General features: G+C 59.4%; 116 protein-coding genes and 1 pseudogene (2 of these 117 cut by a window edge). 60 read left to right on the forward strand and 57 right to left on the reverse strand.

Annotated elements, in window-relative coordinates; genetic code table 11:
* Together QQF73_RS04775 and QQF73_RS04780 are read left to right on the forward strand one after the other, a co-directional pair.
* Window positions 1–1,399: the 3' portion of an alpha/beta fold hydrolase gene (locus QQF73_RS04775; protein WP_285367412.1), read on the forward strand. It extends 527 nt beyond the left edge of the window; 1,399 of the gene's 1,926 nt are visible here — the last part of the coding sequence; the start codon falls outside the window, past its left edge; it ends in the stop codon at window positions 1,397–1,399.
* A 70-nt stretch (window positions 1,400–1,469) separates the two neighbouring features.
* Window positions 1,470–1,997 carry a cyclic nucleotide-binding domain-containing protein gene (locus QQF73_RS04780; protein ID WP_219866595.1) on the forward strand — a complete coding sequence of 176 codons (528 nt, stop codon included), beginning with the start codon at window positions 1,470–1,472 and terminating at the stop codon, window positions 1,995–1,997.
* A gap of 56 nt (window positions 1,998–2,053) precedes the next feature.
* On the opposite strand, the gene QQF73_RS04785 is transcribed toward QQF73_RS04780, so the two are convergent.
* A complete protein-coding gene (locus QQF73_RS04785) occupies window positions 2,054–2,680 on the reverse strand; it encodes a class I SAM-dependent methyltransferase (protein ID WP_285367414.1) in 627 nt (208 codons plus the stop codon).
* 105 nt (window positions 2,681–2,785) lie between these two features.
* Here QQF73_RS04785 and QQF73_RS04790 point away from each other — a divergent pair, with 105 nt between their 5' ends.
* Window positions 2,786–3,688 (forward strand): LysR family transcriptional regulator, encoded by a 903-nt coding sequence (locus QQF73_RS04790; protein ID WP_285367416.1) that lies wholly within the window; start codon window positions 2,786–2,788, stop codon window positions 3,686–3,688.
* A gap of 66 nt (window positions 3,689–3,754) precedes the next feature.
* On the forward strand, window positions 3,755–5,788 hold the full coding sequence (locus QQF73_RS04795) for an alkyl/aryl-sulfatase (protein WP_285367418.1): 2,034 nt from the start codon (window positions 3,755–3,757) through the stop codon (window positions 5,786–5,788).
* 4 nt (window positions 5,789–5,792) lie between these two features.
* Here the strand turns inward: QQF73_RS04795 and QQF73_RS04800 are convergent, their stop codons facing one another.
* Entirely contained in the window at window positions 5,793–6,677 is an 885-nt protein-coding gene (locus QQF73_RS04800) for a LysR family transcriptional regulator (RefSeq protein WP_285367420.1), read from the reverse strand.
* Between the two features lie 89 nt (window positions 6,678–6,766).
* On the opposite strand from QQF73_RS04800, the gene QQF73_RS04805 reads away from it, so the two are divergent.
* Window positions 6,767–7,516: an NAD(P)H-dependent oxidoreductase gene (locus tag QQF73_RS04805; protein ID WP_285367421.1), complete on the forward strand. Its 750-nt coding sequence runs from the start codon at window positions 6,767–6,769 to the stop codon at window positions 7,514–7,516.
* Between the two features lie 28 nt (window positions 7,517–7,544).
* On the opposite strand, the gene QQF73_RS04810 is transcribed toward QQF73_RS04805, so the two are convergent.
* Window positions 7,545–8,237, reverse strand: a complete 693-nt coding sequence (locus QQF73_RS04810) for a c-type cytochrome (RefSeq protein ID WP_219866589.1) — start codon at window positions 8,235–8,237, stop codon at window positions 7,545–7,547.
* A gap of 169 nt (window positions 8,238–8,406) precedes the next feature.
* On the opposite strand from QQF73_RS04810, the gene QQF73_RS04815 reads away from it, so the two are divergent.
* Both QQF73_RS04815 and QQF73_RS04820 read left to right on the forward strand, forming a co-directional pair.
* The gene (locus tag QQF73_RS04815; RefSeq protein WP_285367424.1) at window positions 8,407–8,715 is read left to right on the forward strand and encodes a hypothetical protein; all 309 of its coding nucleotides are present in this window, start codon (window positions 8,407–8,409) and stop codon (window positions 8,713–8,715) included.
* A 118-nt stretch (window positions 8,716–8,833) separates the two neighbouring features.
* The gene (locus QQF73_RS04820; protein ID WP_219866588.1) at window positions 8,834–9,481 is read left to right on the forward strand and encodes a hypothetical protein; all 648 of its coding nucleotides are present in this window, start codon (window positions 8,834–8,836) and stop codon (window positions 9,479–9,481) included.
* Here the strand turns inward: QQF73_RS04820 and QQF73_RS04825 are convergent, their stop codons facing one another.
* Entirely contained in the window at window positions 9,482–9,784 is a 303-nt protein-coding gene (locus QQF73_RS04825; RefSeq protein WP_219866587.1) for a 2OG-Fe(II) oxygenase, read from the reverse strand. It lies immediately after the preceding gene.
* Between the two features lie 91 nt (window positions 9,785–9,875).
* Between QQF73_RS04825 and QQF73_RS04830 the strand changes: the two genes are divergently transcribed.
* Entirely contained in the window at window positions 9,876–10,256 is a 381-nt protein-coding gene (locus QQF73_RS04830; protein ID WP_219866586.1) for a SpoIIAA family protein, read from the forward strand.
* Window positions 10,257–10,286: 30 nt separating this feature from the next.
* Window positions 10,287–10,586, forward strand: coding sequence for a hypothetical protein (locus QQF73_RS04835; protein WP_219866585.1), 300 nt, complete (start codon window positions 10,287–10,289; stop codon window positions 10,584–10,586).
* 40 nt (window positions 10,587–10,626) lie between these two features.
* Here the strand turns inward: QQF73_RS04835 and QQF73_RS04840 are convergent, their stop codons facing one another.
* Window positions 10,627–11,457: a hypothetical protein gene (locus tag QQF73_RS04840; protein WP_219866584.1), complete on the reverse strand. Its 831-nt coding sequence runs from the start codon at window positions 11,455–11,457 to the stop codon at window positions 10,627–10,629.
* A 560-nt stretch (window positions 11,458–12,017) separates the two neighbouring features.
* Between QQF73_RS04840 and QQF73_RS04845 the strand changes: the two genes are divergently transcribed.
* A complete protein-coding gene (locus QQF73_RS04845; RefSeq protein WP_219868055.1) occupies window positions 12,018–12,884 on the forward strand; it encodes a LysR substrate-binding domain-containing protein in 867 nt (288 codons plus the stop codon).
* Between the two features lie 10 nt (window positions 12,885–12,894).
* Here QQF73_RS04845 and QQF73_RS04850 read toward each other — a convergent pair whose 3' ends face one another.
* Entirely contained in the window at window positions 12,895–13,038 is a 144-nt protein-coding gene (locus QQF73_RS04850; RefSeq protein ID WP_218635239.1) for a DUF3096 domain-containing protein, read from the reverse strand.
* Between the two features lie 21 nt (window positions 13,039–13,059).
* The gene (locus QQF73_RS04855) at window positions 13,060–13,263 is read right to left on the reverse strand and encodes a DUF3185 family protein (protein ID WP_219866583.1); all 204 of its coding nucleotides are present in this window, start codon (window positions 13,261–13,263) and stop codon (window positions 13,060–13,062) included.
* 177 nt (window positions 13,264–13,440) lie between these two features.
* Between QQF73_RS04855 and QQF73_RS04860 the strand changes: the two genes are divergently transcribed.
* Window positions 13,441–13,815, forward strand: coding sequence for a hypothetical protein (locus tag QQF73_RS04860; RefSeq protein ID WP_219866582.1), 375 nt, complete (start codon window positions 13,441–13,443; stop codon window positions 13,813–13,815).
* Window positions 13,816–13,859: 44 nt separating this feature from the next.
* Here the strand turns inward: QQF73_RS04860 and QQF73_RS04865 are convergent, their stop codons facing one another.
* Entirely contained in the window at window positions 13,860–14,492 is a 633-nt protein-coding gene (locus QQF73_RS04865; protein ID WP_219866581.1) for a hypothetical protein, read from the reverse strand.
* Window positions 14,492–15,046, reverse strand: a complete 555-nt coding sequence (locus QQF73_RS04870) for a hypothetical protein (protein WP_285367431.1) — start codon at window positions 15,044–15,046, stop codon at window positions 14,492–14,494. The genes QQF73_RS04865 and QQF73_RS04870 overlap by 1 nt, the downstream gene beginning before the upstream one ends.
* Before the next feature lie 241 nt (window positions 15,047–15,287).
* Here QQF73_RS04870 and QQF73_RS04875 point away from each other — a divergent pair, with 241 nt between their 5' ends.
* The 4 genes from QQF73_RS04875 (at window position 15,288) to QQF73_RS04890 (ending at window position 17,771) form a co-directional block, all read left to right on the forward strand.
* Entirely contained in the window at window positions 15,288–15,611 is a 324-nt protein-coding gene (locus tag QQF73_RS04875; RefSeq protein WP_219866579.1) for a hypothetical protein, read from the forward strand.
* Window positions 15,612–15,639: 28 nt separating this feature from the next.
* Entirely contained in the window at window positions 15,640–16,743 is a 1,104-nt protein-coding gene (locus QQF73_RS04880) for an endonuclease/exonuclease/phosphatase family protein (protein ID WP_219866578.1), read from the forward strand.
* Window positions 16,744–16,953: 210 nt separating this feature from the next.
* A complete protein-coding gene (locus QQF73_RS04885; protein ID WP_219866577.1) occupies window positions 16,954–17,283 on the forward strand; it encodes an ElaB/YgaM/YqjD family protein in 330 nt (109 codons plus the stop codon).
* Window positions 17,280–17,771: a hypothetical protein gene (locus QQF73_RS04890; protein ID WP_285367434.1), complete on the forward strand. Its 492-nt coding sequence runs from the start codon at window positions 17,280–17,282 to the stop codon at window positions 17,769–17,771. Before QQF73_RS04885 ends, QQF73_RS04890 begins: the two co-directional genes overlap by 4 nt.
* 53 nt (window positions 17,772–17,824) lie before the next feature.
* On the opposite strand, the pseudogene QQF73_RS19265 reads toward QQF73_RS04890, so the two are convergent.
* Window positions 17,825–17,911: pseudogene (locus tag QQF73_RS19265) on the reverse strand (hypothetical protein); the annotation flags it as partial.
* Window positions 17,912–17,930: 19 nt separating this feature from the next.
* Window positions 17,931–19,094 (reverse strand): AI-2E family transporter, encoded by a 1,164-nt coding sequence (locus QQF73_RS04895; RefSeq protein ID WP_219866575.1) that lies wholly within the window; start codon window positions 19,092–19,094, stop codon window positions 17,931–17,933.
* Window positions 19,095–19,482: 388 nt separating this feature from the next.
* On the opposite strand from QQF73_RS04895, the gene QQF73_RS04900 reads away from it, so the two are divergent.
* On the forward strand, window positions 19,483–20,778 hold the full coding sequence (locus tag QQF73_RS04900) for a fibronectin type III domain-containing protein (protein ID WP_219866574.1): 1,296 nt from the start codon (window positions 19,483–19,485) through the stop codon (window positions 20,776–20,778).
* A 3-nt stretch (window positions 20,779–20,781) separates the two neighbouring features.
* On the opposite strand, the gene QQF73_RS04905 is transcribed toward QQF73_RS04900, so the two are convergent.
* Both QQF73_RS04905 and QQF73_RS04910 read right to left on the reverse strand, forming a co-directional pair.
* On the reverse strand, window positions 20,782–21,507 hold the full coding sequence (locus tag QQF73_RS04905; RefSeq protein ID WP_219866573.1) for a spondin domain-containing protein: 726 nt from the start codon (window positions 21,505–21,507) through the stop codon (window positions 20,782–20,784).
* Between the two features lie 14 nt (window positions 21,508–21,521).
* Entirely contained in the window at window positions 21,522–22,220 is a 699-nt protein-coding gene (locus QQF73_RS04910; protein ID WP_285367437.1) for a spondin domain-containing protein, read from the reverse strand.
* A 177-nt stretch (window positions 22,221–22,397) separates the two neighbouring features.
* Here QQF73_RS04910 and QQF73_RS04915 point away from each other — a divergent pair, with 177 nt between their 5' ends.
* The 4 genes from QQF73_RS04915 to QQF73_RS04930 all read left to right on the forward strand — a co-directional run bounded on the left by QQF73_RS04915 (window position 22,398) and on the right by QQF73_RS04930 (window position 26,992).
* A complete protein-coding gene (locus QQF73_RS04915; protein WP_219866571.1) occupies window positions 22,398–22,853 on the forward strand; it encodes a host attachment protein in 456 nt (151 codons plus the stop codon).
* A gap of 83 nt (window positions 22,854–22,936) precedes the next feature.
* Window positions 22,937–23,320, forward strand: coding sequence for a DUF2750 domain-containing protein (locus QQF73_RS04920; protein WP_219866570.1), 384 nt, complete (start codon window positions 22,937–22,939; stop codon window positions 23,318–23,320).
* Between the two features lie 31 nt (window positions 23,321–23,351).
* Window positions 23,352–25,913, forward strand: a complete 2,562-nt coding sequence (locus tag QQF73_RS04925; protein WP_285367439.1) for a DUF2339 domain-containing protein — start codon at window positions 23,352–23,354, stop codon at window positions 25,911–25,913.
* A 113-nt stretch (window positions 25,914–26,026) separates the two neighbouring features.
* Window positions 26,027–26,992 (forward strand): zinc-binding metallopeptidase family protein, encoded by a 966-nt coding sequence (locus tag QQF73_RS04930; RefSeq protein WP_219866568.1) that lies wholly within the window; start codon window positions 26,027–26,029, stop codon window positions 26,990–26,992.
* Window positions 26,993–27,123: 131 nt separating this feature from the next.
* Here the strand turns inward: QQF73_RS04930 and QQF73_RS04935 are convergent, their stop codons facing one another.
* Window positions 27,124–28,617 carry a M17 family metallopeptidase gene (locus tag QQF73_RS04935; RefSeq protein ID WP_285367440.1) on the reverse strand — a complete coding sequence of 498 codons (1,494 nt, stop codon included), beginning with the start codon at window positions 28,615–28,617 and terminating at the stop codon, window positions 27,124–27,126.
* A gap of 149 nt (window positions 28,618–28,766) precedes the next feature.
* On the opposite strand from QQF73_RS04935, the gene QQF73_RS04940 reads away from it, so the two are divergent.
* Both QQF73_RS04940 and QQF73_RS04945 read left to right on the forward strand, forming a co-directional pair.
* The gene (locus QQF73_RS04940; protein WP_219866566.1) at window positions 28,767–29,411 is read left to right on the forward strand and encodes a glutathione S-transferase family protein; all 645 of its coding nucleotides are present in this window, start codon (window positions 28,767–28,769) and stop codon (window positions 29,409–29,411) included.
* Window positions 29,412–29,689: 278 nt separating this feature from the next.
* Window positions 29,690–30,388: a crotonase/enoyl-CoA hydratase family protein gene (locus tag QQF73_RS04945; protein ID WP_219866565.1), complete on the forward strand. Its 699-nt coding sequence runs from the start codon at window positions 29,690–29,692 to the stop codon at window positions 30,386–30,388.
* A gap of 94 nt (window positions 30,389–30,482) precedes the next feature.
* Here the strand turns inward: QQF73_RS04945 and QQF73_RS04950 are convergent, their stop codons facing one another.
* Window positions 30,483–30,983: a lactoylglutathione lyase family protein gene (locus QQF73_RS04950; protein ID WP_219866564.1), complete on the reverse strand. Its 501-nt coding sequence runs from the start codon at window positions 30,981–30,983 to the stop codon at window positions 30,483–30,485.
* A 97-nt stretch (window positions 30,984–31,080) separates the two neighbouring features.
* Between QQF73_RS04950 and QQF73_RS04955 the strand changes: the two genes are divergently transcribed.
* Both QQF73_RS04955 and QQF73_RS04960 read left to right on the forward strand, forming a co-directional pair.
* Window positions 31,081–31,974, forward strand: coding sequence for a LysR family transcriptional regulator (locus tag QQF73_RS04955; protein WP_285367441.1), 894 nt, complete (start codon window positions 31,081–31,083; stop codon window positions 31,972–31,974).
* Window positions 31,975–32,033: 59 nt separating this feature from the next.
* Window positions 32,034–33,065 carry a threonine aldolase family protein gene (locus tag QQF73_RS04960; RefSeq protein WP_285367442.1) on the forward strand — a complete coding sequence of 344 codons (1,032 nt, stop codon included), beginning with the start codon at window positions 32,034–32,036 and terminating at the stop codon, window positions 33,063–33,065.
* Here the strand turns inward: QQF73_RS04960 and QQF73_RS04965 are convergent.
* Window positions 33,029–34,084: a helix-turn-helix transcriptional regulator gene (locus QQF73_RS04965; protein WP_285367444.1), complete on the reverse strand. Its 1,056-nt coding sequence runs from the start codon at window positions 34,082–34,084 to the stop codon at window positions 33,029–33,031. The two genes, QQF73_RS04960 and QQF73_RS04965, sit on opposite strands and share 37 nt — an antisense overlap.
* Before the next feature lie 138 nt (window positions 34,085–34,222).
* Between QQF73_RS04965 and QQF73_RS04970 the strand changes: the two genes are divergently transcribed.
* The 5 genes from QQF73_RS04970 to QQF73_RS04990 all read left to right on the forward strand — a co-directional run bounded on the left by QQF73_RS04970 (window position 34,223) and on the right by QQF73_RS04990 (window position 38,231).
* Window positions 34,223–35,392 carry an alkane 1-monooxygenase gene (locus QQF73_RS04970; protein WP_285367445.1) on the forward strand — a complete coding sequence of 390 codons (1,170 nt, stop codon included), beginning with the start codon at window positions 34,223–34,225 and terminating at the stop codon, window positions 35,390–35,392.
* A gap of 121 nt (window positions 35,393–35,513) precedes the next feature.
* Window positions 35,514–36,002, forward strand: coding sequence for a hypothetical protein (locus tag QQF73_RS04975; RefSeq protein ID WP_219866560.1), 489 nt, complete (start codon window positions 35,514–35,516; stop codon window positions 36,000–36,002).
* Window positions 35,999–36,679: a hypothetical protein gene (locus QQF73_RS04980; protein ID WP_285367446.1), complete on the forward strand. Its 681-nt coding sequence runs from the start codon at window positions 35,999–36,001 to the stop codon at window positions 36,677–36,679. Before QQF73_RS04975 ends, QQF73_RS04980 begins: the two co-directional genes overlap by 4 nt.
* 133 nt (window positions 36,680–36,812) lie before the next feature.
* Window positions 36,813–37,448 carry a DUF1326 domain-containing protein gene (locus QQF73_RS04985; RefSeq protein ID WP_219866558.1) on the forward strand — a complete coding sequence of 212 codons (636 nt, stop codon included), beginning with the start codon at window positions 36,813–36,815 and terminating at the stop codon, window positions 37,446–37,448.
* Between the two features lie 15 nt (window positions 37,449–37,463).
* Window positions 37,464–38,231: a DUF2182 domain-containing protein gene (locus tag QQF73_RS04990; RefSeq protein WP_219866557.1), complete on the forward strand. Its 768-nt coding sequence runs from the start codon at window positions 37,464–37,466 to the stop codon at window positions 38,229–38,231.
* 7 nt (window positions 38,232–38,238) lie between these two features.
* Here the strand turns inward: QQF73_RS04990 and QQF73_RS04995 are convergent, their stop codons facing one another.
* Complete coding sequence (locus tag QQF73_RS04995) at window positions 38,239–39,108, reverse strand: NAD(P)-dependent oxidoreductase (RefSeq protein WP_219866556.1); 870 nt, start codon at window positions 39,106–39,108, stop codon at window positions 38,239–38,241.
* 120 nt (window positions 39,109–39,228) lie between these two features.
* Between QQF73_RS04995 and efpL the strand changes: the two genes are divergently transcribed.
* The 7 genes from efpL to QQF73_RS05030 all read left to right on the forward strand — a co-directional run bounded on the left by efpL (window position 39,229) and on the right by QQF73_RS05030 (window position 43,151).
* Window positions 39,229–39,795 (forward strand): elongation factor P-like protein EfpL, encoded by a 567-nt coding sequence (gene efpL, locus QQF73_RS05000; RefSeq protein WP_219866555.1) that lies wholly within the window; start codon window positions 39,229–39,231, stop codon window positions 39,793–39,795.
* 226 nt (window positions 39,796–40,021) lie between these two features.
* Entirely contained in the window at window positions 40,022–40,306 is a 285-nt protein-coding gene (locus QQF73_RS05005; protein ID WP_285367448.1) for a DUF4242 domain-containing protein, read from the forward strand.
* Between the two features lie 21 nt (window positions 40,307–40,327).
* On the forward strand, window positions 40,328–40,693 hold the full coding sequence (locus tag QQF73_RS05010) for a thiol-disulfide oxidoreductase DCC family protein (protein ID WP_218635212.1): 366 nt from the start codon (window positions 40,328–40,330) through the stop codon (window positions 40,691–40,693).
* A gap of 95 nt (window positions 40,694–40,788) precedes the next feature.
* The gene (locus tag QQF73_RS05015; RefSeq protein ID WP_285367449.1) at window positions 40,789–41,379 is read left to right on the forward strand and encodes a DUF502 domain-containing protein; all 591 of its coding nucleotides are present in this window, start codon (window positions 40,789–40,791) and stop codon (window positions 41,377–41,379) included.
* 131 nt (window positions 41,380–41,510) lie between these two features.
* A complete protein-coding gene (locus tag QQF73_RS05020; RefSeq protein WP_219866551.1) occupies window positions 41,511–42,002 on the forward strand; it encodes an acyl-CoA thioesterase in 492 nt (163 codons plus the stop codon).
* A gap of 97 nt (window positions 42,003–42,099) precedes the next feature.
* Entirely contained in the window at window positions 42,100–42,342 is a 243-nt protein-coding gene (locus QQF73_RS05025) for a hypothetical protein (RefSeq protein WP_219866550.1), read from the forward strand.
* A gap of 32 nt (window positions 42,343–42,374) precedes the next feature.
* Window positions 42,375–43,151, forward strand: coding sequence for a hypothetical protein (locus QQF73_RS05030; RefSeq protein WP_285367450.1), 777 nt, complete (start codon window positions 42,375–42,377; stop codon window positions 43,149–43,151).
* Here QQF73_RS05030 and QQF73_RS05035 read toward each other — a convergent pair.
* Window positions 43,132–43,584 (reverse strand): Lrp/AsnC ligand binding domain-containing protein, encoded by a 453-nt coding sequence (locus QQF73_RS05035; RefSeq protein ID WP_219866548.1) that lies wholly within the window; start codon window positions 43,582–43,584, stop codon window positions 43,132–43,134. The genes QQF73_RS05030 and QQF73_RS05035 overlap by 20 nt on opposite strands.
* Before the next feature lie 157 nt (window positions 43,585–43,741).
* Between QQF73_RS05035 and QQF73_RS05040 the strand changes: the two genes are divergently transcribed.
* A complete protein-coding gene (locus QQF73_RS05040; protein WP_285367452.1) occupies window positions 43,742–47,251 on the forward strand; it encodes an NAD-glutamate dehydrogenase in 3,510 nt (1,169 codons plus the stop codon).
* Window positions 47,252–47,423: 172 nt separating this feature from the next.
* Window positions 47,424–51,053, forward strand: a complete 3,630-nt coding sequence (gene putA / locus QQF73_RS05045) for a bifunctional proline dehydrogenase/L-glutamate gamma-semialdehyde dehydrogenase PutA (RefSeq protein ID WP_285367453.1) — start codon at window positions 47,424–47,426, stop codon at window positions 51,051–51,053.
* Window positions 51,054–51,067: 14 nt separating this feature from the next.
* Here the strand turns inward: putA and QQF73_RS05050 are convergent, their stop codons facing one another.
* From QQF73_RS05050 to QQF73_RS05095, 10 genes are all read right to left on the reverse strand, one after another.
* Window positions 51,068–52,009 carry a 5-oxoprolinase subunit C family protein gene (locus tag QQF73_RS05050; protein WP_285367454.1) on the reverse strand — a complete coding sequence of 314 codons (942 nt, stop codon included), beginning with the start codon at window positions 52,007–52,009 and terminating at the stop codon, window positions 51,068–51,070.
* Complete coding sequence (gene pxpB, locus QQF73_RS05055) at window positions 51,999–52,691, reverse strand: 5-oxoprolinase subunit PxpB (protein ID WP_285367455.1); 693 nt, start codon at window positions 52,689–52,691, stop codon at window positions 51,999–52,001. The genes QQF73_RS05050 and pxpB overlap by 11 nt, the downstream gene beginning before the upstream one ends.
* Window positions 52,688–53,422, reverse strand: a complete 735-nt coding sequence (locus tag QQF73_RS05060; protein WP_285367456.1) for a 5-oxoprolinase subunit PxpA — start codon at window positions 53,420–53,422, stop codon at window positions 52,688–52,690. Before QQF73_RS05060 ends, pxpB begins: the two co-directional genes overlap by 4 nt.
* A 31-nt stretch (window positions 53,423–53,453) precedes the next feature.
* Window positions 53,454–54,761 carry a TRAP transporter large permease gene (locus QQF73_RS05065; RefSeq protein WP_285367457.1) on the reverse strand — a complete coding sequence of 436 codons (1,308 nt, stop codon included), beginning with the start codon at window positions 54,759–54,761 and terminating at the stop codon, window positions 53,454–53,456.
* Window positions 54,761–55,279, reverse strand: coding sequence for a TRAP transporter small permease (locus QQF73_RS05070; protein WP_285367459.1), 519 nt, complete (start codon window positions 55,277–55,279; stop codon window positions 54,761–54,763). Before QQF73_RS05070 ends, QQF73_RS05065 begins: the two co-directional genes overlap by 1 nt.
* A 69-nt stretch (window positions 55,280–55,348) precedes the next feature.
* The gene (locus QQF73_RS05075; RefSeq protein ID WP_285367460.1) at window positions 55,349–56,314 is read right to left on the reverse strand and encodes a TRAP transporter substrate-binding protein; all 966 of its coding nucleotides are present in this window, start codon (window positions 56,312–56,314) and stop codon (window positions 55,349–55,351) included.
* A 53-nt stretch (window positions 56,315–56,367) separates the two neighbouring features.
* On the reverse strand, window positions 56,368–57,183 hold the full coding sequence (locus tag QQF73_RS05080; protein ID WP_219866539.1) for a putative hydro-lyase: 816 nt from the start codon (window positions 57,181–57,183) through the stop codon (window positions 56,368–56,370).
* 66 nt (window positions 57,184–57,249) lie between these two features.
* Entirely contained in the window at window positions 57,250–58,182 is a 933-nt protein-coding gene (locus QQF73_RS05085) for a LysR family transcriptional regulator (RefSeq protein ID WP_219866538.1), read from the reverse strand.
* A 160-nt stretch (window positions 58,183–58,342) separates the two neighbouring features.
* Window positions 58,343–58,927, reverse strand: coding sequence for an HD domain-containing protein (locus tag QQF73_RS05090; RefSeq protein WP_219866537.1), 585 nt, complete (start codon window positions 58,925–58,927; stop codon window positions 58,343–58,345).
* A gap of 13 nt (window positions 58,928–58,940) precedes the next feature.
* Window positions 58,941–59,711, reverse strand: a complete 771-nt coding sequence (locus QQF73_RS05095) for a class II aldolase/adducin family protein (RefSeq protein WP_285367462.1) — start codon at window positions 59,709–59,711, stop codon at window positions 58,941–58,943.
* A 124-nt stretch (window positions 59,712–59,835) separates the two neighbouring features.
* Here QQF73_RS05095 and QQF73_RS05100 point away from each other — a divergent pair, with 124 nt between their 5' ends.
* The gene (locus QQF73_RS05100) at window positions 59,836–60,531 is read left to right on the forward strand and encodes a Crp/Fnr family transcriptional regulator (protein WP_285367464.1); all 696 of its coding nucleotides are present in this window, start codon (window positions 59,836–59,838) and stop codon (window positions 60,529–60,531) included.
* A 72-nt stretch (window positions 60,532–60,603) separates the two neighbouring features.
* On the opposite strand, the gene QQF73_RS05105 is transcribed toward QQF73_RS05100, so the two are convergent.
* A complete protein-coding gene (locus QQF73_RS05105; protein WP_285367465.1) occupies window positions 60,604–61,134 on the reverse strand; it encodes a hypothetical protein in 531 nt (176 codons plus the stop codon).
* Between the two features lie 224 nt (window positions 61,135–61,358).
* Between QQF73_RS05105 and QQF73_RS05110 the strand changes: the two genes are divergently transcribed.
* A complete protein-coding gene (locus tag QQF73_RS05110; protein ID WP_219866533.1) occupies window positions 61,359–61,991 on the forward strand; it encodes a LysE family translocator in 633 nt (210 codons plus the stop codon).
* Window positions 61,992–62,019: 28 nt separating this feature from the next.
* Here the strand turns inward: QQF73_RS05110 and QQF73_RS05115 are convergent, their stop codons facing one another.
* The 4 genes from QQF73_RS05115 to QQF73_RS05130 all read right to left on the reverse strand — a co-directional run bounded on the left by QQF73_RS05115 (window position 62,020) and on the right by QQF73_RS05130 (window position 66,713).
* The gene (locus tag QQF73_RS05115) at window positions 62,020–64,032 is read right to left on the reverse strand and encodes a CocE/NonD family hydrolase (protein WP_219866532.1); all 2,013 of its coding nucleotides are present in this window, start codon (window positions 64,030–64,032) and stop codon (window positions 62,020–62,022) included.
* Entirely contained in the window at window positions 64,029–65,348 is a 1,320-nt protein-coding gene (locus tag QQF73_RS05120) for an ATP-grasp domain-containing protein (protein ID WP_285367467.1), read from the reverse strand. Before QQF73_RS05120 ends, QQF73_RS05115 begins: the two co-directional genes overlap by 4 nt.
* A gap of 92 nt (window positions 65,349–65,440) precedes the next feature.
* A complete protein-coding gene (locus tag QQF73_RS05125; protein WP_285367468.1) occupies window positions 65,441–66,151 on the reverse strand; it encodes a lytic transglycosylase domain-containing protein in 711 nt (236 codons plus the stop codon).
* Between the two features lie 115 nt (window positions 66,152–66,266).
* A complete protein-coding gene (locus tag QQF73_RS05130) occupies window positions 66,267–66,713 on the reverse strand; it encodes a YHS domain-containing (seleno)protein (protein ID WP_219866529.1) in 447 nt (148 codons plus the stop codon).
* 88 nt (window positions 66,714–66,801) lie between these two features.
* Here QQF73_RS05130 and QQF73_RS05135 point away from each other — a divergent pair, with 88 nt between their 5' ends.
* Both QQF73_RS05135 and QQF73_RS05140 read left to right on the forward strand, forming a co-directional pair.
* Window positions 66,802–67,329 (forward strand): shikimate kinase, encoded by a 528-nt coding sequence (locus QQF73_RS05135; protein ID WP_285367469.1) that lies wholly within the window; start codon window positions 66,802–66,804, stop codon window positions 67,327–67,329.
* Between the two features lie 68 nt (window positions 67,330–67,397).
* Window positions 67,398–68,960 carry a BCCT family transporter gene (locus QQF73_RS05140; RefSeq protein WP_219866527.1) on the forward strand — a complete coding sequence of 521 codons (1,563 nt, stop codon included), beginning with the start codon at window positions 67,398–67,400 and terminating at the stop codon, window positions 68,958–68,960.
* Window positions 68,961–68,986: 26 nt separating this feature from the next.
* On the opposite strand, the gene QQF73_RS05145 is transcribed toward QQF73_RS05140, so the two are convergent.
* The 3 genes from QQF73_RS05145 to QQF73_RS05155 all read right to left on the reverse strand — a co-directional run bounded on the left by QQF73_RS05145 (window position 68,987) and on the right by QQF73_RS05155 (window position 71,847).
* Window positions 68,987–69,631: a DsbA family oxidoreductase gene (locus QQF73_RS05145; RefSeq protein ID WP_219866526.1), complete on the reverse strand. Its 645-nt coding sequence runs from the start codon at window positions 69,629–69,631 to the stop codon at window positions 68,987–68,989.
* A gap of 61 nt (window positions 69,632–69,692) precedes the next feature.
* Window positions 69,693–71,030 carry a dicarboxylate/amino acid:cation symporter gene (locus QQF73_RS05150; RefSeq protein WP_285367470.1) on the reverse strand — a complete coding sequence of 446 codons (1,338 nt, stop codon included), beginning with the start codon at window positions 71,028–71,030 and terminating at the stop codon, window positions 69,693–69,695.
* 88 nt (window positions 71,031–71,118) lie between these two features.
* A complete protein-coding gene (locus QQF73_RS05155; RefSeq protein ID WP_285367471.1) occupies window positions 71,119–71,847 on the reverse strand; it encodes a pseudouridine synthase in 729 nt (242 codons plus the stop codon).
* Between the two features lie 54 nt (window positions 71,848–71,901).
* On the opposite strand from QQF73_RS05155, the gene QQF73_RS05160 reads away from it, so the two are divergent.
* The 5 genes from QQF73_RS05160 (at window position 71,902) to rarD (ending at window position 77,011) form a co-directional block, all read left to right on the forward strand.
* Window positions 71,902–72,141 (forward strand): TIGR02647 family protein, encoded by a 240-nt coding sequence (locus tag QQF73_RS05160; RefSeq protein WP_219866524.1) that lies wholly within the window; start codon window positions 71,902–71,904, stop codon window positions 72,139–72,141.
* Between the two features lie 64 nt (window positions 72,142–72,205).
* On the forward strand, window positions 72,206–72,940 hold the full coding sequence (locus QQF73_RS05165; RefSeq protein ID WP_219866523.1) for a TVP38/TMEM64 family protein: 735 nt from the start codon (window positions 72,206–72,208) through the stop codon (window positions 72,938–72,940).
* Window positions 72,937–75,135 (forward strand): hypothetical protein, encoded by a 2,199-nt coding sequence (locus tag QQF73_RS05170; RefSeq protein ID WP_285367472.1) that lies wholly within the window; start codon window positions 72,937–72,939, stop codon window positions 75,133–75,135. Before QQF73_RS05165 ends, QQF73_RS05170 begins: the two co-directional genes overlap by 4 nt.
* Window positions 75,136–75,236: 101 nt before the next feature.
* A complete protein-coding gene (locus tag QQF73_RS05175) occupies window positions 75,237–76,124 on the forward strand; it encodes a DMT family transporter (RefSeq protein WP_219866521.1) in 888 nt (295 codons plus the stop codon).
* Entirely contained in the window at window positions 76,121–77,011 is an 891-nt protein-coding gene (gene rarD / locus QQF73_RS05180) for an EamA family transporter RarD (RefSeq protein ID WP_285367473.1), read from the forward strand. Before QQF73_RS05175 ends, rarD begins: the two co-directional genes overlap by 4 nt.
* Window positions 77,012–77,025: 14 nt before the next feature.
* Here the strand turns inward: rarD and QQF73_RS05185 are convergent, their stop codons facing one another.
* Both QQF73_RS05185 and QQF73_RS05190 read right to left on the reverse strand, forming a co-directional pair.
* Complete coding sequence (locus QQF73_RS05185) at window positions 77,026–77,916, reverse strand: haloalkane dehalogenase (protein WP_285367474.1); 891 nt, start codon at window positions 77,914–77,916, stop codon at window positions 77,026–77,028.
* Between the two features lie 51 nt (window positions 77,917–77,967).
* Complete coding sequence (locus QQF73_RS05190; RefSeq protein WP_285367475.1) at window positions 77,968–78,705, reverse strand: maleate cis-trans isomerase family protein; 738 nt, start codon at window positions 78,703–78,705, stop codon at window positions 77,968–77,970.
* A gap of 110 nt (window positions 78,706–78,815) precedes the next feature.
* On the opposite strand from QQF73_RS05190, the gene QQF73_RS05195 reads away from it, so the two are divergent.
* Window positions 78,816–79,718 (forward strand): diacylglycerol/lipid kinase family protein, encoded by a 903-nt coding sequence (locus QQF73_RS05195; RefSeq protein WP_219866517.1) that lies wholly within the window; start codon window positions 78,816–78,818, stop codon window positions 79,716–79,718.
* A gap of 228 nt (window positions 79,719–79,946) precedes the next feature.
* Complete coding sequence (locus tag QQF73_RS05200) at window positions 79,947–80,729, forward strand: substrate-binding periplasmic protein (RefSeq protein WP_219866516.1); 783 nt, start codon at window positions 79,947–79,949, stop codon at window positions 80,727–80,729.
* Here the strand turns inward: QQF73_RS05200 and QQF73_RS05205 are convergent.
* Complete coding sequence (locus tag QQF73_RS05205; RefSeq protein ID WP_285367476.1) at window positions 80,720–81,760, reverse strand: sterol desaturase family protein; 1,041 nt, start codon at window positions 81,758–81,760, stop codon at window positions 80,720–80,722. The genes QQF73_RS05200 and QQF73_RS05205 overlap by 10 nt on opposite strands.
* A 74-nt stretch (window positions 81,761–81,834) precedes the next feature.
* Complete coding sequence (locus tag QQF73_RS05210; protein WP_219866514.1) at window positions 81,835–82,863, reverse strand: GlxA family transcriptional regulator; 1,029 nt, start codon at window positions 82,861–82,863, stop codon at window positions 81,835–81,837.
* A gap of 123 nt (window positions 82,864–82,986) precedes the next feature.
* Here QQF73_RS05210 and QQF73_RS05215 point away from each other — a divergent pair, with 123 nt between their 5' ends.
* Window positions 82,987–83,889 (forward strand): alpha/beta fold hydrolase, encoded by a 903-nt coding sequence (locus QQF73_RS05215; RefSeq protein ID WP_285367477.1) that lies wholly within the window; start codon window positions 82,987–82,989, stop codon window positions 83,887–83,889.
* Here the strand turns inward: QQF73_RS05215 and QQF73_RS05220 are convergent.
* A complete protein-coding gene (locus QQF73_RS05220) occupies window positions 83,886–84,398 on the reverse strand; it encodes a DUF2244 domain-containing protein (protein WP_285367478.1) in 513 nt (170 codons plus the stop codon). The genes QQF73_RS05215 and QQF73_RS05220 overlap by 4 nt on opposite strands.
* A gap of 159 nt (window positions 84,399–84,557) precedes the next feature.
* Here QQF73_RS05220 and mtgA point away from each other — a divergent pair, with 159 nt between their 5' ends.
* Window positions 84,558–85,259, forward strand: a complete 702-nt coding sequence (mtgA, locus tag QQF73_RS05225) for a monofunctional biosynthetic peptidoglycan transglycosylase (RefSeq protein ID WP_285367479.1) — start codon at window positions 84,558–84,560, stop codon at window positions 85,257–85,259.
* Window positions 85,260–85,381: 122 nt separating this feature from the next.
* The gene (locus QQF73_RS05230) at window positions 85,382–86,044 is read left to right on the forward strand and encodes an NAD-dependent epimerase/dehydratase family protein (RefSeq protein WP_228743425.1); all 663 of its coding nucleotides are present in this window, start codon (window positions 85,382–85,384) and stop codon (window positions 86,042–86,044) included.
* 7 nt (window positions 86,045–86,051) lie between these two features.
* Here the strand turns inward: QQF73_RS05230 and QQF73_RS05235 are convergent, their stop codons facing one another.
* Both QQF73_RS05235 and QQF73_RS05240 read right to left on the reverse strand, forming a co-directional pair.
* Window positions 86,052–87,719, reverse strand: a complete 1,668-nt coding sequence (locus QQF73_RS05235) for a GMC family oxidoreductase (protein WP_219866509.1) — start codon at window positions 87,717–87,719, stop codon at window positions 86,052–86,054.
* 41 nt (window positions 87,720–87,760) lie between these two features.
* Window positions 87,761–89,272: a CoA-acylating methylmalonate-semialdehyde dehydrogenase gene (locus QQF73_RS05240; protein WP_285367481.1), complete on the reverse strand. Its 1,512-nt coding sequence runs from the start codon at window positions 89,270–89,272 to the stop codon at window positions 87,761–87,763.
* 186 nt (window positions 89,273–89,458) lie between these two features.
* On the opposite strand from QQF73_RS05240, the gene QQF73_RS05245 reads away from it, so the two are divergent.
* A complete protein-coding gene (locus QQF73_RS05245) occupies window positions 89,459–90,421 on the forward strand; it encodes a LysR family transcriptional regulator (protein WP_219866507.1) in 963 nt (320 codons plus the stop codon).
* Here the strand turns inward: QQF73_RS05245 and QQF73_RS05250 are convergent.
* The 7 genes from QQF73_RS05250 to QQF73_RS05280 all read right to left on the reverse strand — a co-directional run bounded on the left by QQF73_RS05250 (window position 90,371) and on the right by QQF73_RS05280 (window position 97,293).
* The gene (locus QQF73_RS05250; protein ID WP_219866506.1) at window positions 90,371–91,156 is read right to left on the reverse strand and encodes a ZIP family metal transporter; all 786 of its coding nucleotides are present in this window, start codon (window positions 91,154–91,156) and stop codon (window positions 90,371–90,373) included. The genes QQF73_RS05245 and QQF73_RS05250 overlap by 51 nt on opposite strands.
* 26 nt (window positions 91,157–91,182) lie before the next feature.
* Window positions 91,183–92,283 carry an NADH:flavin oxidoreductase gene (locus tag QQF73_RS05255; RefSeq protein ID WP_285367483.1) on the reverse strand — a complete coding sequence of 367 codons (1,101 nt, stop codon included), beginning with the start codon at window positions 92,281–92,283 and terminating at the stop codon, window positions 91,183–91,185.
* A gap of 126 nt (window positions 92,284–92,409) precedes the next feature.
* Window positions 92,410–92,682: an Rdx family protein gene (locus QQF73_RS05260; protein ID WP_218635167.1), complete on the reverse strand. Its 273-nt coding sequence runs from the start codon at window positions 92,680–92,682 to the stop codon at window positions 92,410–92,412.
* Between the two features lie 4 nt (window positions 92,683–92,686).
* A complete protein-coding gene (locus tag QQF73_RS05265) occupies window positions 92,687–93,625 on the reverse strand; it encodes an alpha/beta fold hydrolase (RefSeq protein ID WP_285367484.1) in 939 nt (312 codons plus the stop codon).
* Between the two features lie 29 nt (window positions 93,626–93,654).
* Window positions 93,655–94,107, reverse strand: a complete 453-nt coding sequence (locus QQF73_RS05270; RefSeq protein WP_219866504.1) for a hypothetical protein — start codon at window positions 94,105–94,107, stop codon at window positions 93,655–93,657.
* A gap of 154 nt (window positions 94,108–94,261) precedes the next feature.
* Window positions 94,262–95,323, reverse strand: a complete 1,062-nt coding sequence (locus tag QQF73_RS05275; protein ID WP_285367485.1) for a PA0069 family radical SAM protein — start codon at window positions 95,321–95,323, stop codon at window positions 94,262–94,264.
* 89 nt (window positions 95,324–95,412) lie between these two features.
* Window positions 95,413–97,293, reverse strand: a complete 1,881-nt coding sequence (locus tag QQF73_RS05280; protein WP_285367486.1) for a methyl-accepting chemotaxis protein — start codon at window positions 97,291–97,293, stop codon at window positions 95,413–95,415.
* Window positions 97,294–97,392: 99 nt separating this feature from the next.
* On the opposite strand from QQF73_RS05280, the gene QQF73_RS05285 reads away from it, so the two are divergent.
* Window positions 97,393–98,184, forward strand: a complete 792-nt coding sequence (locus QQF73_RS05285) for a TSUP family transporter (protein WP_219866501.1) — start codon at window positions 97,393–97,395, stop codon at window positions 98,182–98,184.
* A 13-nt stretch (window positions 98,185–98,197) separates the two neighbouring features.
* Here QQF73_RS05285 and QQF73_RS05290 read toward each other — a convergent pair whose 3' ends face one another.
* A complete protein-coding gene (locus QQF73_RS05290; RefSeq protein ID WP_219866500.1) occupies window positions 98,198–98,863 on the reverse strand; it encodes an AbiTii domain-containing protein in 666 nt (221 codons plus the stop codon).
* A gap of 191 nt (window positions 98,864–99,054) precedes the next feature.
* Here QQF73_RS05290 and QQF73_RS05295 point away from each other — a divergent pair, with 191 nt between their 5' ends.
* On the forward strand, window positions 99,055–99,711 hold the full coding sequence (locus QQF73_RS05295; protein WP_285367487.1) for a protein-L-isoaspartate(D-aspartate) O-methyltransferase: 657 nt from the start codon (window positions 99,055–99,057) through the stop codon (window positions 99,709–99,711).
* 25 nt (window positions 99,712–99,736) lie between these two features.
* Here QQF73_RS05295 and QQF73_RS05300 read toward each other — a convergent pair whose 3' ends face one another.
* A complete protein-coding gene (locus QQF73_RS05300) occupies window positions 99,737–100,543 on the reverse strand; it encodes a DUF1338 domain-containing protein (RefSeq protein ID WP_285367488.1) in 807 nt (268 codons plus the stop codon).
* A complete protein-coding gene (locus QQF73_RS05305; protein ID WP_285367490.1) occupies window positions 100,533–101,648 on the reverse strand; it encodes an arginine N-succinyltransferase in 1,116 nt (371 codons plus the stop codon). The genes QQF73_RS05300 and QQF73_RS05305 overlap by 11 nt, the downstream gene beginning before the upstream one ends.
* A 115-nt stretch (window positions 101,649–101,763) precedes the next feature.
* On the opposite strand from QQF73_RS05305, the gene QQF73_RS05310 reads away from it, so the two are divergent.
* Window positions 101,764–102,192 (forward strand): Lrp/AsnC family transcriptional regulator, encoded by a 429-nt coding sequence (locus QQF73_RS05310; protein WP_219866496.1) that lies wholly within the window; start codon window positions 101,764–101,766, stop codon window positions 102,190–102,192.
* Between the two features lie 2 nt (window positions 102,193–102,194).
* Here QQF73_RS05310 and QQF73_RS05315 read toward each other — a convergent pair whose 3' ends face one another.
* Window positions 102,195–103,109: a glutathione S-transferase family protein gene (locus tag QQF73_RS05315; protein WP_285367491.1), complete on the reverse strand. Its 915-nt coding sequence runs from the start codon at window positions 103,107–103,109 to the stop codon at window positions 102,195–102,197.
* Window positions 103,110–103,533: 424 nt separating this feature from the next.
* Between QQF73_RS05315 and QQF73_RS05320 the strand changes: the two genes are divergently transcribed.
* The gene (locus QQF73_RS05320; protein ID WP_219866494.1) at window positions 103,534–105,216 is read left to right on the forward strand and encodes an AMP-binding protein; all 1,683 of its coding nucleotides are present in this window, start codon (window positions 103,534–103,536) and stop codon (window positions 105,214–105,216) included.
* 432 nt (window positions 105,217–105,648) lie between these two features.
* Window positions 105,649–106,548 (forward strand): LysR family transcriptional regulator, encoded by a 900-nt coding sequence (locus QQF73_RS05325; protein ID WP_219866493.1) that lies wholly within the window; start codon window positions 105,649–105,651, stop codon window positions 106,546–106,548.
* Between the two features lie 6 nt (window positions 106,549–106,554).
* Here the strand turns inward: QQF73_RS05325 and QQF73_RS05330 are convergent, their stop codons facing one another.
* Window positions 106,555–107,274 (reverse strand): transglycosylase SLT domain-containing protein, encoded by a 720-nt coding sequence (locus QQF73_RS05330; RefSeq protein ID WP_486641992.1) that lies wholly within the window; start codon window positions 107,272–107,274, stop codon window positions 106,555–106,557.
* Window positions 107,275–107,363: 89 nt separating this feature from the next.
* On the opposite strand from QQF73_RS05330, the gene QQF73_RS05335 reads away from it, so the two are divergent.
* Window positions 107,364–108,194: a DUF2059 domain-containing protein gene (locus QQF73_RS05335; protein WP_219866492.1), complete on the forward strand. Its 831-nt coding sequence runs from the start codon at window positions 107,364–107,366 to the stop codon at window positions 108,192–108,194.
* Here QQF73_RS05335 and QQF73_RS05340 read toward each other — a convergent pair.
* Entirely contained in the window at window positions 108,121–109,245 is a 1,125-nt protein-coding gene (locus tag QQF73_RS05340) for an MBL fold metallo-hydrolase (protein WP_285367492.1), read from the reverse strand. The two genes, QQF73_RS05335 and QQF73_RS05340, sit on opposite strands and share 74 nt — an antisense overlap.
* Before the next feature lie 108 nt (window positions 109,246–109,353).
* On the opposite strand from QQF73_RS05340, the gene QQF73_RS05345 reads away from it, so the two are divergent.
* Window positions 109,354–110,538 carry a M24 family metallopeptidase gene (locus QQF73_RS05345; RefSeq protein ID WP_219866490.1) on the forward strand — a complete coding sequence of 395 codons (1,185 nt, stop codon included), beginning with the start codon at window positions 109,354–109,356 and terminating at the stop codon, window positions 110,536–110,538.
* Here QQF73_RS05345 and QQF73_RS05350 read toward each other — a convergent pair.
* Window positions 110,525–110,756, reverse strand: partial view of a succinyl-CoA synthetase subunit beta gene (locus QQF73_RS05350; protein WP_228743322.1) — the end only. Its footprint extends 671 nt past the window's final position; only the last 232 of its 903 coding nucleotides appear in the window; its start codon lies beyond the right edge, outside the window; the stop codon is at window positions 110,525–110,527. The genes QQF73_RS05345 and QQF73_RS05350 overlap by 14 nt on opposite strands.

Below are 110,756 nucleotides of genomic sequence, written 5' to 3' on the forward strand. Positions count from 1 at the left end.
CTACCTGCAGTACCGTAATGAGCCCGGCCTTCCCGAGGCGTTGAACCCCAATCTTGTTGCTGGCGCTATTGGCGGCAGTTACGGGGGTGGCTTTCAACTCCTGCTGCACGGCCAGGACCCGCGCCAGCGGCTTGATGCCATGGTGCCGGACATCACCTGGTACGATCTTCGTTACAGCCTGAATCCCGGCAACGTCATCAAGACGGGGTGGGATCTCGTGCTTGTGGCAGGGGGCGAAGCGGGCTCCACCGGCGGTGGTAACGACGGCCTGGACCCGATCATTCGGGAGATCCTGGCTCAGGGGGCAACCCTGAACCGGTTCCCTGAAGCCGGCCTCGATTTCTTCTATTACCACAGCCCTGCGTATCGATGCACCGGTGAGCCGGTTTCAGTCTCGGACGCTCCGGATCTGCTGAATTACCAGATCAATCCACCGGCATTCGATGTTGAACCAACCCCCTACCCGAAGGTGGACGTGTTGCTGACCCAGGGCATGAAAGACACGCTGTTCAACTTCAACGATGCCTGGCGCAATTTCGAGTGCCTGAAAGCCCTCGGCGGCGATGTGCGGCTGCTGACCCACCAGACGGGTCACATACTGCCGGTTGAGGCGCCCGAAGAGCTGCAACCGGCGGAATATGTGGATCCCACTGCAGGGTTGCTGGAACTGCCGGGCTTTCAGGGTGCGGCAGGCCAGTTTGCCTGCGGCAAGATCTCCATCTCAGACGCAACACTGAACTGGCTGGAGCATCACCTTCAGGGCAAGCCACTTGCCAGTTTCTTCGATGGGACCGGCTCCGAAGTGTGCCTGTCACTGGATGATGGCCGGTCAATCAGCGTGCCTTTTGACAGTTTCCCGGCGCCCGACCTTGAGGGCGGGGTGCTCGAGGGAGAAAACGTGGTCGAGCGGGCGGTGGCAACCGACCTGCCAGTCGCGTCGGGGTATGAGGCGGTAGCAACGGCCTCACAACCGCCCGCGGCACTGATTCTTGGGAAAGCGGGTGAGTCTGGCCTGACATTGGGGGGCATTCCCACTGCGAGACTCACGGTGTCTGATCTGACAGGCCGTTCCAGTTGTGATGTGGAGCTGGATCCTTACGCCGCCGGTTGTGATCCGATTGTGTTTGTCGGCCTTGGGAAACGGGGCGCGGATGGGAGTCGCTGGCAACTGATCGACGATCAGATCAAGCCGGTGCGAGGTCTCAAGGATCAGGCGGTCATTGAACTGGTGGGGGTTGCTGAATCTCTGGCACCCGGCGATGAACTTGCCTTGCTGGTGTACGGATTCCACCCGCAATACCCGGCAAGCTGGTCCAGGGATGCGTTGGTACCCTTCGTAAATGTGGAGGGCACGGTGCAACTGGCAGTCTTGCAGGGAACGCTGGAAAACGCCTTGTAGTGCCGGGGCTGGGGCTTGTTTGGAGGGAGGCTATACTTCAGATATAGCGATTCAATCAGGTGGCGGTCAGATGCGCGAAATTGATGCCCTGAGCTACTGGCACGAGCAAGGCCCCGGCTATTTCAGCGAGCTCTCAACCTTCGGTGCGCTTCCGGAAGAGGCGATACTGCGGATGATGAGGAAGGGGCGCCTTATCCGGGTAGAAGCCGGTGAGCGCCTGTACGCAGTTGGCGAACCCAGCGAGGCTTTCTACATCGTGCTGAACGGCAGTTTGCATTCCCTGATGCCGCGGCAGGATGGTGGATGGACGCTCGCGCGCTGCCATGAGCCGGGTGATGATATGGGCTTTGTTCCAATGATCGCCCTCTCTGACAGGCCGGCTACCACGAAGGCTGAAACGGATGCCGTCGTTCTCGAGATTACCTGTGGCCACTTCCTGGATCTTCATCAACATGAGCCGGACGTTTTTGGCCTGATGCTCCTTAATCTTGCCCGGGGCATGGCCAGGACGATCATTAACATGGCGTCGATGTTGGCAGAGCTTGATGCCCAGTTGCACAAGATCTATCCAAAGGTTCGCGGTTCAAAAGACAAATGAAGCGCCCGTCGCAACGAGTTCCTTCAGGGCGCCTCTGCCGCGCCTTCCTTACTCAGTTACTTCTCTTTCGTGGCGATCAGGAAATAGACGTCTTTCGTGCTCTCCGGTACCCAGCGAAACTGAATCCGGAAGCCTGCGCTTCTCAGGTCGCGTTCGAGCTCCTTTCGGGACAGAAAATGGACATAGGGAGTCAGGTGTAAGTAGTGAGCCAGTGCTGCGACGGGTCTCAGATAGCCCCGGGTGTCTTTCAGGCAGGCGGTGTTGCTGACAAACACCCCGCCCCGCTTCAGCAGGGCCAAGATGCGTTCGATTGTGGACGCAGGATCCGGAAGCAGGTGAAGGATGTTCAAACCCAGGATGGCGTCAAACTCCTCATGTCGGTGGTCCAGGTCTTCCAGCGTGGCCACCTCGAAACGGAGGCCTTTGGCCGGCCCATCGGCCATCCGCTTCCTGGCAATGTCGATCATCCTTGGAGAGGCGTCTGTTGCGAGGTAACTGTTGACCAGGGGCGCATGGACCAACGCGGTGGAGCCCGTGCCGCAGCCGAATTCCATCACGTTCATGCAGGGGCGCAAATACCGCTGGGTGATCTGGAGTTTCCGTTGGTAGGCCCCGGGGTCGGCGATGGGGCGCCGGGCATAGCGCTCGGCAGAGCGATCCCAGTACTTCACAGATGAATTCATGTCGCCCCCCGGGTAGTCAGTCGTCTTTGAACAGTCGGTGCCATTCTATCTCTGCAATTCTGTTGCTAGAATTGCCAAAATGGCACTACTGGTATTCATATCTGAATGGACTGGCGAACCGTAACGTTTGACTGGAATCGTGCGAGGGCTTTCCTCGTGACCGCTGAGGAGGGCTCGTTATCCGCGGCAGCCAAGGCGCTGGGGATTTCCCAGCCTACCCTGGGCAGGCAGGTGGCCGGGCTGGAGCAGGAACTCTCGACGGCCCTTTTCGAGCGGGGTAGCCGAGGGCTGGAGCTCACCCAGCACGGGCTGGAACTGCTCGATTATGTACGGGCGATGGGAGACGCGGCGAACAGTCTTTCACTTGCTGCGGCCGGAAGAGCGACGTCCATTGAAGGCGAGATCGCGATCTCCGCCTCCGAGATCACAGCGGCTTATATTCTGCCGCCGATCCTGAAGAAATTACGATGCCAGTATCCGGGAATCCGGGTCAGCCTGGTGGCCTCCAACGAAGCCAGCGATCTCAGGCGGCGGGCCGCAGATATAGCGATCCGGAATTTTCGTCCGACCCAGCCCGATCTGATTGCCCGCAAGGTCGGGCGCTTCTCGGCCACGCTCTATGGAACCTCCGACCTTGTGAGCCATCGTCCCGAAGACTGCCAGAAAGCGGGTTACATCGGGTTTGTGTCGGATAATGAGAGGTACATGAGCGCACTGGCCGCCCGTGGCATTGCGTTGAACGAAGAGAGTTTTTCCGTAAAAACCGACAGCCATCTGGTGCACTGGGAAATGACCAGGCTGGGCCTTGGTATCGGGATGGTGCCCACAGACATTGGCGATGCAGAATCAACCCTCGAGCGGGCCTTTCCTGACACGGAGTTTGGTGGTGACGTGTGGCTCGTTTCCCACCGGGAGCTAAGGATGAATCTCCGGGTTAGAACGGTATTTGATTATCTTGCTGATGAACTCGGGGCTTACTTCCAAAGGACGGATTCGTCGCGCTCTTGATACAGAATCCACGTTGACCTGATGACAACTCTCGCTCACAAAAACAACAGACTGGCAGTTTTATCTATGTCCTTTTCTCCCAGAGTTTTTCTTTCCCCTTTCCTGGGCATTGCGCTCGCCTTGGCCGCCTGCGATTCTGGCCCGGACCAGTCGTCCCAAGCCAATTCCGCCGGCCACAGCGCCCCGACGGCAAGTACCGGCAAAGCCAATCAGCAAGTGCTGGAGCAACGACCGTTCGACAACCATTCCGACTTTGCGAATGCCCGCCGCGGCCTGATTGCACAGGACCCGGAGCTGATGACTGAGCATCTCGGTGGGGGTGAGGTCTGGAACATGCCGGACTATGACTTCGTGGACGCTGAGGGCGAGAATGCGCCTGCTTCGGTCAACCCCAGTCTCTGGCGCCAGGCGGCCCTGAATAATATTCACGGTCTGTTCAAGGTCACCGAAGGGCTCTACCAGATCCGTGGTTACGATTTGGCTAATATGTCGATCATCGAGACCGACACTGGCTGGATCCTGGTGGATCCACTGACTGCGCGTGAAACGGCCAGCAAAGCCTTCCTGTTTGCCCGGGAACACCTCGGGGAGAAACCGGTGCGGGCGATCATTTTCACCCACAGCCACATTGACCATTTCGGTGGGGTGCGGGGAGTTTTGCAGCACCTGTCTGATGCCGAGCAGGCCAACCTGCGGATCATTGCTCCCGCCGGTTTTGAAGACGAAGCCACCAGCGAGAACATCATCGCGGGCCCTGCCATGACCCGGCGCGCGATGTTCATGTATGGCAAACGCCTCCGACGGGATGATCGTGGCCATGTCGGCACCGGCCTGGGCAAGGGACCGGCGTTCGGGACCTTTGGTTTTGCCGCACCAACCGATGTGATCAGCGAGACTGGCACGGAACTCATCGTGGACGGGGTGCCCCTGGTTTTCCAGATGGTGTCCGGTTCGGAAGCACCCTCGGAATTCACCTTTTACCTGCCCGAGCGGAAGGCGTTCTGCGGCGCTGAGCTGGTGAGCCGCAATCTGCACAACCTCTACACCCTGAGAGGTGCGAAAGTACGCAACGCCCGAATCTGGAGTGGCTACATCGACGAGGCCAGGCGGCGATTTGCCGAAGCCGAGGTGTACTTTGCCAGCCACCACTGGCCGCTCTGGGGCCGGGACAACATTCAGGACTTCCTGGTCAAGCAGCGCGATACCTACAAGTTCATCCATGACCAGAGTGTGCGGATGATGAACCAGGGCGCGACGCCGCGCGAGATTGCGGAGAATCTTCAACTGCCGGCGGCACTGAATGAGGAGTTTCACAACCAGGGCTACTACGGCACTGTCTCCCACAACGCCAAGGCGGTCTATCAGAGCTACCTGGGTTGGTTTACCGCCAACCCGTCAGAACTCAACCCGCTACCGGAAGCGGAATCGGCAAAACGGTATGTTGCCATGATGGGCGGCGCCGATAAGATCCTGGATCAGGCCCGGCAGGATTTCGAGGCTGCCTCGGATATGTCTGCGACCGAAGGTCGGGATACCTATCGCTGGCTTGGCGAGTTGCTCAACCATCTGGTTTTTGCGGACCCGGACAACAACGAGGCCAAGGCGCTGTTGGCGGATGTGTACGATCAGCTTGGGTACCAGGCCGAATCGGCGCCCTGGCGCGATTTCTACCTGACGGGTGCCTACGAGTTGCGTCACGGTTCGCCGGAGGAAGGTATCAAGCCGGCCATGATGCGGGAGGTACTGCTCCATACACCGGTCTCCCTGTTCTTTGACAGTATGGCGGTACGCCTGAATGCCGACGATGCCGAGGGCGAAGCCATGACGATCAAGATCACCTTCACGGACCTTCAGGAAAGCTACCTGCTAACACTGCAAAACTCGGTGCTGCACAACCGGCTGACCGACGCCGATACCCCCGCCGACGCTACTCTCATGCTGACGCGGCCCATGTTTGTCGACCTTCTGGTGGGTAATGCCGGCCTGAAGGAACTGCTGTTCAGCGATGACATCCGCTTCGAGGGCAGCAAGCTGGACCTGCTCGGTTTCTTCAGCATGCTGGATAAGCCCGAGGGGCGGTTCAATGTCGTGACACCCTGAGTTATCAGGTTCGACGCAGTCGTTCTCCGACCTCGTCCATGAATCGCCGGATTCGTGTGACGTGCCTCAAATCCGGGTGCGTCAGCATCCAGAGTTCTGTCGTCAGTGCTGGCACCGGTTCGGAGAGTCGCACCAGCTGCGGATCGGCGTCTCCGAGGTAGCAGGGCAGTACCGTAATGCCGCTTCCCCCCCGAGCCGCTACCTGCATACCGTGCATGGTATCTACCCGGTAATGGCACTGCGCTGCCCGGCCTCCCTCGCTCATCCACTTTTCCAGTGTCGTATCCCCCATGTGAACGTCCGGTCCTACCCACGGTTGCTCAGAAAGGTCCGTGATGGAGAGGGGGCGTCGCTCGGTTTGCCACTTAACCCGCTGACCATAGACCGCCAGAGCAATATCGCCAACGCGTCGGCCGATGAGGGTTTCAGGCGGGTTACGGGTAGGGCGTATGGCGATGTCCGCCTCGCGCTTGCTCAGGCTGTGAATCTGGTTGGAGATAACTACTTCCAGGCTGATTTCCGGATAGTTGGAGCGGAAGTCGGAAAAAATGGGCGCCAGAAGGCCGGTGAACAGGGTGTCGGTGGTGGTCACCCGAATGCTGCCGGAAAGCTTCAGGTCTTTCCCGGCCAGTCGCCGTTCAGCAGCCACGATATCGGTCTCGACACGGTTTGCGACGGCGGCGAGATCTTCGCCAGCCGGGCTTGGAGAGTAGCCGGTGCGAGACCGTTCAAACAGGGCCACGCCGAGACGTTCCTCCATGTCTGTGAGCCGGCGAAATACCGTGGCATGGCTGATACCCAGTCGCCGCCCGGCGCCTGACAGTGTGCCCGTGTCGGCAATGGCCCAGACAATCTGCAGATCGTCCCAGCGAATGCGTTGTTCATTCATGCAAAGTTAGTTCTCAGTTTTAGGGAATTCCTGTGTGCTGAGGAACAGCTTAGGCTGTTACGAAACAGATGCAACAGGAGCGAAGCGATATGAATGTGCTGATTGTACTGGCCCATCCGGAGCGGGCGTCATTCAACGGCGGTCTGGCAAGCGTGGCCGAGGAGAGGCTTCGAGCCGAGGGACATGAGGTCGAATTCGACGATCTTTACCGGGAAGGGTTCGATCCGGTGGAACGGGCCGGGCACTGCGCCGAGCGGGTTGATGAAGGCTACTTCGCGCCGTTGACCGAGCAGCGCGCCCACTACGAGCGCGGACCGCTTCCCACCGATGTTCAGCGTGAGATCGCCCGCCTGGAATGGGCGGACCTTGTTATCTTCCAGTTTCCCCTGTGGTGGCACGCACAGCCGGCTATCCTCAAGGGCTGGTTCGACCGGGTGCTGGTCTACGGTGGGCTCTATTCCGGCAGTCGGCGCTACGACCGTGGCCATTTTCGCGGCAAACAGGCGATCTGTTCGGTCACGACTGGCTCCCCGGAACACGCGTTCATGCCGTTCGGCCGGGCAGGGAATATGGTCGAATGGCTGTGGCCGATCCACTCTTCGCTGTATTACGTCGGTTTTGATGTGCTGGCTCCCCAGGTCAGCTATGGCATTCAGGGAGGTGGAATCCGGTATCAGGAGGAGGGTGTTTTTCGGGAGCACCTGGAAACTGCAAAGCAGGCTTGGGTCTCACGGATTGAGGGATTGGGCAGAGAGACGCCGATCCCGTTTACCGGATGGGATGACTGGGATGATGACGGCGTACTGAAGCCGTCTCATCCCATGCGTTGGCGTCTGTGACGCAAGCCTTGGGAGGCTGGTGTTCCGGTCAGTGCGTATGTCCGTCTGCGTAATGGTCATCAGCCTCAGTGCCCTCTTTCACGGAACCCTGTTCAGAGGCTCCGCTGCTTTCCCCCGAGTGATGGCTGGACGCTTTCATTGAGGATTCCCCGGCCATCATGCCTGCCATTTCGCTGTGGTCATGGTCATGGCCATCTCCCGCCACGGCATTCTCGCCTTCGGCGGGCTGAATGAGCGCTGCATACTGTTGTTCCGACAGTTCGGGTAGCTGCTGTAAAAAAGCCGTAAGCTCCCAGATTTCCTCGTCTGCGTGGGTCTCGCCCCATGCAGGCATGCCGGTCATTTTTATCCCGTTCTTGATCACCCAGAAGTGGCTTGCAGCGTCGAAATGGCCTTCGGTGGTCAGGTTCGGTGGTGTCGGGTTCAGACCCTGACGCAGCAGCGAACTGTCTTTGCCGGGCTTGAGGTGGCACGCGGCACAAAGCTGATCGTAAGCCTGTGCACCCTGTTGAATCATGGCTTCTGTGCCCAGGTCACCCGGCACATCGATCGTTTGGCTTTGAGCCTGAACCGATCGTTCCATCGTTGTGTGAATGAGCCATTTCATTTCCGGACTGTGCTTGTCCGTTGCGGCCACGTTGTAAATTCCACTCTGAACAACTGCGGCGCCCATGAGTGCCAGAACGACGAAGGCCGCAATGAAACCGAACAAAAATCGCATTGTTTTCCCATAACCTATGAATGTCGGGCCATTGTGAATGGATTCGGCCGGAATCTCATCCCCGGAGCGTATGAAAATAACGGTGTCACCGTAGAATGGCGGCGTTTTCTGTTAGTATTCCGCAAGATCCGAACACCGGTTTATTCCCAACCTCTGGAGAGAACTACCTGTGAAACGCCCTTTATTGTTCGCCATTGCCGCTACCACGATGTTGTCTGGATGCCAGACCTCCGGCTACATGACAGCAGCCGCGACGGATGGCGATGGAGTCACCTGCGGTGAAATCTATCAGGCGTTCAATGCCTATGAGCAGGATCGGCAATCGGCGGCCGCACTGGCCCAGCTGAGCCGGCTGGTCAGTCCGGAAGCGGGCAGCTATGCAGATATGGGCGTCAACTCGGCGTCGAAATACTACGACCAGATTGTCGCCAGCGCGAACATTGCGCTGGCCATTCGGGGTTGTCAGCCGGTTGGCTGAGTAGTGTCAGCTTTTTAAACACTGACTGTCCCCGGGTAGCGCTAAGTGATTGTTGTTAAGACTTCGGCATCAATAATGCTTGGGCACTTGCCTAGCGTCTCACAGGGAAGTCAGTGCCATGCGCTCAATAATTTCTATTCTCCTTTTGCTCGTAAGCTCAGTGTCTTGGGCTGTTCCAATCACTTACTATTTCGAAGGCCGAACAACGAGGATTTTTTCCAACGTTGGTGATCAGGATCCGCTCGCTCCCCTGGTCAGGGATGACGGAGTCGTGATCACGAATGGCGATGCGACGATGACCGGTCAAATTGTCTTTGATCCGGCGGCAATTCGAAGTGGTGCGGGTGGCACCGGACAAGGAGAGGTGCTGTCCTGGTCATTTTCAACCCTGGGGCTTTCTTATCAGGGCGCTGGTGGCGCCTTCCATTTCCTGACCTTTCTCGACAACGCCTTCCGATATGCCGACGAGGTTCCAACAGGTGGATACGGTCCGGATGTTGTCAGTATGGGGTTTGACTTCAACGGGACCCCCTTCTTATCCGGTCCGGACGATTTTCCGGTCAACCGGTTCACCGGGGGAATGTTCTCGACCGCGATTGATCTGGCCGTGGTGAATGATGTTGTCACCATGTATGGCCTTGGCGGAGAAATCACGACACTTCGAGCCCTGTCAGTTCCCGGGCCCTCGTCGCTAATGACGATGGCTGCCGGGATGTTCCTGATCTGGTGGAGGCGCAGATTCAAGAACAGGACTCGGCTGCGCTGATCAGGGAGTGGTCAGCGCAAAGCTCAGCAGCCAGCGATTCCCGCGTTCAATCCTGGAAACCCGATGCTGATAGAGATCCGGGCGAAAGAGGATCACCCTACCGAAAACGTTGAAAATGTTCTTCTCGCACAGGAACTCGCCTCCGGCCTTGGGCTTGGCAAGCACACAATTGAGCTTGTACAGGCGTCCGTCGCCGATCATGTCCAGGTGAGGGCCTACTTTGTGTCCTTGCGGGTAACGCACCAGATAGATGTTCAGGCGCTTCGACCGAAAGAGAATTCGGGTTTTTACGTTCGCTGGCATGGTGTCGATATCTGAACCTTCCGGATCTTTGAAAGTCTGATTACAAGTTAGCAGGTGGCTCGGATGTCACTCAAGAAAGGGAGGACCGGAGATGACTTTAACACGACATGGCCTGTCCATCGGAATCGACCGGGTCGGAGACGATGTATTCCTGGCCTTGAAGGCGCAGGGCAGGCTGACTCACGAAGATTTCAAGGTCATCAGCCCCATGATTGATGGTGCCTTGGCGGGTATAGAAAAACGAAAGGTGAAAGTGTTGTTTGATGTGAGAGACCTCGAAGGTTGGGAAATCCGCGCGGCCTGGGATGATTTTAACCTGTCACTGAAACACGGTCTGCAGATCGACAAAATTGCGGTGTTCGGTCACAAGGTCTGGCAGGACAACATAGCGAAGGTTGCCAACTGGTTCATGGCGGGTGACCTGAAATTTTTCGAGCATGAGGCCGATGCGCTCAGGTGGCTGAAGGGATGAGCGATCGGGGGCGCTTCCCTGACGCAAATTTTGGCTACATACTCCATGGATGGCGCCGGTGCCATTGTGACTGCAATCACCATTGCTCCCGACGGGGAAATTACCGGTACCGATGGAACTGCGCGCCAGTTCCTCGGGCAACTGACGATTCCTGACGTCGCCTTCAATGTCTACGAGGTAGCTTACACAGCTAGCAACTGCGGAGAGTCCAGCGGTCACTCCCGTGACGGGCAGTTCACCGATCTAGGCACTTACGATCCGGTCGCGGGGGAACTCTTGTTCGCAGCTTCGAATGGTGAAGTTACTGCTTTCTCCCGGGGAGCAAGGTAATGGCTCAACACCTGGCGACGCCAGCACCGCTGTAGCAGCGTCAGAAATAAAACGCCCCATAAAGCCGGGCCCCCCGGTACAGATCATCGAGGCTGCCATTGAAGTCGTCGTCATCCACGTCGACATCAATGGCCAGTCGCGACAGTGAGCCACCTACTGAGAAATTGCGGAACACGCGGTATTCCGCGCCGAACTGAAGCTCCAGCAAAGAGCCCCGGATCTTGTCCTCGAAATCGAAATAGAAGGTGTCGGTCCGGAAGCGGACCGTCAGCCGCGGCGTTGCCGCATAGTCCATTCGAAATCCGAAGACCGGCATGGGGGCTGTCGTTGCTGCAGTTTCTGCGAACCCACCGGCGGAGGATGCCAGCTCCGCCTCGTAGTCCAGGACATTGAGTCCTGCCGAAAACGCCAGTTCGACCTGGTCGATGTGAAAGAAACTGTAGGCATACGCCACCTTGTACACGTCGTTATTGATGGTGCTGTCGACCTGGGTACTTGTGGTAAAGGTACGATCCCTGAAGGTAATGGTCCGTGTTATTGCCCGGCTGCCATCCCGTTCGAGTTGAAACGCCGCCAATTCCAGCCTGTGGCGAGAGTTGAAGCGGTAGTAGAATTCAAAGCTCGGTGTTGTGATTGTCGTGTCGCCGTCCAGATCCCGTTCAAAGTCAATGGTGGTGCCGAGCCCGGTCTGTACACCGCTTGCCGTGAGGCTGGTGTTTGAGTCGAGGACGAAAAGTGCGCCTAGCTGGATCATGGTGCGGTCAGGGAATGCCTCGGACTCAGTCTCAGCAAGGGAAGTTCGTGCCGAAATGATGGCCAGGCAAAAAACGATGGCCAGGATAGAAAAAGAGGGACGGTTCTCGGGTTTCATTTGTCAGGCCCCCGGCAATGTTGATTGCTGACAGAACGGCCTGATCTGTCAATTGAAACTCCTTCAATATTGTTTAGCACAGCCTCGGGAATGCGCAACCAAATGCGGCGAAGAGAAGCCCTTCGCCTCATCTGATTATTTTGAACGGTGTGACTCCAGGTATTTTAATGCATCGCTGCGCAGCGGCAGGTGCATGGCACTGAGTATTTCGCGCCGCTCATAACCAAGATCCAGGAGGATCTCGTCTCTCTCCGCGAGTAGCGTCTTTGCTATACGCCGAAACTGTTGACGACGGGAATAGTGCTCCATCCAGTGCGAAAGAGGCCCTAGCACGGTTGTTTGATGATGGTTTCTCATTTCGGGCATCGCCGTCACCTGTCTGATGGTCGTGTGAATTTAATCGCGGGCAGTTGCTGCTGAAGGCAAACTCAAGTGCTTGCCACGACACAGGATGGGGTTTCATTTGCTTTCAATCAAACGAAAAGATTTTAACTCTGCCTTCAGTTATGCTTATGTCATTAATCATATGTTTCTGGTGGAGGAGGTGGTACCCCGTGAACATGCCGTTGCTTGATAATGACGTGCTTCGAACCTTCGTGGCGATCTCGGAGTGTGGAACCTTTACCGGAGCGGCCAAGGTTGTTCACCGAACGCCATCGGCGTTGAGTATGCAGATCAAACAGCTGGAGCGGAGCCTTGGAAAGAGCCTGTTTGTGCGGGAGCCCCGGCAGGTCAGGCTCACAACGGAAGGCGAAATTCTGCTGGATTACAGCAGACGGTTGTTGCGCCTGAACGAAGAGGCTGTCCAGCATTTCATTGCGCCCACACTGGAAGGCAAGGTGGGCATTGGAACCTCGGACGATGTCGGCACCCGGATACTGCCGGAAGTGCTCGCTCAGTTTGCTCGTTCCTACCCGGCGATACTCGTGGATGTGGTGGTTGGCTCCAGCAAACAGAATCTGGCCCGTGTGGATGCTGGTGAGCTTGATCTCGCGCTGGTTACGGTGGCGGACGAAGCCCGGAGTATCCGCGGCGAGGTTGTGCACGAGGAGCCGTTGGTTTGGGCCGGTCGGGAAGGAGGGGCGGCATTTCAGCGAACGCCATTGCCGATTGCCATGGCCCACGAAGGATGCGCCTGGCGCCGCATGACTTTACGGGCACTGGACCGGGCTGGTATCGCCTATCGAATTGCCTATACCTGTGAGCACTGCTCCGGCCAGGAGGCGGCGATGGTAGCGGATCTTGCTGTGGCGCCTTTTCCCCAGAGCCTGGTTCGTCCGCCGCTGAAGCAGTTTTCCAGCGATGATTTGCCGGAAATCGGCTCCTATCAGCTGGCGCTCGTGCGCGGACGATCCACGCCGGTCAACGACGCCCTGGCGACCCACGTGAAGGAAGCCTTCCAGAGCGTGTTACGAGCCAGCGCGTGACGGTACCGCGTTACATGGGATGGCCGAGCAATCCGAGGACGCCCAGGACAATCAGGTAGCCCGCGACGATGTAATTGAGCAATTTGGGAAACACCAGAATGCCGATACCGGCACCGAGGCTGATCAGAGGGGCGAGTTCCAGGTGAAGGGTCATGAGGGCGGTCTCCTTAAGGGGCTATTTCTTGAACAAGGTGAGGAAAGCGCCGGCTGCCGCGGCCGCGGCACCGCCGATCAGGTACCACATGGTTTCATCGGTGAAGCGCCCGGTGACTGTCTCCGTCAGTTGGTTACCGACGGACTGCGTGGACTGGTAGCCAAAATAGAGCAGAGCAATACCGACCACGAGCAGGACGATACCGACGAGTTTTGAGCTTCCCATTCAAGGTTTCCTTATTGCGTTCAGTGAGTCATCTGGTTGAAAGTACGGCGAAGCTTGACACCACACAGGGTGGTCGGCAAGGGCGTCTTGGGGGATTTGTGAAAACGGGCCGGGTTGGCCTCGTCTCACCCAGCCTATATCATCGCGCATTCACGTCACCAACCCGGATGTCCTGCCATGAAGTTTCCCACCGTTACCGTCGTTCTGGTTTCAGCGGCCCTGATCTTTGTGGTCTGGGACAAGACCCGGGAGCCGCCGGAACCGGTTGAAGCGAGCCGCTTTACCAATCTGGCGGCTAACCCGGTAGAGCGCGGCACCGCAGTGGATTGGGTGACCGGGCAGGTTCCCGGGCTCTGCGAGGAGGCAACCGGGGCTGCGCCCGGGACGGCGGCTCACGCCAATTGTCTCGAAGACAGTGAGGCCCGCGAACCCGCCTGTCGCCGGGCGGCGGCGGACAGGTTTCCGGGCATTGTTGCGTCCGAGGCCGTATTTCGGGACCTCTCCATCACACTCATGAATTGCCTTGTGCCGCAATCGAGGCCGATCGACTGACGCAGGCGAGCCACGGCAAAACACCCTGCGTCTGCGCCTTCCGGTTAGTTGTTCATTACCGGCATTGCCAGCGACTTGCGCAACTGAACCTGTTCGCCGAACTTGCTGGCGAACTCGTTTTTAGCCTGCTGGTAGTTGTCGATCACTTCCACTTTCTCGGTACCGAAGAACGTATCGCGGTGGTAGCGAATGGTGCCGATGTAGATCGCGCGATCGTCCGGCTGCACATCGATGCCAAACATTCCAAGCAGGGGGGCATTGCCGGGAACGTGCACATAGTTGGGTGAAACCACCTTGATTTCGGCGTTCATGACCAACCACGACCTCAGAATGAAAAACGGCTGCGCTTCATGGCTGACAAAGAAATTGTCGCCTAGAGGCGCATTGATTCGACGTGTGAGTGCGCCAATACCCAGTTGATCCGCCGGTTGCCGAAGTTCGGTGTCGGTGATGACCAGGGCGAGGTTGCGATACTCCTCATATGAAGAGCCCAGGACCTGTTCGTCCGGCTCCAGTTCCGGTGTCAGTTCGATCTTGCCGACTACGATGACCTTGCCGTTATCGATCTGGCTCAGGTTGTCGACCGGTTTAATCGCGGACGGAGGCACGCAACCGGCCATAAGGGCGGCTGCCACAATTGCACCCAGGCTGAACAGGCGATTGGTCGAATGCTTCATTACTGCAGCTCCGCCAGTCGATTCTTGATTCGTGATTCCCACTGGGTTCCTTCCACCCAATCCATGGTCAGGAGGGTGTTCAGTAATTCTTTTTCAGAGGGGGTCTCAGTTGGCTCAATGGAAAACTTGTCCGCCTCGAAGAAGCCAGTGTCCACTTCCTGATAGGCATACGCGCCGATGAAATAGATGCCGGGTACTTCGATGGTTACCGCCGTGGCGTTACGTCCGTAGGTGGGAAAGCTGTAACGGTGCTCGCCCATAAGAAACGAGCTGCCGCCAAAATGCGCGACTTTAAAAGAGCCTGGCGGAACGTACTGGTTATACATGATGCCGTCGTCAGTACCCATGTCCCAGTAACCCGCCTCGGATCGGGGAGCCACCTGCTGCAATTTCACGTAATCCATGCTGGTAGGGGCTTCTTCCATGTCCATGTAGCCAAACACCAGTGAGCTGGTCGGGTCATCAATGCTTCTGCCGCCGCCAGAGAACGCGCATCCGGCCAGCAGCGCTACGGCCAGCAGTGTAAGTCCATTAAAACAGTGTGTTTTTTTCACCCAGCCTTTCAAATCGTATCCCTCCAGGATTGTTATGTTCTTATGTGTGAGCCGATTATAGGCAACTCCTTGAGCGATGGCGGTCAGGCTCGAAAAACGTTACAAAACAACATCAAATGGTTACGGCGCCGGTTCGGGCACGGGTAAATTGTACGGGACGCATTCGGTTTTGGTGGCCCAGTCCGCTAGACTTTCACGACTGATCATCGAGTCAAATTCAACATCACGCAGGCGACACCGAATGTCTGAAGATCCCCTGAAAGCCTTGTCCGACATGGCCAGCGAAGCGCATACCCGAATCCAGGCAGCCCATGAACACATCAATCCGGTTGTGGAGGTTCGTCGAGGCATGCGCGACGCTGGCATTCCCGCTGACGTAATGACCATCGACTGCCTGCGCACCCGCCGGCGGGTCAACCTGATCCTTCATGACGAGCAGCCGGGCAACCTGCTTTACCAGTTCGTGACCATGGAAGACGAAGTCGGGGACAACTTCCAGACCGTGGCAATGGCCGATGTCACGGTTCAGACCCTGGTTGACTGGATGCAGGACTACTTTGGCTGACTAGATAAAGCCCGGAGGCTGCTTTGTCATGGTAACCGCGGATGCTTCCCTACTCTGGGGGCTGGGCCTGGGGACGGTTGCCGTAGCGCTGGCAACCTTGCTGCCGTTATTGCCGCACCGGCATTGGACCGTCCGGGGGCTGGATTTTCCGCGTCTGCAGATAGCGGTGGTCGCGTTGGCGCTGGCCGTCTTTGAGTTCGTCCTGCTCGACTCAAACAGTGCCATGACGTGGTTTTTGATTCTGGTGACCGCGCTTTGTCTTGTTGCTCAGCTGTGGTGGATAGTCCCTTACACCCCGCTCTGGCCGAAAGAGGTCAGGAAGGCCCGCCAGGACGACCCCGAACACACCCTCACTATCCTGACGTCCAATGTGCTGACCCCGAACCGGAACGCCGCAGCCCTGATTCGCCTGGTGCGACAGCACCGACCTGATGTGCTGGTTACACTCGAATCGGACCAGTGGTGGCAGAATCAACTGGCCGTGCTTGAAGATGAGATGCCTTTCAGCATCAAGTGCCCGCTGGACAACCTCTATGGCATGCACGTGTTCTCACGATTGCCGCTGATCGAATCGGAGTGTCGGTATCTGATTGAGGACAAGGTGCCTTCCATGCATGCGTTGGTGGAGTTGCGGTCCGGGGATCGGGTACGGATTCATTTTCTCCACCCTGCGCCTCCGAGCCCGACGGAAAATCCCGAATCCGCGGAGCGGGATGCAGAACTGGTGATTGTTGGCCGGAGCGTCGCGGATTGCAATGAGCCGATCATTGTCACAGGAGATCTCAACGATGTGGCCTGGTCGCCAACCACCCGCCTGTTTCGAAAGGTCAGTGGGCTGTTGGATCCGAGGGTGGGGCGTGGCCTGTACAGTACCTTTCACGCCGATCATCCGTTTATGCGTTGGCCCCTGGATCATCTTTTTCACAGTGATCATTTCACGCTGGCCCTGATTGCCCGATTGCCGTCGATCGGTTCCGACCATTTCCCGTTGCTGACGAGCGTTGTCTATGCCCCGGGACAGGGTGGCGATCAGGAGCCGCTGGAAGCAGAAGAGGGGGATCAGGAGTATGCTCGCAGCCTCGCCAGGGAGAAGGGGGCGAGCAAAGACGATGTGCCTGAACCGGGCAGGTAAGACGGTGCGATGTGTTCTATGGTTTGGATGTCCGTGTGGGTTTTCAGTATTTAAAAGATAGGGGCCGGCGAACCCTTCAGGGCACGGAAACGTCGTGTGCTACGCTTAGGAAGAATGCTTCGGTGGGCATCAACTCCCCGGTCCTGGGGGCGCCCTGGTCTTCGGAGAGGGTTTATCAGCGGTAAATCTATCGATTGAGGAGACACGCAGATGGAAGCCAAATCCAGTCAAGACGAATACAACCAGGTCAAACAGGATCTGCAACAGCTCCGTGATGACCTGGCCAAGCTGACCAAGGTTGTTTCAGAAGATCAGAAGGGCAACATAAGCAGCCTGCGGGACGAGATTCGTCGGGAGAGTCGGGAAGTCTTTAATCAAGCGAAGCAAAAGGGCACTGAGACGCTGAACCGCGCGAAAGATGCCGGCGACAAGGCCGTTCAGGACGTTGAGCACAAGATCGAGGAACGTCCGTTTCTGAGTATTATCATCATGTTTCTGGTCGGTGTGCTGGTTGGCAAACTGCTTGATCGCGAGAAATGATTGATTCGGCTCAGATCAGGGGCGTGGTCCGCAAGGCCGTTGCAGCACTTGCAGGCCTTATGCTCGCGGTGGTTCTGCTGACCGCGCTTTTGATTACCGGATTCTACCTCCTGGTTCAGGCCGCCCTTCTGGCTCTGGCGCCTGTGCTCGGACAGCCTGCAGCCATGACGGTGGTCGGGGCCAGTTGTGTGCTCCTGCTGCTCGTATTTTTCTGGCGAATGGCCAGTCCCCCCTCCGCGTCAAAAAGAAAGCGGGGGAGCAGCCGCGGAACGTCATTCTCCCTCGACAGCTTGCGTGAACTGATTCGGGAAAATCCGCTGGAAGCGGCTTTGGCGGCCTTCGCTGCCGGTGTGGCCCAGCAGGGGGATCCTCGGCTCAGATCCCTGCTCATGCAGGGAGGCATGGAGCTGATGAAGCGAGGGGAGCCCGGAGAAGGAAGCGCACCCGGGAATGAGACTCCACAGGACGGCGGGTCGACCCGGCGATAGATGGCTTCCAGCAGGCTGTAAATGCCAAACGCTACGAGGCCAATGGCGACGGAGCCAATGAGCCAGGTGCCGAATTGCTGGCTTCGGAGGGTGTCGAATACCTCGGCTATGTCGCCCGCCTCGTTGGTCAATCTTTCCATTTGCCACTCCGTGGCAGGCTCATTTTCCCAGTAACTCGCCAACAGGGCGCAGGTTCACCACATGGTCGCAGACCGACTTGGTGATCATCAGTATCGGCGTGGCGACAATCAATCCGATGGGTCCCCAGAGCCACCCCCAGAACAGCAGCCCGATAAAGATTGCGACCGCATTGAGACTGGAGATATAGCTGGTTAACCAGGGCGTCAGCAGGTTGCCCTGGATGCTGGTAATGATCAGTGAGACGCCTGCCACAATGATGGCCATTTGCAGCTCACCAAACTGGATGAACGCGGCGACACCGGTGCCAATAAGAACAAGAAAGGGGCCCAGATAGGGGACGCCACTGGCGACCCCGGCCACAACGCCCCACAGGGCTGCCTGTTCCATACCGAGTGCCATAAACGCGAGCCACGTAACCACGCCCACAAACAGGGCGCTGATCACCGTAACGAACAGGAATCGGCGGACCTGCTGGTGCAGCTCGTTCATGATTCTGGCCGCCTTTCGCATGCGGCCGAACGAGGGCCCTGAGATTTTCACCACCTTACGCCTGTAGAGCGAACCGACCGCCAGAAGGAAATACACGAGTAAGAGCACGGAAAAGCACTGGGAGATGAGAACCAGTGCCGCTGGCGAGCCCTTGATCACATATTCCTGAAGGTTCATTGGCTTATCCACCACCTGAACCGGTGTGACCCCCGGCTGGGTGACCGAGGAATCTTCCTGGCCCTCGGTGGCCGTGGCTTCGATCTCCTTGGCTGCCGTTTGCGCCTTTTCCATGATGCTCTCTTCGTCTTTGGACGAGCGGGCTTCCTTGCGCTGAAACTCATTGATGGCCACCGGGATTTTGTCGAGCATGGCCATGGCTTCCTGTTTCAGCGGGACGCTTGCCGCAGCGATAACGCCAATTAGCGCAAGCAGAATGATGGCGGCGCCAAGCGGACGCGGAATCCGCAGTCGGTTGAGCGTCGAAACCAGTGGGTCGAGGGTGTAGCTGATGAGTACCGCCACCACCAGAGGCAACAGGACAGGCTGGGCCCAGTCGATAAAGTAGAGCGTGGCAATGCCCGTCAACACGATCAACGCCATGCTTCGAATGTTGATCGCTTCAATCAGCGCCGTGGTGGAAGGTGTGTCATCTCCCTCCTGTGGGCTCTCCGGATTCTGTCTGGTGGTTGCCATGACTGCGGTTATCCAATCGGTCGGCAGGGTGCGAATATTCAGTTTAGTCCGCAATGCCCAGTCGGACATTCGTCAAAACGGTCGGAATCTCGTTGTCGAACGGGGTTTGGATGCGGATTCGGCTGTTTTAATTTGTAAACCGGGATTCCATCAGGCCCTTGGCCCGAATCCCGACTGACAGTGTCTCTTTATGCTTTTTTCCCTTCAAGACAGTCAGTTACTGCTGAACTTGTCGCTGTTTTTGACGTTACATTCCATGACATCGTGTTTTCGACTGTAAGTGACATTTTTCTGACGAAAATTGCCGTCAAAACAGGAGTCAGATCTCAAAAGAATGCCGAGCGTGCGCTACAATTTGTGTCAGATGTCAATATTCTGGTGCAAAATCATGTCAAAGCTCGGCAAAAAACTGTTTAAGCAAGGTGCGCTGCTGGTACCGATGGCGGCTTTTCTCTCGGGGTGTGGTCTCGATGCTTCGGACAATAACAGTGTCACCGAGGCACAATCTTCGGGCACTAACGAGCCCGCCGCGCAGGTTGCAGGTGCCGCGATAAAGGGGGTCATACAGCAGGGGGTAGTAACGGCGAACCGTTTGCTGGAAGACAAATCGGGCTATTACCTGCCTGACCGTCTGGCAGCCAAACCCGTTCGGACCGCCGACGATGGCAGTTACGAGCTGCACTTGCGAGGCAAGGCGGATGGCTGGGCCCTGGTAGAGCTGCGGGCAGATGGCAATACCCGGATGGTATGCGATGTCGTCCCGGGTTGTGATCGAGTAAGTGGCGGCCAGGTTCCATTCGGCGAGACGCTGGAACTGAACAGTGAGTTTGTTCTGCGCGGCGCGGGGGACCTTGTCACGGAAACAGTACACCTGACCCCGCTGACCCATCTGGCAGTGGCGTTGGCTGAACGCAGTGATCAGGGCTTGTCGCCCGCGGCGCTGGCAGAGGCCTACCAGAACGTGGAGGCCTGGTTCGGGCTGTCGGCGGGTGCGCTGAGTCTGGTACCACCCGATCTGACACGGCTTGATGAGCTGGGTGAGGTATCGGCGGATGCGCTCCAGGTGGCGATCACCAATGCGGCGTTCCTGGCGCTGGTTAACGACAACGCCCAGTGGCAGAGCATCTCCGATGTCCTGAACAACATGTCGTCGCAAATCGTTGCCAGTGGCCGGCTCGATATTACCGGTGATGGCAGCAGCCTGGCGCTGGCGGATATCGTTGCTGCGTCTGCTGCCCAGGCATCGGAGCTTCAGTTGACCACCGAGTCGAGTATTATCAGTCAGAAGCTGGTGATCGTGGAGTACCGCAATGTCCAGCGGTTTAAAACCATAGCGGATGTTTACGAGGGGTCTGATACCAGCGTTGCTGACACAACTGAGCCTCCGACCACCGAGCCCGCGCCGGAGCCGTCCATACCTGCTGACGCTGCTTTGCTCAGCTGGACAGCGCCGTTGATCCGGGAAAACGGAGAGAGCCTCAGCATGGGTGAAATCGCCGGCTTCGAAGTCGTCTACGGTAAGGCGGCCGACGCGCTGGACCACTCGATTGCCATTGGTGATGCCTCAGTCGATCAACTGCTGGTCGACAACCTGACCGAGGGCACCTGGTATTTCGCCATGCGAACCCTCGATACCGACGGCAATCGAAGCACCCTGTCCGAGATGGTCAGCAAACAGATCTGACGACTATTGAACTCGCTCGATCCGCACGCGGGCGATAGGATTGTGCCAGCGCTGAATGCCTTCCAGCGTGGACGTATCGAGCCCATCGTCCAGGGTGACCACGCCAGGGTGAATATAGACGGCATCGCGGATATCGTCCCGGGCCGCGTTGAAGCCTTCGGCTAGCCCGCTGGCGGCCGGGCCGGGCACGGTATCGGCGGATTCGCTGTTGGCCTCGGTACCCGCATCGTAGGTGATGGCAAGGTAGGTTCTGGTGTCCCCGGTCGACAACTCACTGAGGTCGATACCGCGAATCCCCACCAGGCCGTCATTGGTGTTCACAGGCATGGACATCCAGGTCAATAAAAAGCCGCTGTCGGAGCTGCCCGAGGCCGACGCCGGGATTTCAGCCGTAGCGCCGGGAAGAATCAACCCCATACCGGTTTCAGTAGCCAGAACACTGGCATCTGCCCCCGCCTCCGCAAGAAACGCTTCGTTGTCGCCGCTTTCGGCCAGTCGTTCCAGCTCCACCGAGGCGCCGTTGCCCAGGGTAAAGGCCTGCCATTGGGAGCGATGGATAACCACGGCCGCAGGCGAAAACGGTTGTCCCGCGGACAGATTGGTGATGGTCACCTGATAACGAAAACTGCGCGCACCGGTGAGCGGATCATTGTCGTCATTGTCCGAGCCGCACCCGGCCACCAGCGCAGCCAATGGCAGTACCAAAAGCATGTACCTGGGAAATACCATGACGCACCTCCGGGTTATTTTACGGTCACGGTGACGAGAGCCACCGGGTTCAACCACCGGTGCAGCGTACTGACAATATCGCTGGGGCCGCCGCTGAGGTTGGTATCGCCCAGATTGCCACGATGAATGTGGACGTAGCCCTCGACGGTGCTCGCCGCTCCGGTACCGTTGGTTCCCAGTTCGGAATCCAGCTCGGCCGGCACGGGCATACCTGGCTGACCGACGGATTCGCTGCCACGCAGCTCATTGTTGGCCTCGGTTCCGGCATCGTAGGCATCAAGGGTGTAGGTATAGGTGCCCGGTTCCGTTGGAACTGTCAGGCTATTGAGCGCCAGGAAACCATCGTTGGTCGGCAGCAGCATGGCGACCAACGATAGCTGGGTGTTTGCCACTGCGCTGCCGGTATTGATCGTGGTGACGGTACTTTCGCCCGGTGCCAGCAGCCCACTGGCCGGATTCTCGGCAATGTTGGCACCGGCGGCATTGAGGAAGTTGATCAGTCCGGAGAGATCACCGACTTCGGCCATCGCCCGCAGGTTACTGGACGCGGCCTCACCAGACTCAAACAGGGTAACGGACTCTGCATGGGCGGCCACAAGAAGGGGCGTGAAATACAGACCCCGGGTCGGGTTGTGGATTTCCACATCGAATTCTGCGGCCAGTGCCGGAAAAGGGAACGCAGCGAACGCCAGAGAGAGGATTAAACGTTTCATGGTTTGACTCCTTTCACCATTGATCAACTCATTCCAGTATCGCTTGAAGACGCAAGACAGTCATCACGGAATTGTAACGCTGTCGCCGTTTGTCCGGCTGTCACCGAAGTCATTTTGACGCCCTCGGGTGGAGTGCTATCGTGATCTATGGGGGACAAACGCATGGAGGGGACTGGCATGAGCAAAGACAGCGAAGACCCGCTGGCCCAGAAACGGCTTTATGTTCTGGTGGCGGATAATGCACAGGCTAGGTTGTTCGAGGCGACGACGCCTGTTAAGGCTCTCGAGGAAGTGATGACCAGAGAGCACCCGGCAGGCCGCCTCAGGGATTCGGAACGCTATTCCGACCGGCCCGGGAGCGACCATGGTGGTGTCGGCGCGTCTCAGAGTTATGATCGTGAAAAGTCGGACGATCCGGAGGAGGAGCGATTTGCCCGCGACCTCAGCGAGCAATTGGAGAAGGCCCGGCAGGAGGGACGTTTCGAGAAGCTGGTACTCATGGCCCCACCCAATTTTCTCGGGGCGTTGCGGCACCATTTAAGCAAGGACTGCCTTGCGGCGGTGGTCAAGTCAGTTGACAAAGACCTGGTGCGCCACGATCCCGAGGCGATTATCCAGCACCTCGGGCTGTAACGGGAACGGATGTTTCGGAGCAATTCGTGCTAGTCTCCTGGCCGAGAGACTTAGACAGTTATGCAGGGGAGTAGTCGAGAGAAATGAGCAGTGATCCGTTAAATGAAGTACTCGAACTGACCGGTGAAGAACGGTATGACTACTTTCTGAGTGAAGTGCTCGAAGAGCGCGAGATCTGGATTCTGGTCAACGCCGAGAACCGTTTTCTGAAGATTGTCTCGGAAGACGAGGGCGTGTCGCACTTGCCGGTCTGGCCGAGCTCCGCCTTTGCGGCCCATTATGCAACCGGCTCGGACGAGCTCTCGCCGAAAAGCATTTCCCTGCCGGATTTCTTCAAGAAGTGGGTGCCAGGCCTGACTCGTGATGGCCTGGACATCGGCGTGTTCCCGGGCGCTGACGGTACCCTTTGGATAACCGAGCCGGAAGAACTGAAGCGCGACCTGCAAGAAGAACTGTCGGGTTTCTGAAGCGGCCTGGTTGTCAGAGGGAGAGTGGGGCTTGGAAGTCGTATTAATCCTGTTAACGGTTGGTGTTCTGATTCTGGTCCCCGTCGGCTCCCTTCTTGGTGTCCTTGCATTTCGTCAGCGCCGTGAACAGGCCTCTCGCCTGGATTCACTGGCAAAAGAGCTGTTTGAGCTTCGTCAGGAGGTCGCCCGCCTCAGGGATCAGGCCGGTGAACAACCCGGGCAGGCGCCGGCGTTGAGCCTGGATGAGCCGGAAACCTCCGAAGCCGCACCACAAGCACCTGCTTTCGAACCTGCTGCCCCCGGACGTGACGCCGAGCAATGGTCGGAACCCCGGACACCCTCACGCCTGGTGCAGGCCCTCAAGGATAGCTGGATGGTCTGGCTGGGCGGTCTCAGTGTCGCGCTTGCCGGTATTTTCATGGTCAGCCATTCCATCAATGCCGGCCTGATCGGTCCGCTGCAGCAGCTGGTGCTCGCCCTGATCAGTGGCCTTGCCCTGCACCTTGGCGCGGAAGTCCTCAGGCGTCGGCACATGGGTACGGACCAGGTGTTCGCCGCGCTGGCCGGCGGCGGCAGTATCACCCTCTACGCGGCCTTACTCGCAGGCGTGCATCATTTCGGATTTATCAGTGCCATGACCGGCCTGGTCGGGCTGGCGTTCGTGTCCCTGGTGACCATGGCGCTGGCTCTGGTGCATGGCCCGTTGCTGGCAATTATGGGATTGAGTGGTGCTTATCTGGTGCCGCTGCTGATCGGTGGTGATGAGGGCAGTGTCGCCTTTGTGCTGTCGTACAGTTTCCTGATCACCCTGAGCTCGCTGTTATTGATGCGGTACGTATTTCGCGACTGGCTGTGGTACGCCACCCTGGCCGGGGCGATGTTGTGGTGGTTGCTCGGAGGCTCCGCGGAGCCCGTCGGGGCCTCGATACCCTGGTATCTGGCGGGGTTGGTTGTGGCCTTCGCGAGCTTGCGGGCCAATCATCAGGTCGAGGAACACAGGCTATGGCAGGCCTTCCTGCCGTTGTTGCTTGCCTGGGGATTTTCGATTGCTGTTCAGTCTGAAGCCAGCCCCGTGTTCTGGAGCTGGTTGCTGATCCTGCCGGCAACGGCGTTGATCCCTCAGAGCCGTGGCGCGTTCTGGTATTTGCCCTGGGCCAGTGTGGTGGTCAGTGCGGTCGGCTGGCTTGTGTACAGGGGCAGCGCGGGCCCGGACACGGTGTATCTGATGCCGGTGCCAGAGCTTCAACAGGGAGGCTTTCTCGCGTACCTCGTGGCTGCGGCGATACTCACGGTTGGCGCCGGGCTATGGCAGTGGGTGCGCCATAATGACCAGCGGCGCTGGGCCTCGTTGACCCTGTTGTCGCCGCTGGTGTGGCTGGTGCTGGGCTGGCTGTTGCTGCACGGGTACGAGACGTCGGCAGTCTGGGCCGTAATGACGCTGTCGGTTGGCGCCATTTACGGTGTGCTGGCGTGGCAGATGGAAAGCCGCGAATCGTTCCGCAGTGGCGTTGTCTGGGCTGTTCTGGCGGCACACATCAGTTATTCCCTGGCGGCGGTAATGATCGTCCGTGAGGCTTCCTTGACACTGGCACTTTCGGTTCAGTTCGTCAGTCTTACCTGGCTGGCCCGCCGTTTCCAGATGCCGGAACTCTATCTGCTTTTGAAAGTGGCGCTGGCCCTGGTGGTCGCGCGGCTGACGTTCAACCCTTGGCTGCAGAGCTATGCGGCCGATGTCCACTGGTCTCTCTGGACCTACGGTGGTGCAACGTTGATGGCCGGGACCGCCACGCGATTGTCTGTAAAAGGTCACAGCATCCGTCCCTGGCTTGAAGGTGCCACTCTGCATCTGCTGGTGTTATTCCTTGGTACCGAGCTGCGTTACTGGCTCTACGACGGTGATATCTTTGCCCGCGAATACAGCCTGACCGAGGCAGCGATCAACACACTGCTCTGGGGATCTCTCAGTGTCACCTACATGGTTCGCGCCACCGCCAGCCAATCGCTTGCCTGGTTGTATCGCCTGTTCGCCCGGATTCTCCTTGCGCTGGCCGGACTGAGCTATGCCTCCTTGCTTACGGTGCTGAATCCCTGGTGGGGTGGCAGCAATATCGGCGACACACCGGTCTTCAATCTGCTCCTTCCGGCTTACGGCGGGCCGGTTATACTGGCGCTCCTGATCAGCCGTTTCCCCGCCCTGGTTCCCAGGTTCTGGGCTCTGTGCGTGGCGGCAGCCGGCTTTCTGCAGTTCACGGTCCTGGAAATCCGTCAGCTCTGGCAGGGCAGCGAGATGGCCGTGGCGTTCGGGATGTCCGAAGGGGAACTCTACAGCTATTCGGTCATCGGCATGTTGTACGCCATCGCCACTATCATCCATTCAACGAGGCGTGCCAGTCCTTTGCTCTACAAGACCGGTATGGCGCTGCTCGGGATTGTCATTGCCAAGATTTTCCTCATCGACATGGCCGGCTTGCAGGGTCTCTGGCGGGTGGCGGCCTTCATGGGGCTGGGGCTCGCCCTGCTCGGGCTGGCGTGGATGTACCGGAACGTTCAGAGAACACCCGAACACTCGGGACAAGCCGGCAGCCATCCCTGAATAACGACGGTTTCCATTGGACCGACTCGCCTGCGGGCTGTACGGTAAAAGGGTCCGGGGCGAGATATCTGCCCCGGCTCACTTACCGCGCCACTCATCTGGAGTAAGGCAGCATGCTGGTATTCTCAAATCCCGTAGGTTCGGGTTCGCTCTGGTTCGATAACCTTGCCACGGCCGAAGGGACGCCCGTCGGCTATGATCCCCAGGCGCGGGCTTTTCTGCCAATGCGGCCGTTTTGCGCCAACCGGGAGATCATCGGCTGCAACTGGATCGCGCCCAAAGAGGGCGCCTTCTGCGCCTCCTGTGCAATGACAGCACTGGCACCGGATCCGAACATTCCCAATGCTATGCCCAACTGGGCTGAAACCGAGGCCGCAAAGCGTTGGGTGCTGGACAATCTCGGGCGCTGGCACTGGTTTCGGCCCGAGGACCCTGGCACGCGTCCGGTTTTCCACATGCTTGCCGAGGGGCTGACGCCCGTGGCCATGGGCCATGCCAATGGCGTGGTGACCATCAGTGTTGCCGAGGCAGACCCGGTGGTGCGAGTCACCCGTCGGCAGGCACTGCAAGAGCCCTACCGGACCATGGTTGGCCATATGCGTCACGAGATTTCCCATATGCTGTGGTGGCGGCTCAGTCTGCGAGAAGATTTCCTGCAGGCGTTCCGGGATATTTTTGGCGATGAGCGCGCGGACTATCCGGCGGCGCTCCAGCGACACTATTATGAAGGCCCTCCGCCGGACTGGAAGCTGTCGTACCTGACCTCCTATGCGTCCGCCCATCCCCATGAAGACTGGGCAGAGACGGCCGCACACCTGCTTCACCTGACGGACATCACCGACAGCGCGGTTGCGTCCGGGCTGTCCTCACCAGAGCTGCCCAGCGCCCGCTGGGACCCGTACTCTGAACCGGACACCGCCAAGCTGATCAACGTAGCCGCCTCGCTGGCGATCCGGGTCAACCACGTCAACCGGTCAATGGGGCTCGCGGATCTCTATCCGTTTGTGCTGTCGGCAACCGCCCAGAAGAAACTGGCGTTTGTGCACGACTGGCTTCGCCGCGGGGCTCACGGACGTTGAGAAACTCTCCGCAAGTTGCCCACAAAAACTGTGGATAACTTTGTTGGCAACGCAAGGACATGTGGCTTAAGGCCCCTGAAATCGGGTGTTCCGGCAATGTGACCGTTAATTGACCGGGACCGGCCGTGGAGTCACACCGTCCCCTCGGCTATTCGGCTGAACCATTCGACACCAAAGCGTACGCCGAATCCCTGGAGGTCGGTGGGTATGTGTGCCAGCCCACCCTTGCGGCTGCCGGTCGAGGCCATGTCCACGTGCACCCAGTCGATGCCCTTGTCCACGAATTTTCCGAGGAACCGCGCCGCGTAGATGTGGTCACCCGCGCCCTCGGTTCGGCACTGGAGCGTATCGGCGACGTTGGACTTCAGATCTTCGTCGTAATCATCTTCATAGGGGAATGGCCACACCCGCTCACCGCAGTGCTCACCGGTCTGGATGATGGGCTCGATCCAGCTTCGCCGGTTGGTGATGGCGCCAGCCATGCGCTGTCCCAGCGCCGAGACCACGCCGCCGGTCAGGGTGGCGTAATCCAGAATGGTTCGCGGTTTGCGCCGGCAGGCCAGAGCCAGGGTGTCGGCCAGCACCATGCGGCCCTCGGCGTCGGTGTTGATCAGCTCGATGGTCCTGCCGTTGATGGCGGTAATTACGTCGTTGCACTTCACCGCCCGTGAGCCTATGTGGTTCTCGGCCAGTGCAAGCCAGCAGTCCACCGGTTGCGAGAAATTGAGCCTGGTCAGCGCAAGCAGGGTTCCCAGTGCCACGGCGCTGCCCTGCATGTCGCCATGCATGCCCAGCATGCCGCCGCCTACCTTGAGGTTGCTGCCACCAGTATCGAAACAGATGCCCTTGCCGACCAGTGCAAGGGGGTTGTCCCCCGTGCCCTTCAGGCGGTATCGCAACTGCAGGATGCCGGCGTCCCGGGTCGGGCTGGCTTCAACCACCGAGAGAAAGGCACCGGCCTCAAGCCGTTCCAGCTGGTCGAGGTCATAGAACTGGGCTTCCCAGCCTTCCACCTTGGCCAGTGCCTCGGCGTACTCCCGGTAAATTCCGGGTGTCAGGTAATTGCCCGGTAATTCGGTCAGCCAGCGAGCCAGGTTGTTGCCCTCCGCAGTCGCCTTTACGTACCGGAAATCGGCGGCTTCGAACCCGCCGAAAAAGTTCATGATCGACAGGGGCAGTCGGTCGGGAACGTCACCGGAAATTTTCGGCGGCTGGAACAGGGCCGCGTAGGCAGCAGCGACAAGCGCCTCGGCCATGACACAGGCGGCCTGTTCCAGATCGAGCAGGGATATGACATTGATTTTTCGGGAGCGCTCCGCCATCAGCGGCGCGATCAGCTCACGGGCCTGGCTCAGGGCCTTGAACCCGCCGACATCGTCCTTCACGAAGCCAATGGCGGCGCGGGTTCCCCTCGGCCCGGAAATGAGAATCGGGTTGGCACTGTCCGGGAAGTCGGCGAGGCGCAGTTTCAGGTAGTCGGCCCAGGGGGCTTTGGCCAGGGCGTTGTGATTGGAATCCGGCACCAGGAGTATAAGACTCACTCCGGTGTCGAAATCCCAGGAGGCCGGGATGCGGTGGTCCACATCAAGCTTGAGCTCTGGCAATCTCGGGAGTTCAGGTTTCATGGCCGGGTGCTCCAAACGGTTTCGAATTTGCCCAACCGTAAGGATAGTTGTATTCCCCAGGAATACCCGGGCCAATGGAAAAGCCGGCTTGTGGGCACCCATAATTCGGCTAGTCTTTCTGAATCCTCTGTGCCCAAGGGAGCCATGCCATGGCCATTACCGAGTCCCTCGACTGCGATCTCGTTTTTTACACCAACCCCATGTCCCGGGGGCGGATTGTGCGCTGGATGCTGGAGGAGGTCGGGTCCGATTACCGTCAGGTCCTGCTCGACTACGACACCCAGATGAAGGCGGACGACTATCTCGCCATCAATCCCATGGGCAAGGTTCCTGCACTGGTTCACCGGGGCCAGGTGGTGACCGAATGTGCGGCGATCTGCGCGTATCTGGCCGACGCGTTTTCCGACGCCGGGCTGGCGCCGGAGCCGAAGGACCGTGCCGCCTATTATCGCTGGCTCTTCTTCGCGGCCGGTCCCCTGGAGGCGGCGGTTATGGACCGCGTGCTGCAGGCGAACGTGAGCAGGGACCAGGAAAGGATGGTCGGTTACGGCACTTATGAGCAAACCGTCAGCGCCATCGCAGGAGCGGTTTCCGCCAATGACTATGTGGCGGGCGACCGGTTTTCAGCGGCGGATGTTTACGTGGGGTCGCACCTGATGTGGGGCATGGAATTTGGTTCGATTCCCCGCCGGGCAGAGTTTGAATCCTACGTCGCCCGACTGATCGAGCGCCCGGCCCTGGTGGCAGCCAAAGCCATTGACGACGCACTGGCCGCGCAAACGGGCCAGGGGTGAGCGACTGCACGGAGTCCCTCCTTGAGGTCTTCGAACACTTCGGCGCCATCACCCTCCGCCGGATGTTCGGCGGTTTCGGTCAATATCTGGCCTTATCCCTGCAGTGCCCTGTCCAAGGCGCCTGGCGTCACGTTTCCTCGCTCTACTAACAAAGTTATCCACAGATTCTGTGGGCAACCCTTGCTGGGTTTGCTCCCATTCCCGGGAGTGGCCTCCGGCAACAGAAGCTGGCACAGTTCACCACACCAACACGAGAACCACATCAAGAGGATAGGCAGGTGACCGACCTTGTTGAATATCAACTGAACGATGGTGTCGCGACGATTGTGATCGCCAACGGAAAAGCAAATGCCCTGAGCCATGACGTCTTCGAGCAGCTGAACCAGGCTCTGGATCGCGCCGAAAAGGATGGGGCCGTTGTCATCCTGACGGGGCAGCCTGGAATCTTTTCCGGCGGCTATGATCTGAAAGAAATGCAGAAAGGCCCGAGCGAGGCTTCGGCTCTGGTGACCGTCGGATCGAAACTGACCCGGCGCCTGGCGGCATTTCCGCTCCCGGTGATTGGTGCCTGCAGTGGCCATGCCATTGCCAAGGGCGCGTTCATCATGCTCTCGGTGGATCACCGCATTGGCATCGAGGGCAATTTCAAGCTCGGTCTCAATGAGGTGGCCATAGGCATGACCATGCATCACACCGGTATCGAGATTGCCCGGCATCGCCTGGCCCCCGCTCATTTCTACCGTTCGGTGGTCAACGCCGAAATATACGACCCGGAAGGCGCTGTCGCTGCGGGCTTCCTGGATGAGGTTGTTGCCCCTTCAGAACTGATGGTTCGCGCGAACGAACTCGCACAGCAATTCCGCAAACTCAACATGCGGGCCCATCGCGAAACCAAGTGCAAGGCCAAGGCAGACTATCTCAATCTGCTGGACCGCTGCATCGAACAGGACTCTGCCCACCTCGGCCTTTCAGGCTGAACCTGGCCGGTCAATCCGCCACGGCGGGCACGCCGGATGACCACACGCGACTCTGAGCCTACTCTGCTGGCGTATGCCTGGAGCGGGGCTTGGCTCAGTAAGCACCGTCGCTGTAGATCAGTTCATAGCTGTGGCTGTAAATCTCCAGGATGTTCCCGAACGGATCTTCCATGTAGATCATGCGGTAGGGTTTTTCACCCGGGTAATAGTAGCGTGGTTTTTCCATGCGCTTCCTGCCGCCGGCGGCAACAATCCGTTCCGCGAGTTCTTCGACGTTCGGGTCCTGAACGCAGAAGTGAAATACGCCGGTTTTCCAGTATTCGAAATTGTCCTGCGGATTTTCCTGGTTCTTGAACTGGAACAGCTCGACACCGATCCGGTCACCGGTGGACAGGTGGGCGATCCGGAAACGATCCCAGCCTTTGCCGAACACATCCGTGCACATCTCCCCAATGGCGCTGTCATCCTCTTCGATGTCGGTGGGTTTCATAATCAGATACCAACCCATTACCTCGGTGTAGAATTTCACCGCCGCTTCAAGGTCGGGTACCGAGATGCCGATGTGGGAGAAATTTCTCGGGTATACGTTGCTCATGGTGTTGCCTCCTGTATCTGTGATTCCGAAGGCAGGTTACAAAGTTTGATTGATTACTTAAAATTATCATTTTTGATATTTTTAAGTAGGTGGCGTAATGATAAATCCAGTCTGGCTACGCAGCTTCTGCACCCTGGTTGAGGTCGGGCATTTCACTCGCACCGCGGAGCGGCTGCACATGACTCAGTCCGGGGTCAGTCAGCACGTGCGAAAGCTGGAACAGCATCTTGAACGGTCGCTGCTCATTCGACAGGGCAAACGGTTTACCTTGACCGATGCGGGCTCGCGGCTGTATCGCGAGGCGAGTGCGATTGTTGAGTCCCTGTCGGATCTGGAGCGTCGGATCGGCGCAGACCCGTTGCATGATGGCGTGGTCCGGATCATGTCACCGGGCAGTGTGGGGCTGAAACTCTATCCCCATCTTTTGGAACTGCAACGGCGCCATCCGAAGCTGGTCATGGACTACCGGTTTGCGCCCAACGCCGATGTCGAGCGTGCCATCGCCGACTATCGGGTCGATGTGGGTATCATGACCAGCCCGTCAAGTCTCGACGAGGTGGGAATCAAGCCGGTGGGCGAAGAACCGCTGCTGTTGGTGACGCCGAAAAACATGAGTGAGCCGCGCTGGGAGCAGTTGATGGAACTCGGGTTTGTCGACCACCCGGATGGGGCACACCACGCCGGTTTGCTTTTGGGCGCCAACTATCCGGAGTTCCACCACAGCAACCAGTTCCCGCTTGCCGGGTTTTCCAACCAGATCAGCCTGATTCTTCAGCCCGTTAGCATGGGCCTTGGGTTTACGGTGCTGCCAGCCTACGCCGTCGAGGCGTTTCCGGCGCGGGAGTTGGTGCAAACACACCGATTGTCCAAACCGGCAAGTGAGACGCTGTTGCTTTGCTTCCGCCGGAACCAGCCGGTGGCCAACCGGGTGAGGACGGTGATCGAGGCGATGCGGGAAGGATTGGGGCTGGGTGCTGGCGATTCACACTGAATCGTGTAATTTGGGGGCTGTTGAACCTCGTTTCCCATTTCCCCGACAGGAGGCCTGACGTGTCCCAGTATGAGCAGTTCGCCAGTGATAATTACAGCGGAGTTTGTCCGCCCGCCTGGAAGGCCATGGAGGCGGCAAACCGAATGGACGAGGCGGCTTACGGCGAAGACAGCTGGACCCAGCGGGCAGCAGATGGCATCCGCGGAGTGTTCGATACTGATTGCGACGTGTTCTTTGTCTTTAACGGAACCGCCGCCAATTCCCTCGCCCTGGCGTCCATTGGCCAGTCGTTTCACAGCGTCATCTGCCATGAGCTGGCGCACATTGAGACCGATGAATGCGGAGGTCCGGAATATGCCTCCAACGGTGCAAAGCTGTTGCTGGGGCAGGGGACCGACGGCAAGCTGACGCCCCAGAGCATCGAGCACCTGGTTACCAAGCGGACCGATATCCACTACCCCAAGCCCAAGGCGTTGAGCCTGACCCAGGCCACCGAGGTGGGCACGATCTACACTCCGGAGGAGCTGCGCGCCATCCGGGCAACCGCCGATCAATACAACCTGAACATTCATATGGATGGCGCACGGTTTGCCAATGCCGTGGCCGCGCTGGACGTGCACCCCTCGGAGATCACCTGGAAAGCAGGGGTCGATGTCCTGTGTTTTTCCGGCACCAAGAATGGCCTGGCACTGGGCGAAGCCGTGGTGTTTTTCAACAAACACCTGGCGGAGGATTTTGAATGGCGCTGTAAGCAGGCCGGCCAGCTGGCGTCCAAGATGCGGTTTATCTCGGCGCCCTGGTGCGGCCTGCTGGAAGGCGATGTCTGGTTGCAGAATGCCCGCCATGCCAACGCCTGCGCCGAGCGGCTGGCCAATGGTCTGGCAGGATTGCCGGGTATCACGCTCCGCTACCCCAGGCAGGTAAACGGCGTCTTCGTGGAGATGCCGGACCCCGTGCAGGCGGCGCTTCGTGCCAAAGGCTGGCGCTTCTACAATTTCATCGGTGGTTCGGCCCGGCTTATGTGTTCCTGGGCGACAACAACCGAACGGGTGGATCAGTTTCTGTCGGACGTGCGGGAACTGGTGGCCTGATCAGAGGCTGAGGCCATCTTCACAAACCCGGTGGGCGTCATCCCCGTCGCCTGCCTGAACGCCCGGGTGAAGTTGGCGGAATCGTCATAGCCAAGGCGGTAGGCCGTTTCCGTGACACTCAAGCGTTCCCGGAGCAGGCAGTGCTTGGCGTCGGTGATCCGGGCATCAAGCAGCAGTGCCCGGTAGCTTACCCCCTCCCGCTGCAGGCGGCGATGCAGTGTCCGGGAAGACATGCCGAGTTGCGCCGCCACGCTCTCCTGATCCCGGGGCAAGCGGGCGGGGGCGGTCAACAAGGCGAGGACCTGCTCCGCCAGACTCCCCCGGTGTTTCAACTGCTTCAGTTCTTCTTCGCATTCCGCTACTGCCTGTGCGTGAGCTGTTCTGTCCGCGAGGGCAAAGGGGATTTCCAGTCGGTCCGGGGGTAGTGAAAGACTGTGTTGGGGCTGATCAAATGCAATGTCTCGTAGGCTCGGGCCGAGTCTTGCGGACAGCTCTTCCTGCCGCGGAAATGCCAGGCTCGCACGCAGCCCCAGTTGTCCCACCAGAAACCTGCCCATCACATCAAAGCTGGCAAGCAGGGTGTGGATCACGAACCGCTCGGTGCGCTCGGAGATTCCGGGGGTGGGGGTTATGACAAGCCGCGCGTGCTTGCCGGTATTGTCGAGGTTCAGCGTCACCAGTTGAGTGATCAGCGGGAAAAAGCGGACCGCGATGTCTATCGCCTGGCGCGCATTGGGTGCGGTCAGGCCGGCGTAGCCGGCGGACCCATGGGCGCTGATGTTCAGGTGATGCCCAAGGCGTACTCCGGGATAGAGTTCGCCCGTGCGCTGCTCAACATTATGCAGGACGCGGTCAAGGCTATAGTGACTGACATAGTGATCGGGAGCGTCCAGCAGTTGCGGCTGCACGTCCGTGCCAGAGAGCAGGTCTTCAATGGGCACGTCGGCCGTAGCCAGCAGCTGACACAGGCTATGGATGTAACGGGCAGCGGTTGGTGCCTGTGGGCCGGTCTCGTGCATCTTGGTTTTTCCTGGTGTCGCGCAGTCTGCAGTGTCTGAAAATGACAGAAAATTGTCAATTAACAACCTGTTTCGCGGTCAGGATGGGCGCACAGTGAAGGCATAAACAACAAAAGGTGTGGCCACAAGGAGACCCCCATGCTGGAGAAAGTGCCGTCCCGGATCATGATCCCGCTCAAGAAAGTGCTGTTCCTGCTGGTATTTGCGGTGGCTATGCTGCCCTACGACGCGTGGCGGACGATGCTCGAAACCGGGCATTGGAATCTGTACGCCTGGTGGCCACTGTTTGTGATTTTCGGGATCATTCCAGTGGTCGACCACCTGGTGGGAACCGACGCGTCCAATCCCACCGATGCCGACGTCGAGAAATTGTCCGGGCAGCGCTGGTATTCCTTTATGACGCTGATGGTGGTGCCTGCGCAGCTGGCGGTGCTGTCTTTCGGGGCCTGGGTGTTCGCGACCAGCGATCAGTTCTCCGTGGTCGGGAAGGTGGGGTGGATACTGTCCTGCGGTATTGTCAGCGCCATTCTTTCAATCAACGTCGGTCATGAGTTGATTCACCGGCGCAACCGGCTGGAGAGCTGGGCCGGTGGGCTACTCTATGCCTCTGTGTGCTATGCCGGGTTCAAGGTGGAACACCTGCGGGGCCACCACGTGACGGTGTCCACTCCGGAAGATGCCTCATCGGCCCGCTACGGGCAGAGCCTGTACCACTTTCTGCCCCGCGCGTACCTGCACAATGTGCGTAACGCCTGGAAGCTCGAAGCGGTCCGGCTGAAGAAGCTCGGGCTACCTGCGCTGCATTGGCGCAACGAACTGCTCTGGTGGAATGCCGTCAGCCTGTGTTTTGTACTGGCGTCGTTGCTGTTGTTTGGCTGGGCCGGGCTGGTGTTCTATCTGGGCGTAAGCTGGATGAGTTTCACCACCCTCGAAATCATCAACTACGTTGAGCACTATGGCCTGCACCGTCGAAAACTCCCGAATGGTCGTTACGAGCGCACCACGCCGGCCCACTCCTGGAACAGCAATTACCTCATCACCAATATGGGGTTGTTTCACCTGCAGCGGCATTCCGACCATCATGCCTTTCCCGCCAGACGCTATCAGGTATTACGCCATTACAATGGCGCGCCCCAATTGCCAACGGGCTATACCGGTATGTACCTCCTCGCACTGATTCCGCCGTTATGGTTTCGGGTGATGAATCCCCGCGTTCGCGCCTATTACCGGGGTGAGGAGTGGCAGCTTTCTGCCCGGGAGTTCGAGCAGTCGGCCCGTCCGCCAGAGCAGGCGGCATCCCCTGGCTAGCCAGCCGTGCGCGTTGGCGGAATGCTCATTCCGGCAATAGTGTTCTGGTGGTGTTCCTGGCTTTCTTTTGAGGGTGGTTTGGCTAAACTGTAATCAGGCCCTCTGCCTGGAGTATGTGCCGATGCAACATTCTCCTGATCACATTCTCCGCCACGTCGCGTTTCCCGTTATTCAGCCAACGCAATGCCTGCCTTTACGGTTGGTGCTTGCCCTGATGTTGTCGGTGTCCCCCGTTGGAGTCGCAGACAATCAGATGCCGGTAGCCACGGCGCTGGATGGCAAAATCTTCGAAAGCCAGCTTGGTCTGAAGGGTGAACCACTGGATGTGGAAGACCGGCTCGTATTCGAGGATGGGCAGTTTGTTTCCGAAGAGTGCGAGCGGACCTGTGGCTACGCCAAAGTTGAGTATTGGGTGAGGGCGCAGGACGATGCGATTCAGATGCGTGCCGAGGTGCCCTGCCTGCATTCCGGCGCGGTGATGTACTGGCGGGGCACAGTTCGGGGAGACGAAATAGAAGGCTCATTCACCTGGATCAACAAACGCTGGTACTGGACCTTTGAAAAGGAGTTTTGGTTCAAGGGTAAGCTGGTACAGGCTGGCGAACCATGAACCCGTCGGTTATGCCGGCCAACCGTCGTGTCGCCGGACTGGTGAAGCTGGCTTGTCTGGTTGCGATTGTCGTCGTGGGCAATCTGCTGACGCGCGGCATTGTTGATGGCCTCGATATGACCATCCGGCCAACCACGGAACCGATGTTGCACCGGATTATCATGACCTCCATGGCAGCTTATATTCTGCTGATGGCGATTCCCTTTGTGCCGGGCGTTGAGATCGGTCTGGCGCTGATGATGATACTGGGGCCCAAGATTGTCCCCCTCGTGTACGGCTGCACCCTGATTGCTCTCACTCTCGCCTTTCTGGTCGGACGACTGTTACCGGAAGCCACAATAACGAGATTTCTGCGGGATGTGCGCCTGGTGAAGGCGGCCGGTTTTCTGGAGAGTTTCCAAGGCCTGGATGCAGACCAGCGACTCGCCAGATTGATGGAGAAATCTCCCCGGCGCCTGGTGCCCTGGTTGCTGAGGCACCGCTACCTGACGTTGATGCTTGCCATCAACCTGCCGGGCAACGTGGTGCTGGGAGGCGGTGGTGGCCTGGCATTGATGGCGGGCATGAGCAAACTGTTTTCGTTTCACCGTTACCTGCTCATGCTAGCGGTTGCCATTTCTCCCATTCCCCTCTTGTTGATGGTGTTCGGCGACCGGATTGCCAACTGGCCGATCTGAGCCGGCCGCACCTGCACTTTTTAAGCGCCCCACGAATAATCGCCGGATTTTGTGTCGTTAATAATCTAATGCCCGTTCGGGCCGGGTTTATTATTAGGTTATGAGGCTGCGTTACCAAAGAGGAGTAACGGAGATGGACAGGGTAGATTGGCGAATCAAGGGGTTGGAGTTTGTAAACTGTAACTGTGATCTGGGGTGTCCGTGTCAGTTCATGGGGCGACCGTCCCATGGTGACTGCGAAGCATTTGCGGCGGTGAAAATTGAAGACGGGTACTTCGGCGATACCCGGCTGGATGGGTTGGCCTTTGCCATGACGCTGAAGTGGCCGGGAGCCATTCATGAAGGCAACGGTACAGCACAGGCTTTTGTCGATGAAAAGGCCACCCAGGAACAGCGGGACGCGCTGATGGCCATTATGTCCGGTGAGACTTCCGAGCCGGGCGCCACGTTCTTCAATGTCTTCGCCAGCACCATGACGAAGATGCACGATCCGGTGTTCTGTCCGATCGATATGACCTGTGACGTTGAGGGCAGGAAGGCGTCGATTCGGGTGGCGGATCTGGTAGAGGCCAGTGGCACGCCCATTCTCAGTCCGATCGACGGTTCTGAGCATCAGGCCCGAATCGAGTTGCCCCATGGGTTCGAGTACCACGTGGCCGAAGTGGCAAGCGGTCGTACCAGCGCTCACGCGGACATGCCGATAGAGTTGAACGCGACCCATAGCCATATGTCGCACCTGGATATTGGTCCGACCGGGGTTTACCACTAGACCCCGGAGGTTCACATGGGCAACGGACGTTCGGTGTTCTCGCGTTCCATAGTGCGGGGGTCAACGGTAACCCTTGTTGGTTTACTGACGATTGCCGGCCTTTGCTGGCTGTATGTGTTTGGCCTGGCGTCGGAGATGGCATCAATGTCTCCGGGCGACATGATGGCATTCAAGCACTGGACCCCGGCGTACTTCGCCATGATGGTGGTGATGTGGAGCGTGATGATGGTCGCCATGATGACCCCCAGTGCCGCGCCCATGATTCTCTTGTATCGGCAGGTGGCGCGGAAAAACCAACTGGCGGGGGGAATGCTGGGGACGGCCTTGTTTGCGGGTGGATACCTGCTGGTCTGGGGTCTGTTCAGCCTGACGGCCACGGCCCTGCAGTGGTTACTCGAGGAGTCGGCGTTGCTCAGCCCCCAGATGCGCAGTCAGAACCAGGTGTTCAGCGGTGTGGTTCTGATCGCCGCGGGCATTTATCAGTTCTCCTCTCTGAAACAGGCCTGCCTTCGTCGTTGCCGGGGGCCTTTGCTGTTCATCACCCGGTACTGGCGGTCCGGACTGAAGGGGGCCTTCGAAATGGGTCTCCGCCACGGAACCTATTGCGTTGGCTGTTGTGCCGCGCTTATGGCGCTGCTGTTCGTTGGTGGGGTCATGGACCTGAGCGTGATCGCCGCCATCGCCGTCGTGGTTTTGCTGGAGAAGCTGATACCTGGTGGTGAATGGTTGGCAAGGGCGTTTGGTGCCCTCGCCATCGGTCTGGGCGTGGTTCTGATCGTGTGAGGGCCGATCACCGGTTGCCGGTGAGGAAGTCAAACACCGAGGCAAAGTCCTCTCGGTCATACCCTGCCTGCTTGGCGCTGCCATACACTGTCTTGGCCAGGCTTGCCAGGAACATGGGCTGGTTTTCCTCGTAGGCGGTTTGCTCCAGAAGGTGCAGGTCCTTGTGCATCAGTTCGAGTGGGAACTGAGCTTCGTAATTGCCTTCCCGTATCAACTCGGCTTTGCCCTTCAGGAACGGCGCGGACACCGGCAGGTTGGGCAGGGTGTCCATCAGGAAATCGCGGCTGAATCCAAGCTTTTCTCCCAGCAGGGCCGTCTCGGCATAGGCCAGCATGGATTGCGCGAGCAGGGCGTTCACCAGCATCTTGAAAGCGCTGCCCTGACCGGCTGCCCCCACATGGAGGATTTTTTGTCCCATCAGCTCGAGGAGTGGCCGGGCGCCCTCAACGTCGGTATCTTCGCCCCCCAGCAGGAACGTGAGTTCACCGTCTTCGGCAGGTTGTTTGGTGCCCGCCACCGGCGCGTCCAGAAACCTTATCCCGAGAGCATTCGCCCGGTTTGCGCAGTTTCGTGTACAGGAGGGGTTAACGGTGGAGCTGTTCACCCAGAGTGAGCCCTTGTGCATGGCCGGCACAAAGCCCTCATCGCCGAAGGCGACCTCTTCCAGCACGGTCGGGTCGCTCAGCATGGTAATGACGATGTCGGCGTTCCGGGCCGCTTCCGAAGCGGAGCTGGCTCCGCGGGCACCCTCCGCCTCCAGGGCCTGGACTGCAGTGGGGGACCGATTGGCAACGGTGAGGGAGAGCGAGTTGTCTTTGAGGAGGTTACGGGCCATTCGGCTTCCCATAATGCCCAGGCCAATGAATGCGACGTTCATAAAAGGCTCCCTGTGATCCGGTGGAAACAGCATGAATTGAGCATTTGACTATCGCTTGTCTTTCACCATCGTGGTATATCAACAGCCCTAATTGTCTCATTTTTTTTCTGGAACAGTGCAATGCCAAGAGCAAGTGAAATCAAGAAGAATTCAGCCGTCGAGTACGATGGTCGCGTCTACTTCGTCAAGGATATCGAACGTTCCGTCCCCCAGGGCCGGGCGGGCGGCAGTCTGTATCGCATGCGAATGTACGACGTGGTTACCGGCAACAAGATTGACGAGACGTTCAAGGATTCGGACATGCTGAATCTGGCCGATCTGGTCCGCAGGCCGGCCACCTTCTCCTATTCCGATGGTGATGAGTACGTCTTCATGGATAGCGAAGACTTCACCCAATACAGCCTCAACAAGGAGTCGATCGCCGACGAGCTGCTGTTCATCAGCGAGGACACACAGGGTCTGATGGTGGTGCTGGTCAGTGATGCGCCGGTATCCCTGGCCTTGCCACCGACGGTGGAGCTGGAGATCAGCGAAACCGACCCGTCCGTCAAAGGAGGGTCTGCGACCGCCCGTACCAAACCCGCTACCCTGTCGACAGGTTTGGTGGTGCAGGTGCCAGAGCATATTTCCACCGGTGACCGTATCAAGGTGAACGTGGACGAGCGTAAGTTCCTGAGCCGCGCCTGACCCTGAACATGGCCCCCGAGGTGGTTTCGGGGGGGCCTATTTCCGCCCTGGTGTCCCCGTTACTTCCTTCGATTATAGCGCCCGACCTATGGTGCATTAATGATCTAAAATCCAAGCGTTTCTGAGTGGTTACACGGCGTTTCGGGGGCTAATCTGTTAAGAGGCGGCGAAGAAATCGTTGGTCTTGCGACCCCGACATACGGGGCGTGAGCGGGAGGGACGAAACATGCCAAAATACATGGTTGAGAGGGAGTTGCCGGGTGCCGGCAAACTATCCACTGGCGAACTGCAGGAGATTTCCCGGAAATCCTGCTCTGTGCTGGAAGAACTGGGTCCAAAGATCCAATGGCTGAACAGCTTTGTCACTGAGGACAAGGTGTATTGCCTTTACATCGCACCGGATGAGGCGATGGTCAGGCGGCACGCGGAAATGGGCGGGTTTCCCGTGACGGCCGTCTCCGAGGTCCGGACCACGATGGATCCGACCACCGCCGAGCCAGTGGCCAGTTAACGATCAACACTCGGGAGGACCATGACGTCGCCAGATGGCAAGCTAATCGTGTTCTACGACGGTTCCTGTCCTGCCTGCATCAAGGACAGGCGATGGTACGAAAAGCTCGCGGGTCGCACCGGCGAGTCGGTTGAATGGCTGGACATTACCGGCCGTGATGATCAGTTACGCCAGGAAGGCATCGACCCGGATTCGGCACTGAGGGAATTGCACGTCAAGGACGCTCAGGGCCGGATTCACCGGGAGATGGATGCGTATATCCTGTTGATGTCGCGGGTACCGGTTTTGAAGCCGCTTGCCTGGTTGATTGGTCTTCCTCTGATTCGTCCGTTCCTGGCCCGGCTTTATCATTCCTGGGTGAGTCGGCGGTTGGATGGCCCGGCTTGATCTATAGTCAATCCAATGGCATGGGCAGGATCTCAACGATTGGATGACGTCGCCGAATGTGTCAGTCAGGACGATAGACCAGGGAGCGGGCGACCATGAATTTCATCAAAACCACAATCATTGGCGGCATCGTGTTCCTGCTGCCTGTCGTCGTTATACTCGTGGTGCTGGGCAAAGCCCATGAGATCATGTTGCGAGTCGCCGAGCCTCTGGGCCGATTGCTGCCGATCGATTACGTGGGCGGTGTTGCCGTTGCGAACCTGCTGGCATTGGTTTCGGTGTTACTGGTCAGCTTTGTTGCCGGGTTTGTTGCCAAGGGCTCTCGGGCCAAACAGTTTTATCGCCAGATCGATAATGGGTTGCTCGCCATACCTGGCTACTCCTTTATCAAGAGCTTTGCCGAAAACCTGAAGATGGATGAAGCTGAGTCCCGGAGCCTGCAATCGGTGATGGTGCATTTTGACGACTATGCCCAGGTCGGCTTTGAGGTGGAGAGGCTCTCGGACGGGCCGGTTGTCGTCTACCTGCCCGGTTCTCCCGACCCGTGGTCCGGTTCAGTGGTTTACGTCTCGGCCAGTCGGGTTCATACCCTGGAAATCACCGTACCGCAGGCGGTCGGCCATATCCGGCGGCTTGGCCGGGGCGCCGAAGATCTGCGTGACGCACTAAAAATGAAGCGGCCATAGCATGATCTCCGTGACTGATAGCTGAAACAAATTGAGTTTAGACCAGATTCGGTGAATGTGGGCAAAGCCCGGTGTTCCCCGCTTTCATGAGGTAAGGTACTCGAAACCCCCGAGGAGAAGGAACCGAACAGATGTCTGAAATGCCCGCGAAACCCGTGTCTGCGTCCGTTATTGAGAAGCATGTCTACAAGGTGTTCCCGAACGACATGAACGCCCACAACACGGTCTTTGGCGGCATGATCATGGCCAAATGCGACCGGCTTGCCCTGGTGGTTGCCGAGCGCCACTCCGCGCACGTCTGCGTTACCGCTGCGGTGGACTCCATCCATTTCCGGGCGCCCGCAAAGGGCAATGATACTCTCCTGTTCAACCTGTCACTGAACCGCAGTTGGGGCTCGTCCATGGAGATTGGCGCACGGGTTGAGGCGGAGAACAGTTACACCGGCGACACCCGGCATATCCTGTCGGCGTTCTTCACCTTCGTGGCGCTGGATGAGAACGACAAACCTGTGGATGTGCCTCATGTCATTCCGGAGTCGGACGAGCAGAGGCGCCGTTTCGAGAACGCCGAGATTCGCCGGGAAGGTCGCCTGAAGACCCGGGAAAAGCTCTCCAGCCGTTGACCTGTCCGGGCCTGGCCCTAATAGAAACACGATGGTTTTCGCCAGACCGGATCGGTACTACACTGACATAAGGCTTGTTTAACATGGAGGAACCATCATGCGATATCTAGCCGCTGCGTTACTGTCCCTTTTCCTGGCCGCACCGGTGATTGCGGGCCAGTGCCCAGCCCTGATGAAGCAGGTTGACAGCCAGCTTGTTTCTTCCCAGGTTGGAAGCGATGTCAAGCAAGAAGTGAAGGAGCTGCGCGCCAAGGGCGAAGCATTGCACAATCAAGGCAAACATGGTGAATCGGTCAAGGTACTGAATGAAGCCCTGAACAAACTGAATGCCAGTTACTGATCGGGGTGTTGTCGAAACAATCGGAACGTAGTTTGGACCAGTTAAAACTAGTATCGAAAGGTGCCCAGCACTACATTCTTCTGGTTATTCCCCGCCTGCTGCGGGAGATTGAAGAGCTGGGCTTACCTCATATCATCCGGACCTCCGGCTTTTCCGAGCGGGAGGTCACCAGCCTCTACTTCGAATTTGTCTCCATCAAACGCGTGCTTCCCGCGGAGCCGAAGCGCATAGCTCCGGAGATCTGGGAACATCTGACCTACTGTGTCCAGGTTATGAGCGCCATGGTGAATGCGGCGTCGGTGGAGCAGCTTGCCGAGGCCCGGGAGCAGGCCATCCAAAAGTTCCTTCCCCATGCCCTGCAGGCGGTCGAGAGCGAGTATCGGGAGCAATGCAGCGAGGGGACGGTCGATTTCAGGTTGGCGGGCATTCTGAAACAGGAAACCTCGCCCGAACAGTCCCGGGAACTGTGTATGGAGGCCATCCGCCTGGAGCGGGAGCAACGTCTCGAATCCATCAAGGGGTTGTCTGTGGCCGCGTTGGGCGAACATTCCCGCCAGATTGTCGAGGCCGCCGTTGCTTTCGTTCAGGGTGCTGCCAGCGATCCGCCCGAGGATTTTGGACTGCTGGACCTGGTGATCCGTTTGCTGGACCTGCTCCGGCTGGTGCTAGCGCTTGAGCACGATGAGGCCTCCAAGGCCAATATCCCCCAGGATTTTTCCGTGGACAACATCGTTCTGGGTATCGGTAATGCCCTGTACCGCAACGAGCTTGGCCTGCAGTTTTCCTCGGTTAAAGTCCCGCATCCTTGACGTTCTCCATGACCACAAACGTGCTGGTTTGCAACACGTGGGGCAGAGCGGAGATCTGCTCTCCCAGAACCTGACGGTACTCCGCCATGTTCCGGGTCCGGACTTTCAGCAGGTAGTCGAAGTTACCCGCAATCATGTGGCACTGCTCAACCGCCGAAATCTGTTTGACCGAGGTGTTGAATGCCTCCAGTGCGTTGCTGCTGGTGTCGTCCAGCGTGACCTGGGCAAAGGCAATGTGAGACAGCCCGAGCTTGGTCTGGTTCACCAGGGCGGTGTAGCCGGTAATGTATCCCTGTTCCTCAAGCCGTCGCATGCGGACCTGGCATGGGGTTTTCGACAATCCCACCCGGGACGCAAGCTCGGTCACGGTAATCCGGGCGTTCTTCTGGAGTTCGCGGATAATGGAGTGATCGATTCTATCCAGTTCGACCATAATTTGAGTTCCTGACTGGCTTAGCGGCTATTTCAGCGGTTGAATATAATCAAAATACCTGTTTTTGGAAACTATATGGTCAAAGTGACTTCATGGTCTTGGCTATACTGAGAGTTCTGGTAAACCATCCTCAGCTGCTATATCCCGGAGTTTTCCGATGTCCCATCCCCGCTCAATACAACAACAAACCCTGCTGGAACAACTTTCTGAGGCGCTGCAGACTCAGAGCAAGGCGCCAGACGATTCCACGGATCTCAAGGAACTGGTTGCCCGGATGATGGAGGAGTCCCGGTCCTGGGACGACGATTTGCATGCCCGGCTCGTGGCGGCGCACGGCGAGGTCGCTGGCGGTCGGCAGGCTCAGATGTTCAGTGGCGGTTTCCCGGCAGCCTACCGGGCGCGTTTCCCGGTATCAGAAGCCATTGGCGACATCGGTCAGATTCAGTCTATTGCGGTGGCATCCGATGTGCCCATGCGATTTTACGAGCGCGAGGAGTCGGACCGCCTGACGATGAGCTTCAAGCTCTACAGCCAGGGCGACCCGGTTGTGCTCTCCGACGTGATTCCCATACTTGAGAATCTGGGAATGCGGGTCCTGGGAGAGCATCCCTACCGCATACAACGCCGGGACGGAGAGCAATTCGGGATCAGCGATTTTACCGTGGAGTGTCACCCGCGCTGCAGGAATGCGGACCTCGACGCGGTCACCCCCCTGTTGCAGGAGGCTTTCCGTGAAATCTGGAACGGCTTCGCAGAGAACGACGATTTCAACCAGCTGATCATGGCTGCAGGCCTGGGTTGGCGTGAGGTGGCACTGATTCGGGCCTACTCGCGCTACATCAAGCAGCTCCGGTTCGGCTTCAGCCAACCCTTCATTGCCGATACCCTGGCTCGCCACCTGGACATCACCACCCTGCTGGTGCGGTTCTTCAACGTCCGGTTTGAACCGGGGGCGATCTCACCAGAGAACCGGGACGCGGCCGCCGGGCGCATCGAAAGTGACATCCTCAGCGCCCTGGAAGCAGTGGCGAACCTGGACGACGACCGGATCCTCAGGCGCTTCTATGTGCTGATACGGGCAACACTCAGAACCAACTTCTTCCAGCGTCAGGCAGGCGATCAGTTCAAGAGCTATCTCTCGTTCAAGCTGGATCCATCCTCCATTCCGGACATTCCCAAGCCGCGTCCGAAGTTTGAAATCTTTGTCTACTCACCGCGGGTGGAAGGGGTTCATCTCAGGGCGGGACCGGTTGCGCGTGGTGGTTTGCGCTGGTCCGATCGGATTGAGGATTACCGTACCGAAATCCTCGGCCTGGTAAAGGCCCAGCAAGTGAAGAATTCGGTGATCGTACCAGTGGGCGCCAAGGGGGGCTTTATCGTCAAGCAGCCTCCGACAGATGGCTCCCGGGAGGCGCTTCGGGAAGAGGGCGTTGCCTGCTACCAGATCTTCATCTGCGGGCTGCTGGATCTGACGGATAACCTCGAAGCAGGGGTGGTGGTTCCTCCGGTTGATGTGGTTCGCCACGACGACGATGACACCTACCTGGTGGTTGCGGCGGACAAAGGCACCGCGACCTTCTCGGATATCGCCAACCGACTGGCCGAAGACTATGGTTTCTGGCTGGGCGATGCCTTCGCCTCCGGCGGCAGCGAAGGCTATGACCACAAGAAGATGGGCATCACGGCGCGGGGCGCCTGGGAGTCCGTCAAGCGTCACTTCCTGGAGCAGGGGCTTGATACCCAGGCCGAGGAATTTACCGTCGTTGGCATCGGCGACATGGCGGGCGATGTGTTCGGCAACGGCATGCTGTTGTCGGAGCAGATCCGGCTCGTGGGCGCGTTCAACCACCAGCACATCTTCATTGACCCAGCGCCGGATGCAGCCGCCTCCTATGCCGAACGCAAGCGTCTGTTCGACTTGCCAGGGTCGACCTGGGCCGATTACAACACCGAGCTGATCAGCGAGGGCGGCGGTGTCTTCCCCCGGTCCATGAAGTCCATCCCGATCTCAGCCGGAATGCGGGCCGCACTCGGAATCGAGGCGGCCCGGCTTGCACCCAGTGAACTGATCAGTGCGTTGCTGGCGGCACCTGTCGATATGCTTTGGAACGGAGGTATTGGCACGTACGTCAAGGCCCGGCACGAATCGAACGAACAGGTGGGCGATAAATCCAACGATGCCGTCCGGATCAACGCCGACCAGTTACGGTGCCGGGTTCTGGGCGAGGGCGGCAATCTTGGCGTCACTCAACTCGGGCGGGTGGCTTTTGCCCGAACCGGCGGTTCTGCCAACAGCGATTTCATTGATAACGCCGGCGGGGTCGACTGCTCGGACCACGAGGTGAATATCAAGATCCTTCTGAACGAATTGGTGCATCAGGAACGCCTGACGTTGGCCGAACGCAACCGGTTGCTCAGGGCGATGACACCGGAGGTTGCCGAGCTTGTTCTTGCCAACAATTACCGGCAGGCCATGGCCCTGAGCCTGGCCCAGAGTGGTCTGGTGTCCTCCATGGAAGAGATCGAACGCCTGATGCGGCGCCTGGAGGCCGAAGGGAAACTCGACAGGGCGCTGGAGTTTCTGCCCGATGACGACGAGCTTCAGGCCCGCCGCGAGCGGGGCGCCGGTCTGACCCGGCCGGAGCTTTCTGTCCTGGTGTCCTATGCCAAGATTGAACTGAAACAGGCCCTGGCCCAGGCGAAGATCGTTCATGACCCTCGGTTTGTCGAGGCCCTGCATTCCGCTTTTCCGGTGTCGCTCCTGAACGCCTTTCCCGAGGCCATCGACGCCCACCCGTTGCGCGCGGAAATTGCTGCCACGCAGATTGCCAACGATATCGTCAATCGCATGGGAGTTACCTGGGTAGACCGGATGCGCCATGCGACCGGTGCGACCGTTGGCGATATCGCGTCAGCCTACCTGATCTCTCTCCGGATCCATGACGTAGACGCCCAGTGGAAGGCAATCGAAAACCTGGACGGGAAGGTCAGCGCCCGGGGGCAGGCGGAGTTGTTTGGCGATGTGATTCGTCTCGTGACCCGCAGTTCCAGCTGGTTGCTGCACAATTACCGGACCGATCTTGATCCCGGAAGTTGCGAGGAGCGTTACAAGGGTCCACTTTGTGAGGTGGTGGCATCGACTCGACATCTGGCGACGGTGATCCCTGAAAGTCGCTGGCAGGAGCGCTATGATGATTATAAGGGGCAAGGTGTCCCTGAGGCGTTGGCAGCCTGGTGCGCTTCCGCAGAAAGCCGCTACTGGCTGATGGACATGATCGAGATCTCCCGTCGCCTGGGCCAGAAACTCGAGTCGGTGGCCTGGGTTTACTTCCGGTTGGGTGAGAGCCTTAACCTGACCTGGCTGGACCGGCAGATGCGTGCCTTTCGGGCGATTGGTCACTGGCAGGTGTTGGCGACCATTCACTATCGGGACGAGCTTGATCAACAGCTCAGGAACCTGACCTCCAGTGTGTTCGCCGCCCGTCCGGAAAGTGGGGCCGACGACGCGTCTCCGGAGCAATTGCTCGAGACGTGGCGTCATGACAAACAGCCGTTGCTGAGCCGCTGGAAACGAATGCTTGGCGACATGCAGGCAGGCAATGAAGTTGACTGCGCCGTGTTCTCGGTCGCTCATGGCGTACTCAGGGAATTGGCGTTGAAAGCCTGATAATGGATTGTCTAGGTCATATTGACTAAACGATCGTTAATTAAGAGAAAATAATAAAAATTTAACGAATCAAAAAAGACTTATCGGCTTGTCTGTATTGTTTTTATAGACAAATAGTCTTTGTTGATCTGGGTAAAATGCCGGAGAGACAAACAACTAAGAGGGTTCAACTATGAGACCGCAGCAATCAGAGACTCCCGCTCTTGTCGACAGCCGGCAGGCCATTCGTGACTATTACCTCGCTGATGAGCACAAGGTCGTTCATGAGATGATTGCTGGTGCTCAGTTGTCCCAGACCGAGCGTGAGGCCATTTCGGCCCGTGCGGCCGACCTGGTGCGGAGTGTCCGCAAGAATGCCAAGCCGACCATCATGGAGAAGTTCCTGGCCGAGTATGGCCTGACCACAAAGGAAGGCGTGGCCCTCATGTGCCTCGCCGAGGCCCTGCTGCGGGTGCCGGACAGCATGACAATCAACGATCTGATCGAAGACAAGATCACCTCTGGTGCCTGGGGTACCCACCTCGGTAAGGCGTCGTCCCAGTTGATTAACACCGCGACCGTCGCCTTGCTGATGACCAGCAACCTGCTGAAGGAATCCGATCGCAACAGTATTGGCGACACCCTGCGGAAGCTGCTCAAGCGTTTCGGTGAGCCGGTCATCCGGACCGTGGCCGGTCAGGCGATGAAAGAAATGGGGCGTCAGTTCGTGTTGGGTCGCGACATCGACGAAGCCCAGGACGAAGCCAGGGAGTACATGGACAAGGGTTACACCTACTCCTACGACATGCTTGGCGAAGCCGCTCGCACCGACGATGATGCCAAGCGCTATTTTGATGCTTACTCTACCGCCATCGACAGCATTGCCAAGGCGTGCAAGGGCGATGTGCGCAAGAACCCGGGCATCTCCGTAAAACTCTCCGCCCTGTTGGCCCGGTACGAATACGGCAACAAGGAGCGGGTGATGAACGAGCTGCTCCCCCGTGCCCGTAAGCTGGTCAAGAAGGCGGCGGCTGCCAACATGGGCTTCAATATCGACGCCGAGGAACAGGACCGGCTGGACCTGTCACTGGATGTGATTGAAGAACTGGTTGCCGATCCTGAGCTGGCCGGCTGGGATGGTTTCGGGGTGGTGGTCCAGGCCTATGGCAAACGCTCGTCCTATGCCCTGGACTGGCTCTACGGCCTGGCCAAGAAACACGACCGTCGTTTCATGGTGCGTCTGGTGAAGGGCGCCTACTGGGACGCGGAAATCAAACGCGCCCAGGTGATGGGCCTCAATGGCTTTCCTGTCTTTACCCGCAAGGCGTGCAGTGATGTGTCCTTTGTTTCCTGCGCGACCAAACTGATCAATATGACGGACCGGATCTACCCGCAGTTCGCCACCCACAACGCCCACTCGGTCTCCAGTATCCTCGAGCTGGCGAAATCCAAGGGCGTGGACAACTACGAGTTCCAGCGTCTGCACGGCATGGGTGAATCCCTGCACAGCGAGGTTCTGAAGGCCAGTGGCGTGCCCTGCCGGATCTACGCTCCGGTCGGTCCGCACAAGGACCTGTTGGCCTATCTGGTTCGCCGTCTGCTTGAGAATGGGGCGAACAGTTCGTTCGTGAACCAGATTGTGGACAAGAGCATCACACCGGAGGAGATCGCCAAGGATCCAATCGATTCGGTCAAGGAAATGGGCGACAACATCTCCAGCAAGGCCATTGTGCATCCCTACAAGTTGTTCGGTGACCAGCGCCGTAACTCCAAGGGCTGGGACATCACCGACCCGGTGACCGTGGCAGAAATCGATGCCGGCCGTAACGCCTTCCGCGACCATCGCTGGAAGGGCGGCCCGCTGATCGCCGGTGACGTCGCCGGTACGGAAGTCCAGGTCGTGCGCAACCCGGCTGATCCCGAGGATCTGGTGGGGCACGTGACCCAGGCTTCGGACGCGGATGTGGATACGGCGATCGCGGCTGCCCGGGAAGGCTTCAAGAGCTGGTCCACGAAATCAGCGGAGGAGCGTGCAGCGTGCGTTCGCAAGGTAGGCGACCTGTACGAAGAGCACGCCTACGAGCTGTTTGCCCTGACCACCCGCGAGGCCGGCAAGTCCCTGTTGGACGCCATCGCCGAGATTCGCGAGGCGGTGGACTTCTCCCAGTACTACGCTAACGAGAGCCTGCGCTACAAGGATGCCGGCGACGCCCGGGGCGTGATGTGTTGTATCTCGCCCTGGAACTTCCCGCTGGCCATCTTTACCGGCCAGATTCTGGCGAATCTGGCAGCGGGCAACACTGTATTGGCCAAGCCGGCCGAACAGACGTCTCTCCTGGCCATTCGGGCCGTCGAGCTGATGTACGAGGCCGGCATTCCGAAAGATGCCATCCAGTTGCTGCCCGGAACGGGTGCGACGGTTGGCGCGGCACTGACCTCCGATTCGCGGGTAACCGGCGTCTGCTTCACCGGCTCCACGGCCACGGCCCAGCGGATCAACAAGGTGATGAGCGAGAACATGGCACCGGATGCGCCGCTGGTGGCGGAAACCGGCGGCCTGAACGCGATGATTGTGGACTCCACGGCCCTGCCCGAGCAGGTGGTCCGTGATGTGCTGGCGTCGTCTTTCCAGAGTGCGGGCCAGCGCTGTTCGGCCTTGCGCATGCTTTACGTGCAGAAGGACATTGCCGACAACCTGCTGGAGATGCTCTACGGAGCCATGGAAGAGTTGGGTATCGGTGACCCCTGGTTGCTCTCGACCGATGTGGGACCGGTCATCGACGAAACCGCTCGCAAGAAGATTGTCGACCATTGCGACAAGTTTGAGCGCGATGGCAAGCTGCTGAAAAAGCTTCCGATTCCTGACAAGGGCCTGTTTGTCTCGCCGGCTGTTCTGAAGGTGTCCGGCATCGAAGAGATGGAGGAAGAAATTTTCGGGCCGGTGCTGCACGTCGCGACGTTCGAGGCCAAGGACCTCGACAAGGTGGTGGATCAGGTCAATGCCAAAGGCTACGGCCTGACCTTCGGCGTCCACAGCCGGGTTGACCGTCGGGTAGAACGGATCTCGCGTCGGATCAAGGTTGGTAACACCTACGTTAACCGGAACCAGATCGGCGCTATTGTCGGTTCACAACCGTTCGGTGGCGAAGGCCTCTCCGGTACCGGACCGAAAGCGGGCGGTCCGCAGTATGTTCGCCGCTTCATGAAGGGCGAAACCGTTGAGGTCCCGGCCCCTTCCGGTGGCAAGAAGATTGACGCCAGGAAGCTGCAGAGCCTGATTGGCAAGCTGGATTCGCTCACGTCACCGAAACCGGACCAGCGCATGTCGGCCCTGACGCCGATCTTTGGTGACGTCCCGGCGCCCCTGGACGCCCACTCCGAGGAGCTGCCAGGGCCGACCGGCGAGCTGAACCGCCTTTCCAACCACGCCCGCGGTGTGGTGCTGTGCCTCGGCCCTGACCGGGTGACAGCGCTGGAACAGGCTGGTACCGCTCTGTCACAGGGTAACAAGGTGGTTGTGATTGCGCCGGATGTTGAAGGCAAAGTCGGTGAAGCGGCCAAGGCCGGGCTTCCGATTGTCGGCATCAACGGCCAGCTGGAGCCCGAGGCCCTGGCGACCGCCAACGGTTTCGAAGCCGTGGTCAGTTGTGCCGAGCCGGAGCTGCTGCGTAGCTACCGTCTGGCCCTGGCCAAGCGTGATGGTGCACTGCTGCCGCTGATCACCGAGCACAAGCTCGACCAGCGCTTCGTGATTGAGCGTCACCTGTGTGTCGACACTACCGCGGCGGGCGGCAACGCGAGCCTGATCGCAGCCTCCGAGTAACGGTCAGCCCGGCATCATTTCCCGATGCCGGGTGCTCCGTCCCGGAGTCGGCGGTTGAAGATCATACGCCGGGCTTCTGCGTCTGCCACATCCACCGGATAAAAGCTGACGGAGGCGCCCGGTCCCCTCTGGGCCAGTTGGCCCGCGCCCAACGCACTCAGTGAGCCGATCTTCGGATATCCACCAATGGTCTGGCGGTCTTTCATCAATACGATGGGCTGGCCATCCGCGGGAATCTGGATGGCGCCGTAGGCGATGCCTTCGGAAATGATGCCGTCCAGATCGCATTGAATCGCCGCGCCTGCGAGGCGATACCCCATCCGGTCGATATTCTGGCTAACCTCATACTCCCTGGAGAAAAAACGGGTTCGCTCCGAGCGCGGGAAGTGCGGGTACTGATAGCCCGGGATTACACCCAGCCGAAGCGGCTTTCGGTAGTCCGGAATTTCACTGTAGGGCACACTGGCCCTCGGTGTTTTCCGCGGGGTTCCCAGCGGAATACGGTCGCCAGTCTGAAGTTTGGAACCCTGCCCATCCAGTCCCCCGAGTTTTTCACGGCTCACCGTGGCGCAGCTGCCCAGTTTGAGTGGCGGTCTTAAACCACCGCTGACGGCCAGGTAGGCGCGCAATCCGGACACCGGCATGCTGAAGTCTATCCGGTCCCCCTGTTTGATTTCGTAGGTTTGCCAGGGCTGAACGCCCTGGTTGTTGATGCGTGCGCCCAGATCGGCCCCGGTGATCGCGATGCTGGTATCTGAATGGGCGAGCAGGCTCAATCGGCCGAAGGTGATTTCCAGCTGGGCGGCGCTGAGCGGGTTGTTCAGCAGCCGGTTGGCCCAGAGAAACGCGTGTTCGTCCATGGGGCCACCGGTGGTGACGCCAATGTGTTGGTAGCCGAGCCGGCCAATGTCCTGAATCAGCGTCAGCATGCCTGGATTGAGGACTTCAAAGCTCATCAAGCTGGCCTCCGAGGCTAACGAATTCGTCTCGGGCAATGGACCGGAATTTTACCCGGTCACCGATCTGGGCCAGGGCCAGTGACTCGCTGTCCCAATCGATCATCTTGCTGGGGGTGCGCCCGACGATCTGCCAGCCGCCCGGCGTGGCGCTCGGGTAGATGGCGGTTTGGGTCCCGGCGATACCCACGCTGCCGACCGGCACTTTGAGCCGGGGGGTGGATTTGCGCGGTATGGCGATACGCGGGTCGGTGCTGCCGAGAAAGGCAAAACCGGGACTGAAGCCGATGGCGTACACCCGATAGGTCTGCTCACTGTGAATGCGAATGACCTCCTCGGCAGACAAGCCAGAGAACTCGCAGACGTCCTCCATATCGAGCGCGACTTCCGGGCCGTAGTACACCGGCAGTTCCAGGGTCTGGGACGAGAGCTCGTCCTGCGCCGCAACCGGTGTTTGCTTCAGGGCCTTTCGCAGGCGGGAGCGAATATCAAATCGATCAATACGCTCAAGGTCGTAACAGACCAGGACCGAGGTGTAGGAGGGCACCAGATCGGTGATGACGTCGGACAGGGTTGCGCGGATGATATCGGTAGCCTGCTTGACCAGTCCTGCCGTTTCATCGCAGATCCGGTCGCCAAAATAGACGATGCAGGTGCTTTCGTTGACCGGCTCGATTCTCATAGCGACTCAACAAGCTGTCGCATATGGCGGGCCGCATCCACCGCATGGTAACTGTCGCCATGAATGCAGATGGTGTCGGCCTGGATCGGGATACGCTTGCCGGACATGGAGGTAACGCAGCCCTCGGTGATGATCTGGGTGACCTGCTGTTCGATGGCTTCGGTGGTGTCATGGACTGCCCCGCGAACCGAGCGCTTCACCAGTCGGCCTTCGTCGTTGTAGGCCCGATCCGAGAACGCCTCAAACCACACCTCAATGCCGTATTCCCGGGCGCGATCCCGCACCTGGTCCGCCTCCGGCGTTGCCATTACCACCAGCGGGCAGTGGGGCGCATAGTCCCGGACGGCCGCCATCACCACCGACAGAGTGGTGTGATCCACCATCATCTTGTTGTAGAGCGCGCCATGGGGTTTGACGTATTGGATGGCCGTGCCGCGGGTGCGGCAGATGCCGTCCAGCGCCGCCATCTGGTAGACCAGAATGGCTTTGAGTTCGTCCGGCCGGCACTCCAGTTCGCGCCGGCCAAACCCCAGCAGATCCGGGTAACCCGGATGCGCGCCGATGGTTACGTTTTCGGCGATGGCCATTTTTACCGTATGGTCCATGGTCAGAGGATCCGACGCGTGGAAGCCACAGGCAATGTTGGCCATGTCGATGAAGGGCATAACTTCGGCGTCCATGCCCTTGGTCCAGCTGCCGAAGCTTTCGCCCATGTCACAGTTGAGTTTCATTGGATACCTCCAAATACTTACTGGCCGCGGCCTAGCCCTGACTCATGGTCCTGGGCAGGTAGGTGACGATTTCCGGAAACCAGCCAATCAGGCACAGTGCCGCTATGATCAGCAGGAAGAACGGCAGTGCCGCGCGGGCCACATACAGAATGTCCTTGCCGGTCAGGGCCTGGATTACGAACAGGTTGAAGCCGACCGGTGGGGTGATCTGGGCCATTTCCACAACCAGAACGATAAAGATGCCGAACCAGAGCAGATCGATACCGGCCTGTTGCACCATGGGCATAACCACCGCCACCGTGAGAACAACCACGGAGATGCCATCCAGGAAGCAGCCCAGAAGCACGAACAGGGCGGTCAGGCACACCAGCAGTTCAAAGGAGGACAGCGACATGCTGCCGATCCATTCCGCCAGTTCGCGCGGGATGCCGAGAAAGCCCATGGACAGGGTCAGGAAGTGCGCGCCAACCAGAATCAGACCAATCATGCACGAACTCTTGACCGCACCCAGCAGACTCTCTTTGAAGCTCGAGAGGTTAAGCGAACCGGTGACTGCGGCCAGCAGCAAGGCACCAAAGACGCCCAGTGCGGCGGCCTCGGTTGGGGTGGCATACCCGGTGTAGATGGAACCGAGCACAAACACGATCAGGCCCACAATCGGTAGCAGCATCCGCAAGGCTTTGAGTTTCGCCGTCAGCGAAATGTGCTCCTTCTTGTGCTTCGGCATCTCATTCCTGTTGAGGGTTGCCCATATCATCGTGTAGCCCATGAACATGGCAACCAGCATAAGACCGGGCAGGGCACCGGCGATGAACAGGCGGCCAATGGAGACTTCGGCCGCCACGCCGTACACAATCAGAATAATCGAAGGTGGAATCAGCAAGCCGAGGGTGCCGGAACCGGCGAGGGTGCCCACGGCCATGCGGTCGCTGTAACCCTGGGCCTTCAGCTCCGGCAGGGTCATCCGGCCGATGGTGGCTGCCGTGGCCGCAGATGAGCCGGATACGGCGGCAAAGATCCCGCAGCTGAGAATGTTTACGTGCAGCAGTTTGCCGGGCAGGCCGCCCATCCAGGGCGACAGACCCTTGAACAAATCTTCGGAGAGCCGGGTCCGGAACAGAACCTCACCCATCCAGATAAACATGGGCAGTGCGGTGAGTGACCAGCCGGTACTGGCACCCCAGCTTGAGGTCGCAAACAGCAGACCGATCTGGTCGTTGCCGGAAAGCAGCAAGCCGAGAACGCCAATGCCAACCAGGGTCAGGGATACCCAGACTCCAAGCGTGAGCATCAGGAGCATGGAGACTGCCAGAACGATGGAAAGAAACGTCGTATCCATCAGATCTCCTCCAGGTTGATGTCGTTCTCATGCTGCTGATAGGACGGCGTCTGCTTGCTCAGAACCGCAATCAGGTCGTCCAGCATCGCAACGGCCAGGGCCGTCATGCCCAGCCCCACGGGAATCTGCGGAATCCAGATCGGGATGGGGATGTAGCCGTGGGAGACTTCCTCAAAAATGTAGGACTCATACACCATATGCCAGCAGTAGAACGTCATGTAGCAGGCAAGCCCGAAGCCGAAGATAAGAACGACCAGCTCCTGGATATACCGCGCCCGAGGAGGCCACTTCTGAATGACCAGCGAGACCCGAATATGCCCGCCCTCGTGAAAGGTGTAGGCGAGTCCGAAAAAGGTGGAGGCGGCGAGTGCATACCCTGACACGTTTTCCGCAGACGGAATGATAAAGCCGAAAATTCTGCCAACGATCTGCATCAGGATGACCACCATGATCAGGGCAATGCAGAAGCCAGCCGCGTAGCCGGATGCCAGATAAAACTTGTCGCGAAGAGAACTCATTAAGAATGCCTCCCAAGGCTGAACTGCCCCCCGGGGTTCCCGGGGGGAGAACGTCTTGTGAATGGAGCGTTAACGGTAGGCCTTAAGAATGGTGCCAACTTCTTGAGGAGCCTCTGCTTCCCACTCCTGGATCATGATGTCGCCGATCTTCTGGAGTTCGCTCATCAGTTCCTCGGACGGCTCGGACACGGTGATGCCGTGTTCCGCCAGGGTGGCCGTGTCCTCGGCAGCGGTTACACGAACCCCTTCCCAGCCCTTGGCCTCGGCAGCTGCGGCGGCGTCAAGGATGACCTGGCGCTGTTCGTCGCTCAGTCGGCGAAACGCGCGCTTGTTAGCTACCACGACGTTTTTCGGAATCCAGGCCTTGATGTCGGTGTAATGGGACAGATAGTCCCAGGCCTGGCCATTCGCGCCAGTGGAGGGCGACGTGATCATGGCGTCGATGATGCCGGTGCTGAAAGCCTGCGGGATTTCCGGCACCTGCACGGTAGTCGGCGTGGTGTTCATCAGGTCGGCAAGGCGTGAGGTCGATGGGCTGTAGGCACGCATCTTCAGGCCTTCGAGATCGCTGAGGGAGTTGACCGGAGCCTTGGTATACAGGCTCTGGGCCGGCCAGGGCACGGAATACAGCAACACCATCCCTTCCTTGTCGAGTTGCTTCTCGACTTCCGGTCTGGCGGCTTCCCAGAGTCTCTTGGCATCGTCGAAGTTGGTCGCCAGGAACGGGATATTGTCGTGCTTGAAGACCGGATGGGTGTTGCCCATGATGCCGATGAAGATCTCACCCAGCTGGACCTGACCGGTTCGGACGGCGCGCGGGATTTCCGGATGCTTGACCAGTGACGCCCCGGAATGGACCGTCACGTCGATGTCACCATCGGTGCCGGTCTTTATGTCTTCGGCAAACTGGTAGGCAATCTTGGTGGGCAGGTTGGCATCGCCATAGGGTGTTGGCATATGCCATTGATCAGCGTTGACCGCTGAGGTGAAGAGTGCCCCTGTCAGTAGGGTACCGGTGGCAATTTGCTTGAACATTGTGTTTCTCCCGTGCTTTCGTTTTTGTTGCTTAGGTTGTCAACAGGCGGCTGTCAGAGCACCGCCAACTCTTCGTTCAGCCGCTCGGTGAGCAGCATTTTCCCCGGAACGTGAGTAATCGCGATTGGGGGGCGAGCATTCTCCAGGGCAATTTGTGGGGTGACTCCGCACGCCCAGAACAGTGGCAGTTCGTCGCTTCTGATGGTGACCGGATCGCCAAAATCCGGCGCGTTGAGGTCACCAATTCCGATCAATGACGGATCGCCTATGTGAACGGGGGCGCCGTGGGCCTTGGGCAGCCGCGTGGTGACCTGAATCGCCCGGATGGCGTCGGCACCACTGAACGGTCGCATCGAGACCACCATGTTGCCGCGGAACCGACCCGCTGGTCGGGTCGCAATGTTCGAGCGGTACATGGACACGTTGCTGCGCTGTTCGACATTTCGGATCGACAGGCCGGCGCGGATCAGCGCGTCCTCGAAGGAAAACGAGCAACCCAGTACAAACGTGACAAAGTCGCCCTGCCACAGATCCCGGATGTCGCTGGCGGTTTCGGTCCGCTCACCACTGCGAAAGACTTGGTATTCCGGGATGTCCGTGCGGATATCCAGGTCATGACCGAGTTCCGGCAAAGCCGGATTGCCCGGTTCGGATACGCCAATCAGGGGCAGGGCAACCGGGTTGTTCTGGCAATACATGAGGAAATCCGCCGCCCAGTCGGCCGGCAGAATGACAACATTGCCCTGGACCAGGCTGTGCGCCATACCGCTGGTTGTGCCGGTGTGCTCTCCGGAACGGATGCGTGCTCGCAGCGGGGCGGCCTGATCAAGCAGGCCATTCTTGAATTCCGAATATTCACCAGTGTGCATGACGGGAACCCCTGATTGTGTTTGTTTTGCACTTGTATTAGAGAGTATTCCGTCCACTGAAAATGTCTAATTATGGTTTTTTACGTCCTGCGATAAGTTTTCGTGATCACCTTGTTGGGCGTAGTCCCGTGAAATACCCACCGCCAGGTTGGCGGCCAGTTCCGCTACCGGGTTGAAGGGCACCGCCGGATAGGAGGCGGTAAACTCCAGTTGGGACGGGGTCCAGGCTGCCTCCAGTTGCACCAGTCGACCACTTTTCAGGCCATCGGAAATCACGCTCATCGGGAGGGCGGATACACCAATTCCGTCCAACGCCAGTCGACGGCAGGCCGCCAGTGAACTGGAAGAATAGAAGCGGGCCGGAAGATCGTCGAGTTCGCTGAACTTCTGGCTAATTTCTGCGAAAGGCTTGGTGTTCCTGGCGTAGGTGATGATTGGCCACTGGGCAAGCTCTTCCAGTTTTAGCACCCGATCAGGCAGGTCCAGCTCCGGGCTGGCCACCCAGATCAGGGGGAAACTGCACAAATCCCGGTTTTCCACCCTGGGCTCGGATACCGGGCCCATCAGAAAGGCCAGGTCGAGGCTTCGGTCCATCAGACCGGTCCGAAGGTTGCCGGTAACGTCGACCGTGATTTCCACATCCAGGTTGGGCACGGTTTCATGCAGGACCCGGAAAAAATGCGGCAGCCATGAGTGCACTATGGTCTCGGACACGCCCAGGCGCAGAATGCCCGACAACAAGGCGACCCGGTCTGCGCGCTTGCGCAACTGCTCGGACATGAAAACGATCTTTTCGGCGTAGGGCAGGAGCTCCTGACCCTTGGTGGTGAGCATGGTCCGGCCGGATTCCCGTTCAAACAGTTTGACCCCCAGCTCTTCTTCCAGGGCGGCAATTCGGGTGGAAATTGCTGGCTGTGTGGTGCACTGGCGCTCGGCAGCCTTTCGGAAGCTGCCCAGTGTGGCGACCCAGATAAAGGTTTCCAGTCGTTTAAAATTCATCGGTTCTCTGTGTGCTGTGAAGGGATGACAAAGGTTTGACCCTCCAGTCAGCTGGACCGGGTCTGACTAAAGCATAGCGCAGTAAGTGACGGGGGGAATCATGGCGGCCGCACAGGGGCGGCCGCGGGGGGAAAGGCCGGCCATGGGCCGGCCCGCGAAATCAGACGGCGTCTTTGTACAGGGAACGCACCGGCTTGGCGAACACCTGTCGAACCATGGGTTCAAAGTAGGATAGCGGCAGGGTTTCGCCCTCCGGATCAAACGCGGGCGAGTCGTATTTGCTGACAAACTCGATGGTGCGCATGAAGTGTGGGTGGTCCTTGTAGTTGTTCCGCAAGTTGCGGTCCATGCCCAGGTAATGGAAGAAGTAGTAGCCCTGGAAAATCGCGTGGTGCTTGATCATCCAGTGGTTTGCCTCGCTGACGAACGGCTCCAGGAGCACGGCAGCGACGTCGGCATGATTGTAGGAGCCAAGCGTGTCTCCGATGTCGTGCAGGAGCGCGCAGACCACGTACTCGTCGTCCTTGCCGTCACGGTGGGCCAGTGTCGCTGTTTGCAGGCAGTGCGTCAGCCGGTCCACCGGAAAGCCGCCAAAGTCACCTTCCAGCAACATCAGGTGATCCATTATCCGGTCCGGCAGCCCCTTGGCGAAGTTGCCAAAGGAGCGGGCGATGGTCTGCCAGTCTTCGGCGGTGCCGTCTTTCATGTGGGTAAAGCTGGCCTTGGGCACAGTCACATCGTTCATCGGTCAGGCTCCTTCAGTCACGGAATCCGGGGTCAACACGGTCGAGCTTTCGCAGCAGGCCCGGCCACGCGAGTTTGCCGCCCATGCCCCGGGTCACCTGTTCAGCCTGCTGCCGGATGGTATCCACAATGCCGCCGGGAATCGGCGTCGTTTCGCGGTTACCGGACAGGGCCTGGATCTGGACTTCGCAGGCGCGCTGGAGGATGTACATGCCCAGGAAAGCATCGGCGATGCTGCCGCCGGTGGTGAGCAGGCCGTGGTTGCGCAGGATCATGAAGTTGTTGCTGCCCAGGTCTTTCTGCAGCCTGGCTTTTTCGTCCTCCCGCAGGGCCACGCCTTCGTAATCGTGGTAGGCCAGGTTGGACAGCGGGAACAGACTCTGTTGGGACAGAGGCAGCAACCCGTCTTTCTGGGCCGAGACCGCGACGCCGGCGGTGGTGTGGGTATGCATCACGCAGGCTGCGTCCTCGCGTACCGCGTGAATGGCACTGTGAATCGTGAAGCCGGCCGGGTTGATGTCGAAATCCTCGGGGTTGATCTTGTTGCCCTCCTGGTCAATCCGCACCAGACTTGAGGCCGTGATTTCCTCGAACATCATGCCGTACGGATTGATCAGGAAGTGGTGTTCATCCCCGGGTATGCGGGCGGAGATGTGGGTGAAAATCAGGTCATCCCAGCCATAGAGCGCAATCAGCCGGTAGGCCGCGGCCAGATCGACACGGAGTTGCCACTCCTCGGCACTGACTTCGTCCTTTTTGGACGGAATTGCAATACGTTCAGACATCGTGATTCTCGCTCATCTTGTTGGCTTGTTGTTGGTGCGTTCCTGACTTCAGTGTAGGCAGTTGAGCGAGCACAAGACTGTCAAATCATTTACATTTGGGGTTTGTTGTTACAGGTAACCGGGTATGTCTGATCTGAAAACGGTATTGCAGGCCTGCCCCTTGCTGGCGGGATTGCCTGACGCCGGGTTTGCGGAAGCGGAAGCCCTGGCGCGCTGGCGTCACTTCCGGGCGGGGGAACCGATCTACGACAAGGGTTCGATGCAGTCGTCCCTGTGTGTGATTGCTGACGGAACCGTGCGCATCAGTTCGGTCAACTCGGAGGGTCGGGAAGCCACCCTGATCATCTTCGGCACGGCCGCCTGGTTTGGCGACACGGTGTTTTCCCCGGGCACACCACGGGTCTACGGTGCTACCGCGCACGACGACACAACCATCGTGGAAATGCCGGGTGAGGGCTTCCGCCAGTTGTTGGCGCGTTACCCCGAAGCCTATCCGGTAGCCCTGGATCTGGTCAGCCGTCGCCTGTGGTCGGCCATGTCGATTATCGCCGATGATGCATTGCGTGGCATTGAAGCCCGTATCGGCCGACGGTTGCTGTTCCTGGCGCAGATCCAGGGCCACGGCGAGACCCACCCCCGGCCGGTGACTTTCCGGCTTACCCGGGAACACATCGCCAACATGATGGGGATGACGCGGCAGGGTGTGCATCGGGTGATCAAGGCGTTCGAAAAGGAAGGCTTGCTGAAACTGGATTACGGCCGTATCACGGTGACTGACCCTGCGACCTTGCAGGCGTACCTCGACCACTTGCCTGACTGACGCCAGCGACGGGGTGGGGCTCACTTTCGTCGTTCCGGGCGAGCGAGCCCCTGCCTTGCCCAGTTCCGGCAGTTACTCGGCTCTCGCCGGAATCATGATGTGGGCATAGTCGGTTCCCTTCCACATGACGTAAGGCCCGCCGTTATGTGGATCGGTTGACATGGAATCCAGGGTTTTCGGGTCGGGGACAATCACCATGAGATGTGGACCTTCCTTGACCCACTGGTTGTCCTCGGTTTCGCCCTCGGCATAGGGATCAATGTTGCTTGCCCCTTCATCACCGGCCAGCATGTATGCGATGCCGAGCGAGGAGGTGGTGAAAGGCTGCTTGTTCATCCAGGCGCCTGCCCACTCTTGCCAGGGACCGTCAAGACACATTGGAGCGGTGCCTTGCAGGGTTGGCGGAGTCGGGAAACAGACGTAATTACTGCTGCCTTCCTGAAGCACATTGTTTTCCCAGTCCATGACAGTGACCTTGTCCCGAAGCCCGGGAGGGGCTGCACTCAGGGCGTCATCGAGCAGTTGGCTGCTCTCCTCTGATAAAGCCTGGCCCGCTGGGATTGTCAGAACCAGAGCGGCCAACAGGGTCGTAGCTGTTTTCATGTGTCTGATCCTCAGTGTGTATTGAAACCGGATACTGCTTTAAGCAATTATGGGTGGTTATTGCTGGCGCATTGGACCAATGCATTCTTAACCGGGAAGTCAGAGCGCAGAACGATATAAGTGCGTTCTCTACAGGGCCGATTTCGGAGTGTGCTGCTGGTTCTGCTATTGTTGCTCGCGCCATCGCATCCTGAAAAAATTATCGACTGTGTGAGTACGCCGCCTTGTTGTCATTGAACTGGTCCCTGTTGTCGGTCTTCATCCCCACCTTTTTCGTGGTGTCCATTACCCCCGGTATGTGCATGACACTGGCGCTCTCCATGGGTATCACCATCGGTGTGCGCCGGGCGCTCTGGATGATGGCTGGCGAGCTGGTGGGCGTTGCGGTTGTGGCGTCGGCCGCTGCTGTCGGTGTCGCAACCTTCATGCTCAAGTACCCGACGGCGTTTGCGGTCTTCAAGTACGCCGGCGGCGCCTATCTGGTGTGGCTGGGCATTCAGATGTGGTTGTCCCGGGGGAAAATGGCCATGCCGGAGAGCGAGGACTTGGAAACCGTGCAGGCCTCCCGTGGCCAGCTCGCCATGCAGGGATTCGTTACCGCGATTGCCAATCCCAAGGGCTGGGCATTTTTTGTTGCCCTGTTACCCCCGTTTATCGACAGCCAGTTGCCGATGGCTCCCCAGTTGTCGGCGCTCATCCTGATTATCCTGTCGCTGGAGTTTTTGTGCCTGCAGCTGTACGCCCATGGTGGCCGCGGTTTGCGCAAGCTGCTGCGTCAGGGCGGTGGCGTGCGCACCGTTAACCGTGTCGCGGGCAGCCTGATGATGCTGGTGGGCGCCTGGCTGGCCCTCGGCTGAGGCCGTCGCCCCTCCCAACCCTTGATGGCTATACCAGGTTGCGTCGGATAACACGGTTCCAGTTCCTGGAGTAGATCCGGCGTTCGCCTTCGTAGGCATCCAGTTCCGCATCCAGATAAAAGTTTCTCTGGTCGCAGGTCAGCAACGTCCGGGTGACCGTTTTGATGCGCCAGTCGCCGCGCCGGTAGCTCCTCGTCGTCAGGGTTTCCCCTCTGGCCGAGCCAAAATCGTCGGCTTGATAGCTGTACCACTCGCTTACGCAGTGCTCGATCGTCAGATCGACATCCTCCAGGTAGTACCGACCGTTGTCATTGATGACTTCCAGTGTCGAGTTATCCCGGTCGAGTTCCCGGATGACCCGCCAGTCGTGATGCCCCTTCCTGAGTTGACGTTTTTTTCCGCTGGCGGTCATTTCGGCGTCCGGAAAGCAAATGCTCTCGCGCCTTGGGGGCCTGGCGGGCAAAGTCAGGCGGCAGCCCGCGGTATGTATTTTCAGCCGGGTTGATTCCGGAGGTGGCCACGCGAGAGGGAAGTAGGAGGTTGAAATGGCGACACGAATCCGGTTCCCGCGCGGGAATTTCTGGGCGATGCCGTTCAATTGCACGCGGACGGTGTAGTGTTCATCGGACTTCAGGGCGGACGGCTTGGCATGGCTGTTCCGATGCGTCAGGTTCAACAGGCCATAGCTTACCCTGGTCGACTTGTTGTCAGGGCGCACATCGGATAGACGCACAGCAACCATGGCGACAGGCTGTGATGACGAGAGTTCCAGATCCACCACTGGAGCGCCAAGGATTTCCAGCGGGTCTTCAAGCGGTTCGGTAGTGAAGATCAAGGCTCCCCCATCTTCTTCCCTCTGGTCATGGGGCAGGTCGGGCGTATTGCTGTAAGAGCACCATTTGCCGGCGAACAACCCGTTGCTCAGGGGCGATTGCAACGCCAGTTCGGCGTTGGGTGCTGTTGCGGTGGCTTCGATCAGCCGGTAGGGCGCAAATTTGTAGGTGCGTTCCCGCGGGTCGGAGGGAGGCCAGGCGTCTTCGCTGATCCACCGCCCGTAGCGCTGATGGTAGGACGTTGAGGGGGACATGCTGTCCAGCATCCAGGCTCGCAGCATCGGTTCGTCCATGATGCCGGTTTCTTTGCCTTTCAGCCACGTGTCCCACCAGCGCAGGGATTCCTGCAGAAACCCGATCGCCGGTCCCGGTACCCCGATGTGCGGGTATTTGTGGCTCCAGGGGCCGATCAAGCCCATGCGCTTCCCGGGCAGGTTTTCCAACAGCCGGAACACAGCATTGGAGTACCCATCCGCCCAGCCACTGACCGCCATCACCGGTACTTCAATCCGCGAGAAATCCTCGCAAATGGACCCGTGGCGCCAGTAGTCGTCCCGATGCTGGTGATGCAGCCAGGTTTCGAGCCACAATCCGCTGTGTTCGAGCCGCTGGAACCACATCTCGCGCCAGCGGTCGCCCACGATTTCCGGGTCGGGGGGCAGGGAGTTGTAAGCAAACATAGTGGAGGCCCAGGACAGATTGTCACCGAGCAGGCAGCCACCCATGTAATGAACATCGTCGGCGTACCGGTCATCCGTTGAGCAGACGCTGATCACGGCCTTGAGCTGGGGAGGCTGCAGGGATGCGATTTGCAGGCCGTTGAAGCCGCCCCAGGAGATGCCAATCATGCCGATCCGGCCATTACACCAGGGTTGGCTGGCAAGCCACTCCATAATCGATACGCCGTCATCCAGTTCCTGTTGGAGATACTCATCCTTCAGTACGCCTTCAGAGTCACCGCTCCCCCGGATGTCGACCCGAATGCAGGCGTAGCCATGGCCGGCAAAGTAGGGGTGCATCTGGTCATCGCGCAGGCGTGAGCCATCCCTTTTCCGATAGGGGATGTATTCGAGAATTGCAGGCACCGGATTCGTACTCGCGCTCGCCGGCAACCACAATCGAGCAGCCAGTCGCACACCGTCGGGCATTGGGATCCACTCGTTTTCAATGTGCTGGACCGTTTCGGGGAGATCCTGGACGATGTTCATGGGTTGTACCCTCTTCCGGAGTGCAGGTCCTCAAGCTCTATGCCCGTTGCGTCGGTTACGTCACGGTATTTCTGCAACAGCTCCTTCTGGCTATCGGCTCCCATATAGATGATGGCAATCTCGTAGCTATAGCTGTCCTGATCTTTCAGATCAGACAGTGCCATTCCGGGTTTGATGTGCAGCTGTATGTCGGCATCGAGGAAGCGCTCTTGGAGTGCTGCTATCTGGTCTGCGGAGGGCACCTTTTTTACCCGGGCATTGCCATAGACACGCCACATGAATTTTGCAGCAACGCGAAATCTGCCCTTCCGGTGAGGGAAGTCAGGTTTTCTACCAAGGGCGGTTTCGACCATCACTTTGTGATGGGACGCGCCGTCCACCTTTAGAAAAAGGGGGCAATGAGACTTTGAGATCCGAGTATTTATTTCCAGCAACCAGATCCGGTCGCTGTTTTGATTCCAGTAGTACTCGATGTTGAAGGGGCCGTTATCGAAATCAATATGGCTGAGGAATTGTTCCGTGACGGAAATCATCCGATTCTGAACCCGGTGGGGGATGGAAGACGGATATTGGTACCGTGAGAAGCTTGAGTGGTGCTTACCCTCCCGAATGGAGTCCACGTTGCCATAGACGGTCATTTCGCCGGCATGGACGTATCCCTCAAGTGTGCACTGTCGCCCCTCGGATATCATGCTCTCGACGATGCAGTGATTGCCGTCAACGGGGGCAATGTCCTCTGGCAGGTTGGCGAATTGCAGGAGGTAGTTGAACGGTTGTGAGAATCGGGCGATGCCCCTGCGGGTCTGTGCAATGGCATGATCGAGGTCGGCATCGTTGTGAACGTTGAAGCCGAGGTAGGAAGAGGCTGCCTTGACCGGCTTGATCCAGAAAGGGTAGGGAATAGAGATCTGTTGGCGGTAATCCTCTGAAAACGGATCGACGACGCAGAAATCGGGAATATGGTCGGGTACAACACGGGCCTGCTCCAACCGGCTCCAGTACTTGTGTTCACATTTCAGGACCGACTCGAAACTGGGTGACGGCAGGCCAAAAGGGGCGCGCAGCAGAGGAAGCAGCGTGCTCACGGGGAAATCCCAATAGCCGACGATGGCGTCAACGGTGCCAGGAAAGGCGTTCAGGCGCGCCAAGGCTCCTTCATACAGTGCCTTTACCGGAAACTCATCGCCGCCCTTCACTTCACCGTAACTGAACAGAGAATGGAGTTCGTACTGGCCAGCAGTATCCAGCGCCCTGATCAGGGAAAGATTAAAGTCGTCCGAACCAAAAACGAAAATGTTCTTTCGTGAGGATTCCATGACATCGCCAACGGGTCGACGTGTGTTTATATGTCATAGACGCGGGGACGGTCAGGTGTCAATCGAAATTGGCAGGAACTCCGGCGATGGGCTCAGCGCGCCGCGTAGCGCTCATGAAGGATGCCGACCCGATGCACGTAGGCCTTGGTCTCGGCGTAGGGTGGAATGCCGTTGTAGCGGGATACGGCTCCCGGGCCCGCGTTGTAGGCGGCGGTGGCCAGCCGGATATCGCCATTGAATTGCTTCAGCATTTTCGCCAGGTAATTCACCCCGCCGCGGATGTTTTCGGCGGCGATCAGCGCGTTCTCGACCCCCAGTTCGCTCGCAGTGCCCGGCATCAACTGCATCAGCCCCTGTGCCCCCACCGGTGACAGCGCTTTTTCATTGAAGGCGGACTCGGCGTGGATAACCGCGCGCACCAGGGCAGGATCGACCCCGAACTCCCGCGCAGCGGTCTTGATTTCGTTGCTATAGGGCCGGGTGAACAGGGGGGTCTTGCGCCAGTCGACGTTGGAGTCCGGGTCACAGGCGTAGCAGTGGAAGCGGATGACCTCGAAGTCTGCTGAGGCGGGCCGGATACTGCTGTAGGCAACCACGCCGCTGTCATCCTTGTAGCGATAGACCGTATCGTTGCCGCTGGACGCCCGCGGCTGGGCCTCCCCGACGTTCGTGAACTCGACGGTACCGTCCGGATGCACGATGCGTTTGACGCCGTCTGCCTGTACCGGTGAGGCAGCAAGAATCAGGGTCGCAAGTGCGAGCATGACGAGGGGAAGGGCAGCGTTTGTCTGGCCTGATCTCATTCGGTGTCCGTGCAGTTCCGGTCGGTCGATGGTCAGAGATCGGTCTCCAATCCCTGCTGGCCCGATTATACGGCTTTAACCCGGCTATGGAACCGCACGAATTGTCTGAAAACTGTTACTTTTCGAGTACTGCCGGCCAGTTCTCATTGGCAAGTCGAATGAAGTTCTCGGTGTCTTTCAGCCAGCGATCCTGGATTTCCTGGTTGTAGTTCAGGTAGAGCCTGCCGTCCCGTACCGTCCAGTGTTCAGGATCCCCCTTGGCAAGGTAGCCCTGGCTGACCGCCCAGGCGCAGTAACCGCCATAGGCCGGGACGTACTCCTCGGGATTGGCGTCGAACCTGGCTTTGTTGTCGGCGCTGGCAAACCGCCAGGTCACACCCAGATACTCCGAGGTGAGACTGGACGAGCCTTTGACCGGTTTTCCCGGGTCAAAATAGCTCACCACGTCATAGCCGCCGGCCCCGGTGTTGGACAGCAGGCCCGTGTAAACCGGGTCTTCTGCAGCGACTGAATGCGCTGAGAAAACGATCAGAACGAGTGACAGTGCAACGGCTCGAAACATGGTGAAATCCTCCCGGGAGTCATTATAGACTTCAGACAGTTCCGGTCTGCGGTTGTTACAGCCAGCCCTGTCATTTTTTGGAGTTCCGATGCCCAAGCTTGATCCTGCCAAGAACCTCATCCTGATAGGTATGCCGGGCAGCGGCAAGAGTACCGTTGGCGTTCTGTTGGCCAAGCGCCTGGGCATGGGCTTTGTCGATACCGACCTGCTGATCCAGGAAAAGGCCGGGCGCACTCTTCAGGAAATCGTCGACCAGGATGGTTACCGGGCGCTTCGGCACATCGAGGAACAGGTGCTGCTGGACCTGAATGTGCAACACCAGATCATCAGCACAGGTGGCAGTGCGGTCTACAGTGCCAGGGCCATGCATCACCTCAGGGCGAATGGCACAGTGGTGTTTCTGGATATTCCCCTGGCTCTGGTTATCGAACGCATCGGTGACCACAGCGCCCGGGGCATTTCACGGCGGCCGGACCAGTCCCTTGACGAGCTGTTTGAAGAGCGTTATCAACTCTATTGCCAGTACGCTGACCTGACGGTGACCGGTGAGGGCCGGAATCAGGACGAGGTCTGTGAGGCGGTCGTTCGGGGGCTCTGTTCAGATTCGGTTCGGTAGAATTACCGATAGCAACCTCATTAGTCGCTGCGTAGGGTGCCCGGCCCATTCAATAACCGGCGAGTTTCATGTCCTCAAGTAGTGCAACGCTTCCCCTCAAAGATGCCTCCGGGCTTCAGCGGCTGGGCGATCCTGTCGTCCTGGTGCTTACCATTGGATTCATCCTCCTGTTCGTTGGCTGGTCCCTGAACGATGCCGAGGGCCTGGCCTCCGTGATCGGTGACGGCTTTACCTGGACCGCCAAATACCTTGGTTCGTTTTTCCAGCTGCTCCTGTTACTGACCTTTTTCATCGCCCTGGTTGTCGCGTTTAGCCGCGCCGGCGTTGCCCGGCTCGGCGGCTTGGCCCGGCCGGAAATCAGCACCTTCCGCTGGATGTCGATGATTCTTTGCACGCTGCTGGCCGGAGGCGGTGTCTTCTTCGCGGCCGGCGAGCCGGTGTACCATTTTGTGGTATCGCCGCCGGTCTCCAGCGCCGAGGCGGGAACGGCGGCAGCGGTGGCTCCGGCTATGGCGCAGTCGTTCATGCACTGGGGCTTTCTGGCCTGGGCCGTGCTCGGGTCACTGACGGCGCTGGTGCTCGCCCATGCCCACTATGTCCAGGGCAAGCCCCTGCAACCGCGCACACTGCTCTATCCGGTACTCGGTGAACGGCTGATGACGGGCTGGTTTGGCGGCCTGGTGGATGCCCTCTGCGTGATTGCTGTCGTGGCCGGGACCGTTGGCCCCATCGGCTTCCTGGCAACCCAGATGAGTTTTGGACTGCACGAGCTGTTCGGCATTGCGGATGATTTTTCCACACAACTCACCATCCTGGCGTTGCTGGCCGGGTTGTACATGGCATCGGCCGTGAGTGGCTTGCACCGCGGCATTCAGATGCTGAGTCGTTTCAACGTTATCCTGGCCCTGGGGATTGCAGCCGTGATTTTCGTGTTCGGTCCCACTCTGTTCCTGACCAATACCTATCTGTCCTCTGCTGGCGAATACCTGTCTTCGTTCTTCGCGATGTCGACGGTGACGGCAGAAACCGCGCCGGATTGGTGGATGAAGTGGTGGACAGTGTTCTTCTTTGCCTGGTTCATCGGCTATACGCCGCTCATGTCCATCTTTGTGGCACGGATCTCCCGTGGCCGCAGCATTCGGCAGACCATCCTGGCCGTTGCCGTCCTGGCGCCGATTGCCACGTCCATCTGGTTTACCCTGCTGGGCGGCTCCGGCATCTATAACCAGCTGGCCGGAACCTTTGACCTGACCGAAGCGCTCAACGGTTTCTCATTCGATGTCGCTACCCTGACCGTGGCAGAGGCTTTACCGGGGGGGACGTTCATGGCAGCCGCCATCCTCCTGCTGACCACCATTTTTGTGGCGACCACCGGGGATTCCATGAGCTATGCGATTGCCACCGTAGGCGCTGGCCATGATGAACCGCACTACCTGGTGAGGGCGTTCTGGGGTGGAGCCATGGCGATCATGGCAGCGATTCTTCTGTATATGGGCGCGGGCCAGATTGGCGTACTGCAGCAGTTTATCGTGCTGACGGCGATTCCCGTCTCGCTGATCATTTTGCCGTCGCTGTGGACCGGACCAAAAGCTGCCTACGCAATGGCCCGGGCACAGAGCATCCCGGTTTAAGGAGTTTGGCGGACGCGTTCGGGCGCCTAGGGTTCCGAGGCGATTTCCCTGAATGCCCCGACCAGCGTGTCCGGCTCCTGGGCACCGGAAATCATGTATTTCTGATTGACGATGTAGGCCGGCACGGCGGACACGCCGGCCTGTTGGTATCGAGCCTCGTCTTCGCGCACGGTTGTTGCGTAGCGATCCGAGGCCAGGACCGCCCGGGCTTCATCCCCGTCCAGACCAATGCTTTCCGCACACTTAACGAGTACCTCCGGGCTGGCAATATTCTCGGCATGGCCAAAGTAGGCCTCGAAGCAGGCCATTTTCATTTCGGTTTGCCGGCCCTGTTCACCGGCCCATTTGACCAGGCGGTGGGCATCAAAGGTGTTGCGGGTATGCCGTTCCTGAAGCTTGCTGAAGTTGAGCCCCAGCCCGCTGGCGATTTCCATCATGTGGGCCTGATTGGCCTGCATTTCCTCGGGGCTGCGGCCGTACTTCCGGCTCAGGGCCTGAAGGATGGGTTCACCGTCCCCGGCGGGGTCCGGGTTCAGCTCGAATGCGTGCCACTCGATACTGAACGTCATTTCATCTTTCAGTTCCGCCATGGCCTTTTCCAGGCGGGCATATCCGATCGCACACCAGGGGCAGGCGATGTCGGAAACGATGTCGATGCGAACAGTTGTCATGAGAGCTCCCGGTTTGGTGTCGTCTGGTCAGGTTACCGGAAAGCGGACCGCTGTGTCGTGGTCAGGATTCCTGGGGCAGCGGCTCTGGAGTCAGGCGTTTTCCGGACCAGTTTTCCATCAGCTTGCAGGTGACCAGGTCCCCGGTAACGTTGATGGCAGTACGACACATATCGAGAATCCGATCGACCCCCATGATCAGCGCGATGCCGCTGGGTGGTACACCGACGGTCTGCAGCACCATGGCCAGGATGACGATACCCACGCCCGGAGTTGCTGGCGAACCAATGGAGGCGCCCACGGCCATGGCAACCACCAGCGCCATACTGCCCATGCCGAGGTCGACGCCATAGACCTGGGCCAGGAACACCGTCGCAACGGCCTGGTAAAGCGCCGTACCATTCATGTTGATGGTAGCCCCGAGCGGGATGACGAACTGGGAGACCGAGGGCCGCACCCCGAGCTTGTCCTCCGCGGTCCGGATGGATAACGGCATAACGGCGGCGGAGCTGGACGTGGAGAACGCCAGCAGCAGAACGTCCCGGCTGTCTTTCAGAAAACGAAACGGCGGCTGGCCGGCCACCAGTTTCAGGATCAGCATGTAGACGCCGAGCATCAGGAGCAGGCCCATCAGTACGGTGGCAACGTAGGACGCCATGCCCAGCATGGCATTGAAACCAATGGTGGTGGTCAGTTGCGCCATCAGGCCAAAGACCGCAAATGGGGCGAGCCTCATGGCCCAGCCCACCACGGTCATGCAGATCTGTTGCAGCGAATCCAGCAGTTCGAGCATCGGGCGCGATTTCCGGGGTTCCATACTGACCAGCGCGATGCCGACAATAATCGAGAAGATAACCACTTGAAGCATCTGACCTTCGACCATGGCGTCGAGCGGGTTGCCCGGCAACAGGCCGATCAGGGTCGCGGGCAGTTCGTCGACGCCGGGCATGTCCGCCGCAGTAACGTCGTTTGTTGCCGGTGCCGGCGTGGCCAGTCCCTTCAACATGCTGCCGGGGTTCATCAGGTTGCCAATCCAGAGGCCAATGGCGGCGGCGATGGCGGTGGTGATGACAAAGAAACCGGTGACTCGCAGCCCCAGTTTACGCAGCTGATCAAGATTCTCGCTGGCGGCCAGGCCTCGTACAACGGAGGCGATGACCAGGGGAATGACAATCATCTGGATGGTGGCCAGGAACAACTGTCCGGGGAAAGCCAGCCAGTTCCCGATCAAAGTACCGGTATTGGGTTCCACCAGACCCACTGACGGCCCCAGTATGGTGCCCACGATAAGCCCCAGGAACATGCCGACCAGAACTTTCAGCCAAAGCCGCCCCTGAACCAGTGCGGAGAGGTAGCTGCTCAGATTGCGTAGCTGTCGCGGATAGTAGGTGTTGTTGGCCATGGCGGGGAGTCGTCCGTGTGTCTGTACGTTGCCTTCCGGAAGCTTAGTGCATTACACAACAGCGCGGGCGGTGTGGCCCTGAGCTGGGTCAACTCTGAACCAGAAGCCGGTCAACCGTTGCCGGACGAACGGAGTCGATCTCCGGGGCTGTCAGCGGCCGATAGTCCCCGGGCGCCAGGGCGGCGTCCAGTTCGATGGCTCCCATTTGTTCCCGATGCAGCGAGGTAATGCGGTTGCCGACAGCATGAAACATTCGCTTCACCTGGTGGTAGCGGCCCTCGTAAATCGTTACTCGCGCTGCCTGCGGCCCGAGCAGTTCCAGCGTGGCCGGGGACGTCCTCAGCTGTTCGAACTCAAACCAGATGCCTTCGGCAAAGCATTGTGCAGTCTCTTGGCTGATAGGGTCGGCGGTCTCGACCCGATACACCTTCGGCAGTTTGATTTTCGGCTCCGTCAGCTGACGCGACCAGGTGCCGTCGTTGGTGAGAATCAGCAAGCCGGTACTGGCTCGGTCCAGCCGCCCGGCGATGTGCAGTTCCTGGCGCAGGGATGGGGCAATGAGATCCAGCACCGTCGTGTGAACGTCATCCACGGTGGCGCTGAGGTAGCCCGCGGGTTTGTGAAGCATCAGGTGGTGGGCAGTGTCGCCGGGCTGGATGATTGCCTCGTCGACTCTGACCGTGGAAAAACGATCCACATCCCTGGCCGGAACCCGGCAGGGTGTCCCGTTTACAGTCACCCGGCCCGCTGCGATCAGCGCGTTGGCTCGCTTGCGGCTGACCCCGTCCCGGTTGCTGAGAATTCTGGAAAGCTTCATGGTGTTAATCGACTATGCTGTGAGGAAGTCACGACAATAATACGAGGAATTGCCATGCCATTCTCTGCTGATCACCTTGCCGAACTCAATCTTCTGGCCCAGTTTCCGTCGAGCTCCACCCAGGAGGGGATCAAGGTGCATGCCCATTCTGCGTCTGCGGAAACCGTCAGGGCAGCGGAGAATCTGTTTGCCCGGGGCCTGATCAGCCAGAAGGATGGTGGTTACCTGACGCCGTTGGGGGCCGAGGCCGTCGAGCTCACCCAGAAACTCCACGCCATTTTCAGCAACCAGTGACGGTAAGGCGTTGCCGATGAAGTCGGCTTTGAGCGCCAGTCTGCTCGCGCGTTAGGGTGTTGCCATGGGCAACTGGAAAAAGTCTCCGATTCTGTGGATGGCGGGCAGCGTTGCCGGAGTCGGCGCGATAGTCGGACTCCTGTACGCATTCGGCGTTCACCATCAGGTGCTTGAGCTGCTGCGCTGGGTCGATAGTCAGGGTATGTGGGCGGCGGCGATGTTCATCGGCATCATGGCACTGGCCATGGTGCTCCTGCTGCCCGGGGTCTTGCTGACTACTGGCGCGGGATTTGTGTTTGGCGTGGTCCAGGGCACCACCTACGTGGTAGTAGGGACAACCCTGGGATCAGCCATCGCGTTTCTAATTGCCCGTCATTTTCTGGGCGAACACGCCCATGTCTATATCCGGAGCAGGGCCCGGCTGTCAGTGGTCAGTAGTGAGATGGCTCCCCACGGCTGGAAAATCGTGTTGCTCACGCGACTGATCCCGTTCTTTCCGGGCAAGCTCTCCAATTTCCTGTTTGGTCTGACCAACTTTTCGTTCGGTGGCTTTATCGTGGGGACGTTCTTTGGCGTGATTCCGTTTTCCCTGCATAACGTTTACCTGGGCTCGCTGGCGGCGGATCTGTCAACGCTCGGTGCTCGCGAAAGCGCCCGCACGCCGTTGGAATGGACCATCTACGGGGCCGGTTTTGCCGGTACCGTGCTGGCGGTGGTGTTTCTCAATCGGCTGGCCCGCCGGGCACTGGCCCGTTACCGGATAGAGACGGAAACCACGGAGGAGGACTACACTCCATGAGCTGGATGAAATGGTTGCCCTGGCGTTATCTGGTCAAGCATATGGCCCATCGGCATGGTTTTCTCGACCCGATCGCTCTGCTGGGCAAACTGCATGGCTTTGCCCAGCCGTCGGAAGTGGGCGAGCCTATCGAGCTGCTGCGGGCCGGGGTGGTGTTCCATGCCCGAGGCCTGATCAACAGCCGGGTGATCCAGCACAATCTGGATTGGGTCTGGCCCTATTGGGTGGAGCGCCAGTTTGACCCCACAGACGCTGCCTTCATCCCCCGGGCTTTCTCGATTACCCACATCAACCTGAGTAACCGCAACTGGACTGCCGTGGGCCAGCCGGATGTGGAAGCCTTGCCGGTTGTGGATCCACGGGGGCTGTTGACCCCGTTGTACGATGGCTGGTCCCTGGATGGCTGGCTCCTGGCGGACGACGGCCGTTGCCTGCTGCCATCTCGTTGCCGGGTAAGCCGGCAGTGGCAGGAACTCGGGAGCAATCCCTGCGTGGTCACTGAATCGGAGATGGAGGGGCTGAAGCTGATCAGCCGCGCGCGGGTCGTGATTGAGCATGGCCGACCGGTATGCCAGCTTGAATTGGAGGGGCACTCTGACGTTTCCGGTTCATTGGTGTTATCGCTGCGCCCCGCCAATCCGGAAGGGGTCGCCTTCATTCACCGGGTGAACCTGTCGGCCCAACGCGACGCCTGGCGGGTGGAGGGCAAACAGCCGGTGTTCTTCAGTGAGCCGGCTCGCAGCCACCACGTCTCTGACTACCGGCAGGGGGATGTTCATATCCATCTGGCGGACAAGGAAGATCAGACCGAAGGCGTATGTGACGTGGGTATGGTTACCGCGGCAGCGCTGTTTCCGGTACAGGCTGGGAAAGCTGCCAAGCTGACGGTTACCGTGCCCCTGGCAGATGAACCGGTGGCTGGTCTGCGCCCGGAAGCCTGGGACGAAACACTGGAGGGCCACGCCCGGCTGGAGTGCCCGGATGAAACCTGGCAGTTTCTGTACGAGGCCGCAATCCGGTCGCTGGTGCTCCATTCGCCTGAAGACGTCTACCCCGGTCCCTATACCTACAAGCGATTCTGGTTCCGGGACGCCGCGTTTATTATCCATGCGCTGCTGTGTGCCGGAATGACCGAGCGTGCCGAGCGCGCCCTGAACCAGTTCCCGGACCGCCAGCTGAAGAACGGGTATTTCCGGTCCCAGGAGGGCGAGTGGGATGCCAACGGCGAAGTGCTGTGGATTTTGCAGCGCTTTTTCGCGATGACGGGGCGGAAAATGCCCATCGACTGGTTTGAACCGGTCAGCAAGGGCGCTCACTGGATCCAGAAGAAACGCGTGAGCGGTACCCTGGACAAGCCCCATGCCGGGCTGTTGCCGGCAGGGTTCAGTGCCGAACATTTGGGCCCCAACGATTACTATTACTGGGATGATTTCTGGGGTATCGCCGGTTTGAGAGCAGCCTCCGAACTGCTGGCCTCGGACGATCCGGACACCAGTGACATGTTTGCGGCCGGGGCCCGGGAATTCACCCAGACCGTGGACCGCAGCCTCGCCGGCTGTGAACGCCGGCTCAAACGCCCTGGCATGCCAGCGTCCCCCTATCGACGGATGGATGCCGGAGCTATCGGGTCCCTGGCAATGGGGTATCCGACCCAGCTCTGCCAGCCGGATGATCGCCGGTTGCTCGATTGTGTCGAATTCCTGCTGGAGAACTGTTTTGTGAAGGGGGCGTTCTACCAGGATATGATCCACTCCGGACTGAACGCATACCTCACCCTGCATGTGGCCCAGGTACTGCTTCGGGCCGGCGATGCCCGTTATCTTGACCTGATGGACTCCGTGGCGGGCCTCGCCTCGCCAACGGGTCAGTGGCCGGAGGCTATCCATCCCGGCACCGGGGGTGGATGCATGGGCGACGGTCACCACGTCTGGGCCTCGGCCGAGTGGGTGCTGATGGTTCGGAACTGTTTCGTACGGGAGGAGGGTGACCGGCTGATTCTCTGCGCCGGGGTGCCTGAGCGCTGGCTGGACCAGGACCGGCCCATCCGTTTCGGGCCCGCGCCCACCAGTTTCGGACCCATCTCCATAGCCATTCAGCCGCGTCAGGGGGCCGCGCCGGATGTTACCTGGAGCGGCCATTGGCATGCGGAAGAACCAACCGTTGAGGTGCACCTGCCCGGTAGGGAAACCCGATGATCTGTACTGGTTATTCACCCGGTTTTCTGTATCTGTTTTGTTTGCCAGCTAACTACTATAGTGGCCGTACTGGAAGCCATCACTGATTTCGGTTGCAACGCATGCGTTCATTCTTCTATTCGTTTTTTGTTCCCGCCCTGTTTGTCTGGCTCTGGAGCACCGGTTTTATTGGCGCCAAATACGGTTTGCCCTTTGCGGAGCCGTTTACGCTCCTGTTGATCCGTATGCTGTTGACGCTGGTTTTGCTGCTCGGGCTGGCCTGGCTGATGAAGACTCGCTGGCCGGGCTGGCGCGGCGCCGGCCACCTGGCCGTCACCGGCATCCTGGTTCACGGCTGTTACCTGGGCGGCGTTTACTATGCCATTGAGGGTGGGATGGCATCGGGTATTGTGTCGCTGATTGTTGGCCTTCAGCCGCTGGTCACCGCGGCGGCGGCGGTCGTGTTCCTGAAAGAGACCGTGAGTCGTCGCCAATGGCTGGGCCTGGCGCTGGGGCTGGTTGGCGTGACCCTGGTGCTGGTGGAAAAGTTCGGCGGCACCGGATCCAGTGTCGGGTTTTCGCCTTGGGCCCTGCTGTGGGCAGTCTTCGCGCTGGCGGGGATCTCCATGGGCACGGTGTACCAGAAACGCCACGGCACCGGAGCGGATCTGGTTGCCGGTACCCTGATCCAGTACGGCGCTGCCGCCACCTTCTTTGCCATCGGTGCCTTCGCCCTGGAGTCCAGGGAGGTTGAGTGGAGCCTGCAACTGCAGCTGTCCATGGCCTGGCTGGTCCTCGGTGTGTCCATCGGTGCAATCCTGCTGCTGATGTGGCTCATTCGCCAGGGCGCTGCCTCCCAGGTGGCGAGCCTGTTCTACCTGGTGCCCCCGGTTACGGCACTGGAAGCCTACCTGCTGTTCGATGAGCGCCTCGGGGGCCTGGCCATGATTGGCGGCCTGGTGGCCATTACCGGGGTGGCCTTGGTCGTTACCCAGAAGAAGTCCGCATGAACGAGACCACCCGGGGCGTCTGTTATGGACTGTCTGCCTACACCATCTGGGGCTGTTTCCCGCTGTTCTTCGCGCTTTTCGAAGGGGTGCCGGCGTTCGAAATCCTGGTTCACCGGATTATCTGGTCCTGCGTCTTTCTGGCTTCGGTGATCACGGGGCTGCGTCGTTGGCCAGCCGTGCGGGCAGCGCTCGGGAATCCCAGGCAGTTATGGCGGGTGCTGGGCTGTGCCCTGCTGATCGCGGCGAACTGGGGTATATACATCTATTCCGTGGAGACCCGGCACGTACTGCAGGCAAGTCTTGGCTATTTCCTGACGCCGCTGGTGAACGTCGCCCTGGGCATGCTGGTGCTTCGCGAGCGGATGGGGCCGTGGCAAATGGCGGCAGTGATGCTGGCCGGCATCGGTATTCTGATCCAATTGGTCATGCTCGGCGAGTTGCCCTGGATTACCCTGGCGCTGGCGATCAGTTTCGGCACCTACGGTTTGCTGCGCAAGCAGGTCGTGCTGGACGGGCTGTCGGGTCTGTTTGTGGAAACTCTGTTGCTGTTGCCCGTCGGGTTGATGACCTTCGGCTGGCTTCGCCATGCGGAGCTGTCCCACTTCGGCGACAGCGTTTCTATCGGCGCACTGCTGATGGCGAGCGGAATCGTCACCGCCATTCCGCTGCTGTTGTTCGCGGGCGCGGCGCGCCGCCTTCGCCTGGCTACGGTAGGGTTTCTGATGTACATCAACCCGACCCTGCAGTTCTTCATCGCGCTGCTGGTCTTCGGGGAACCCCTGAGTCAGGTCCAGCTGGTCAGTTTCGTGGTGATCTGGGGCGCCCTGGCCCTGTACACCTGGTCGTCCTGGCACTACCGGCCACGGGTGCCGGCAGGACAGAACTGACGTGCCCGGCCAGATCAGGCCATGGTGGCCAGCAGGTCGTTGATCGCCCGGGCGAAGGGCACTGGGGAATCTTCCTGAAGGAAGTGGCCGCCCTTGAGGGTGACGTGGGGCTGGTTTTTGGCGCCCGGAATCCGCTCCTGCAGGTACCGGTCGCCACCCCGGGTAATCGGATCGCCATTACTGAAGGTGGTGAGGAATGGCTTTTCCCATTGTTCCAGTACCTTCCAGGCGGATCGATTGGCGTCTGTGGCCGGGTCGTCCGGGGTCATGGGCACCAGCCTGGGAAAGGCCCGGGCACCTGCCTTGTACTTTTTGCCGGGAAACGGAGCGTCGTAGGCGCGCATCTCCTCCGGCCCCAGTTTGCGGAACGAGCCGGTCCTGATGATACGGGCAATGGGGAACCACGGGCTGTACAGGGCAAAATTCTTCCAGATCTTGAACGCCGGTGGCGCTTTCTGATCGCCGGTCGGCAGCATGCCGTTGCCCACTACAATGGCCCGGAACCGGTCCGGGTTCTCGGCTGCAAGGCGCAGGCCCAGTAACGATCCCCAGTCCTGGCACACCAGGGTGATGTCAGTCAGTTTGAGCTGGTCAATGAACGACTGCATCCAGTCCATATGCTGCTGGTAACTGTAATCATCAATCGACGTGGGTTTGTCGGATTTGCCAAAGCCGATCAGGTCCGGCGCAATGACCCGATGGCCCGCCGCCGCACAGACCGGAATCATGTGCCGGTAGAGGTAGGACCAGGAGGGCTCACCGTGCAGCATCAGTATCGGCCTGGCCTCCGCGGGTCCCTCGTCGACATAATGCATTCGCAGGTTATCAAGCTGGACGTAGTGGGGCTCGAAGGGGTAATCCAGCAGGCGTTCAAATCGCTTATCGGGGGTTCTGACGAAATCCATGGCGGAGGCCTTGTTATCCTTTTTTGTTCGTCTGGCTGAGGCCGGTCGGCTTCAGAGTTCTGTGGCGAAGAGTGTGCCCAGTCCCTGCTGGGGCGTCAATTTGCCACACAGACGCAGCCCTTCCCAGAAGCTGACCTGGTTGGCGGTGAGTACCGGTTTGCCGGCCGCGGTTTCCAGCTCCTCCAACCAGCTTGCCGAGTGCAGTGCGGTGTCCGGGATCAGCACGGCATCGGCATCCGGGTGATTGTTCTCGCTGGCGAACCGCAGCACGGCGTCCCTGCCCAGCAGGCCGGCTTCGGCGGCGGTGGCAATACCGTGGCTAGCCAGTCTCACCACCTCAATGTCGAAGTGTTCCAGAAAGCTCTGGAACAGGGCGGCCACGTCGTCCGGATAGGTGGCCGCGATGGCTACCTTCCGGGCATCGATCGCAGTGACTGCCCGGGCGAACGCCATGGCGGTGGTGGACGCTGGAACCTGCAAGGCTTTCTCCAGGGTATCGATCTGCTCCCGGATGCCATCGAGCCCCCGGACAAAACTGGCGCTGGTGGAGGTCCATAGAACCGCTTCAATGCCCGAGTCGCGAAGCCGGGCCGCACCCTCGATCAGTCTCGGGGGGCTCCCCATCTCGGTCAGCGCCTCCACCGTGTGAGCGTCTGCAGTAAAGTTCGTGTGGATGACCCGGATGTCTGCGGCCGGGTGCACCATCCTGGCCAGGCGCGGATAATCATCCTCGGCAGCGTGGCCGGGATACAGGAAACCGATATGGGCGACATAACCATTGTTCTCCATACATCAACCATAGTCGTGAGGCGGATTCGGGGCCAATGGGTTATCGTTTGTCTGAATACGGTGCTGTGTGCGATGCGCGATCGAACGGGCAGATACAGGAACGATCTGAAATGACCCATTGGCTGGTGGCAAACCGGAAAGCCGGTTCGGGCGAACGGGGGCGAGAATTCTGGCGTGACGCACTGGCGTCAGCCGGTATCCCGGATCCGGAATGCTGTGACTTCGGCGACGATGATTGGGCCGACAGAGTGAAAGCCGGGGATGTGGTTATGGTAGCCGGCGGTGATGGCTCAGTGAATCGCGGAGCGCAGTTGTGCGTGGAAAAAGAGGCCACCCTGGCGGTTCTGCCGTCGGGCACCGCTAATGACTTCGCCCGTAATCTGGGACTGCCCGAAGAGCCCGCCGAGCTGTGTGCCCTCATTGCCAGCGGTACCCGACAGTGGGTGGATGTTGCGGAATTCGGCCAATCGCTGTTTCTCAATGTCGCCCATATTGGCCTCGGAACCTTGCCCGTGCGGGAGTCGGAAGGTACGGAAAAAAAACTGTTCGGTCGCTTCAGTTACGGCCTGGGGTTGTTACGGCGGATCAACGCCAAACGAGGTTTCCGGGCGGAAATTCGCTGTGACAAGGCTTTTGTCAAAGGGCGGTGGCTGTCCATTGCCGTGGCCAGCGGCGCCTTTTTCGGTGGCGGGAACGAGATTCCCGAGGCGTCCGCCAATGACGGTCAGCTGGATGTCATCGCAGTAAAACCACGGCACCTGTTCCAACTGCTGCTCACCTTTCTGATGGTCCGGCTACACCGGCGCTCCCCCCAGCGGACCAGCACTATTGTCCACCTGAAGGGCATACGCTGTTCGGTACGGACCGGGAAGCCGAAAACGGTCACCGCGGATGGCGACGTCGTAGGAAAAACGCCACTTGATGTGGTGTGTCGGCCGCACGTACTGTCGGTGATCGGCCCCACGGTAGTCAGTACCGGCGAGCCGCCTTCCAGCGGTCGCGACCGACACTGAAGGATCTTTTCAAGGTATTGATTTCGATTCGTTTCCTTTCCGGATACGTTTTGTCACTGACTTTTTTTCGTGGACGCGCAATCATGGGCGTTATTGGCAGAATCGCTCAAGTCGACTGGCCGGAACGTACAGTATGTAGCTTTTGCAATGATGGCGTCTGGCTCGGTCAGGTAACCTGCCGGTGAATGGTCCCTCTTCATCAACCCTATCTTTGATCAAGGACACGAAATGCCCAGTGAATCAACAGCGGTCGTAACCACCCTATTCAAGGCCGCCAAATCCGGTGTTCTGGCTCTCACACTCGCAGCCTTCGCTACTGCTTCGGTTGCCGCCGAAAGGCTCTACATTTTTACCGAGAACTACCCGCCCTACAACGCGTCGGTATCCGGTAAGAGCTTTGCCCATGACGAGGATGACATCACCGGTATCTGCAGCGATATGGTTAAGGCCATGCTGGCCCGGGTGGACTATGACTACGTGATGAAGATGCGGGCCTGGAGCTACGCCTATGACTGGGTCCAGGGCCGCGAGAACCATGGGCTGTTCTGCACGGCCCGAACCGAGGAGCGTGAAGACCTGTTCCAGTGGGTCGGGCCATTGGCCTCGATAAAGTGGACGCTGTTTGCCGCCCCGGATTCGGACATCACCCTGGATAGCCTGGAGGACGCCAGGGAGCTTCAGATTGCCGGTTACAAAGGCGATGTCATGTCGGAGTACCTGGTGGGTCAGGGATTCAATGTGGCCATGGGTATGTCGGGTGACGTGAACACCCGGCGACTGATGCTGGGGCAGGCAGATCTATGGGTAACGGACGGTTTGGTCGGGCCACTGGTCGCCGAGCAGGAGCATGGGATTACCGGGCTGAAACCGGTTCTGGTTTTCCGTGAGACACCCATGTATCTGGCCTTCAGCAAGAACACCGATCCCGCCATTGTCGCCGACCTGCAGCAGGCTCTGGATGCCGCCCGCGCGGCCGGCGAGCTTGACGCCATCGCGGCGCGTTACGAGTAGGGGCTGTTCTCGGGGCCCGCGCTGCCAGGGCGGGCTGAAACCGGGCGGCGGAGCCTGCGTGCCAGTTCGACAAACGGGGTGACAATCAGGCTGTACAGGGTCAGGTAGCGTTCCTGGTCCAGCGCCCCGGTTCCGAAGCGAATGGGTTCGGGGTTGTTTGTGGTGGTGTACAGGGTGCCGAACATCCAGTCCCAGAGTGAGAGGTTGGTCCCGAAGTTCTTGTTGAAGTGCCGTGGGGCATCACTGTGGTGAATCTGGTGCTGGGCGGGACTGTTGAGTATGTGTTCGAGATTCGGGCCGAACGACAGCCAGACATGACTGTGCCGGAGGTTGGCGGCAAGGGCATTGAAAACGAACACCAGGTAGGTCACGCCGAACAGGGTATACCGATTGATTTCACCGCCGCACAGGTACCAGAAAATCCCCGCGTAAAGCCCGATGCAGAGGGCTGTTGCCAGGCGCTCCACTATTTTTTCAACGAAATGTATCCGGCTGGCCGTCACCGGCACCAGCACCGGTGCCGAGTGATGCACCTTATGGAATTCCCAGAGCCAGCGTGAATGGAACGCCCGGTGTACCCAGTAATGCTTGAAGTCCTGAACCAGGAATACGCCGAGGCCATACAGCAATGACAGGGCGAGATTGTTGCCCATCTCGGGCCTGGCTCCCCACAGGTTGTTGAAAAAGGCAATGTAGTCGCCGGAGGTCAGGATCAGGGGATCCACCAGGGCCACTGCCGGCAGGACCAGGGCAACTTTGAGGATGGCGCGAACCAGATAGTACTGGTAATCGAGCAGGGCCGAGCGATGCAAGTTCACGCTGCGACCGCCGATAAACTGCCAGAAAGAGGGTGCATCGGTCTGTCCGCGGTGTTTTCTGAAGCGGAACAGACCGTAGGCTACCGCGTAGGAAACGCACAGAAAGAACACGCCAAAGCGTCCGTTCAGGTCAAATATCCCGGTAAATCGATCGAAAACCGGATCGAGAACGACACGGTTCAATTCAGAAAAGAGAAAATCCAGCTGCTCCAACGCGCCACCACCCACGACTGCCAATGGCGGCGAAGTTTATGGAATACCCGCAGGAAACGCAATGATAGTAATTCTCAGTCAGTGTGTGCCGCGAGCTGGGGCCGGGCACGCGCGGGCGTTACGTAGCTGAAACGGCGGCGGTATTCCTCCATGGTGCAGCCGACATTCCGTTTGAACAGGCGCCGGAACGAGCTGGCATCTTCGTAGCCGACATCCCAGATAATCTGGGCGGTCTGGCGCCGGGTCGATTCCAGGCCATGTTTGGCGGCTTCAATCCGCAGGTGTTGCAGGTAATTCAATGGTGTTTCGCCCGTGGCATCCTTGAACCGGCGCTTGAACGTTCTCGGCCCCAGTCTGGCCCGTTCGGCCAGGTCGTCGATGGCGATTGGGTCGGCGTAGTGCTGCTCCAGCCAACTCTGGATGTCTCCAATTACCTCGTCTTGGTGGGCCCTGCTGCTATAAAAGTTCATGTAGGGCGTCTGCTCGGCCCGGCGTGCGTCCAGGATCAGTAATTTGCTGCAGGCCACTGCGAGCGCGGGGGAACCCAGCCTCTCGACCAGGTAGAGGCACAGGTCAATGAACGAGGTTGCGCCACCGGCACAGATGATCTGGCCGTTATCGATCAGCAATTGCTCCGCTTCCAGCCTGATGCCCGGGTAGCGCCGGCGAAAGGCCGGAGCCGCGCGCCAGTGGGTTGTGGCGACGTGTTGTTCCAGCAACCCGGCCTCGGCAAGCACGAAACTGCCAGTGCAGACGCTGGCGACAATCGCTCCCCGGTCCACGGCCGAGCGCAACCAGGGATGAAGTGGGCGGGACTGGTCGAGCGCCGCACTGATGTGACGGTCACCGATCACGGCCTCCATCGCCGACCCAACGATGATGACATCGGGCTGGAAATCCTCCCAGCGCACCGTTGGTGCAATCGGAATCCTGCTGAAGGAGTGGACCGGCTCATTATCGATGGTCACGATCTGGCAATCGAACAACGGCTCGTTCCGGGCTGTGCCCCGGTCGCAGTAGTTGGCGGTGGCGAAAAAGTCCATGACACCGACAATGCCACTGCCGTGGCAGAAGGGCAGGGCGACAATGGCGATCTTGTTCATGGTGGGGTGTCCTTTTTCGCATCTACAGTGTCAAATATGACACTCACGGGCCGGTCTGGCAAGTCGTAATCTGAAACGGTCAATCAGGTTGGCCACCCGGCCAACAGCGAAGGAGGGATTGTCATGACTGCCCAATTCACAACCAACACAGACGCCGCAAAACGGCTTCCCGAGGCTCCACTGGCTCATCGCAACGGACGGGTGGCTGCCGTGGGAACGGCCCTGCAATGGCTGCATCGGGTCGCTCCCCGCACAGCCGGGAATATTGTCGAGAACCTGTTCTTTTCGCCCCAGCGGCTGCCACTGCCAATTCGCTATGAATACCTGCTCGACGAGGCGAGCAGTTACACGCAGCTCCAGTACGGTGCCCACACCATCCCGGTATTCAGCTGGGGGCATGGTCCGGTGGTCATGATGGTGCACGGCTGGTCCGGCGGCGGCATCCAGTTCGGAGCGTTTGTAAAGCCTCTGGTCAAGGCCGGTTTTCGGGTTGTGGTGTTTGATGCGCCCGCCCATGGCCGGGCCCAGGGGAGCCAGACCAACCTATACGAGATGGCGGATGTGGTGTTCAAGGTCGCCGCCAGCGTGGGACCGGTCGAGGCCATCATTGCCCATTCCATTGGTTCGCTTGCGGCCGCGCGGGCCGTGGTGGATGGGGTTCGGGCCAAGCATCTGATCATGCTGGCTCCGCCGCGGGATCTGGCTTCCGTGGTTGCCGGCTTCGGGGCCACACTCGGGCTTTCAGAAGCTCTGGTTTCCGAGCAGCGCCGGCGGATGGAGCAGCGATTCGGCCCGGATGTCTGGCGCCAGTTTTCGTTCGATGATCTGGCACCGGAGCTGGCCCCCCGGGGGCTGGTGGTGATCGATCGCGATGATCAATCTGTTCCGGCCAGTCACAGTGATCGGGTCCACCTGAAATGGCCCGGCTCGGAAAAATTGCAGACAGAAGGCCTGGGGCATTACAAATTGCTGTGGCACCCGAGTGTGGTGGAAAGGATATACCAGCGGCTCGCGACCGCGGGCTAGAACCAGAGCCCGATCTCAGGATCGGGCTCTCTTCGTTCAATCGCCAGGCCGCGTGCTTCCAATAACTGCACCAGGGTCTCGGTGTCCTCAATGTTCAGGAAGGTGCCGAGCGTCACACTGATGTCCCGGTGGATCAATTCCAGTTTGGGTGGCGTGAAGGGATGTGGCGGAGCACTCAGGCGCAGACGCGCATAGCGCCTGGGCAAGGTCCATTCCGCCAGTTTCCGCGTCCGTCCTTTCTCCAGATGGATGTCGGCGTCATTGACGGTCAGAACTTCCCGGCGCTGGCAGGCCCGTGAGGTGAGGTAGAAACCCGCCGCTAGGGCAGCCAGTTCCAGTCCGGCGAAAGGAATGATGACCCAGGCGCCAGCGACCGCCATGCCAGCGGCAATCACTGCAGAAACAGTCAGCAGGCCCAGCCAGATCCTGACATTGCCACGCCAGCTCAGGGAGTGATTGGGGGTCAGCAGAAGCCGGAAGCCCTCCGGATGCGTGAGATGCTCCACCATAGTCCGATGCCTTTCGAGTCAGGCCTTTTCGGTATACGACGTGTTGCAGCGCTCCGATGATGGGGTAGCCTGAAAGATTGGTAATTCAAACAGGATTCAAACCACGACATACTGAGCGCCCTTAATTGATGATAGTCAAAACTGTCTGGTGACGAACCTGTGGCACGACAATCCCTGATCAGAAAATCCCTGAACGCACTGGCGTGGACGTTGGTGGGTGCCCTGGTGCTGGTGTTCGCCGTGATCACCCTGTTCCGGTTCGTGGATCCGCCGACCTCAAGCTTCATGCTGGGCTATCGGGTGTCGGCTCCGGGGCAGTCATTGCATCAGGAGTGGGTCGATTTGGAGGCGATTTCTCCCTGGATGCCGCTGGCCGTTGTGGCCAGTGAAGATCAGCGTTTTCCTCATCATTGGGGCGTGGATTTTAATGCCATCCGCAAGGCCCTGGCGGAATACAACGCGGGTGAAGGCCTGCGAGGTGCCAGCACCATCACTCAACAGACGGCGAAGAACCTGTTTCTGTGGAACGGTCGCAGTTTTGTGCGTAAGGCGCTGGAGGCCGGGCTGGCGTTGGGCATTGACGCACTCTGGCCGAAGAAGCGCATTCTCGAGGTGTACCTGAACATCGCGGAGTTTGGCCCTGGCATTTATGGCGTGGAGGCCGCGAGCCGTCTTTACTTCGGTGTTCCGGCCAGCCGGCTCTCCCAGGTTCAGGCGGCCAGGCTGGCGGCGGTGCTGCCAAATCCGAAAGTGTTGAGTGCGGTGAGCCCCTCGGCCTACGTCTGGGATCGGGTCTACTGGATCCGGGACCAGATGGGCCAGTTGTCGGGCCTGAATTACCTGCGTGGCGTGCTGCAGTAGCGCCGTTCCGGCCGGCCCACACTGCCGTAACTGACTTCCGCCGTGCCGATTTAAAGGCAGTGCGCCCGGCATTGTGAGAGACTGGCATCAGAGACTGGGGAGGAGATAGGGCTTTGAAGGTAATGGTAGTGGGGGCAACCGGACTTACCGGCGCCAAAGTCGTTGAGGGGTTGCTGGCGCGCCCTGAAGTCGAGGCGGTGGTCACCCTGGTACGGCGAAAGACCGACAGGGTTCACCCCAAACTGACGGAACACGAGGTCAATTTTGACAACCTGGAGGCGTCGTCCGGGTTGTTCAGCGTCGATGCCATCGTCTGCTGTCTTGGCACCACCATCAAGAAAGCCGGATCCCGGGAACAGTTTCGAAAGGTGGATTACGGCTATTGCCTGAAAACCGCGGAACTGGGCCGGGCGGCCGGTGCTGGCGGGTTTATCCTGATGTCCGCCATTGCGGCCTCGTCCGATTCAACCATCTTCTACAATCGGGTGAAGGGGGAGCTGGAAGACGCTGTGCGCGGGCTGGGTTACCCCTACCTGTCGATCTATCATCCGAGCCTGTTGCTGGGCGACAGGCAAGAACAACGCACCACAGAGGCGCTGGGGATCAGAGTGATGCCCCTGGTAAACCGGGCGCTCATAGGCCCGTTGGAGAAATTCCGGGGCGTGCCGGCGGCCACCGTGGCCCGGGCCATGGTCAACGAGGTGTGTGCGTTGCCCCCCGAGCGAATGGCCGGGCAGGGCACGCAGACCCGTGAGTACCCGGACATCGTCGCACTGGCGCACTGAGCCGGAGTTACTCTCCGGCCAGAATCCAGGCGGCGGCCTTTTCCGCAATCATCAGGGTAGGTGAGTTGGTGTTGCCGCTGGTAATCGTCGGCATGACACCTGCGTCGACTACTCGCAGGCCGCTCACGCCCCGGACCTTCAGGCGGGGATCGACCACGGCCATGTCGTCATCGGGCCGGCCCATGCGTGTGGTGCCTACCGGGTGGAAGATGGTGGTGCCGATGTCACCCGCCAGCTTGGTCAGTTCGTCGTCGGTCTGATATTGCAGGCCGGGTTTGAACTCCTCTGGCTGGTACTGGGCAAAGGCTTCCTGCTCGGCAATGCGGCGGGTCACCCTGAGGGAATCCGCTGCCACCTTCCGGTCCTCGGGCGTGCTCAGGTAATTGGGCGCAATTGCGGGCGCCTGTTTCGGATCCCGGCTGCGAATGCGCACGGTGCCGCGGCTGGTCGGATTGAGGTTGCACACGCTGGCGGTGATCGCCGGGAAGTTGTGCAGGGGTTGCCCGAAGGCATCCAGGCTCAATGGCTGGACGTGGTACTCGATGTTGGCGTGCTCGAATTCCTCGGAGCTGCGGGTAAACAGGCACAACTGCGAGGGCGCCATGCTCATGGGGCCAGACCGGGTCAACAGGTATTCCAGGCCGATGCGGGCCTTGCCCACCAGCGAATTTGCCATGGTGTTCAGGGTGGTGGCGCCGTGGACTTTGTAGATCGAACGAATCTGCAGGTGGTCCTGCAGGTTCTCGCCCACACCAGGCAAGTCGGCCACCACCGGTATGTCGTGCGCTTTCAACAGGTCAGCCGGCCCGATGCCTGATAGCTGCAGCAGTTGGGGCGAACCAATGGCGCCGGCGGACAGAATGACCTCCCGGCTTGCCTGGGCTGCGATCTCGCCTTCACCGGGCCGCTCAACCCGGACCCCGGTGCAGTGGGGTTCAGCGCCACCGGTCGTCTCCAGGCCGAGCACGTGGGTGGAGTGCCACAGGGTCAGGTTGGGGCGCTTCTCGGCTTCCCTGAGGAAGGCCTTGGAGGTGTTCCAGCGCCAACCCGAACGCTGGTTGACCTCGAAATAATCAACGCCCTCGTTATCACCCCGGTTGAAGTCCCGGGTTCGGGGGATGCCGGCCTGAACGCAGGCTTCGGCAAAGTCCTCGAGGACTTTCCATTTCAGACGCTGGTGCTCAATGCGCCATTCCCCGCCGTGGCCGTGGTATTTGCGATGATCCGGGTCGGCGTCACCACCGTCGTCGAGGCGATAGTGATCCTCGTGCCGCATGAAATCCGGCAGGCAGTTGTCCCAGGTCCAGGCGTCTTCGCCGGTGAGTTCAGCCCATTGATCGTAATCCCGGGCCTGGCCGCGGATGTAAAGCATGCCGTTGATGCTGGAGCAACCTCCGAGGGTTTTGCCCCGGGGGTAGATCAGCGTGCGGCCATTGAGTCCTGGCGTCGGATCGGTGCGGAAACACCAGTCGGTGCGCGGATTGTCGATGCAGTAGAGGTAACCCACCGGAATGTGAATCCAGTGGTAGTTATCCCGGCCACCCGCTTCGATCAAGAGAACCCGGTTGTTGGGGTCTGCGCTCAGACGGTTGGCCAGCAGGCAGCCGGCGGAGCCGGCACCCACCACGATGTAGTCGAACTCAAGCTGTCCCTGTGCGTTCTTGTTGTCGGACATGGCTTTCTCCGAATCCTGTCTTAACGGTAGAGGCCACGGCGTTACTTGGCCGTGGGCATCACAAATTCAGCGCCGGCATCAATGGAGTCGGACCAGCGCTGCATGATGGATTTCTGCCGGGTGTAGAAGCGCACCCCTTCCTCGCCGTAGGCGTGGGTGTCGCCAAACATCGAGCGCTTCCAGCCACCGAACCCGTGCCAGGCCATGGGTACCGGGATGGGCACGTTGATGCCGACCATGCCAATCTGGATGCGGCGTCCGAACTCACGGGCAACACTGCCACTTTCGGTGAAACAGCTGACGCCGTTGCCGAACTCGTGGTCGTTGATCAACCGGATTGCGGTGGCCACATCCGGCACCCGGACACAGGCCAGAACCGGTCCGAAGATCTCTTCCTTGTAGATGGTCATCTCCGGCGTGACATGGTCGAACAGGCTGCCGCCCATCCAGAACCCCTCATCGCATCCTTCGCCGGTGCTGGCGCTGTTGAATTCGCGGCCATCGACAACCAGTTCGGCGCCTTCTGTCACACCTTTCTCAATGTAGCCGGTAATGCGCTGGTGCGCTGCGGCGCTGACGATCGGTCCCATCTCGGCATCCAGTTCCATGCCGTTCTTGACCTTCAGGTCGCGCGCCCGCTCGGCCAGACGCGGCATGATCTTGTCGGCGACATCGCCAACCAGTACTGCCACGCTGATCGCCATGCAGCGCTCGCCGGCGCTGCCATAGGCGGCCCCGATCAGGGCATCGACGGCCTTGTCCAGGTCGGCATCGGGCATTACCACCATGTGATTCTTGGCGCCGCCAAGTGCCTGGATGCGCTTTCCGTGACGGGCGCCGTTCTCATAGATCAGGTTGGCAATGGGCGTGGACCCGACGAAACTCAGCGCCATCACGTCCGGATGCTCGATCAGGGCCTCCACGGCCGCCTTGTCACCCTGTATCACGTTGAACACGCCATCGGGCAGGCCCGCCTGCTTGAGCAGATCCGCAAGCATCAGGGACGCGCTCGGGTCGATCGGGCTGGGCTTGAGGATGAAGGTGTTGCCCGCGGCAATCGCCAACGGGAACATCCACATGGGCACCATTGCCGGGAAATTGAACGGGGTAATGCCGGCAACTACACCCAGCGGCTGACGGGTCGTCCAGTTGTCGATACCGGTGCTGACCTGTTCGGTGTAGTCGCCTTTCAGCAGCTGCGGGATGCCACATGCAAACTCGACAATGTCGATGCCGCGGGCGACTTCACCCTGGGCATCGGTAAAGACCTTGCCGTGTTCGCGGGTGATGGCCTCGGCAAGTTCGTCTTTGTGGGCATTGAGCAGGGCCAGGAACCGGAACATCACGCGGGCGCGGCGAATTGGCGGCGTGTCGGCCCAGCTGGGGAAGGCGGCGCTGGCCGCAGCTACCGCCTGAGCAACATCGTCCCGGTTTGCCAGAGCAACCTGACCGGTCACCGAGCCGGTGGCGGGATTGAACACGTCCTGGCTTTGGCCCGACGTACCCTCTGACATTTGTCCATTGATATAATGCTGGATCGTTGAGTTGCTCATGGTTTTCGTGTTCCTGCTCCGGTCCGTTTTTTCATCTTCCTCGTCAGAACCCGCTAATTCGGGTTTTAATCGGGATTGATGAAGAATTAAACAGTTAACTTAGTGTCGGCAGGTCCGTGAAGCAATTGAGATTTTCAAAATCATGATATAAGAAAAGCTTATATCGTTTCGGTGTGGGAGTCAGTGATGCAACATCTGCAGGGGTTGCGGGCATTTGTCACGGTGGCGCGGGAAGGCAGTGTCTCGCGGGCGGCCGAACGCCTCCATCTCACCCAGCCCGCCGTCAGCCTCAAACTCAAGCAGTTGCAGGATGATCTGGAGCTGAAATTGTTTCGGCGTAAACCCCAGGGGTTGGTTTTGACCGCCGATGGCCAGAGCCTGCTGCCGGTGGCTGAAAAGGCGCTGGCCGGACTCGCGGCCTTTGAACAAAGTGCCCGCGCGCTTCACAGCACCGTGAGGGGACGACTGAAAATCGGGACCATCGTGGATCCTGAGTTCATTCGACTGGGGGCGTTCCTGCACCGGCTGGTGGACCGGGCGCCTCAACTGGAAACCGAATTGCACCAGGGAATGAGTGGCAGCGTGCTTGAGCAGGTTCGTAGTGGCACGCTGGACGTCGGCTATTTTCTGGCGCCACCCGGAACCGGGCCCGCCTTGTCCGAGCTGGCGCACCGGGAACTGGCGCTGTTCGACTATCACGTGATAGCGCCGGCGGGATGGGCAACCCGGGTGGCAGACACCCGGTGGCAACATCTGGCCAGCCTGCCGTGGATCGTGACCCCGCCGGATTCTGTGCATAACCGCCTGCTGGCCAATGTCATGGAGCCCCTTGGGTTGGTGCCGCACGGTGTCGCCCAGGTTGATCAGGAGGCGTGCATGCTGGATCTGGTTCGCGCGGGGGTCGGGCTGAGCCTGGCTCGGGATGCCCTTGCCATGGCCGAACGCCAGGAACGCGGACTGGTGGTGGTCGGCGGTGTCCGTTTGCCCTGTGCACTGAGCTTTATCTGGCGCAAGGACCGATCGGATGAACCGGTGATTGCCGAAGCACTGGAGGCCCTGGCTGGCGTATGGTTGCTCGGGACGTTCGGCTCAGAGGGCCTAACCCAGGGTCGCATCAAGGAACATCATGATCACGAAGCCCGCGAGTAGCGAAAAGGTGGCCAGGGTCTTGTAGGAGTTCCGATGGGTTTCGGGGATGATCTCGTTGCTGATGATGAACAGCATGGCACCGGCCGCAAAGCCCAGGGTCCAGGGCATGATCGGTTCGGCCAGCCACACCAGTGTAGCGCCGAAGATACCGCCGACCGGTTCGGCCAGTCCGGTAAGCAGGGCAATGCCGAATGCCCGCAGCCGGGAGTAGTTGATCGCCAGCAGTGAGAAGGCGACCGCCAACCCCTCCGGAATGTTCTGGATCCCGATGCCGGTTGCCAGAACGTAGCCGTTGCGCACATCGCCTCCGGCAAAACCGACCCCCACGGCCATGCCTTCGGGGAAGTTGTGCAGGGTGATGGCAATGATGAACAGCCAGATCCGACGGATGTGCGCCGGGTGAGGGCCTTCGAGCCCCAGATTGAAGTGTTCGTGGGGCAGCTTCTGATGGATATAGAACAACGCCCCGGCGCCGGACAGGACGCCAAGGATCACGAACAGGGCCGCGGCCCAGGTTGTTCCGATCAGGTCCTCGCCATACTCCAGTCCCGGAAGCAGCAACGAGAAGAACGAGGCGGCCAGCATCACGCCGGCCGCACCGGCCAGCATGCTGTCCTGAAGCCGGTCGGTCAGGGTCCGGAGAAAGAACACGGCCAGCGCGCCGAGGCCGCTGGCCAGGCCGGCCAGAAGACTCGCCAGCGTGCCCAGCCAGACAATGCTGATGTCCGTGCTCATTCATTCTCCCGGGTCTGATGTCCGATTCAGGCGGCCTGTTTACGGCGCCACTCCAGTTCGTTCCGGAGGGTGGCCTTGGGCTGCAGCATGGCAAAGTCCAGATCGTCGATCTCTTTGCCATCTTTGAGCCTCTGGACAAAGTCGGGATTGGCCAGGGCTTTTTTGCCGACGGCCAGGAGTGCATCCGGATACTGCGCAGCGAGGTCCGGGTGGCTGGTTTCGTCAATGCCGCCATTGATGATCAGCGCCACGCCCCCTGCGTCACGGACTACATCGGCAAGGGATTTCTCACCCTCGACGAAGGCGGCGCGGCGCACGTCTCCGTCTGTAGTGTGGATGAAATCTGCACCAGCGTCCCGCGCGGCCTCGACAATCTGGCGGAAGCCGGATTCGCCCTCCGGAAGCTGGTAGTCCGGATCGGTCACGGTACCCTGGGACAGTCGAATGCCGAGTGTGAACTCGTTGCCCACGGCATCCCGCACGGCTTTGATGGTCTCGACCACGATCCGCAGACGATTCTCGAGCGAACCGCCGTACTCATCATCACGGTGGTTGAAGTGGGTGCTCAGGAACTGATTCAGCAGGTAACCGTTGGCACCGTGGAGCTCAATGCCGTCGAACCCGGCGGCCTTGGCGTTCTCTGCCGATTGGACAAAGCCACGAATCGCAGCCTTGATGTCGGCCTGGGTCATAACGGCGGGCGTCTGCCATTCGGTCTGATCACCGTAAAAGCTGAGCGGTTCACCTTTGGGCAAGACCGCGCTCGGCGCCTTGGGCTGATCGGTGTAGTGGCTGGCCTGGAACTGTGCGCCAGCGTGCATGAGCTGAACGAAAATCTTGCTGCCCGCGGCGTGGACCCGGTCGACGATGGCTTTCCAGCCGTCGCGCTGGGCGTCGTTGATGATACCCGGCTGGTTCGCATAGCCCTGGCTGGCGTCATCGTCGGTGTAGGTGCCCTCGGTGATCAGCAGGCCAAAGCCGCCTCTGGCGTAGGCCTCATAGTGGTCGGCCATCAGCTCGTTCGGGGTGCCGTCCGGCTCGGCGCTGGTCCGCGTCATGGGTGCCAGTGCGAATCGGTTGGCCAGTGTCAGGTTGGTAAAGCGGGTACTCTGCATCACGTCGCTCATGTCGTTCCTCCCATTCTTGATTGAATGTTCAAGTACGCATGGTCGGTGCTGGCAGTTCAGGTTGAAAGTGGATTCTTCCGATGAATCCGGTCAGAAATTTTGAACCGGCCTGAAATCGCCATTCGGTTAGCGGTCGGTGTGGCCCAGCGAACGATCCGGATCGATTTCATCCCGGACCAGTTGCTTGAGTTTGGTGATTTCCGGAAACCCCTGCTGCTCTTTACGGGACCAGATGCGCCGGCCATTTACCCAAACCTCGAAAATGCCACCGGTACCCGGGTGCAGGGTGAGTTCGTTCAATTCGCCTTCGAAGGTGGTGAGCAGTTCCTGCGCCATCCAGGCTGAACGCAGGAGCCAGCGACAGCCTGTGCAATAGTGAATGTCGACGCGGTTGGTCATGGTGTCAGGCCTCCGTTGCGAAAGTCGTGTGGTTCAGGTGCTGCCGTATCCGCAGGAACAATTGGTCCTGGAACTGCTCCGCCAGCGGGTAAAGGTGACCTGCACCCGGCAGCAGGGTCAGTTCTGCGTGGGGCAGATTGTCAGCGAGGTGGCGCGCGTAGTCCACCGGTATGAAAGGATCCTGTTCGCCCTGGTAAACCAGAACCGGGGTGGCAATGTCGGCGAGCTGGAAGCCCCAGTCCTCCAGTTCGGTCATCAGATCGGTGGCAATTGCCCTGCCTCCGCTGGCAAGGCACATCAGCTGGTCGCGCCGAAAGGACTCGCCCTTGAGAAAGAAACGAAGCAGATTCCGGTCCTCTTCACTGACCAGTTGTTCGGCTTCACGCAGGTACAGGCCAGGATGTCGCCGTGACAGCCAGGCGACCAGTCTTACCACCAGCCGGGTCAGCCCGGGGCTGTGTCGGGCCAGCCTGGGCCCGGGCCAGCGGGTCGCTTCGATCAGGTTCTGCGCACCCGGGTATTCGGAAAAATTGGTGTAGCCGGACAGGCAGACGCCGAGATCGACCCGGTGGCCGAGTCCATAGCAACAGGCCAGGGTGCGCGAGCCGCCGCTGGACCAACCCAGATGGCTGAAGCGGTCCAGGGCAAGGTGGTCTGCCAGCTGGCGGATGTCTTCCGGATAATGGAGTAGCGTTCGCCCGGGTTGATAGTCTGACGCGCCAATGCCCGGCCGGTCTGGTGTGAGTAACCTGAAGCGGTGACGCCGCGCCCGTTCGTGCAGGAACCGACCCTCCAGTCGACAACCGGGCATGCCGTGGCCGAAGATCAGCGGATAGCCGGCCGGATCGCCCAGGTCGGTATAGGCCAGGCGCCGGCCATCGCACAATTGCAGGCTCTGGTCGCCTTTGATCGGGGTCGGTCGGTGTAACGGGGACTTTGCCACCAAGCGCGGGCTTCCTGTCTCGGGAGGGTTTAATCCGTTTCGTAGGTCGGATAGGTCGACCGTGAGAGCGTTGGCTCGCAACCAATCACGCCCCGGGCCTGCTTATGGGCGTGAAGGTACCAGCGTTGACCGGCCTTGGTAAAAGTCTGGTCGGTGACGGTGAACTCCACGGTTTCCATCGTCTGCGGAATCGGCGAGCCGTCGGCGTGTCGGTAAACGCAGCTGGTGGCGAGGGTCAGGGGTGTGGCGACCGGCAACTCTATAAACCCGTCGTCGCGGACCTGCGGTGGGTTACCGTCCACAGCGGCGACTTTGAGACACGGCCCGTAGTGATTCTTATCGAGGTCTTCCAGATATTCGCTCAGGCAGTGCTGGGCACTCAGGAACACGACATTGCGGGCGGCACCCTCCTGCTTGTCAGGAAGGGACTGGCACCCGGCGAGCGTGAGGATGGATGTCAGAACGGCGAAGAGGCGATTCATGGCTGCTCCTGGCTTCTGGTCCTTGCGCGTTCCCTGGGTAAAACGGCTGCCGGGCATTGCCTGGCGGTCATTTTCGGCAGCGAGCAATCAGACAACTACCACGATTATAGATGGGATTGCCCGGCTCGTTGCCCAATGGCTTCGGGTACGGATGCTACCAAAGCCCCATTTGCTCGCCAGCAGGTCTTCGAAACAGATCGTTCCTGAGTGGCTCGGCTTCGTGCAGGTTCAGCCCCAGCTGCCTTGCCTTCTTTGAAAAACGCTGGCGAATCAGGTCCGAATAGGGGCCGGTGCCGGTCATCCTGCGCCCGAATGTGGCATCGTAGCTCTTGCCGCCCCGCAAATCCCGGATCCGGTTCATGACATGCTCGGCCCGCTGAGGAAAATGCCGCTGCAGCCAGTCCGTGAAGAGCTCGTCCAGTTCCAGGGGCAGGCGCAACATGATCCAGCTGGCGCGGGTCGCACCCGCCGATGCAGCTGCGGTCAGGATCGCCTCGATTTCCTGATCGTTCACAAAGGGGATGACGGGCCCGATAATGATGCCGGTTGGAATACCCGCTCCGGCTAGCTGTTCGATCATTTTAAGCCGTGTTGCCGGTGCCGCGGTTCGCGGTTCCATGCGGCGTTTCAGGTCGTTGCTGAGGGTGGTCAGGCTGATGCGAACCGAACACAGTCCCTGATCTGCGAGCTCAGACAGTAAGTCGAGGTCCCTGAGGATCAGCGCACCCTTGGTGATGATGGATACCGGGTGACGGTATTCGAGCAATACCTCGAGCAGTTCGCGGGTAATTCGCCGTTTGCGTTCAAGTGGCTGATAGGCATCCGTGTTTACCCCGAGCGCGATGGGTGAGACGCGATAGCCGGGCTTGTCCAGTTCCTCCCGGAGTTTTCGGGCGGCATTGGGCTTGGCGATCAGGCGGGTTTCGAAATCCAGTCCTGGCGACATGTCCCAGTAGGCATGGGTCGGGCGGGCAAAACAGTAGATGCAGGCGTGTTCGCAGCCACGGTAGGGGTTGATGGACTGATCGAAGGGAACGTCCGGCGAAGTGTTGCGGCTGATGATCGACCGGACCGTTTCGTTGACAACCTCGGTGGCGAGGGAGTCCGGGTTCAGGTCGTCCTCTGGCGCGTGGTGCCAGCCATCATCCACGTCACGGTCGGTAACGATGGTCTGGAAGCGGTTGTGTGGATTGAGGCCGGTCGCGCGAGTTTTCATGGGATACCAATACTGTTTAAATGTACAGTAATTGGCATGCTACCCCTGCTGCCCGGTGGATGCAAGGGTCGCCGAAGCATCGAATACGACTAGAGCCGGAACCTCTGGGAGGCCTCGGTCAGAACCGTGGTTTGGGAGGACAGCCGGTCAATGTGCCTGTTGAGCTGTTGGCGGATGTTGGCCGTTTCCCGGGTGTGGCCGTGGATCTGTTCCACCTTCTGGGCGATTTCCTCTGTGGTGGTGGAGATGCCTTCCACGGACGACACCACCTGATTCATGTCGCCGGCTAACTGGTTGATCGAACCCGTTATCTGGTCGATGGCCTGGGCGGCTTCACCGGCGCTCTTTTCGCCCTCGCTCGCGGAAACCAGGCCTTCTTTCATCATGGTGGTGATGGCGGCGGTTTCCCGATTCAGGGAATCCACGATGCCAGCGATACCGTTGGTCGCCGAAACCGTTTTCTCTGCGAGCGACCGTACTTCATCTGCCACGACCGAGAATCCCCGGCCGGCTTCGCCAGCCCTTGCGGCCTCAATGGCTGCGTTCAAGGCGAGCAGGTTGGTTTGTTCGGCGAGGCCATTGATCACGTCGACAATGGAATTGACCTTTTCGCCGGTTTTGCTGAGCTGACCGATCTGATCGTGGGCTTCCTGGATTCGGGCCGCCAGGGCACTCATGCTGTCAGCGCTGCGTTTGACCACGTTGGCACCGGATTGGGCGGCGCCATTGGCGTTCTGGGTGGCAGCATTCACTGACTGGGTGTACTGCGCGATGTCGACCGCGGTGTGGGAAATTTCCTGAACGGCGGTGGCAGTCTGCTCGGTTTCTTCTTCTATCTGCTCACCTTTTCGACCCATCTGTGCAATCAGGGTGTCGAGTTCGCCCTGCAGGGTGGCCAGGGTCTTGTTGCCCTCGATCACCTGGTCGATTACCCCGGATACGTCGTCCAGCATCTTGTTGGTTGCGGCACCGAGTTTGTTGAATTCATCCCGGGGATTATTGCCCGGATCCAGCCGCTGACTGAGATCGCCGGAAGCTACCTGGCTCAACAGCGTAACGACCTGATTCAGGCGCCTGACCAGTGTGCGCGATGCGCCCGTCAGGGTCAGGATCAGCACAGCCAGCACCGCTGCCGACGTAGCCACGATCAGCCAGGTCGAGGCCGTGCGGGCTTGCTCAGCCTGTTCGCTGGTGGCCAGGATCAGGCCGTTATTGAGCGCCTCGTTCTGTTGGTCGATCAGAGCCCGGAGCGAGGATCCGCTCGCCTCCAGCCGGCTTTCAAGTTCGGCCAGGCCGCTGATGACCTTTTCGGCCTCGGCGAAGGACTCGGACAGGCCCTTTACTGCCTGGCCAATTTCAATTTCCTGCCAGTCCATGTCTGCCACTACGGCCTGCATCCGGGCCACAGCCTCCCTGGTCCGTTCGGCGTAGGTTCTGTCAAAGGTATTCAGGTAGTCCCGATAGTTGGAGGCGATGATGTTGATGTCGTCGTTGAAGATGGAAATGCTGATTTGACGGAGGTCGTTATCGACGTAGGCCGATATTGTCGATTTCAGGCCATCGTCGTTGCTGAGGCCAAGCGTCTGGCTTGCCTCCAGCCATTGACGCCGGAGTTCTGTATACTCCCCAACTTTGCTACGAATCCTGGCGGCGGTTTTCTCGATCCCGGCCGCGTCCGGCAGGCGCTGTGCTGACACTGCCAGCTCGTCGGCCTGGCGAAGCAGTAAATCGAGGCCGGCCTGGAACGCGTTGACCCGGTCCGATGTCAGGTCTTCACTGATGCGCTCCAGGGCCAGCCAGTCATTGAGCAGGCTCAATGCGGCAGTGCCATAGGCTCTTGCTTCGCCGCGAGCCTCGTAGGCCTCTGACACTTTGCTCAGTCCGCTCAGGGAAGCCAGCATGGCGATGGCAAGGCCAATGAAGGTGGCCGCAATCAGTAGGGAGAATTTCTGTTTCCAGGACAGGGCCATCACGGTCCTCCGGTTTCATTGTTCGTCCGACACATCGGGTTAAGGATGTTATCGGCTCCGCGTTGCATAACTGGAGCAATCATTCAGTAAAAGGGCTTTATGTCTGATCTCAGTCTTATCCAGTACGCTTTGATCGCGTTGATCTTCATCTGGAGCGGGTTTGTCCGTTCCGGCCTCGGTTTCGGTGGTGCCGTACTGTCGTTGCCTTTCCTGCTGCTCGTGCTGGACGAGCCGCTGGTGTTTTTGCCAATCATCGCCGTGCACCTTCTGGTGTTCTCTTCGCTGACGATCTGGCTCAACAACCGCAAGCAGTCTCCCTCACAATCGGGTGAGACGGGGGTGGCTGCTGTCGAGAGTACAGTGGACTGGCAGTACCTGTGGCGCATCCTGGCCATCATGATCGTGCCTAAGCTGATCGGCGTCTTTGGCCTGATCACCATGCCCGGTGATGTCCTCAGCGCCATCATCTTCGTGATCGTGGCCCTATACTCGGTGTCTTACATCATCAACAAACCCTTCCGCAGTGGCAGCAAGACGGTGGACGCGCTGTTCCTGATGGTCGGTGGTTACATCAGCGGAACGTCCCTGATCGGGGCTCCACTGATCATTGCGGTAGCGGCACAGCACCTGCCGAAGGAAAAACTGAGGGATACGCTTTTCGCTCTCTGGTTTATTCTGGTGCTGATCAAGATGGGGGCATTCGTGTGGGCGGGCATTGACCTTCAACTGATTCATCACGTGTGGTTGCTTCCCTGCGCTGCGGTGGGCCACGTTATCGGGCTCCGGGCCCATGACCGCATTCTCCGGGCTGAAACGCCGGTCTTCTTCCGGGTTCTGGGCACCGTGCTGCTGATTGTCAGCAGCATCGGTATGGTTAGCGTACTTGGCTGATGGGACGGGCTGTCTAGCTGGCCCGGCCAAACACCCGCTCAAGGAAACCGGCGGGTTTCACATCCGGAACAGGCAGACTGTCCAGGTCCTCCATGGCCTGGCGCCAGAACCGTTCGGGATCGTCAAGATCCGCCACCAGAGCGCGTTCATCGGGACTGTAGTGGTTGTGCTCGCCGGACAGGCCCTTGGCCATCAGTGCCCGCGCCCACAGGAACACCGAGCCCCGAACGGTTCGAAGTAGTCTGCAATATTCGTCGCGGCTCAGGTTGATCGCCAGTTCCGCGCTCAGGTTGATCTGATTCTGCAGTACCACCATGTCTTCCGGACTGAGCAATACCCGGTTGCCGTCGCCTTTCTTGCTGTTCACGCAGATTTTTTCCAGCGCCTTGGTGCCCTCGATCAGATCAAGGTGACCGTATTCCTTTTTCTGTTGCTCGTTGACCGGGGCAGGAATCCAGCCATATTGGGGCGACCGGGCGACAATGTGGCCGGGCAGGTCATGCCGGTACGGTGGCGCCTTTTCCCTGTCCTCGTAGCCATCGAATTCCGCCCGGAGCCAGGCCGCCATTTTTTTGTGGCGCAACATCATCGCAAGTGTTATAGCGGAAGGCATGATGTGTTCGAGCAGCTCGGACGAATCCTGGGTCCGCTCTTCGAGGTGATTGACGGATGCAGACATTGACTTCTCCTCGACAGCGGAAGCTCCGGAGTTGGTTCCGGCTGTCCTGATTGTTGTTGTTGTGAGGCGCCGAACATTTGTTGATTCGGTTGGCCGTGCCTAGAAAATAGACAGCCCCGAGGTGGGGCGCCGTTGTAAAAAAGTTACCGCTTTGTAACGGTCGGTAAATCAGCCGGTCGGGGAGGGGCATCATGAACGAGCAGAGTGATTTTGCGTCGCGTCGGGCCTGGATGGTAGAGGATCAGATCGTCGGGCGGGGGATCTCTTCGCCGCTGGTTATTGAGGCAATGAGGCGGGTTCCCCGGGAAAAGTTCGTGACCCGCAGCATGATGGACTGTGCCTATGACGATGGGCCCTTGCCCATAGGGGCGGGGCAGACCATTTCCCAGCCCTACATCGTTGCATTGATGGCGGATGCATTGGACCTGAAGGGCGGGGAAGTGGTGCTGGACATTGGCACCGGCTCGGGGTACGCGGCGGCTGTGCTTGCCTCGATTGCGGCCCGGGTTTTCAGCATCGAGCGCATTCCTGAGCTGGCGGACGCCGCAGCGAAAACGCTGGCAGCGGAGGGGTATGACAACGTGGTGGTTCGGTGTGGCGACGGCACCCTGGGCTGGCCTGAGCAGGCACCCTTCGATGGCATCTGTGTTGCCGCCGGCGCCCCTGTCGTGCCGGAATCCCTGAAGCAGCAACTCAGTATCGGTGGCCATCTGGTGATACCGGTGGGTTCTGTGCACACGGTGCAGTCCCTGCGCCGGATTACCCGGGTTTCGGACACCGAATTCCGCAGTGAGAACCTGGGCGATGTCCGGTTCGTGCCGCTGCTGGGGGAACAGGGGTGGTCCTGAACCACCCGCCGTCGCCCGCCAGGGACTACCCGGTCGCGTTGGTGCTTTCGAAGATCTTGTCGGCCGAGGCGGCAACGAATCCGCTGTACAGTGTGCCATCCGCTGTCGGGTAGCGCAGGGCAAACTCGTAGAAGCAGCTGGGCACGGTTTCCTCCCGGTCCGAGAAGCGGACTGGCATGCGGTCGGCCATGGTGGAGGACTGCTCCAGAAGATCGTCCGGTGAGCCTTTGACCTCGCCGCCCGAGGCGTTGACCGTGTACCCGTGATTCTTCAGCAGCTGGTTGATTTCCGGCACGGTATGGAACTGTGTCAGATGATTGATGCTGACGGTAAAGTGATTGGCGCGATAACCCCAGGCTGCCATCCAGGCTGCGTATTCGCTCTCCTCCAGCAGCGTCCGGTAGGTCTGGTAATCCACCTTCCAGTGCCGGCCGGAATACAGGAAGTTGTCCGCGGTCACACTGTCGGGTGACACCTGGGCGACCAGGTTCTTGACGATCGCCTGCAACGCCGGCGAGCACTGTTCAACCAGCAGTTCGGAGATAAATACCTTGGGCGCGTCCGGATCCGGATGTTCGTAGTGCCGGGCGTAGAGTTTCTTGGCTTCAAAATGGTATTCGCCACCCTGGCGATAGCCCAGACTCAGGAAATGTTCTGCAAGGGCATCCAGGCCGACCGGTGGCAGGTTGAAGGTCCGCAGGGCGATATGATCGTTAACGATGGCCTGACCTTCCTCGGCACCCAGGATGCGATGTATTTCCTCGGCCGATGGCGTGACCTCCCGGTAACTCTGCCAGAGGTGTTGGAAAAGGGAAGCGCGGTCAGTGTGCATAATGGATCTCCGGACGAATTGGGTTTAGGTCTGCCGTTGCGTTGGGCAGCGAATTAATCAGCGACAGGGCCAGGCAAGTGCCGCCCTGCTCAAGGTCCAGGTCGCGGGCCTGTTCCGGGCTCAGGCACAGAGTATGGGTACCAGACCGGATTTCCGCTCCGGTCACGACGGTTGCCCGGAATCCCGCCGTTCCAGTATTGGTGATCAGCAGCGGAGTGGCAATCCGTTCACGGGCCCGTTGCCGGAACTGGGTTGCCGGACCTGCATCCACCTCGATCTGCCAGCTCTGGGACTCCCGAACGCTGCGGATGTCGGAGAGCGCGCATTCCACCGTGGGGCCGGCGTCGAACAGGTCGACCAGTCCCTTATGGCGGAAGCCTTCGGCCTCCAGCATGTGCAGTGCCGGGCGGGTGTGCGCGTGGACCTGGCTGATAACGGCCCTCGCCTCGGGGCTCATCAGGCAGGTATAGAGCGGATGCGCTGGCATGAGCTCCTCGATAAAGTCGGTGTAGCCTGAGCCGACAAGGCTGGTGGCCGAGGCGAATTCCATGTCGACGAAGTGCGCTTTCAGCCAGTCCCAGAAGGGGGACTGGCCGCTGCTGTCCGACACACCGCGCATTTCGGCAATCACCGTCTCGGAGAAGCGCTCGGGGTGCAATGCCATGAACAGAAAACGGACTCTCGACAGCAGCTTGCCCGCGTTGGCGCGTCGGAATTCCGGTCGCAGGTAGAGTGAACAGATCTCTGAACATCCGGAATAGTGATTGCAACGGGTCAGTGTCTCTACGCTCCGTCGCAGTCCCAGGTCACGGGAATGGTGGGTGACGGTATTGCGATGGAAGTGATAGAGCGGCCTGGTGTGCCCGGCCGAGGCTTCGATGCCGGTCGTGCCCATGATGTCCCCGGTCGCCTCGTCCTCCAGAACAAACAGGTAGTGCTCGTCGCCGGGCTCGGTCACCGCTCGGCGAAAGCTGGCCATGGAGTGCTCAATCTTGCGCGCAAGCGCGTCGCGGTCCGGCATCAGGGAAGTGAACCCCGGTCCGGACTCGATGGCAATCTGGTGCAGCGTGTCCAGATCGGTAGGCGCAATCGGGCGAATGATCATAACCAACATCCTGAAATGGTTTGGCACAGTATGAACAGTGAATCTGTCGATTTGCAGATGCAGAATGATCGAAATGCGGTATGCTGATGGCAAAATGAATACATGAGCTGACAAAATGATTGGAAAACAGGATCAGAAGCTACTGATGCTGCTGCGCCAGAATGCCCGGGCGAGCATCACCGAACTCGCCAGGACCCTGCACGTGTCAAGATCCACGGTGCAGAACCGCATTGCCCGATTGGAAGCCAATGGTGTTATTCGAGGCTATTCCGTGCAGCTGGGGGGAGAGTTTTCCGCCAATCAGGTGGAGGCGCATGTCTCTATCAAGGTGTTACAGAAACTGACCGCGAGAACCAACGCCGCGCTGGAGGAGATTACACAGGTGTCGCAGCTGTTCTCGGTGAGCGGCGAGTACGATCTGATCGCCATCGTCCAGGCCCAGTCCCTGGAGGAACTGAGCGCGGTACTGGACGACATCGGCAATCTGGAGGGAGTGGAGCGAACCAACTCGGCGGTGGTGCTGGAGACCCGCTTCCGTCGTTGAGGTTACGCCGGTTGGATACGGAACCCCTGTTTGGGAAAGTGCACGTGTAGCCGCCCCGCCTCCGGTACCTCGCGGGAGAGGATCGCTTCGCGGGCGCCGGCATGGACCAGTGTTCCGGTGACCGGATCGCGACCGTAATCCGTTGGTGCAATGCTGACGGTGCTGCCCAGCATCTCGCTATCGCCACCAGACGGCAGCTCCCTTGGCTCGGCTTCCCGGGCCCGTTCAATGGCCTCATCCGCCGACAGATCGTGCCAGTCGCCGTGGCCGAAGCCCTTCATGCGGGACATCCACGAGGCCACTTTCGGGTAGTCCCGAAGCCAGGGTTTTCCAGCCAGTTCACAGACGAACCACAATCCATGGTACGCAGAGAAATCCGCGATGCATGGTGTGGTGCCAAACAGAAAGTCCTGGTTCAGCCGGCGCTCCAGATCGGCGATGTGGGCGATGACTTTGTCTTTGGCCTCAGCGCCTCGGACGGCTTTGATCCGGGATTTCTTGCCCATGCTGATCCGGTCCTTGAGGAATCGGAAGGCATGGATCAGGGAGGTCTCGCGGATCAGTTTGCGCAGGAGTCGGCCATCACTCGCCGCAATCACGCAGGCCATGAAAATGTCCAGGTCAACTTTCTCGACAAAGGCCTGAACGTCTTCGGGTTGCTGTTCCAGAATCAGCTCGGGCTTGTCCGCCAGGCGGGCAATTTCGGACGCAATGGTGCGAGTGTCACAGAAAATGTCGGCGCCCAGTTGGGCCACCGGAATCTTGCGATAGCCACCGGCGAGAACGTTGAGTTCGGGGCGAGGTGGCATTTCGCTGACGTTCACCGAAGACCAGGAAACGTTGGCATAGCCCAGCATCGTCCGGATTTTCTCGGAAAAAGGGGACATGGGGTAGTGGAACAGCACAAGATCTGACATGTCGGAAGCATCCATTCTCGGAAAAAAGCAGTGTACAGCAGGATGCGACCTGTGCCAGGTCTGTGTTCAGTCTGTCGGGGGCTAGTCCTGCAGGTTCAGGTACCGAGCAGGCCCGCGTAAGCACAGTACAGGAAGGCACCGGAGCCCATCAGGATGACGCCCCAGGCGGGGAAGATCAGGAATGAGCGGGACGATGTCTTCATGGTCACCTCCTACAGTGGTGAGAACCGATACGCTTCAGGTGTCACTCTAGACTACGCTGGAGGGTTGTCACGGATAAAAGTGTGACCGATTGCTCATTTGTGGTGACTTTGGCCACTGGTGCAGGAGATTGTGGCTATTGAGCGGTTTGGAAATACCGCTACTATGAATGGCACCGGATTCAATGCAACCCATAACCGATAACAACAACGAGGAGCCGTGAATGGCTGTCGATCCCCGAAAGCAGACCTCCCTGCATTGCCTCTATTACTGGGCCGAAACCACCCCCGATAAGGTCTATTTGACGCAACCGTTCAGCGACGGCCGGGTTGAGGACATTACCTGGAAGGAAGCCGCTGATCAGGTTTCCCGAATCGCAGCGCACCTGAACAGCCTGGATCTTCCGGAACGAAGCAACATTGCCATTCTGGGCAAGAACAGTGCGCACTGGATTCTCGCGGATCTCGCCATCTGGGCCGCCGGGCACGCGTCGGTGCCCCTGTATCCGACCCTCAACGGTGACACCGCCGCTTATGTGCTCGAACACAGTGAGGCCAGGCTCATGTTCCTGGGTAAGCTGGATGGAACCGCCGACGGCTGGAATGACATCAAGGATCACATCCCCGAGGAGCTTCCGATCATCTCCCTGCCCATGTCGCCAAGGGACGATACTCCCAAGTGGCTCGACCTGGTGGCGGAGACTCAGCCGACAGAACCCAAGCTGCCCGATCCCGACTCGCTGGCCACCCTGGTCTACACCTCCGGCAGCACTGGTCAGCCCAAAGGGGTTATGCACAGTTTCCGGACCATGATTTCGGTGGCCGACGGTCTCCAGCAGCTGTTCCCCGTTTCTGGCGAGGAGCGCATGCTGTCGTACCTGCCCCTGGCCCATGTGGCGGAACGCGCGGCGGTGGAAACCCAGTCGCTGTATTACGGTTTCCATCTGTATTTTGCCAATTCCCTGGATACCTTCCAGGAGGATCTTCAGCGTGCGCGGCCGACGCTTTTCTTCTCGGTGCCCCGCCTGTGGATGAAGTTCTACCTGGGAGTGAATGCCAAACTGCCGCCCAAGAAACAGAAGCTGCTGTTCAATATTCCGGTGGTCCGCTCGCTGGTGAAAAAGAAGGTGCTGAAACAGTTGGGCCTGGACCATTGCCGTGCCGCCTTGACCGGCGCCGCGCCGCTGTCTGCGGACATCATTGCCTGGTACCGGAACCTGGGTCTGGAATTGCTGGAAGTGTATGGCATGTCGGAAAACTTTGGCTATTCCCATGCCAACCGGCCGGGCCAGGCCAAGGTGGGCACCGTGGGTAATGCCAATCCGGGCGTGGAGCATCGCATCGCTGAAGGGGGAGAAGTCCAGGTCAAGAGCCCCGGTCAGATGCTCGGGTACTACAAGAATGAGGAAAAAACCCGGGAGGACGTCACCGACGATGGCTTCCTGAAGACCGGCGATATGGGCGAGATCGACAGTGATGGCTGCCTGCGTATCACCGGGCGGGTCAAGGATCTGTTCAAGACGTCGAAAGGCAAGTACGTGGTTCCGGTGCCGATCGAGAGCCGGTTTAATCATCCGAAGGCTGAAGTGGTGTGTGTGGCCGGAGCGAATCAGCCGCAACCCTGCCTGATGGTGTTGTTGTCAGAGGAAGCCCGGGACGAACTGCTGTCGGGAAGGGATCGCGGGGAACTGGAGCAGGAACTTGCCCGGGAACTGGACGCCGTGAACGCCCAATGCGAGGCGCATGAGAAGCTGGCCTTTGTCGTGGTCGTCAAGGAACCCTGGACCATGGAGAACGGCATGCTGACCCCGACCATGAAAATCAAGCGCAACGTGATCGAAGACTTCTACAATCGAAAAATGGACGAGTGGTTCGGTCAGAAGAAGAAGGTGGTCTGGGAATTCTGAGTCCCGGACGTAAAACGCCGGTGACCCCTTTCGGTGTCACCGGCGCTATCAAATCCTTATGTGCGGTTATCAGCTTCGCGCGTCCCGCGCCTGTTCAGATCGGGTTCAGTGACCGCCCTGCATCTGAGTCATATCCGGTGAAACTGCTCCTGCTTTCCTGTTCCAGGAACGAATCTTACGGCTGATAAACTGAACCGCCTGCTTTGAAGCAGCACGGGTATACTGGCGCCTGACCTCAGCACTATTGTGGAGGATCGTGGACGGCAGCGGGTGAACAGTTGCGATATGGTTCTGAGTCATAGCGCCTTCCTCCTTACTTACTTGGGTGAATTAGTTAGCGATCTACCTTTAATTTACGAGAGAGTGTAAGGGTTCTTTTTTGCAGTAGTAATACGGTAAAATCCTTACTCACGTTGCAAATATGCAGTTATTATGGATTGGGATTATCTTCGATATATACGTGCCCTGGCAATAGGCGGAACGCTTGCCAGGGCCGGTGAAATGCTGGGTGTGCACCAAACCACTGTTTTGCGTCGACTTGATCAGATGGAAGAGTCGATGGGGGTGCAATTCTTTGAACGGAACCGGGACGGCTTGCAGCTTACGCCGGTTGGTGAAACCGCATTTCGGGAAGCCGAAAGGCTGGCAGTGGCCATGGAGAATCTGGAGCGCAAGCTGGTTGGTCAGGATGCTTCCCCGGTCGGCAAGGTTCGCCTGGCGGCGGAAGACGCCGCGATGAACGCGCTGCTCAGCCCGATTCTGGCCGAGCTGGTGCGCGAGTTCCCGGACATCGAGCTGGAAGTGCTGACAGACAACGACGTGGCCAACCTGAGCCATCGGGAAGCCGACCTCACCCTGCGCTGCGAAAACAAACCCCAGGCGACACTGGATGGGGAGCGGATCGCAGCCGTGGATTCCGCGGTCTACGGTTCGGCGCGTTACTGCCGCCGGCACCGGGAGATGGATATCGAGAATCACCCGGAGCAGTGTGTCTGGATTGTGCCGGATGAAACATTCAGTCATCTGGCGACCGGCCGCTGGTACCGGAAACACCTCAAGAATGCTCAGTCACTGATTCGATGCAACAGCCTCCAGTCCATGCACGCGTTGGCGTGTGCCGGCGCCGGGCTTGCGGTGTTGCCCTGTTACCTCGGGGAGAGTGCCCGGGAGCTTCGCCGGCTGTCAGATCCGCTGGAGGGCGAGAGTGTCGACCTGTGGCTGCATGTGAGCCAGGACACCCAGCAGATGGCACGGGTGCGGATCGTCATGGAGTATCTGGTTGACCGGCTGCAGGCGCTGGAAACGGCGATCGAAATCAGTACCGCGCCCTAAAAGGGGTTATCCGCAGAAGGGCCAGAACTGGTACCAGCGCCAGCACTGGAACTCCTGCTCGCAGGTCTGGAGCTGGTTGTCGTAGCGAAAGGCACGGCTTTGCACACGATTGGCCAGCGACTGGATGGCCGGTTTGCTGTCAAACGTCCTGCGGCTGTAGCCGCCTCGGCCCTCATGATAGGCCAGGTAGAGGCGGCGGGGGCTGTAGAAGGAAATGCCCAGTTGCTGGTGGGTCAAACGGTTATACCAGCCGACAAAGTCCAGCGCGTGTTCCATGTCGGTGCGAACCGTGAACCAGCCGTCGCCATTGGCCTCCAGATATTCCTGCCAGGCCGGATCCAGTGCCTGGGCGTAGCCATAGGCTGAGGTGGGCCGGGTCCATGGAATCAATCCCCATAACAGGGTCCGGGGCGGCCGGGCGTGGCTGCGAAACGACGACTCGTAGTATACGAAAGCCATCTGAGTGGCGATGGGCGTGCCCCAGCGTGCCTGTGAGTCGCTGGCGTAGTCGTACCACACCGGATGTTCCCGGAAGATTTCGCAGAGGTTTTCCGGGTTGGCCGGCGGGTCGGGCGCCAGCAGGCTGAACCGAAGGGTTGCCCAGGTTCCAATCAGAAGGCCGAGCACCGGGAGCCCATACCATTTGGCGCGGGAACGCCAGACATTACGTCGGGACTGTCGGCGCCGTTTGCGCCGGCGCCAGGGTTTTCCGAGTTTCCCTACCAAACTGTCATCTCCGGAGCCCAGGGATTGCTTGATGAATGAGCGGAACACGTGTCATAAACGGGGCATCCACACATTGGGATGATAGAGAAATGAAGCTTGGCACCCTAGTTAAACCTCTTTTAGTTATCGGCCTGATCGCAGCTGGGCCCGCATTTGCAGCCCCCAGCCCCCAGCAGGTCCTGGCGGCATCACCGGTAGATGACATTGTTGCCCAGTACCCGGCCATGATGAGTCAGGGTATCCGGGATGGCCTGAAGCGTGGCGGCCAGGTGCCACCGATGGTGGCCGAGACCCTCGGACACGTGGTCAGCAGCAGTTTTCGTGCGGCGGATATCGAACAGCAGATCGTGAAGGACCTGGACGCCAATCTCACGGACGAACAGCTGGAAGCCGTCCGCGACTGGTATGAAACGCCGGTAGCCCGGAAGATCTCGGCGGCAGAAATCGCAGCCTCGAATCCCACCACCTGGAAAGAAATCCAGGCCCGGGCGCCGGCGCTCAACAAGAAATATCAGGGCACTGATCGGGCCCGCATGTTTGACCGCTTCGATCGCGCAGCCCGAGCCACCGAAAGTGCGGTGGATACCACCATCGCAGTGCAACTGGGCCTGGCAACGGCCATGGCGGCGTTCAGCAATGATTCCATGCAGTACGACCAGTTGAAGCAGCAGATTGAAGGCCAGCGCAGCACCATTCGGGGCGTAGTGGGGCAACAGGTTTACGACAGCTATCTGTATACCTACGAAAAGATCGGCAGCCAGGAAATGGGGCTGTACATGGACTTCCTGGAAAGCGGCCCGGGCTCGGCCTTCTCCCGGGTGGTCACCAACAGCATTCAGAAAGCGATCACCGATCCGATCGAGTCGATCGGCAACCAGATGGCGCGGTTTCTCGTTCCGGAACCAACAAGCGGTCAGTGAACCGGAGCAGCTCCGAATACACCTGATTACGCCTGCGTGCGTAGCGGTGTGAAAAATGAAAGGCGATCAGTTGCCGGACCCCGGCGGCATTGGCGATGCGGGCGGTGGCCTCCGTGGTCAAATGCCCGGTGCGTCTGGCCTGGTCCGCATCCTCCAGCATGAAAGACGATTCGCAGAACAGCGTATGGGCGTCGCGCGCCAGGTCGGTCATTCGCTTGATGTTTTCCGGAGTGTCCGCGAAGTCGGTGGCGTACACCACCGGCTCTCCCGTGTTCTGAATCAGTAGCTTTTCGGCCAGGTCCCCGGCCCGGTAGGTGTACCCGTTGCCGGGTGAGATCAGCTTGTCCGGGCTGCTCCGCAATACCGCCATCTTGAGGTCATGCAGCCAGGGCCCGGGCCGGGCGTCAATCCCCTCTACGCCGTTTTTCCGCACATTGAGTTTGCCGAACGGCTCCCAGGAAAAAGCCATGACTGGTGTCCCGTGATCGAGCATGGCGGCCCGTACCCGGAATTCCGGCTCGCTGTAGATCACGTTGTCCGGGGTCGCCAGATCCTCCAGGGGGGCTGGCGGTCCCTGTCCGGCATCCAGTTTCCAGCGTTTGAGGTGGTCACCATGCCACTCATGAACCACAAACCTGGGGCCGCGGTCCTCAACCCGGTCCCAAAGGACCCCCTGCAGCATACCGGTAATGTGCCCGAGCAACCCCGGCGGGCCAAAGAGCCGACACGGCGGAAAATGGCCGATACGGCTGCGCATGAACCACATGAAGCCGCCGATATGGTCGGCATGACCGTGACTGATAAAGACATCGCTGACCTGGTGGGCGGAGCGCAGAGCCATGCGCCCGCTGTCCCCCATATCGAACAGCAGGCTGCGCGACTGGTGAAGCAGGCGGAGCTGAAGCAGCGGGTCGCCGCCAACGCCATTAACCAGGGAGGCTACTGCGGGACCAACCCGCACAGCTACCTGAGGATCATGGGCAATGCTGGTCAGCGCGCCCAGCTCCACGCTCACTTCGAACGCGCCTGTTCCATCATGGTTTTGGGGCATCTCGGGTGCCTCCGGTTCCGACCGCCGTTCCGTTAAGTTAGTCGAAAGTTGTACAACGGCGAATTTGGGTCCAATCTCATTAGTATATGCAACTAAGGAGTTGCTCCCATGGATTTCAATGCCTATCAGAAAGCGTTGTCGCTTCAATCGCGAGGCTCCGAGTGTCCTTTCCCGCCTGGGGAGTACGATCAGAGACTGTCTCGCGTCCGCAATCGGATGGAAGCCGAGGACATAGACGCGCTGCTTTTAACCGACTGCTCTGACATTTTTTACCTGACCGGCTACAGCACCTTTGAGGTGTCCGTGCATGTTGCTCTGGTGGTCACCGCCTCGTCTCTGCTGCTCCAGGTCCCGTCCATCGAGATGGGCCCGGCTATGGTGACAACCCGTGTCCGGGAGGTGTCGGGTTATCGCTGGGAGGGCATCGGTGAAGTTCTGGGGCCGCTGATTGATGCCTTGAATGACTCGGCTGATACGGTCGGGATCGACGCCTGGCACGGTTCTCTCCGCCAGGGGGTGCTTGAAGGCCTGAAAGCCAGGTTGCCGGGGGTTCGCTTCGTTGACGCCGGGGGACTGGTCAAGAAGGTGCGACTGGTTAAGTCCGAGGCGGAGATTGGTTTCCTGCGCCACAGCGCGAGTATCACCGCCGAAGGCCTGAGAGCGGCCGTGGCTGCGGTACGCCCGGGCATGACCGACAATGACGTTGCCGCTGTCGGCGCCAAGGCGCTGCTGGAGGCGGGCAGCGAGTTCATGAGTATGCAGCCGATTGTGACCACCGGGGTGCGCAGCAGTGTGATCCACACCAACCACAAACGCTGCCGCATCGAGCCGGACGAACCGGTCTTCCTGGAGTTCGGTTCCGCCTGGCATCGCTACACTGCGCCGATGATGCAAACCGTAGTGGCGGGTAGTCCTTCGGCTGACATGCGGCGGGTGTTCGACGGCTGCCGCCGCGTGGTGGATGCCCTTCTGGCTGCAGTGCGCCCCGGCACTACCTTTGATTCGGCGGCCCAGTCGGCGGAAAAGGCCCTGGCGCCATTGGCGGGCATGGTGTTCTTTTCGGGCGTGTTCGGCTATACCGTTGGCGCCCAGTTTCCGCCATCGTGGGTGGAAGGTTCCGGTTTCATTGCCCGGGGTGGGAATACCGAGTTCAGGCCGGGCATGGTGTTTCACCTGCCCATTTGTCTGAGGGTGCCGGGGCAGTGGGGCATTGGCTGCAGTGAGACGGTTCTGGTGACCAATACGGGAGCGGAGCCGATTACCGCCAACCCCTGGTCGCTCAATCCAGTCTGAGGTCCAGCAGGTAGATGGTTCTGAGTGCTGGGAGGCGGCTGGCGAACAGGGTGAGCCGATGGATGCGGCTCATGTCCATGGTGCGGTCCTTCGGCGCGTTCCGGATGTCCTCCAGAGCCAGAGTGAAGGTGTTAAGGCCCGGTGTCAGCGTGAACGAGGTGTTGTAGCGGTCGTTGTGGGCGTTATCGCCGTGCTCGTGTTTCAGGTCGTTGATGCGG

Origin of the sequence: Marinobacter albus, assembly GCF_030238305.1 — a bacterium.
GTDB classification, from domain to species: domain Bacteria; phylum Pseudomonadota; class Gammaproteobacteria; order Pseudomonadales; family Oleiphilaceae; genus Marinobacter; species Marinobacter albus.

Bases quoted from the DNA above. Each gene is read 5' to 3' on its own strand.
- QQF73_RS04780 (WP_219866595.1), top strand. From the start codon at position 1,470: ATGCGCGAAATTGATGCCCTGAGCTACTGGCACGAGCAAGGCCCCGGC.
- QQF73_RS04785 (WP_285367414.1), bottom strand. From the start codon at position 2,680: ATGAATTCATCTGTGAAGTACTGGGATCGCTCTGCCGAGCGCTATGCC.
- QQF73_RS04790 (WP_285367416.1), top strand. From the start codon at position 2,786: ATGGACTGGCGAACCGTAACGTTTGACTGGAATCGTGCGAGGGCTTTC.
- QQF73_RS04795 (WP_285367418.1), top strand. From the start codon at position 3,755: ATGTCCTTTTCTCCCAGAGTTTTTCTTTCCCCTTTCCTGGGCATTGCG.
- QQF73_RS04800 (WP_285367420.1), bottom strand. From the start codon at position 6,677: ATGAATGAACAACGCATTCGCTGGGACGATCTGCAGATTGTCTGGGCC.
- QQF73_RS04805 (WP_285367421.1), top strand. From the start codon at position 6,767: ATGAATGTGCTGATTGTACTGGCCCATCCGGAGCGGGCGTCATTCAAC.
- QQF73_RS04810 (WP_219866589.1), bottom strand. From the start codon at position 8,237: ATGCGATTTTTGTTCGGTTTCATTGCGGCCTTCGTCGTTCTGGCACTC.
- QQF73_RS04820 (WP_219866588.1), top strand. From the start codon at position 8,834: ATGCGCTCAATAATTTCTATTCTCCTTTTGCTCGTAAGCTCAGTGTCT.
- QQF73_RS04825 (WP_219866587.1), bottom strand. From the start codon at position 9,784: ATGCCAGCGAACGTAAAAACCCGAATTCTCTTTCGGTCGAAGCGCCTG.
- QQF73_RS04830 (WP_219866586.1), top strand. From the start codon at position 9,876: ATGACTTTAACACGACATGGCCTGTCCATCGGAATCGACCGGGTCGGA.
- QQF73_RS04840 (WP_219866584.1), bottom strand. From the start codon at position 11,457: ATGAAACCCGAGAACCGTCCCTCTTTTTCTATCCTGGCCATCGTTTTT.
- QQF73_RS04845 (WP_219868055.1), top strand. From the start codon at position 12,018: ATGCCGTTGCTTGATAATGACGTGCTTCGAACCTTCGTGGCGATCTCG.
- QQF73_RS04850 (WP_218635239.1), bottom strand. From the start codon at position 13,038: ATGACCCTTCACCTGGAACTCGCCCCTCTGATCAGCCTCGGTGCCGGT.
- QQF73_RS04855 (WP_219866583.1), bottom strand. From the start codon at position 13,263: ATGGGAAGCTCAAAACTCGTCGGTATCGTCCTGCTCGTGGTCGGTATT.
- QQF73_RS04860 (WP_219866582.1), top strand. From the start codon at position 13,441: ATGAAGTTTCCCACCGTTACCGTCGTTCTGGTTTCAGCGGCCCTGATC.
- QQF73_RS04865 (WP_219866581.1), bottom strand. From the start codon at position 14,492: ATGAAGCATTCGACCAATCGCCTGTTCAGCCTGGGTGCAATTGTGGCA.
- QQF73_RS04875 (WP_219866579.1), top strand. From the start codon at position 15,288: ATGTCTGAAGATCCCCTGAAAGCCTTGTCCGACATGGCCAGCGAAGCG.
- QQF73_RS04880 (WP_219866578.1), top strand. From the start codon at position 15,640: ATGGTAACCGCGGATGCTTCCCTACTCTGGGGGCTGGGCCTGGGGACG.
- QQF73_RS04885 (WP_219866577.1), top strand. From the start codon at position 16,954: ATGGAAGCCAAATCCAGTCAAGACGAATACAACCAGGTCAAACAGGAT.
- QQF73_RS04890 (WP_285367434.1), top strand. From the start codon at position 17,280: ATGATTGATTCGGCTCAGATCAGGGGCGTGGTCCGCAAGGCCGTTGCA.
- QQF73_RS04895 (WP_219866575.1), bottom strand. From the start codon at position 19,094: ATGGCAACCACCAGACAGAATCCGGAGAGCCCACAGGAGGGAGATGAC.
- QQF73_RS04900 (WP_219866574.1), top strand. From the start codon at position 19,483: ATGTCAAAGCTCGGCAAAAAACTGTTTAAGCAAGGTGCGCTGCTGGTA.
- QQF73_RS04905 (WP_219866573.1), bottom strand. From the start codon at position 21,507: ATGGTATTTCCCAGGTACATGCTTTTGGTACTGCCATTGGCTGCGCTG.
- QQF73_RS04910 (WP_285367437.1), bottom strand. From the start codon at position 22,220: ATGAAACGTTTAATCCTCTCTCTGGCGTTCGCTGCGTTCCCTTTTCCG.
- QQF73_RS04915 (WP_219866571.1), top strand. From the start codon at position 22,398: ATGAGCAAAGACAGCGAAGACCCGCTGGCCCAGAAACGGCTTTATGTT.
- QQF73_RS04920 (WP_219866570.1), top strand. From the start codon at position 22,937: ATGAGCAGTGATCCGTTAAATGAAGTACTCGAACTGACCGGTGAAGAA.
- QQF73_RS04930 (WP_219866568.1), top strand. From the start codon at position 26,027: ATGCTGGTATTCTCAAATCCCGTAGGTTCGGGTTCGCTCTGGTTCGAT.
- QQF73_RS04935 (WP_285367440.1), bottom strand. From the start codon at position 28,617: ATGAAACCTGAACTCCCGAGATTGCCAGAGCTCAAGCTTGATGTGGAC.
- QQF73_RS04940 (WP_219866566.1), top strand. From the start codon at position 28,767: ATGGCCATTACCGAGTCCCTCGACTGCGATCTCGTTTTTTACACCAAC.
- QQF73_RS04950 (WP_219866564.1), bottom strand. From the start codon at position 30,983: ATGAGCAACGTATACCCGAGAAATTTCTCCCACATCGGCATCTCGGTA.
- QQF73_RS04955 (WP_285367441.1), top strand. From the start codon at position 31,081: ATGATAAATCCAGTCTGGCTACGCAGCTTCTGCACCCTGGTTGAGGTC.
- QQF73_RS04965 (WP_285367444.1), bottom strand. From the start codon at position 34,084: ATGCACGAGACCGGCCCACAGGCACCAACCGCTGCCCGTTACATCCAT.
- QQF73_RS04970 (WP_285367445.1), top strand. From the start codon at position 34,223: ATGCTGGAGAAAGTGCCGTCCCGGATCATGATCCCGCTCAAGAAAGTG.
- QQF73_RS04975 (WP_219866560.1), top strand. From the start codon at position 35,514: ATGCAACATTCTCCTGATCACATTCTCCGCCACGTCGCGTTTCCCGTT.
- QQF73_RS04980 (WP_285367446.1), top strand. From the start codon at position 35,999: ATGAACCCGTCGGTTATGCCGGCCAACCGTCGTGTCGCCGGACTGGTG.
- QQF73_RS04985 (WP_219866558.1), top strand. From the start codon at position 36,813: ATGGACAGGGTAGATTGGCGAATCAAGGGGTTGGAGTTTGTAAACTGT.
- QQF73_RS04990 (WP_219866557.1), top strand. From the start codon at position 37,464: ATGGGCAACGGACGTTCGGTGTTCTCGCGTTCCATAGTGCGGGGGTCA.
- QQF73_RS04995 (WP_219866556.1), bottom strand. From the start codon at position 39,108: ATGAACGTCGCATTCATTGGCCTGGGCATTATGGGAAGCCGAATGGCC.
- efpL (WP_219866555.1), top strand. From the start codon at position 39,229: ATGCCAAGAGCAAGTGAAATCAAGAAGAATTCAGCCGTCGAGTACGAT.
- QQF73_RS05005 (WP_285367448.1), top strand. From the start codon at position 40,022: ATGCCAAAATACATGGTTGAGAGGGAGTTGCCGGGTGCCGGCAAACTA.
- QQF73_RS05010 (WP_218635212.1), top strand. From the start codon at position 40,328: ATGACGTCGCCAGATGGCAAGCTAATCGTGTTCTACGACGGTTCCTGT.
- QQF73_RS05015 (WP_285367449.1), top strand. From the start codon at position 40,789: ATGAATTTCATCAAAACCACAATCATTGGCGGCATCGTGTTCCTGCTG.
- QQF73_RS05020 (WP_219866551.1), top strand. From the start codon at position 41,511: ATGTCTGAAATGCCCGCGAAACCCGTGTCTGCGTCCGTTATTGAGAAG.
- QQF73_RS05025 (WP_219866550.1), top strand. From the start codon at position 42,100: ATGCGATATCTAGCCGCTGCGTTACTGTCCCTTTTCCTGGCCGCACCG.
- QQF73_RS05035 (WP_219866548.1), bottom strand. From the start codon at position 43,584: ATGGTCGAACTGGATAGAATCGATCACTCCATTATCCGCGAACTCCAG.
- QQF73_RS05040 (WP_285367452.1), top strand. From the start codon at position 43,742: ATGTCCCATCCCCGCTCAATACAACAACAAACCCTGCTGGAACAACTT.
- putA (WP_285367453.1), top strand. From the start codon at position 47,424: ATGAGACCGCAGCAATCAGAGACTCCCGCTCTTGTCGACAGCCGGCAG.
- QQF73_RS05050 (WP_285367454.1), bottom strand. From the start codon at position 52,009: ATGAGCTTTGAAGTCCTCAATCCAGGCATGCTGACGCTGATTCAGGAC.
- pxpB (WP_285367455.1), bottom strand. From the start codon at position 52,691: ATGAGAATCGAGCCGGTCAACGAAAGCACCTGCATCGTCTATTTTGGC.
- QQF73_RS05060 (WP_285367456.1), bottom strand. From the start codon at position 53,422: ATGAAACTCAACTGTGACATGGGCGAAAGCTTCGGCAGCTGGACCAAG.
- QQF73_RS05065 (WP_285367457.1), bottom strand. From the start codon at position 54,761: ATGGATACGACGTTTCTTTCCATCGTTCTGGCAGTCTCCATGCTCCTG.
- QQF73_RS05070 (WP_285367459.1), bottom strand. From the start codon at position 55,279: ATGAGTTCTCTTCGCGACAAGTTTTATCTGGCATCCGGCTACGCGGCT.
- QQF73_RS05075 (WP_285367460.1), bottom strand. From the start codon at position 56,314: ATGTTCAAGCAAATTGCCACCGGTACCCTACTGACAGGGGCACTCTTC.
- QQF73_RS05080 (WP_219866539.1), bottom strand. From the start codon at position 57,183: ATGCACACTGGTGAATATTCGGAATTCAAGAATGGCCTGCTTGATCAG.
- QQF73_RS05085 (WP_219866538.1), bottom strand. From the start codon at position 58,182: ATGAATTTTAAACGACTGGAAACCTTTATCTGGGTCGCCACACTGGGC.
- QQF73_RS05090 (WP_219866537.1), bottom strand. From the start codon at position 58,927: ATGAACGATGTGACTGTGCCCAAGGCCAGCTTTACCCACATGAAAGAC.
- QQF73_RS05095 (WP_285367462.1), bottom strand. From the start codon at position 59,711: ATGTCTGAACGTATTGCAATTCCGTCCAAAAAGGACGAAGTCAGTGCC.
- QQF73_RS05100 (WP_285367464.1), top strand. From the start codon at position 59,836: ATGTCTGATCTGAAAACGGTATTGCAGGCCTGCCCCTTGCTGGCGGGA.
- QQF73_RS05105 (WP_285367465.1), bottom strand. From the start codon at position 61,134: ATGAAAACAGCTACGACCCTGTTGGCCGCTCTGGTTCTGACAATCCCA.
- QQF73_RS05115 (WP_219866532.1), bottom strand. From the start codon at position 64,032: ATGAACATCGTCCAGGATCTCCCCGAAACGGTCCAGCACATTGAAAAC.
- QQF73_RS05120 (WP_285367467.1), bottom strand. From the start codon at position 65,348: ATGGAATCCTCACGAAAGAACATTTTCGTTTTTGGTTCGGACGACTTT.
- QQF73_RS05125 (WP_285367468.1), bottom strand. From the start codon at position 66,151: ATGAGATCAGGCCAGACAAACGCTGCCCTTCCCCTCGTCATGCTCGCA.
- QQF73_RS05130 (WP_219866529.1), bottom strand. From the start codon at position 66,713: ATGTTTCGAGCCGTTGCACTGTCACTCGTTCTGATCGTTTTCTCAGCG.
- QQF73_RS05135 (WP_285367469.1), top strand. From the start codon at position 66,802: ATGCCCAAGCTTGATCCTGCCAAGAACCTCATCCTGATAGGTATGCCG.
- QQF73_RS05140 (WP_219866527.1), top strand. From the start codon at position 67,398: ATGTCCTCAAGTAGTGCAACGCTTCCCCTCAAAGATGCCTCCGGGCTT.
- QQF73_RS05145 (WP_219866526.1), bottom strand. From the start codon at position 69,631: ATGACAACTGTTCGCATCGACATCGTTTCCGACATCGCCTGCCCCTGG.
- QQF73_RS05150 (WP_285367470.1), bottom strand. From the start codon at position 71,030: ATGGCCAACAACACCTACTATCCGCGACAGCTACGCAATCTGAGCAGC.
- QQF73_RS05155 (WP_285367471.1), bottom strand. From the start codon at position 71,847: ATGAAGCTTTCCAGAATTCTCAGCAACCGGGACGGGGTCAGCCGCAAG.
- QQF73_RS05160 (WP_219866524.1), top strand. From the start codon at position 71,902: ATGCCATTCTCTGCTGATCACCTTGCCGAACTCAATCTTCTGGCCCAG.
- QQF73_RS05165 (WP_219866523.1), top strand. From the start codon at position 72,206: ATGGGCAACTGGAAAAAGTCTCCGATTCTGTGGATGGCGGGCAGCGTT.
- QQF73_RS05170 (WP_285367472.1), top strand. From the start codon at position 72,937: ATGAGCTGGATGAAATGGTTGCCCTGGCGTTATCTGGTCAAGCATATG.
- QQF73_RS05175 (WP_219866521.1), top strand. From the start codon at position 75,237: ATGCGTTCATTCTTCTATTCGTTTTTTGTTCCCGCCCTGTTTGTCTGG.
- rarD (WP_285367473.1), top strand. From the start codon at position 76,121: ATGAACGAGACCACCCGGGGCGTCTGTTATGGACTGTCTGCCTACACC.
- QQF73_RS05185 (WP_285367474.1), bottom strand. From the start codon at position 77,916: ATGGATTTCGTCAGAACCCCCGATAAGCGATTTGAACGCCTGCTGGAT.
- QQF73_RS05190 (WP_285367475.1), bottom strand. From the start codon at position 78,705: ATGGAGAACAATGGTTATGTCGCCCATATCGGTTTCCTGTATCCCGGC.
- QQF73_RS05195 (WP_219866517.1), top strand. From the start codon at position 78,816: ATGACCCATTGGCTGGTGGCAAACCGGAAAGCCGGTTCGGGCGAACGG.
- QQF73_RS05200 (WP_219866516.1), top strand. From the start codon at position 79,947: ATGCCCAGTGAATCAACAGCGGTCGTAACCACCCTATTCAAGGCCGCC.
- QQF73_RS05210 (WP_219866514.1), bottom strand. From the start codon at position 82,863: ATGAACAAGATCGCCATTGTCGCCCTGCCCTTCTGCCACGGCAGTGGC.
- QQF73_RS05215 (WP_285367477.1), top strand. From the start codon at position 82,987: ATGACTGCCCAATTCACAACCAACACAGACGCCGCAAAACGGCTTCCC.
- QQF73_RS05220 (WP_285367478.1), bottom strand. From the start codon at position 84,398: ATGGTGGAGCATCTCACGCATCCGGAGGGCTTCCGGCTTCTGCTGACC.
- QQF73_RS05230 (WP_228743425.1), top strand. From the start codon at position 85,382: ATGGTAGTGGGGGCAACCGGACTTACCGGCGCCAAAGTCGTTGAGGGG.
- QQF73_RS05235 (WP_219866509.1), bottom strand. From the start codon at position 87,719: ATGTCCGACAACAAGAACGCACAGGGACAGCTTGAGTTCGACTACATC.
- QQF73_RS05240 (WP_285367481.1), bottom strand. From the start codon at position 89,272: ATGAGCAACTCAACGATCCAGCATTATATCAATGGACAAATGTCAGAG.
- QQF73_RS05245 (WP_219866507.1), top strand. From the start codon at position 89,459: ATGCAACATCTGCAGGGGTTGCGGGCATTTGTCACGGTGGCGCGGGAA.
- QQF73_RS05250 (WP_219866506.1), bottom strand. From the start codon at position 91,156: ATGAGCACGGACATCAGCATTGTCTGGCTGGGCACGCTGGCGAGTCTT.
- QQF73_RS05255 (WP_285367483.1), bottom strand. From the start codon at position 92,283: ATGAGCGACGTGATGCAGAGTACCCGCTTTACCAACCTGACACTGGCC.
- QQF73_RS05260 (WP_218635167.1), bottom strand. From the start codon at position 92,682: ATGACCAACCGCGTCGACATTCACTATTGCACAGGCTGTCGCTGGCTC.
- QQF73_RS05270 (WP_219866504.1), bottom strand. From the start codon at position 94,107: ATGAATCGCCTCTTCGCCGTTCTGACATCCATCCTCACGCTCGCCGGG.
- QQF73_RS05275 (WP_285367485.1), bottom strand. From the start codon at position 95,323: ATGAAAACTCGCGCGACCGGCCTCAATCCACACAACCGCTTCCAGACC.
- QQF73_RS05280 (WP_285367486.1), bottom strand. From the start codon at position 97,293: ATGGCCCTGTCCTGGAAACAGAAATTCTCCCTACTGATTGCGGCCACC.
- QQF73_RS05285 (WP_219866501.1), top strand. From the start codon at position 97,393: ATGTCTGATCTCAGTCTTATCCAGTACGCTTTGATCGCGTTGATCTTC.
- QQF73_RS05290 (WP_219866500.1), bottom strand. From the start codon at position 98,863: ATGTCTGCATCCGTCAATCACCTCGAAGAGCGGACCCAGGATTCGTCC.
- QQF73_RS05295 (WP_285367487.1), top strand. From the start codon at position 99,055: ATGAACGAGCAGAGTGATTTTGCGTCGCGTCGGGCCTGGATGGTAGAG.
- QQF73_RS05300 (WP_285367488.1), bottom strand. From the start codon at position 100,543: ATGCACACTGACCGCGCTTCCCTTTTCCAACACCTCTGGCAGAGTTAC.
- QQF73_RS05305 (WP_285367490.1), bottom strand. From the start codon at position 101,648: ATGATCATTCGCCCGATTGCGCCTACCGATCTGGACACGCTGCACCAG.
- QQF73_RS05310 (WP_219866496.1), top strand. From the start codon at position 101,764: ATGATTGGAAAACAGGATCAGAAGCTACTGATGCTGCTGCGCCAGAAT.
- QQF73_RS05315 (WP_285367491.1), bottom strand. From the start codon at position 103,109: ATGTCAGATCTTGTGCTGTTCCACTACCCCATGTCCCCTTTTTCCGAG.
- QQF73_RS05320 (WP_219866494.1), top strand. From the start codon at position 103,534: ATGGCTGTCGATCCCCGAAAGCAGACCTCCCTGCATTGCCTCTATTAC.
- QQF73_RS05325 (WP_219866493.1), top strand. From the start codon at position 105,649: ATGGATTGGGATTATCTTCGATATATACGTGCCCTGGCAATAGGCGGA.
- QQF73_RS05335 (WP_219866492.1), top strand. From the start codon at position 107,364: ATGAAGCTTGGCACCCTAGTTAAACCTCTTTTAGTTATCGGCCTGATC.
- QQF73_RS05340 (WP_285367492.1), bottom strand. From the start codon at position 109,245: ATGCCCCAAAACCATGATGGAACAGGCGCGTTCGAAGTGAGCGTGGAG.
- QQF73_RS05345 (WP_219866490.1), top strand. From the start codon at position 109,354: ATGGATTTCAATGCCTATCAGAAAGCGTTGTCGCTTCAATCGCGAGGC.